Source organism: Shimia sp. R10_1 (assembly GCF_017744095.1).
Lineage (GTDB): Bacteria > Pseudomonadota > Alphaproteobacteria > Rhodobacterales > Rhodobacteraceae > Shimia.
This window is the reverse complement of the sequence record NZ_JAGHQX010000006.1, coordinates 167014-277990: the sequence shown is the minus strand read 5'-3', so window position 1 is coordinate 277990 and position 110977 is coordinate 167014. Positions and strand designations below refer to the sequence as shown.

119 protein-coding genes and 1 other RNA gene (1 of these 120 cut by a window edge) are annotated in these 110977 nt (G+C 58.2%); 70 read left to right on the top strand and 50 right to left on the bottom strand.

The genetic code is table 11. The features are described from left to right. Positions 1-7 precede the first annotated feature (7 nt). The 5 genes from J7413_RS13565 (at position 8) to J7413_RS13545 (ending at position 5197) form a co-directional block, all read left to right on the top strand. Positions 8-1150 carry a PLP-dependent transferase gene (locus tag J7413_RS13565; RefSeq protein WP_209099033.1) on the top strand — a complete coding sequence of 381 codons (1143 nt, stop codon included), beginning with the start codon at positions 8-10 and terminating at the stop codon, positions 1148-1150. Positions 1151-1350: 200 nt separating this feature from the next. Further along, positions 1351-1839, top strand: a complete 489-nt coding sequence (locus J7413_RS13560) for a hypothetical protein (protein WP_209099031.1) — start codon at positions 1351-1353, stop codon at positions 1837-1839. An 83-nt stretch (positions 1840-1922) separates the two neighbouring features. Then, positions 1923-2339 carry a VOC family protein gene (locus J7413_RS13555; RefSeq protein ID WP_209099029.1) on the top strand — a complete coding sequence of 139 codons (417 nt, stop codon included), beginning with the start codon at positions 1923-1925 and terminating at the stop codon, positions 2337-2339. Positions 2340-2412: 73 nt separating this feature from the next. Then, on the top strand, positions 2413-3633 hold the full coding sequence (locus J7413_RS13550) for an MFS transporter (RefSeq protein WP_209099027.1): 1221 nt from the start codon (positions 2413-2415) through the stop codon (positions 3631-3633). A 163-nt stretch (positions 3634-3796) separates the two neighbouring features. After that, positions 3797-5197 (top strand): DUF3179 domain-containing (seleno)protein, encoded by a 1401-nt coding sequence (locus tag J7413_RS13545; protein WP_247743515.1) that lies wholly within the window; start codon positions 3797-3799, stop codon positions 5195-5197. 70 nt (positions 5198-5267) lie between these two features. Here the strand turns inward: J7413_RS13545 and queF are convergent, their stop codons facing one another. The 6 genes from queF to rplS all read right to left on the bottom strand — a co-directional run bounded on the left by queF (position 5268) and on the right by rplS (position 8320). Continuing rightward, positions 5268-5732, bottom strand: a complete 465-nt coding sequence (queF, locus tag J7413_RS13540; RefSeq protein ID WP_209064104.1) for a preQ(1) synthase — start codon at positions 5730-5732, stop codon at positions 5268-5270. A 41-nt stretch (positions 5733-5773) separates the two neighbouring features. Beyond that, positions 5774-6481, bottom strand: a complete 708-nt coding sequence (gene queE, locus J7413_RS13535) for a 7-carboxy-7-deazaguanine synthase QueE (RefSeq protein ID WP_209099025.1) — start codon at positions 6479-6481, stop codon at positions 5774-5776. Further along, positions 6478-6831 (bottom strand): 6-carboxytetrahydropterin synthase QueD, encoded by a 354-nt coding sequence (gene queD / locus J7413_RS13530; RefSeq protein ID WP_209099023.1) that lies wholly within the window; start codon positions 6829-6831, stop codon positions 6478-6480. The genes queE and queD overlap by 4 nt, the downstream gene beginning before the upstream one ends. Beyond that, entirely contained in the window at positions 6831-7535 is a 705-nt protein-coding gene (gene queC / locus J7413_RS13525; protein ID WP_209099021.1) for a 7-cyano-7-deazaguanine synthase QueC, read from the bottom strand. The genes queD and queC overlap by 1 nt, the downstream gene beginning before the upstream one ends. Positions 7536-7712: 177 nt before the next feature. Beyond that, positions 7713-7934, bottom strand: coding sequence for a 50S ribosomal protein L31 (rpmE, locus tag J7413_RS13520; protein WP_058239645.1), 222 nt, complete (start codon positions 7932-7934; stop codon positions 7713-7715). A gap of 11 nt (positions 7935-7945) precedes the next feature. Continuing rightward, positions 7946-8320: a 50S ribosomal protein L19 gene (gene rplS, locus J7413_RS13515; protein WP_209064113.1), complete on the bottom strand. Its 375-nt coding sequence runs from the start codon at positions 8318-8320 to the stop codon at positions 7946-7948. Between the two features lie 415 nt (positions 8321-8735). On the opposite strand from rplS, the gene J7413_RS13510 reads away from it, so the two are divergent. Next, positions 8736-9551, top strand: coding sequence for a GH25 family lysozyme (locus J7413_RS13510; RefSeq protein ID WP_209099019.1), 816 nt, complete (start codon positions 8736-8738; stop codon positions 9549-9551). Positions 9552-9666: 115 nt separating this feature from the next. Then, positions 9667-10761, top strand: a complete 1095-nt coding sequence (locus J7413_RS13505; RefSeq protein ID WP_209099017.1) for a peptidoglycan-binding protein — start codon at positions 9667-9669, stop codon at positions 10759-10761. A gap of 107 nt (positions 10762-10868) precedes the next feature. Here the strand turns inward: J7413_RS13505 and J7413_RS13500 are convergent, their stop codons facing one another. The 12 genes from J7413_RS13500 to ffh form a co-directional block, all read right to left on the bottom strand. Continuing rightward, positions 10869-11816, bottom strand: a complete 948-nt coding sequence (locus J7413_RS13500; protein WP_209099015.1) for an alpha/beta fold hydrolase — start codon at positions 11814-11816, stop codon at positions 10869-10871. 109 nt (positions 11817-11925) lie between these two features. After that, positions 11926-12258 (bottom strand): YegP family protein, encoded by a 333-nt coding sequence (locus J7413_RS13495; RefSeq protein ID WP_209099013.1) that lies wholly within the window; start codon positions 12256-12258, stop codon positions 11926-11928. 107 nt (positions 12259-12365) lie between these two features. Further along, positions 12366-13169, bottom strand: a complete 804-nt coding sequence (trmD, locus tag J7413_RS13490) for a tRNA (guanosine(37)-N1)-methyltransferase TrmD (protein WP_209099011.1) — start codon at positions 13167-13169, stop codon at positions 12366-12368. Next, a complete protein-coding gene (gene rimM / locus J7413_RS13485; protein WP_209099009.1) occupies positions 13169-13687 on the bottom strand; it encodes a ribosome maturation factor RimM in 519 nt (172 codons plus the stop codon). The genes trmD and rimM overlap by 1 nt, the downstream gene beginning before the upstream one ends. 173 nt (positions 13688-13860) lie before the next feature. Beyond that, positions 13861-14490 (bottom strand): 5,6-dimethylbenzimidazole synthase, encoded by a 630-nt coding sequence (bluB, locus tag J7413_RS13480; RefSeq protein WP_209099007.1) that lies wholly within the window; start codon positions 14488-14490, stop codon positions 13861-13863. 17 nt (positions 14491-14507) lie between these two features. Then, positions 14508-14864, bottom strand: coding sequence for a 30S ribosomal protein S16 (gene rpsP, locus J7413_RS13475; RefSeq protein ID WP_209099004.1), 357 nt, complete (start codon positions 14862-14864; stop codon positions 14508-14510). 104 nt (positions 14865-14968) lie between these two features. Further along, positions 14969-15277: a chorismate mutase gene (locus tag J7413_RS13470; protein WP_209099159.1), complete on the bottom strand. Its 309-nt coding sequence runs from the start codon at positions 15275-15277 to the stop codon at positions 14969-14971. A 4-nt stretch (positions 15278-15281) separates the two neighbouring features. After that, the gene (locus J7413_RS13465; protein WP_209099002.1) at positions 15282-15887 is read right to left on the bottom strand and encodes a GNAT family N-acetyltransferase; all 606 of its coding nucleotides are present in this window, start codon (positions 15885-15887) and stop codon (positions 15282-15284) included. Beyond that, on the bottom strand, positions 15887-16432 hold the full coding sequence (locus J7413_RS13460) for a GNAT family N-acetyltransferase (protein WP_209099000.1): 546 nt from the start codon (positions 16430-16432) through the stop codon (positions 15887-15889). Before J7413_RS13460 ends, J7413_RS13465 begins: the two co-directional genes overlap by 1 nt. Next, positions 16432-16944 (bottom strand): GNAT family N-acetyltransferase, encoded by a 513-nt coding sequence (locus J7413_RS13455; RefSeq protein ID WP_209098998.1) that lies wholly within the window; start codon positions 16942-16944, stop codon positions 16432-16434. Before J7413_RS13455 ends, J7413_RS13460 begins: the two co-directional genes overlap by 1 nt. Positions 16945-16960: 16 nt before the next feature. After that, positions 16961-17308, bottom strand: a complete 348-nt coding sequence (locus J7413_RS13450) for a hypothetical protein (protein ID WP_209098996.1) — start codon at positions 17306-17308, stop codon at positions 16961-16963. Positions 17309-17331: 23 nt separating this feature from the next. Beyond that, positions 17332-18858 (bottom strand): signal recognition particle protein, encoded by a 1527-nt coding sequence (gene ffh / locus J7413_RS13445; protein WP_209098994.1) that lies wholly within the window; start codon positions 18856-18858, stop codon positions 17332-17334. Between the two features lie 274 nt (positions 18859-19132). Here ffh and J7413_RS13440 point away from each other — a divergent pair, with 274 nt between their 5' ends. Next, positions 19133-19669, top strand: a complete 537-nt coding sequence (locus tag J7413_RS13440; RefSeq protein ID WP_209098992.1) for a prolyl-tRNA synthetase associated domain-containing protein — start codon at positions 19133-19135, stop codon at positions 19667-19669. A gap of 77 nt (positions 19670-19746) precedes the next feature. Here the strand turns inward: J7413_RS13440 and J7413_RS13435 are convergent, their stop codons facing one another. Beyond that, positions 19747-20292 (bottom strand): NAD(P)H-dependent oxidoreductase, encoded by a 546-nt coding sequence (locus tag J7413_RS13435; RefSeq protein WP_209098990.1) that lies wholly within the window; start codon positions 20290-20292, stop codon positions 19747-19749. 132 nt (positions 20293-20424) lie between these two features. Between J7413_RS13435 and J7413_RS13430 the strand changes: the two genes are divergently transcribed. Beyond that, positions 20425-21309: a LysR family transcriptional regulator gene (locus J7413_RS13430; protein ID WP_209098988.1), complete on the top strand. Its 885-nt coding sequence runs from the start codon at positions 20425-20427 to the stop codon at positions 21307-21309. Beyond that, the gene (locus J7413_RS13425) at positions 21306-22223 is read left to right on the top strand and encodes a DMT family transporter (protein ID WP_209098986.1); all 918 of its coding nucleotides are present in this window, start codon (positions 21306-21308) and stop codon (positions 22221-22223) included. Before J7413_RS13430 ends, J7413_RS13425 begins: the two co-directional genes overlap by 4 nt. On the opposite strand, the gene J7413_RS13420 is transcribed toward J7413_RS13425, so the two are convergent. Together J7413_RS13420 and J7413_RS13415 are read right to left on the bottom strand one after the other, a co-directional pair. After that, entirely contained in the window at positions 22220-22567 is a 348-nt protein-coding gene (locus J7413_RS13420) for a metalloregulator ArsR/SmtB family transcription factor (RefSeq protein WP_209098984.1), read from the bottom strand. The genes J7413_RS13425 and J7413_RS13420 overlap by 4 nt on opposite strands. Before the next feature lie 41 nt (positions 22568-22608). Further along, entirely contained in the window at positions 22609-22839 is a 231-nt protein-coding gene (locus J7413_RS13415; RefSeq protein WP_209098983.1) for a hypothetical protein, read from the bottom strand. A 106-nt stretch (positions 22840-22945) separates the two neighbouring features. On the opposite strand from J7413_RS13415, the gene J7413_RS13410 reads away from it, so the two are divergent. From J7413_RS13410 to J7413_RS13380, 7 genes are all read left to right on the top strand, one after another. Then, positions 22946-23833, top strand: a complete 888-nt coding sequence (locus tag J7413_RS13410; RefSeq protein ID WP_209098981.1) for a LysR family transcriptional regulator — start codon at positions 22946-22948, stop codon at positions 23831-23833. Positions 23834-24052: 219 nt separating this feature from the next. Further along, on the top strand, positions 24053-24409 hold the full coding sequence (locus J7413_RS13405) for an AtpZ/AtpI family protein (RefSeq protein WP_209064157.1): 357 nt from the start codon (positions 24053-24055) through the stop codon (positions 24407-24409). Between the two features lie 2 nt (positions 24410-24411). Then, on the top strand, positions 24412-25170 hold the full coding sequence (locus J7413_RS13400) for a F0F1 ATP synthase subunit A (RefSeq protein ID WP_209064159.1): 759 nt from the start codon (positions 24412-24414) through the stop codon (positions 25168-25170). A gap of 89 nt (positions 25171-25259) precedes the next feature. Further along, on the top strand, positions 25260-25484 hold the full coding sequence (locus J7413_RS13395) for a F0F1 ATP synthase subunit C (RefSeq protein WP_090027589.1): 225 nt from the start codon (positions 25260-25262) through the stop codon (positions 25482-25484). Positions 25485-25570: 86 nt separating this feature from the next. Then, positions 25571-26113 (top strand): F0F1 ATP synthase subunit B', encoded by a 543-nt coding sequence (locus tag J7413_RS13390; RefSeq protein ID WP_209098979.1) that lies wholly within the window; start codon positions 25571-25573, stop codon positions 26111-26113. A 4-nt stretch (positions 26114-26117) separates the two neighbouring features. Beyond that, positions 26118-26681 (top strand): F0F1 ATP synthase subunit B, encoded by a 564-nt coding sequence (locus J7413_RS13385; RefSeq protein WP_209098977.1) that lies wholly within the window; start codon positions 26118-26120, stop codon positions 26679-26681. A gap of 125 nt (positions 26682-26806) precedes the next feature. Beyond that, complete coding sequence (locus tag J7413_RS13380; RefSeq protein WP_209098975.1) at positions 26807-27190, top strand: hypothetical protein; 384 nt, start codon at positions 26807-26809, stop codon at positions 27188-27190. A gap of 2 nt (positions 27191-27192) precedes the next feature. On the opposite strand, the gene J7413_RS13375 is transcribed toward J7413_RS13380, so the two are convergent. Continuing rightward, positions 27193-27831, bottom strand: a complete 639-nt coding sequence (locus J7413_RS13375; protein ID WP_209098973.1) for a ribonuclease T2 — start codon at positions 27829-27831, stop codon at positions 27193-27195. A gap of 152 nt (positions 27832-27983) precedes the next feature. Between J7413_RS13375 and J7413_RS13370 the strand changes: the two genes are divergently transcribed. Further along, positions 27984-28736, top strand: a complete 753-nt coding sequence (locus J7413_RS13370; RefSeq protein WP_209098971.1) for a DUF1013 domain-containing protein — start codon at positions 27984-27986, stop codon at positions 28734-28736. A gap of 90 nt (positions 28737-28826) precedes the next feature. Here J7413_RS13370 and recR read toward each other — a convergent pair whose 3' ends face one another. The 3 genes from recR to J7413_RS13355 form a co-directional block, all read right to left on the bottom strand. Continuing rightward, positions 28827-29417, bottom strand: a complete 591-nt coding sequence (recR, locus tag J7413_RS13365) for a recombination mediator RecR (RefSeq protein WP_209098969.1) — start codon at positions 29415-29417, stop codon at positions 28827-28829. A gap of 76 nt (positions 29418-29493) precedes the next feature. Further along, on the bottom strand, positions 29494-29838 hold the full coding sequence (locus J7413_RS13360) for a YbaB/EbfC family nucleoid-associated protein (protein ID WP_209098967.1): 345 nt from the start codon (positions 29836-29838) through the stop codon (positions 29494-29496). Between the two features lie 212 nt (positions 29839-30050). Continuing rightward, positions 30051-31937, bottom strand: a complete 1887-nt coding sequence (locus J7413_RS13355) for a DNA polymerase III subunit gamma/tau (protein WP_209098965.1) — start codon at positions 31935-31937, stop codon at positions 30051-30053. A 61-nt stretch (positions 31938-31998) separates the two neighbouring features. On the opposite strand from J7413_RS13355, the gene J7413_RS13350 reads away from it, so the two are divergent. Further along, the gene (locus J7413_RS13350) at positions 31999-32499 is read left to right on the top strand and encodes a dual specificity protein phosphatase family protein (RefSeq protein WP_209098963.1); all 501 of its coding nucleotides are present in this window, start codon (positions 31999-32001) and stop codon (positions 32497-32499) included. A 64-nt stretch (positions 32500-32563) separates the two neighbouring features. On the opposite strand, the gene J7413_RS13345 is transcribed toward J7413_RS13350, so the two are convergent. Further along, positions 32564-33091, bottom strand: a complete 528-nt coding sequence (locus J7413_RS13345; RefSeq protein WP_209098961.1) for a cytochrome c family protein — start codon at positions 33089-33091, stop codon at positions 32564-32566. Positions 33092-33233: 142 nt separating this feature from the next. Between J7413_RS13345 and J7413_RS13340 the strand changes: the two genes are divergently transcribed. Beyond that, on the top strand, positions 33234-34070 hold the full coding sequence (locus tag J7413_RS13340) for a prephenate dehydratase (protein WP_209099156.1): 837 nt from the start codon (positions 33234-33236) through the stop codon (positions 34068-34070). A gap of 68 nt (positions 34071-34138) precedes the next feature. On the opposite strand, the gene J7413_RS13335 is transcribed toward J7413_RS13340, so the two are convergent. Beyond that, complete coding sequence (locus J7413_RS13335; protein ID WP_209098959.1) at positions 34139-34606, bottom strand: SRPBCC family protein; 468 nt, start codon at positions 34604-34606, stop codon at positions 34139-34141. Positions 34607-34672: 66 nt separating this feature from the next. Continuing rightward, positions 34673-35647 (bottom strand): NAD(+) diphosphatase, encoded by a 975-nt coding sequence (gene nudC / locus J7413_RS13330; protein ID WP_209098957.1) that lies wholly within the window; start codon positions 35645-35647, stop codon positions 34673-34675. Positions 35648-35774: 127 nt separating this feature from the next. On the opposite strand from nudC, the gene ffs reads away from it, so the two are divergent. The 5 genes from ffs to J7413_RS13305 all read left to right on the top strand — a co-directional run bounded on the left by ffs (position 35775) and on the right by J7413_RS13305 (position 41846). Beyond that, positions 35775-35873, top strand: an RNA gene (gene ffs / locus J7413_RS13325) — signal recognition particle sRNA small type. 257 nt (positions 35874-36130) lie between these two features. After that, positions 36131-38071 (top strand): extracellular solute-binding protein, encoded by a 1941-nt coding sequence (locus J7413_RS13320; protein WP_209098955.1) that lies wholly within the window; start codon positions 36131-36133, stop codon positions 38069-38071. 3 nt (positions 38072-38074) lie between these two features. Continuing rightward, entirely contained in the window at positions 38075-39163 is a 1089-nt protein-coding gene (locus tag J7413_RS13315) for a microcin C ABC transporter permease YejB (RefSeq protein ID WP_209098953.1), read from the top strand. Beyond that, positions 39163-40269, top strand: coding sequence for an ABC transporter permease (locus J7413_RS13310; protein WP_209098952.1), 1107 nt, complete (start codon positions 39163-39165; stop codon positions 40267-40269). The genes J7413_RS13315 and J7413_RS13310 overlap by 1 nt, the downstream gene beginning before the upstream one ends. Continuing rightward, a complete protein-coding gene (locus J7413_RS13305) occupies positions 40266-41846 on the top strand; it encodes an ABC transporter ATP-binding protein (protein ID WP_209098951.1) in 1581 nt (526 codons plus the stop codon). The genes J7413_RS13310 and J7413_RS13305 overlap by 4 nt, the downstream gene beginning before the upstream one ends. A 24-nt stretch (positions 41847-41870) precedes the next feature. On the opposite strand, the gene hemN is transcribed toward J7413_RS13305, so the two are convergent. Next, a complete protein-coding gene (gene hemN, locus J7413_RS13300) occupies positions 41871-43226 on the bottom strand; it encodes an oxygen-independent coproporphyrinogen III oxidase (RefSeq protein WP_209098950.1) in 1356 nt (451 codons plus the stop codon). 71 nt (positions 43227-43297) lie between these two features. Here hemN and J7413_RS13295 point away from each other — a divergent pair, with 71 nt between their 5' ends. After that, positions 43298-44038: a transcriptional regulator FnrL gene (locus tag J7413_RS13295; RefSeq protein ID WP_209098949.1), complete on the top strand. Its 741-nt coding sequence runs from the start codon at positions 43298-43300 to the stop codon at positions 44036-44038. Between the two features lie 70 nt (positions 44039-44108). Here J7413_RS13295 and J7413_RS13290 read toward each other — a convergent pair whose 3' ends face one another. Further along, a complete protein-coding gene (locus J7413_RS13290; protein ID WP_209098948.1) occupies positions 44109-44948 on the bottom strand; it encodes a universal stress protein in 840 nt (279 codons plus the stop codon). A gap of 214 nt (positions 44949-45162) precedes the next feature. On the opposite strand from J7413_RS13290, the gene ccoN reads away from it, so the two are divergent. From ccoN to ccoS, 9 genes are all read left to right on the top strand, one after another. After that, a complete protein-coding gene (ccoN, locus tag J7413_RS13285; protein WP_209098947.1) occupies positions 45163-46764 on the top strand; it encodes a cytochrome-c oxidase, cbb3-type subunit I in 1602 nt (533 codons plus the stop codon). 15 nt (positions 46765-46779) lie between these two features. Then, entirely contained in the window at positions 46780-47511 is a 732-nt protein-coding gene (ccoO, locus tag J7413_RS13280) for a cytochrome-c oxidase, cbb3-type subunit II (RefSeq protein ID WP_209098946.1), read from the top strand. An 11-nt stretch (positions 47512-47522) separates the two neighbouring features. After that, complete coding sequence (locus tag J7413_RS13275; RefSeq protein ID WP_209098944.1) at positions 47523-47708, top strand: cbb3-type cytochrome c oxidase subunit 3; 186 nt, start codon at positions 47523-47525, stop codon at positions 47706-47708. Then, positions 47705-48574: a cytochrome-c oxidase, cbb3-type subunit III gene (gene ccoP, locus J7413_RS13270; RefSeq protein ID WP_209098942.1), complete on the top strand. Its 870-nt coding sequence runs from the start codon at positions 47705-47707 to the stop codon at positions 48572-48574. Before J7413_RS13275 ends, ccoP begins: the two co-directional genes overlap by 4 nt. Positions 48575-48909: 335 nt before the next feature. Beyond that, positions 48910-49905 (top strand): AraC family transcriptional regulator, encoded by a 996-nt coding sequence (locus J7413_RS13265; RefSeq protein ID WP_209098940.1) that lies wholly within the window; start codon positions 48910-48912, stop codon positions 49903-49905. 109 nt (positions 49906-50014) lie between these two features. After that, on the top strand, positions 50015-51439 hold the full coding sequence (gene ccoG, locus J7413_RS13260) for a cytochrome c oxidase accessory protein CcoG (protein WP_209098938.1): 1425 nt from the start codon (positions 50015-50017) through the stop codon (positions 51437-51439). Then, positions 51439-51900: a FixH family protein gene (locus J7413_RS13255; protein ID WP_209098936.1), complete on the top strand. Its 462-nt coding sequence runs from the start codon at positions 51439-51441 to the stop codon at positions 51898-51900. The genes ccoG and J7413_RS13255 overlap by 1 nt, the downstream gene beginning before the upstream one ends. 4 nt (positions 51901-51904) lie before the next feature. Further along, positions 51905-54094 carry a heavy metal translocating P-type ATPase gene (locus tag J7413_RS13250; protein ID WP_209098934.1) on the top strand — a complete coding sequence of 730 codons (2190 nt, stop codon included), beginning with the start codon at positions 51905-51907 and terminating at the stop codon, positions 54092-54094. A 4-nt stretch (positions 54095-54098) separates the two neighbouring features. Beyond that, a complete protein-coding gene (gene ccoS / locus J7413_RS13245; RefSeq protein WP_209098932.1) occupies positions 54099-54257 on the top strand; it encodes a cbb3-type cytochrome oxidase assembly protein CcoS in 159 nt (52 codons plus the stop codon). Between the two features lie 91 nt (positions 54258-54348). Here ccoS and J7413_RS13240 read toward each other — a convergent pair whose 3' ends face one another. Then, positions 54349-55746, bottom strand: coding sequence for a D-alanyl-D-alanine carboxypeptidase family protein (locus tag J7413_RS13240; RefSeq protein ID WP_348538752.1), 1398 nt, complete (start codon positions 55744-55746; stop codon positions 54349-54351). A 186-nt stretch (positions 55747-55932) separates the two neighbouring features. Continuing rightward, on the bottom strand, positions 55933-56634 hold the full coding sequence (locus J7413_RS13235; protein WP_209098930.1) for an HAD family hydrolase: 702 nt from the start codon (positions 56632-56634) through the stop codon (positions 55933-55935). A gap of 108 nt (positions 56635-56742) precedes the next feature. Here J7413_RS13235 and clpS point away from each other — a divergent pair, with 108 nt between their 5' ends. The 4 genes from clpS to hemF are packed head-to-tail and all read left to right on the top strand — an operon-like array spanning position 56743 to position 59873. Continuing rightward, complete coding sequence (gene clpS / locus J7413_RS13230) at positions 56743-57060, top strand: ATP-dependent Clp protease adapter ClpS (protein WP_247743530.1); 318 nt, start codon at positions 56743-56745, stop codon at positions 57058-57060. A 28-nt stretch (positions 57061-57088) separates the two neighbouring features. Then, positions 57089-58072: a methyltransferase gene (locus J7413_RS13225; protein WP_209098926.1), complete on the top strand. Its 984-nt coding sequence runs from the start codon at positions 57089-57091 to the stop codon at positions 58070-58072. A 46-nt stretch (positions 58073-58118) separates the two neighbouring features. Continuing rightward, the gene (locus J7413_RS13220) at positions 58119-58919 is read left to right on the top strand and encodes an SDR family oxidoreductase (RefSeq protein WP_209064239.1); all 801 of its coding nucleotides are present in this window, start codon (positions 58119-58121) and stop codon (positions 58917-58919) included. Positions 58920-58979: 60 nt separating this feature from the next. Then, positions 58980-59873 carry an oxygen-dependent coproporphyrinogen oxidase gene (gene hemF / locus J7413_RS13215; RefSeq protein ID WP_209098924.1) on the top strand — a complete coding sequence of 298 codons (894 nt, stop codon included), beginning with the start codon at positions 58980-58982 and terminating at the stop codon, positions 59871-59873. Between the two features lie 61 nt (positions 59874-59934). Here the strand turns inward: hemF and hemC are convergent, their stop codons facing one another. Further along, positions 59935-60891 carry a hydroxymethylbilane synthase gene (hemC, locus tag J7413_RS13210; RefSeq protein WP_209099152.1) on the bottom strand — a complete coding sequence of 319 codons (957 nt, stop codon included), beginning with the start codon at positions 60889-60891 and terminating at the stop codon, positions 59935-59937. A 104-nt stretch (positions 60892-60995) separates the two neighbouring features. Between hemC and hemE the strand changes: the two genes are divergently transcribed. Continuing rightward, positions 60996-62027 (top strand): uroporphyrinogen decarboxylase, encoded by a 1032-nt coding sequence (gene hemE, locus J7413_RS13205; protein ID WP_209098922.1) that lies wholly within the window; start codon positions 60996-60998, stop codon positions 62025-62027. Positions 62028-62150: 123 nt separating this feature from the next. On the opposite strand, the gene J7413_RS13200 is transcribed toward hemE, so the two are convergent. From J7413_RS13200 to J7413_RS13175, 6 genes are all read right to left on the bottom strand, one after another. Further along, positions 62151-63239, bottom strand: a complete 1089-nt coding sequence (locus J7413_RS13200; RefSeq protein WP_209098920.1) for a CaiB/BaiF CoA-transferase family protein — start codon at positions 63237-63239, stop codon at positions 62151-62153. A gap of 134 nt (positions 63240-63373) precedes the next feature. Next, positions 63374-64213, bottom strand: coding sequence for an SDR family oxidoreductase (locus J7413_RS13195; RefSeq protein ID WP_209098918.1), 840 nt, complete (start codon positions 64211-64213; stop codon positions 63374-63376). A gap of 12 nt (positions 64214-64225) precedes the next feature. Beyond that, the gene (locus J7413_RS13190) at positions 64226-65374 is read right to left on the bottom strand and encodes an acyl-CoA dehydrogenase family protein (RefSeq protein ID WP_209098916.1); all 1149 of its coding nucleotides are present in this window, start codon (positions 65372-65374) and stop codon (positions 64226-64228) included. Between the two features lie 17 nt (positions 65375-65391). After that, positions 65392-65814: a MaoC family dehydratase gene (locus J7413_RS13185; RefSeq protein ID WP_209098915.1), complete on the bottom strand. Its 423-nt coding sequence runs from the start codon at positions 65812-65814 to the stop codon at positions 65392-65394. After that, positions 65811-66293 (bottom strand): MaoC family dehydratase N-terminal domain-containing protein, encoded by a 483-nt coding sequence (locus J7413_RS13180; RefSeq protein ID WP_209098914.1) that lies wholly within the window; start codon positions 66291-66293, stop codon positions 65811-65813. The genes J7413_RS13185 and J7413_RS13180 overlap by 4 nt, the downstream gene beginning before the upstream one ends. A 5-nt stretch (positions 66294-66298) precedes the next feature. Next, complete coding sequence (locus J7413_RS13175) at positions 66299-67483, bottom strand: lipid-transfer protein (RefSeq protein ID WP_209098913.1); 1185 nt, start codon at positions 67481-67483, stop codon at positions 66299-66301. Between the two features lie 153 nt (positions 67484-67636). On the opposite strand from J7413_RS13175, the gene J7413_RS13170 reads away from it, so the two are divergent. Then, a complete protein-coding gene (locus J7413_RS13170; RefSeq protein WP_209098912.1) occupies positions 67637-68551 on the top strand; it encodes a LysR family transcriptional regulator in 915 nt (304 codons plus the stop codon). A gap of 4 nt (positions 68552-68555) precedes the next feature. Here the strand turns inward: J7413_RS13170 and J7413_RS13165 are convergent, their stop codons facing one another. Then, complete coding sequence (locus tag J7413_RS13165; RefSeq protein WP_209098911.1) at positions 68556-71186, bottom strand: ATP-binding protein; 2631 nt, start codon at positions 71184-71186, stop codon at positions 68556-68558. 135 nt (positions 71187-71321) lie between these two features. Beyond that, positions 71322-71759, bottom strand: coding sequence for a molybdopterin-dependent oxidoreductase (locus J7413_RS13160; protein WP_209098909.1), 438 nt, complete (start codon positions 71757-71759; stop codon positions 71322-71324). 365 nt (positions 71760-72124) lie between these two features. On the opposite strand from J7413_RS13160, the gene J7413_RS13155 reads away from it, so the two are divergent. The 3 genes from J7413_RS13155 to J7413_RS13145 all read left to right on the top strand — a co-directional run bounded on the left by J7413_RS13155 (position 72125) and on the right by J7413_RS13145 (position 75023). After that, the gene (locus tag J7413_RS13155; RefSeq protein ID WP_209099150.1) at positions 72125-72742 is read left to right on the top strand and encodes a response regulator transcription factor; all 618 of its coding nucleotides are present in this window, start codon (positions 72125-72127) and stop codon (positions 72740-72742) included. A 172-nt stretch (positions 72743-72914) separates the two neighbouring features. Further along, complete coding sequence (locus tag J7413_RS13150; protein ID WP_247743512.1) at positions 72915-73829, top strand: lipid A-modifier LpxR family protein; 915 nt, start codon at positions 72915-72917, stop codon at positions 73827-73829. 126 nt (positions 73830-73955) lie between these two features. After that, positions 73956-75023, top strand: coding sequence for a Hint domain-containing protein (locus J7413_RS13145; protein WP_209098905.1), 1068 nt, complete (start codon positions 73956-73958; stop codon positions 75021-75023). A gap of 69 nt (positions 75024-75092) precedes the next feature. Here J7413_RS13145 and J7413_RS13140 read toward each other — a convergent pair whose 3' ends face one another. Beyond that, positions 75093-75467: a VOC family protein gene (locus tag J7413_RS13140; RefSeq protein ID WP_209098903.1), complete on the bottom strand. Its 375-nt coding sequence runs from the start codon at positions 75465-75467 to the stop codon at positions 75093-75095. Between the two features lie 63 nt (positions 75468-75530). Between J7413_RS13140 and J7413_RS13135 the strand changes: the two genes are divergently transcribed. Then, a complete protein-coding gene (locus J7413_RS13135) occupies positions 75531-76064 on the top strand; it encodes a winged helix-turn-helix transcriptional regulator (protein WP_209098901.1) in 534 nt (177 codons plus the stop codon). Here the strand turns inward: J7413_RS13135 and J7413_RS13130 are convergent. Further along, a complete protein-coding gene (locus J7413_RS13130) occupies positions 76061-76669 on the bottom strand; it encodes a hypothetical protein (protein WP_209098899.1) in 609 nt (202 codons plus the stop codon). The two genes, J7413_RS13135 and J7413_RS13130, sit on opposite strands and share 4 nt — an antisense overlap. 257 nt (positions 76670-76926) lie before the next feature. Here J7413_RS13130 and rpsD point away from each other — a divergent pair, with 257 nt between their 5' ends. From rpsD to J7413_RS13105, 5 genes are all read left to right on the top strand, one after another. Then, positions 76927-77547, top strand: a complete 621-nt coding sequence (gene rpsD, locus J7413_RS13125; protein WP_209098897.1) for a 30S ribosomal protein S4 — start codon at positions 76927-76929, stop codon at positions 77545-77547. A 257-nt stretch (positions 77548-77804) separates the two neighbouring features. Continuing rightward, positions 77805-78161: a hypothetical protein gene (locus J7413_RS13120; protein WP_209098895.1), complete on the top strand. Its 357-nt coding sequence runs from the start codon at positions 77805-77807 to the stop codon at positions 78159-78161. A 182-nt stretch (positions 78162-78343) separates the two neighbouring features. After that, positions 78344-79429 carry a histidinol-phosphate transaminase gene (hisC, locus tag J7413_RS13115; protein WP_209098893.1) on the top strand — a complete coding sequence of 362 codons (1086 nt, stop codon included), beginning with the start codon at positions 78344-78346 and terminating at the stop codon, positions 79427-79429. Further along, positions 79426-80361 (top strand): prephenate/arogenate dehydrogenase family protein, encoded by a 936-nt coding sequence (locus tag J7413_RS13110; protein WP_209098891.1) that lies wholly within the window; start codon positions 79426-79428, stop codon positions 80359-80361. Before hisC ends, J7413_RS13110 begins: the two co-directional genes overlap by 4 nt. After that, on the top strand, positions 80358-81206 hold the full coding sequence (locus tag J7413_RS13105) for an extensin family protein (RefSeq protein ID WP_209098889.1): 849 nt from the start codon (positions 80358-80360) through the stop codon (positions 81204-81206). Before J7413_RS13110 ends, J7413_RS13105 begins: the two co-directional genes overlap by 4 nt. A gap of 9 nt (positions 81207-81215) precedes the next feature. Here the strand turns inward: J7413_RS13105 and J7413_RS13100 are convergent, their stop codons facing one another. Beyond that, the gene (locus tag J7413_RS13100) at positions 81216-82214 is read right to left on the bottom strand and encodes a DUF2125 domain-containing protein (RefSeq protein WP_209098887.1); all 999 of its coding nucleotides are present in this window, start codon (positions 82212-82214) and stop codon (positions 81216-81218) included. Positions 82215-82283: 69 nt separating this feature from the next. Here J7413_RS13100 and J7413_RS13095 point away from each other — a divergent pair, with 69 nt between their 5' ends. From J7413_RS13095 to J7413_RS13085, 3 genes are all read left to right on the top strand, one after another. Next, on the top strand, positions 82284-82808 hold the full coding sequence (locus J7413_RS13095) for a gamma-glutamylcyclotransferase (protein WP_209098885.1): 525 nt from the start codon (positions 82284-82286) through the stop codon (positions 82806-82808). Positions 82809-82902: 94 nt separating this feature from the next. Beyond that, the gene (locus J7413_RS13090; protein WP_209098883.1) at positions 82903-84156 is read left to right on the top strand and encodes a biopolymer transporter ExbB; all 1254 of its coding nucleotides are present in this window, start codon (positions 82903-82905) and stop codon (positions 84154-84156) included. A gap of 3 nt (positions 84157-84159) precedes the next feature. Beyond that, entirely contained in the window at positions 84160-86397 is a 2238-nt protein-coding gene (locus J7413_RS13085) for a peptidoglycan -binding protein (RefSeq protein ID WP_209098881.1), read from the top strand. A gap of 20 nt (positions 86398-86417) precedes the next feature. Here the strand turns inward: J7413_RS13085 and J7413_RS13080 are convergent, their stop codons facing one another. The 3 genes from J7413_RS13080 to gloB all read right to left on the bottom strand — a co-directional run bounded on the left by J7413_RS13080 (position 86418) and on the right by gloB (position 90742). After that, on the bottom strand, positions 86418-87380 hold the full coding sequence (locus tag J7413_RS13080; RefSeq protein ID WP_209098879.1) for a M23 family metallopeptidase: 963 nt from the start codon (positions 87378-87380) through the stop codon (positions 86418-86420). Further along, positions 87380-89707: an ATP-dependent Clp protease ATP-binding subunit ClpA gene (gene clpA, locus J7413_RS13075; protein WP_209098877.1), complete on the bottom strand. Its 2328-nt coding sequence runs from the start codon at positions 89705-89707 to the stop codon at positions 87380-87382. Before clpA ends, J7413_RS13080 begins: the two co-directional genes overlap by 1 nt. A gap of 267 nt (positions 89708-89974) precedes the next feature. Next, on the bottom strand, positions 89975-90742 hold the full coding sequence (gene gloB, locus J7413_RS13070; RefSeq protein ID WP_209098875.1) for a hydroxyacylglutathione hydrolase: 768 nt from the start codon (positions 90740-90742) through the stop codon (positions 89975-89977). A 61-nt stretch (positions 90743-90803) separates the two neighbouring features. Here gloB and J7413_RS13065 point away from each other — a divergent pair, with 61 nt between their 5' ends. Then, positions 90804-91544 (top strand): methyltransferase domain-containing protein, encoded by a 741-nt coding sequence (locus J7413_RS13065; protein ID WP_209098873.1) that lies wholly within the window; start codon positions 90804-90806, stop codon positions 91542-91544. 35 nt (positions 91545-91579) lie between these two features. Here the strand turns inward: J7413_RS13065 and J7413_RS13060 are convergent, their stop codons facing one another. After that, entirely contained in the window at positions 91580-93172 is a 1593-nt protein-coding gene (locus tag J7413_RS13060) for a hypothetical protein (protein ID WP_209098871.1), read from the bottom strand. A gap of 449 nt (positions 93173-93621) precedes the next feature. Here J7413_RS13060 and J7413_RS13055 point away from each other — a divergent pair, with 449 nt between their 5' ends. The 7 genes from J7413_RS13055 (at position 93622) to J7413_RS13025 (ending at position 99629) form a co-directional block, all read left to right on the top strand. Further along, positions 93622-94182: a F0F1 ATP synthase subunit delta gene (locus J7413_RS13055; protein WP_209098869.1), complete on the top strand. Its 561-nt coding sequence runs from the start codon at positions 93622-93624 to the stop codon at positions 94180-94182. After that, positions 94182-95720 carry a F0F1 ATP synthase subunit alpha gene (gene atpA / locus J7413_RS13050; protein ID WP_209098867.1) on the top strand — a complete coding sequence of 513 codons (1539 nt, stop codon included), beginning with the start codon at positions 94182-94184 and terminating at the stop codon, positions 95718-95720. Before J7413_RS13055 ends, atpA begins: the two co-directional genes overlap by 1 nt. A gap of 12 nt (positions 95721-95732) precedes the next feature. Then, positions 95733-96605: a F0F1 ATP synthase subunit gamma gene (locus tag J7413_RS13045; RefSeq protein WP_209098865.1), complete on the top strand. Its 873-nt coding sequence runs from the start codon at positions 95733-95735 to the stop codon at positions 96603-96605. 16 nt (positions 96606-96621) lie between these two features. Next, the gene (gene atpD / locus J7413_RS13040) at positions 96622-98046 is read left to right on the top strand and encodes a F0F1 ATP synthase subunit beta (protein ID WP_209098863.1); all 1425 of its coding nucleotides are present in this window, start codon (positions 96622-96624) and stop codon (positions 98044-98046) included. 11 nt (positions 98047-98057) lie between these two features. Next, positions 98058-98453, top strand: coding sequence for a F0F1 ATP synthase subunit epsilon (locus tag J7413_RS13035; RefSeq protein ID WP_209098861.1), 396 nt, complete (start codon positions 98058-98060; stop codon positions 98451-98453). A gap of 111 nt (positions 98454-98564) precedes the next feature. Next, entirely contained in the window at positions 98565-98918 is a 354-nt protein-coding gene (locus J7413_RS13030) for an H-type lectin domain-containing protein (protein ID WP_209098859.1), read from the top strand. A gap of 108 nt (positions 98919-99026) precedes the next feature. Continuing rightward, complete coding sequence (locus J7413_RS13025) at positions 99027-99629, top strand: adenylate kinase (protein ID WP_348538751.1); 603 nt, start codon at positions 99027-99029, stop codon at positions 99627-99629. A 55-nt stretch (positions 99630-99684) separates the two neighbouring features. On the opposite strand, the gene ugpC is transcribed toward J7413_RS13025, so the two are convergent. Together ugpC and J7413_RS13015 are read right to left on the bottom strand one after the other, a co-directional pair. After that, entirely contained in the window at positions 99685-100743 is a 1059-nt protein-coding gene (ugpC, locus tag J7413_RS13020; protein WP_209098857.1) for a sn-glycerol-3-phosphate ABC transporter ATP-binding protein UgpC, read from the bottom strand. Beyond that, positions 100740-101534: an IclR family transcriptional regulator gene (locus J7413_RS13015; protein ID WP_209098855.1), complete on the bottom strand. Its 795-nt coding sequence runs from the start codon at positions 101532-101534 to the stop codon at positions 100740-100742. The genes ugpC and J7413_RS13015 overlap by 4 nt, the downstream gene beginning before the upstream one ends. 147 nt (positions 101535-101681) lie before the next feature. On the opposite strand from J7413_RS13015, the gene J7413_RS13010 reads away from it, so the two are divergent. The 9 genes from J7413_RS13010 to J7413_RS12970 form a co-directional block, all read left to right on the top strand. Continuing rightward, positions 101682-102938: an ABC transporter substrate-binding protein gene (locus J7413_RS13010; protein ID WP_209098853.1), complete on the top strand. Its 1257-nt coding sequence runs from the start codon at positions 101682-101684 to the stop codon at positions 102936-102938. 100 nt (positions 102939-103038) lie between these two features. Beyond that, positions 103039-103965: a sugar ABC transporter permease gene (locus tag J7413_RS13005; RefSeq protein WP_209098851.1), complete on the top strand. Its 927-nt coding sequence runs from the start codon at positions 103039-103041 to the stop codon at positions 103963-103965. 1 nt (position 103966) lies between these two features. Continuing rightward, complete coding sequence (locus J7413_RS13000; protein WP_209098849.1) at positions 103967-104815, top strand: carbohydrate ABC transporter permease; 849 nt, start codon at positions 103967-103969, stop codon at positions 104813-104815. Beyond that, positions 104812-106878, top strand: a complete 2067-nt coding sequence (locus tag J7413_RS12995) for an alpha-galactosidase (RefSeq protein ID WP_209098847.1) — start codon at positions 104812-104814, stop codon at positions 106876-106878. Before J7413_RS13000 ends, J7413_RS12995 begins: the two co-directional genes overlap by 4 nt. Then, positions 106875-108584 carry an IlvD/Edd family dehydratase gene (locus tag J7413_RS12990; protein ID WP_209098845.1) on the top strand — a complete coding sequence of 570 codons (1710 nt, stop codon included), beginning with the start codon at positions 106875-106877 and terminating at the stop codon, positions 108582-108584. The genes J7413_RS12995 and J7413_RS12990 overlap by 4 nt, the downstream gene beginning before the upstream one ends. Then, complete coding sequence (locus J7413_RS12985) at positions 108584-109345, top strand: SDR family oxidoreductase (RefSeq protein ID WP_209098843.1); 762 nt, start codon at positions 108584-108586, stop codon at positions 109343-109345. Before J7413_RS12990 ends, J7413_RS12985 begins: the two co-directional genes overlap by 1 nt. Positions 109346-109348: 3 nt before the next feature. Further along, complete coding sequence (locus J7413_RS12980) at positions 109349-110239, top strand: 2-dehydro-3-deoxygalactonokinase (protein WP_209098841.1); 891 nt, start codon at positions 109349-109351, stop codon at positions 110237-110239. A 4-nt stretch (positions 110240-110243) separates the two neighbouring features. Next, the gene (locus J7413_RS12975; RefSeq protein WP_209098839.1) at positions 110244-110849 is read left to right on the top strand and encodes a 2-dehydro-3-deoxy-6-phosphogalactonate aldolase; all 606 of its coding nucleotides are present in this window, start codon (positions 110244-110246) and stop codon (positions 110847-110849) included. Next, on the top strand, positions 110846-110977 hold the 5' end (the start) of the coding sequence (locus tag J7413_RS12970; RefSeq protein ID WP_209098837.1) for an SMP-30/gluconolactonase/LRE family protein. The gene runs 729 nt beyond the window's last position; the window shows 132 of its 861 coding nt (coding positions 1-132); the start codon lies at positions 110846-110848; its stop codon lies beyond the right edge, outside the window. Before J7413_RS12975 ends, J7413_RS12970 begins: the two co-directional genes overlap by 4 nt.

Below are 110977 nucleotides of genomic sequence, written 5' to 3'. Positions count from 1 at the left end.
AAAGATCATGGATTTCAAAGATATGCAGCCAGAGACGGTGCTCGCGCAGGCCGGTGGGGCGATTGATCTGCAGAGCGGTGGCGTGGTGCCACCCATTCAGCCCGCGACGACGTATGCGCGCGATGAAGACTATAAGCTGCTCAATGAAAACAACCTGTACAGTCGCCCGCACAATGATGTGGTGCGTCAGGCCGAGGGGGTTCTGGCGCAGCTTGAGGGTGGGTCCGAAGCGTTGCTGTTCCCATCGGGCATGGCTGCGATTGCGGCGCTGTTTCGCACGGTGCCAACCGGGGGGCGGGTTGTGGTGCAATCAGGCATTTACTGGGGCACAACCAAGTGGATCCGTGAGTTCTGTGCCCGCCGCCAGATAGAGATTGCTGAGGTAGATGCCAGTGACGCCGCTGCGTTGCAGGCGGCCTGCGCAGTGGGACCTGCGCATTTGGTTTGGGTGGAGACACCTTCCAATCCCTGGCTGAAAGTTGTGGATATTGCGGCGGCGAAGGCGGCGGCGGCCAGCTGTGGCGCGCTCTTGGCGGTGGACAGCACGGCGGCGTCGCCGCTTTTGTCAAAACCTTTGGAATTTGGCGCAGATGTTGTGATGCATTCAACCACCAAAGTGATCAACGGCCATTCCGATGTTTTGGGCGGGGTGCTTGTGACGAAGGACGTCACCCCGGTTTGGGAAGAGATTGCCAATGATCGGGCCAGCGCGGGGGCGGTGATGGGGCCGTTTGAAGCCTGGCTTTTGCTGCGCGGCATGCGCACGCTGTCTGTGCGGGTTGACCGCATGGCCGAGAACGCGCTGAAGGTGGCGCGTTTTCTGGAAGATCATCCGAAGGTGGATGCGGTGTTGTTTCCGGGGCTGGAAAGCCATGCGCATTATGCGCTGGCGCAGACGCAGATGCCGGGTGGCGCTGGCTTTCTGATGTCCTTCCTTGTGAAAGGGGACAAAGCGACGGCGTTGCAGGTGGCGGGCAAGCTGAAGCTGTTTCATCGCGCCACTTCGTTGGGCGGGGTAGAGAGCCTTGTGGAGCATCGCCACACGATTGAATCCCACACCGGGATCCCGGAAACCTTGCTGCGCATTTCCGTTGGCATTGAAAGCGCCGAGGATCTGATTGCGGATCTGGGGCAAGCGTTGGGCCAGTGAAGTCGCCATGAGAAGCGCGCGGTAGCGGGGTGACGTTTGGGGGCGCGGCTGCGCCCCTTTTTATTTGCGCAAGTGATTTAAGTTTTAGTCACGACTTCTATGCGTAGCTGCTGTTCAGGAAACGGTTTCTTAATATGTCACAATGACTGTGGGCGCGGAACCTCCTGGGTTGAGTCCCAGAAAAACAGCGGAACAGAATCTTGAAGAAGCGCATCAGCAACCCGGATGACATCACTCCGGCCTATGAAGATCAGGGGTTGTTTAAGAAACCCAGCACCGAGCTGGTGATCAATCTGATTCCGAAGTTTGGCAAAAACACCCGTCACGATGTGATCATCAAGGGGTTGATGGAGAACGGTGTCGAGGTCGATGTGATCTTTGCCGGGCGGCGCAAACATCAGGCCGCAGAGCTGGTCACGCTTATGAAACGCAAGTGGGAAGAAGCCAACTACCGTGTTGTCAAAGGCAGCCCGCCCCCGAAACGCAAAAGCGTGCGCGTGCCAACACGTGTGCAAGGCAGCTGGCGCACACGCGTGATAGATGACGAACAAAATCTATATTGCGTTGAGCATCAACTTCTGGTGGCGCGCTGGGCGTATCACGGCTCCGGTGGCGAATTTTGCAGTTTTGGTGAACCGCCTTATGTGCAGCAACGCTTCAAAGAGTTTCTGGAGAAATCCCGCGAGTGAAAGCGGTGTATCCGCTATGGGTTGATTCCGCTCTCTGATGGCGGCTCTATGGGCGCAGACCATAGCCTTGGGAGCGCCGCAGAATGAAACTCGAATTCCACCACATCAATTTTGTCTCTCATGATGTGGACCGGCTCCATGATTTTTACACACGTGTCTTGGGCCTCGCGGATATTCCGCAAGAGGAGTTTCCGCGCACGGAGGCGGATGAGAACACCGGCTATGATGGCAAAATCCGGTTTGCCACAGATGGCGACATGCAGATGCACCTTGCGGAGCGGCGGCTGGACGTGGCCTTTGTGAATGGGCAGGTGATCAACCCCGTGGATCGCGGCCACATTGCCTTTCGAACCGATGATATCGCGGCCTTTCTGAAGGTTTTGGAAGACAACGACGTGCCGTACTCAGATTATGGCACGGCTTTTGCCAAGCAGTGGCATCAGGTGTTTTTCCTCGACCCGGAAGGCAACGTGATCGAGGTGCATCAGCAGGTTGCGTGATCGATCTGAATGAAGGTTCAGTTTCTGCGATCTGGCACTATACAGCGCGCAGTTGTGCAACTAGCGTGGCGCCATGACGGACCATCCCACTCTTGACAGCCGCTATAGCTGGATACGCCTCGCCATCACCCTGTTGATTGGCGTTTTCGCAAATGTTGGCATGTGGGCTGTGATCGTGGTGATGCCTTCTGTGCAGGCGGAGTTCGGTGTCGACCGGGCGGATGCGTCGATGCCCTATGTGCTGACGATGGTGGGTTTTGCGATTGGCAATTTTGCGATTGGCAAGGCCGTGGATCGTTGGGGGGTGACGCGCGCGTTGATTGGGGCGGCCATTCTCAGTGCGGTGAGCTATGGGCTGGCGGCGATCAGTGGCTCTGTCTGGATGCTGTCGCTTGTGCATTTCTTTCTTGGGTTTGGCACGGCGGTGGGCTTTGGCCCGCTGATTGCGGATGTGTCGCTGTGGTTTCAGCGGCGGCGCGGGATCGCTGTGGCGGTCGCGGCGAGTGGGAATTACCTGTCGGGTGCACTTTGGCCCGTGTTGCTGTCAGGCGTGCTGAGCGATCATGGCTGGCGTGCGGTGTTTCTGGTGCTGGCGGCACTGACGTTGGTGGCCGTGGTGCCGTTGGCGCTGTTGTTGCGCCCAAGGGTGCCGACGGACGCCTTGCTTGCGCAGGAGAATGCCGCCGTGGCGCGACAAGCGGGGGCGCCGATGAAACCAGCGCCTTTGATGTGGGTTCTGGGGCTTGCTGGGATTGGCTGCTGTGTAGCGATGAGCATGCCGCAGGTGCACATTGTGAGCTTCTGCGTGGATCTGGGCTATGGCTCGGAGGTGGGGGCAGAAATGCTCTCGCTGATGCTGCTTGGCGGTGTGTTTTCGCGTTTGGTGAGCGGACTTGTGGCGGATCGGCTTGGCGGGGTTTGGACGCTTCTGATCGGATCGGTTCTGCAGACTGCGGCGCTGTTTCTGTTTCTGCCGTTTGATGGGCTTGTCTCTCTTTACCTGATCAGCGCGGCGTTTGGCTTGGCGCAGGGGGGTATTGTGCCTGCCTATGCGCTGGTGGTGCGGGAATACATGCCTGCGCGAGAAGCGGGCACGCGGGTTGGCTTTGTCATGATGGCCACGATCATGGGCATGGCGCTGGGCGGTTGGATGTCTGGCTGGATCTATGACGTGAGCGGCAGCTATGAGCTGGCGTTTGTGAACGGCATCGCTTGGAATGCGCTTAATATTGCGATCATGGGGCTGATCCTGTTTCGGGTGCGGCGCGGACCGGGGGCTTTGGCCGCCGCATAGCGGCTGTTTCGATCACCACAGCTTGATGCAAACGTGATTGGTCGTGGCGTTGATTTGCGACGAATGTGAACGGTGAGAGCACGCGCGCACCACCGCTGCGCTGTGCGCATCAGGGTTTCACAGAGCATGGGGCGAACAAGGCCCGATGCAGGAAGGATCATTCATGGCGAAGCTGGGGTTTGAGATCTTTGGAGGTGCGCGTGACAGGTTGGTCGGCGCAGCTGCGAACGGCGCGATGGCGTTGACCTTACTGGGCGCGTTGGCCGCGCAGGGGGCAGACGCGTTGCCAGACCATGTGATCGCGGAGTTTGGCACGCCGCCAGCGATTCCCGAAGGACCGTTGTCTGAAGATGTGCAGGAGGCTGTAAGAGTGGCCTTTGTCGACAGCATGGCCCAAGGCGGCTGGGGGCGGGATCAGACAATTGCGTTGGGCGAAATCACCGCGTCTGGAGACCCGCGACTGGTGTGGATCATCAGCGATCTGATGCGCTTTGCCACGGGGCCAGAGTTCACTTCAGAGTTGGGAGGCGCGGCGGGCTCCTTGCTGGGCAAGGAGCTGCCAAACCATAATCACTGGGGCATTGTGACGGATCACCTGATTGCGTGGGATATTCCTGCGCCGCCAGACTATCTGGAAGCGAAGCGCGCGATTTTCACAGGCATCATTCCCGGCTGGGATCGCATTTTTGTTGAAGGGGATATCGACTGGCGGCATGTGTCCTGGGGGGGCGTGCTGATTGACGATCGCCCTTTTGACACCACGGATGATCCCTGCAACTGCATCCCGGCTGCGGACAACCCGGAGGTCAGCAGCGCCGAGGAGGCGCGTTGGCTGGCGGATGATGCTGTCGTGTTTGGGGTGGAAGTGAACGGGGAATACCGGGCCTATCCGCGCCGCATCATGGAAGTGCGTGAAATGGTGAATGACACGTTGGGCGGGCGTGATCTGGGCATACCTTATTGTACGCTATGCGGTGCGGCACAGGCCTATTTCACCGATCAGATGCCCCTCGGTGTAGAGCGCCCGGTGCTGCGGACCTCGGGTCTGCTGATCCGCTCTAACAAAGTGATGTATGACATCACCAGTGGCTCGGTGTTTGATACGTTTCTGGGCAAGGCTGTGACCGGCCCGCTGGCCAAACGTGGCATCCAACTGGAGCAAGCGAGTGTGGTGACTACAACCTGGGGCGCGTGGAAAGCCGCGCATCCAGAGACCACGGTGCTGGTGGAGGCGTTGGCGCTGGGCCGAGATTTTGATTTCCGCAATGGGCGTGATGCCGATGGGCCGATTTTCCCGGTTGGGGATGTGGATCCACGTCTGCCTGTGCATGAGGACATCATCGGGATTGTAACAGCGTCGGGCACGCCGGTGGCCTTCCAGCGCAGCGCAGCCTTTGTGGCGCTGAACGCAGGCAAAGAGGTCGCGGTGGAAAACGTGCGGCTGGCGCTTGATGCCGGCGGGATCAAGGCGGTGGACGCAAGCGGTGCTGATCTCGGCAGCCATCAGGCCTTCTGGTTTGCCTGGTCGCAGTTCCATCCAGACACAGAGCTGTGGAACGGGTGACGCTTTGTGACACGCAGATTTGCCTTATGAAAAGCCCCCATCAGCGTGACGGGGGCTTTTGTTTTGAAAATTAGCCGCGGCCGCGGTAAGGCGGCACGCCCTGATCGGGGATCCAGACGCCTTCGGGCATGGCGCCGGTTTGCCAGAACACATCAATCGGGATGCCGCCGCGTGGATACCAGTAGCCGCCGATGCGCAGCCATTGTGGCTCTAGGAAATCGGCCAGACGGCGGGCGATGGAGACGGTGCAATCTTCGTGAAACGCTCCGTGGTTGCGGAAGGAGCCGAGGAAAAGCTTCAGGGATTTGCTTTCCACCAGCCATTTGCCGGGCACATAGTCGATCACCAGATGGGCAAAATCGGGCTGGCCGGTCATTGGGCAGAGGGAGGTGAATTCCGGCGCGGTGAATCGTACGTTATAGGCCACATCGGCCTGTGGGTTTTCCACACGTTCCAGTTCAGCCTCTTCGGGGCTTGTTGGCATAACCGTTGCGCCACCGAGTTGTTTTAGGTTGCTGTAGATGTCTTCGCTCATCTTTGTTCTCCAACTATGGGCCATGGGCCCGAGGGGCGTTTTTAGACGCCGCGTTTGTTGCCCCAGACCATGACATGCAACTGTGGCAGCACGCGCGGGGCGAACCAGCCTGCCGCCACCACTTTGTCGATCAGCCATTCCAGCCGGGCGGTGGTTTCGGTGAGATCGACAGGCTTGTCAGGATCCACCATCAGATTGCCCGGCTGCAGATAGAGGGGCAGATCGGGAAAGCGGGCATGGGCGGCTTGTGCCCACGCAAAATCCGCATCATCAAAGATCACGATCTTCATGACGCTTTCCGGGCGAGTCCCGGCAGCCTCAAGGCAGCGCTCAAAGGCGGACCAGTCCACCTCTTCGCCGCTGGAGGGCGGTTTTGGGCTTAGGACCAGCGTATCAAGAGCTGCAAACCAAGGTTTGGCGATTGATCCCTGCGTTTCGCAGGCGAAGGTATAGCCCTCAGATTTGCCCAGTGCGATCAGCGGGGCAAAGTCATGAATGGCCGGGTTGCCGCCGGACAAAGACACGGTGATCGGGCGGTCGCCTGACAAGGCACGCACTTCCGTCATTACGGCTTCTGCGTCCATGGGGAGCCAGTCGTGGCGGTGCGCGCTGTCCACGGCATGCAGACTGTCACACCAGCTGCAGCGATAGTCACATCCGCCGGTGCGCACAAAGACCGTGGGCGCACCAATGAGCACGCCCTCACCTTGAATGGTGGGGCCAAAAATCTCAGCTATGCGCAGGGTCATGGGCGATACTCGGCCCATGTTTTGGGGGTTTCAGAGACTTTCACCATGCTGACTTCGTCCCAGCGGGATTTGCACCAGTCATAGAAATGTTTGGCGAGGTTTTCTGCCGTGGAGGGCACGTTGAGCAGATCGTTCAGATGGCGGTGATCGAAGTGGTCGTCGATGTAGGATTTGAGCGGTTTGAGCTCGTGATAATCCCGCACAAAGCCGTCGGTGTTCAGGTCTGCGCCGGCGAGTTCAACCACGACGATGTAGTTGTGGCCATGCAGGCGTGCGCATTGGTGATCGGCTGGCAGATGGGCGAGCTGGTGGGAGGCTGAGAAGTGAAACTCTTTGGAGATGCGAAACATCAGCTTGCCTCCCGCTCGGCCACGGCGGTGCGCCAGAAATCCGGATCCTCATAGGTGGTGGGGTCGCTGACGCCGGCAAGGTGAAAGGCCTCGCGCCGTTCTACGCAGGTGCCGCAGCGGCCGCAGTGATGCGTGCCGCCTTTGTAGCAGGACCATGTCAGCGCGAAAGGCGTGTTGGCGGTGGCCCCATCGGTGACGATGTCGGCTTTGCTGCGGTGGACAAACGGGGTGTGCAGGCGCACGTCGGCATAGCCTTCCAGCGCGGCCTGCTGCATGGCGTCAAAGGCTTCGGTGAAGCCGGGGCGACAATCGGGATAGATGAAGTGATCGCCACCGTGAACTGCGGTGGCCACGCGGCTGTCACCATTGGCTGCGGCAATGCCATAGGCGATGGTCAGCATGATGGCGTTGCGGTTGGGCACCACGGTGATGCGCATGGTTTCCTCAGCATAATGCCCATCTGGTACGTCCACATCCGCTTCGGTCAGGGCAGAGCCAGTGAGGGCTGCGCCAACCGCGCGCAGGTCGATGATGTGATGGGGCACGCCGAGGCGGTCTGCGCAGGCCGCAGCGGAGTCGAGCTCTTTGCGGTGGCGCTGGCCATAGTCAAAAGACACGAGTCGGGAGAGATTGCCTTCAGCTGCCACGATGTGAGCCAAAGACACGGAGTCCAGTCCGCCGGAGCAGACAACAGTTGTATTCATTTTTGTAACCCTTGTTTTGATGTACCGGGTAGGCTGCGACCGGTGCGCGCGGCTTTTAGAGCGGCGTGCGGGTAAAAGCAAGGGGGTGATGTTCACAGCCTTGTGGGGCAGGCTGTTGCCCAACAAAAAACGCCGCCCCGAGGGAGGCGGCGTTTTCTGAAACGTTGGTTGCCAAGCTTAGAAGCCCAGACCTTCGTATTTCTTTTTGAATTTGGACACGCGGCCACCGGCATCCATAAGACGGGTGGAGCCACCGTTCCATGCTGGGTGCACGGATGGGTCTACGTCCAGCGCCATGGTGTCGCCTTCTTTGCCCCAGGTGGAACGCATCTTGATGATGGTGCCGTCGGTCATTTTCACGTCGATGAAGTGGTAATCGGGATGGGTATCTTTTTTCATGAGACCACTCCTTACGCTTTTTTGGGCTTGTAGTTGGTGTCTTCTGCGATACGTGCGGATTTACCACGACGTGCGCGCAGATAGTACAGTTTGGCGCGACGTACACGACCACGACGCACAACGGTGATGCTGTCGATGTTGGTGGAGTACAGTGGGAACACACGTTCCACGCCTTCGCCAAAGGAAATCTTGCGAACAGTGAACGAGCCAGCGATGCCGGAGCCGTTTTTGCGGCTGATGCAGACGCCTTCGTAGTTCTGCACACGGGTGCGCGAACCTTCGGTCACTTTAAAGCCAACACGGATGGTGTCACCGGCTTTGAAATCGGGGATCTCTTTCCCCAGCGCAGCAATCTGCTCCGCTTCGAGCTGTGCGATCAGATCCATTGGATCATCTCCTATAATGCTTGTGGTTATATCCACAAAGGTTTGATGCACCTCAGAACTCTTGGTCTTCTTCCGGGTCCGCTATTTGCACAGCGCCCGCCAGAGGGTCAGGTCGTCTTTTCTTGTCTTTTGCGCCGCGCCTGTAGCCTAAGCCGAAGAAAGCAGAGGGTTGCACAATGCACAGCACGCCCAAACGACTCATGTAAGAGTCGTGGACGGGCGGTTCTTAGGGGATATTGTGCATTGGCGCAAGGGGAGAACGTGGCTGTTTATGTTTCTGGTGGCCTTGCTGCAAAGGCCAATTGCGGGTGTGTGCCGATAGATCGGGACGTTTTGTCATCGCGCTTGTGTGCGGTGGTGAAGCTGGGGTTAAGTGTCAGCATAAATGCGGTGAGGCATGGGTGGTGAGGCAGTGATGCGTTTGTTTGGGTTTTTGGTATTGGCCGCTGTTCTGCTGGGCTGCGCTCGCGCGCCTTATGAAGCGCCTGACCCCATTCGTGCGCGTGTGTCGTCAGATGGTGCGGCTGTGTCAGCCGAGGCCGCTCGCCTGAGGACTTTCCCCCGGTTTGGTGACGCAGATCCCGTGGATTGGGACAGGCGCCCGCCGCAGCGGCATCCGGTGCATGGTATTGATGTGTCGCGATGGCAGCAGAGCGTGGACTGGCGCGCGGCGCAGCGTGCGGGCGTGAGCTTTGCGTTTCTGAAGGCGACGGAAGGCGGTGATGTCGCGGATCCGATGTTTGACACGCACCGGCGCGGTGCTCAGGCGGCTGGTGTGCCCTGGGGGGCCTACCACTACTATTATTTCTGCCGCTCAGCGGAAAGTCAGGCGCGTTGGTTCATCCGCAATGTCCCACGTGGCGCGCCATTGCCGCATGTGCTGGATATGGAGTGGACGCCGCATTCCAAGACCTGCCGGCTGCGGCCTAATGGACGCACGGTGCGCAGCGAGGCGCGCAAGTTTCTTGATATGCTGGAGGCGCATTATGGGCGCCGACCTATCATATATACCACCGTGGACTTTCACCGTGACACTGGGATCGGCGCTTTGGCAGGGACGGAATTCTGGTTGCGCTCTGTTGCTGCGCATCCGCAGAAGACCTACCCCGGTGCGCGCTGGACGTTCTGGCAATACAGCGGCACGGGGCTCGTGCCGGGTATTGAAGGCGAAGTGGATCTCAACGTGTTCCGAGGCAGCCCGGAGGCCTGGGTGCGATGGAAGACGCCGTGACATGCAACTTTGAGATGTGGGCTGACCGTTTGTGAGGCGCGCTATACTTTGGCGTAGCTGATCGGGGCCGCGTTTCGCGGTTTCCTGAGGATATCCCACAACTCAGGAGGCGACGATGGTTCGTTCAACACTGTTTGCACTCTCTTTTTCTGCACTGGCTGCTTTTTCCGTATCTGAGGCTTACGCTTCGGCCACGGGAGGGCTTTCAAACAAGGAGCGGTATGCGCAGGCGGAGGCCCTGCGGCTCGGCACAGGTGCTGCGCAGGACAGCGCAGGCGCATTTGCGCTGATGTCCGATCTGGCAAGAGACGGCGACAGCCGAGCGCAGGCCCGACTGGCATATTATTACTTGAAAGGTATCGGCGTTGAGGCGGATCCTGCTGCGGCGGCGGTATGGTATGAGGCTGCGATTGACGCGGGGCGCGACAGCGCGCGCACAAGCTACGCCAAGTTGCTCGCTGCGCAGGGCGCTGGAGACGCGGCACTTGCGCAGTTGGATAAGGCTTCGGAGGCAGGGCTGGAGAAGGCGCAGGTGCTGCGTGCAACATACCACTACCAGGGCAAATTCGGCAGCGCCTCTGATGCCGCTTTCGGTCAAGCGCAACTGACAGATTTTGCCAAGTCTGGCAACACGGCCGCGATGCAGGTGGTTTTGGCGGCGATGCAAAAAGGGGCGTCGTTTGACGTGGATGCCGACCTTATGACGGCGCAGATGCTCGCCTTTGCGCGAGAGGATCAGGCCAAAGCTGGCGGCAAAGCGGCAGAAGCGCTCTTGCGCCTCTGGCGAGAGCAGACCGACGCGCAGTCGATCGCATTGCGGACAGAATTGGTTGCACATCCGAGCTTGCGCATGCGCGCCAAGGCGGAAGAAGGTCTGTTGCTGGCTCATGCGACACATGACCCGCGCGCGTTTCGAGGCGCAGCAGAAGAGATCATCGCGCAGACGTCGGGCGCAGATTTCAATCGCGCGGTCTATGTTGTGTCTCGGCTCGACAAAAATGCCTATGTGCATGTGCTTCAGGAAGAGTTGAAGCGGCGGGGATATGCGGTGGGACCGACCACCGGGATTTTCAACACACGGACAATGTGGACTGTGGTGGAGTTTTGCCAAGACACAGGCATTCAGGCGGAGTGCCGTCTTGGCCCACTGCGCGCCAAAGTTATCAAGGTCATCGTTGGGGAACTGGCCGAGATGACCCCGGGCGCGTAACTCCCTGTTCTCTCCCAGGGAGGGTGTGGTCTGTGCAGTGGGATGCACAGGCCACACTTTTTGCTGCTTTTGGGTTTGCTTAGGCCTTGCGCGCCGATTGTAGGCGCTCAGTCCTGGGTGTTCAGGAAGTCGACAATCGTTGGCACGAGATCTTCATGCAGTGGCAGTTCCGGATTGGTGTAGGTGGCAAAAGGATTGCCAGCGACGTCTTGTTTCAGGATATGGGTTCCGCCTGACAAATCGACGCGCGTTGCCGTTGGCAATGCCTCTGTCAGCAGGTCCGCGTCGTGCGGTTGCACTTGAATGTCGCGGTCGCCCTGTAGCACGAGAGCTGGGCCGGACCAGTTGTGCGCGAGTGCAAGCGGGTCATGTGAGAACAGATCCATCATGTATCTTTGAAGACTCGGGTTGAAGAGGCCATGCAAGGCAGGAGGGATGTCAGACAGCTGTCTGGATTGACCCTGTTCCAGATCGGCAACGATTGCTTTGGCATCTTCTAGAATGGCGCCATTTGCGGGATTGCGCTCCATCTGCTCTATCAGAAGCTCTCCAATCGGGCGCCCAGCTGCCGCCATGAGGATCACACCACACAGTCCCTCGGGTGCGGATTGGGCGGCATAAAGCGCAACCAGCCCGCCTTCTGAGTGGCCCGCCAGCCAGACGCAGGGGGCTTCTTGGCGCGCGCGGCCAACCCATTTGACCATGTCTTCTGCATAGGCTGCGATGGTCACGTCGTTTGGATCTGCTATGGCCTTTTCGCTGCCAAAGAAGCCACGCTTGTCCACGCGCAGGGCAGCAATGCCTTCTGCCGCCAGCGCCTCGGCGATTTGTTTGTAAAGATTGGTTTTTGATTGGAACGCAGGCATGTTGCCATCGCGGTCGATTGGGCCGGATCCCGGTATCACGATGATGATATTGTCTGCACTGTCGACAGTGATCAACTCGCCTTCAAGAGGGCCATCGGGGCCGGGAATTGAAATGGTCTCTGCCCAACCCGTACTGGTTAGGGCGAAAAGGGCGGCAGTGTTCAGGAAAAGGGCGCGAAGAAACGTCATGGCCAGTCCGTCGTAGTCCTTGAACAAAGCATGCTCTGTTCAAGGAGGTGTCTGTTCTGGCTGGCGTGGCAAAGCCTTGCGCGCTTTTGAAGGTTTGCTTCTGGCCGATTTACTCGACTTCTACAACCGCAGCATCTGGTGCGTTGCGCATGACGCTGTCGATGCCGTTGTCGCGGCCGGAGGCGCTTGTGTAGCTTTGAGAGGTGCCGATCACCTGGCCGTTGCTGGCCTTGAGGTTGAACATGAATTTGCCCGCGGCGGTTTCTTTGCGCTCATAACGCGCATCGTCGCCTGCGTTTTTCTTGACGCTTTCAATGCCGTTTTCGCAGCTGGCTTTTTGTTTGTAGCCTTCGGAGGCGAGAATGTTTTCGCCGTTGCCGGCTTTCAGGCGGAAGCGAAATTCACCGGACTTGTCGGTGTAGAGCTCAAATTTGGCGGCCATATCATTGGTCCCTGTATGAAATTTCTATACGGGGAGCAAAACACGGCGAAGGGTATTTGCGCAAGGTATTGCTACCCTCACCAGACGACGTGGCAGGTTTTGTGCCCTCACTTCTTTTGCTGCTCAAAAGCGGCCCACATATCCGGGCGGCGCTCCTTGGTGATCTGCTCTGCCATCTCGCGGCGCCACTTTTCAACATTGCCGTGGTGGCCTGACATCAGAACATCCGGGATGGTGCGGCCTTTCCAGTCGGCAGGGCGGGTGTATTGCGGGTGTTCCAGAAGGCCGTTGGAATGGCTTTCTTCTTCAATGCTTTCGGCATTGCCCAGCACAGACGGCAGCAGACGCACGGTGGCGTCAATCATCGCCTGCGCTGCAATCTCGCCGCCTGTCAGAACAAAATCGCCGAGACTGACTTCCATGATGTTGTAGTGATCGAGCACCCGCTGATCCACACCCTCAAAGCGGCCACAGAGCATGGTGATGCCATCCGCCTCAGACCAGGCGCGGGCCATGCGTTGATCAAAGCGGCGACCACGTGGGGAGAGATAGACCAGCGGCCAGTTGCCGCGCGCGCCGCGCATGGTGTGTTCAATGGCATTGCCAAGCACATCGGGGCGCAGCACCATCCCCGCGCCGCCGCCGGCTGGAGTGTCATCCACGTTGCGGTGTTTGGTCAGGCCAAAATCGCGCAGATTGGTGGTTTCGATCTGCCATTTGCCGTCTTTGAGGGCCTTACCGGTCAGGCTTTCGCCCAGAACGCCGGGGAAGGCATCGGGAAAGAGGGTGATGATACGCGCAGTCCAGACCCCGGCGAGGCGGGGATTGTGGGTGATCAGCTCGCGTGGCTTGAGCGAAGCGGAAATGGACAGACGGCCGTGGGACTTTGGCTTCTTGGTCTCGTCGCTCATCAGTCAATCAGCCCTTCAGGCGGGTCGGCAATGATGCGACCAGAGGCGATATCCACTGTGGGCACCGCCGCCATGGTGAAAGGCAGGAGCACGGTTTCCGAATGGCCCGGGCGCTGTATCTCCAGCAGATCGGCGGAGCCGTGGTTGACCACGGTTTTCACGGTGCCAAGCACAGCGCCGCCGGTGTCGCGTACCTCAAGGCCAACCAGATCGGTGTAGTAATATTCATCCTCATCGGTTTCCGGCAGCCGGTCACGTGGGACAAAGAGTTTCACGCCTTTGAGGGCATCGGCCTGCTCTTTGGTGGCAATGCCCGAAAGCCGCGCCGCCAGCCCGTTTTTGATCGGGCGGGTGATGGTGACGGTAAACTCAAACGCGCCGTCCTCTGTCAGCAATGGCGCGTAGTCTTCGAGGGCCTCTGCCTCGGCGGTGAAACTCTTGAGGCGGACTTCGCCGCGCACGCCGTAAGCGCCGCCAATGGCGCCAACGCAGATCAGATCAGAAGGGGTGTCGCTCATGGCGTGGCCTTTGCTTTGCTTGGCGCTTGTTTTCCATGATTGTGACGCGGGACGCAAGGGAGGGGGGGCGGAGAGGGCGGGTGGCGCAGGGAGGGCTCTGCCCTCGCCCCAACATGGTTGGGGCTTCACCCGGGATATTTTGGGCAAGAGGAAGGCGCGTGGGGGTGGCGTGTTTAGCGGGTCTGGATGGAGAGGGAAGTGTCGCGGTCTTCCCAGCCGGCTTTCGCGAGTTCTGGGGTGTCAGACAGCTCTTCGGGCCAGCCGACGCAGAGATAGGCCACCAGCGACCAGTCGGAAGGCGCATTAAGATCGCGGTTGAGCTGTTCGGGGTCGAGGATAGACACCCAGCCAACGCCCAGCCCATAAGTGCGGGCGATCAGCCAGAATTGGGTGATTGCACCCACAACGGAATAGCGGCGCATTTCGGGCATGGTCTGCGCGCCAAGGCCCTGACCTTTGTCGGTGCCGTCGTCGCAATAGATCGCCAGCTGGACGGGCGATTCCTTCATGCCGGAGAGCTTGAGACTTGCATAGAGCGCCGCCCGGTCACCGCTGTAGCTTGCGAGGGCCTCAGCATTGGCGGCTTGGTAGTTTTTGAGCGCGGCGGCGCGCGCTTCAGGGCTTTTAACATGCAGCACACGCCAAGGCTCTGACAGCCCCACGGAAGGGGCCAGTAAAAACGTGTCGAGGCACGCCTGAAGGAGTGCCTCGTCCACCGGATCGGTGCGGAAGCGGCGCACATCGCGCCGCCACTGCATGAGCCGTGTCAGATCGTCCCGGAACTCTGATGTGAATTCGGTCATTCCGGGGCCGGTCCGTCTTACTCTTCTGCGGCAGCTTCAGCTGCCTTTGCGGCTTTTTCTTCTGCACGGTCTTTGGCTTTTTTGCCTGGTTCCGCCTTTTTCGGGTTGTTGCGCTCTGTTTTTGCCAGAGTGCCTGCTGCTTCGAGGAAGCGTGCCACACGGTCAGATGGCTGTGCGCCCTGGTCCAGCCAGTACTGCACGCGTTCCATGTCGAGCTTTACGCGCTCTTCGCTGTCTTTTGGCAGCAGTGGGTTGTAGGTGCCGAGCTTCTCGATGAAGCGGCCGTCACGTGGCATGCGGGAGTCCGCTGCAACAACGCGGTAGAAAGGGCGCTTTTTGGAACCGCCGCGGGCGAGACGAATTTTCATAGCCATGGGTGTATCTCCTATAATGGCGTTTGCACTTGCGTGCATATTTGGGTGCACCGTTTTGGTGCGGGTTGGGTCGAAGGACAGATGAGTGCCTGCCCAACGGTTTGTTATTCCTGATGTTTCTTGTGGTGCTGAATGACCTCAGCGATGATGAAATTCAGGAAATTCTTGGCGAACTCGGGATCCAGATCGGCCCGCTTCGCAAGATCTTCAAGACGTGCGATCTGTTTCGCTTCGCGAGCCGGATCGGACGGGGGAAGGTCGTGGGTGGCTTTCAGTTTACCAACCGCCTGTGTGTGTTTGAACCGCTCGCCCAGCGTATAGACGAGGATCGCATCAAGCCGGTCGATGCTTTCGCGGTGCTCTTTGAGCACCTCGGCCGCGCGTGCGGCAGCGTCAGTCGCAGTGTTGGTCACTGTGTCAGTCAAGGGCGTGGCCTTTCGGTTTGAACATCGGATCGGCATAGTGGCTGATTTCCATCTCGATCGCGTCGGCAATCTGAGAAGAGCGCAGGGTGTCCGGGCTGGGGTGGCGATAGACCACATCATGGCCATCTACGGAGGCCGCAGATTTGTCTTTCACCGCCCCGAGCCGCTCGGCCAGCCGGATGCTGTCGAGATTTTTTGGGTCGATGTAGCTGACCGCGCCGCCCCAGCCGAGCTCATCATAAAAGTAGCGCCGTGCGGCATGGGTGGCCTCCAGCGCATAGCCATGGCCAGCTTTCTCCGGCCAGATGATCCATGCGAGCTCCTGCTCTGGCCATTTTGCCGGGAACCAGCCGCCGGCCATGCCAAGGGTTTCGTCGGTCGCACGATCGTGAATCATCCACATGCCATAGCCGCGGATGTTCCAGTGGCCGATTTCAGCGGCGTAGAGCATCCATGTTTCATAGGCATTGAGCGGCCCGCCCATGAAGCGGGAGCGGTAGGAGGCGAAGGTGGCCTTGAAGTTTGGATAGTCTTCAGGCTCCGGCCCGCGCAGGATCAGGCGTTTGGTTTCCAGAACGGGGATGGTTGGCACGGACATCAGGCGTAGGCCTCCATACCACCGTTGACCAGATCAGCCGGTGCCGGGTGGCGCCAGATTTCGATCTGTCCATATTCTGGATCGTCAAAGTGCTTTTCAAAGCGCGCGCCAAGGCGGGTGGCGACAGCTTTGGAAGCGTCGTTTTTCGGGTCGATTTGCGAAATCGCTGTGTCCCATCCCAGAACGTCATAGGCGTAGCTGCGCGCTGCCAGCGCGGCCTCTGTTGCGTAGCCTTTGCCGGTCGCGGTATTCATCAGGGTCCAGCCGATTTCGCGTTCTAGCCAGCCGTCGGGGAACCATAGGCCCGCGCGGCCGACGTAGGCGCCCGTGGCTTTTTCCTCAAGCGCCCAGAAACCAAATCCACGCAGGGCCCAATGGCCCATCATCATGGCAACGGTGCGCCACGCGCGGTGCGGAGGCAGGGGGCCGCCGACAAACTGGGAGGCGTCAGAGGCAAAGAATTCCTTTTCCGCCGCAATATCGCTTTCGCGATGACCGCGCAGGATCAGGCGTTCGGTTTCAAGCTGAGGGACTTCGTAGCGCATCAGAGGCGGGCCTCCGGAGTGTGACGATAGACCAAATCACCTTCGCTTGGTCGCAGGGCTGCGTCATCTCTTGTGGCACCAAGTCGCTGTGCCAAACGAATGGACGACGCGTTTGGCGGATCAATATAGCTGACCAGAGTGGTCAGGCCTTTGGTGTCAAAGGCCCAGTCACGTGCCGCTGTGGCGGCTTCAAAAGCGTAGCCTTTGCCTTGCGCTTCTGGGAAGATGCACCAGCCGATTTCGGTTTCGGGAAAGCGTGGTGGTTTATTTATGCCGACCTGACCGATCAAGGCGCCGGTTTCTGTTAGCTCAACGGCCCAGCTGCCAAACCCCAGCCATTGCCAGCTTGTGATTTCAGCACCGAGCCAGGCCCAGAGTTTGTCTTTGGAGACAGGTCCGTCCATATACTGCGCCCAGTCCGTTGCGAAATGCGCGGCCATCGGCTCGAAATCATCGAGCACGTGATGGCGCAGCGTCAGGCGCGGAGTGGATATGGTGGGCGCAAAGGTCATGTGAGTTGATTTGGGCTTATACCGGTGGGCACTCGTTCAGTTCGAAGATCAGGCTTGTGCTGACGCCAGATTGGAGTTTCTGGATGTCATGGTCGAGCGGCAGCACTTCGCGACAGCCAGTCTGGCGGCGCAGTTCGGAATCAGCCAGTGCGGAGAGTTTGCCAAAGCCGATGGTGCTGCCGGTTTCGGTGAAGGTCACCTCTGCCTCATGGGCGCGGGCGGTCACGGTGGTTGGGATCCCATTGAGCACGGTGCGATAGTCACCGCGCACTGCGCCGTCAGGCGCTGTGTCGAGATCGACGGTGATCACGTCACCACAAGCTGCGAGCGCTGCGAAGAGCGCGAGAGGGAGGAAAGTCTTCACGGTCAGGGTCCTTGATCGTTGCATCATTTCTTTTTGCCAAAGCCGGACAGACCGGAGGGCAGACCCATGCCGCCGCCAAGGCCCGGCAGACCTCCGGGCAGGCCGCCTTTGCCGCCCATGGCTTTGGCCGCAGCTTCCAGCGCTTTGGGGTCCATCTGCGACGGGTCCATGCCAGCCATGTCTGGTGCGCCTTTGCCGCCCATCATGCCTTTCATGGCTTGCTTGAGCATGCCGCCTTTGCCCATTTTGCCCATCTTTTTCATCATGTCAGACATCTGGCGCTGCATCTTGAGCAGCTTGTTGAGGTCAGAAACCTCCATGCCGGAGCCTTTGGCGATCCGCTTTTTGCGTGAGGCCTGAAGGAGCTGCGGGTTGGCGCGTTCCATTTTGGTCATGGATTGGATCATGGCGATCTGGCGCTTGATCATGCGGTCATCAAAGCCCGCGTCCTGCACCTGTTTGGCCATTTTGCCCATGCCGGGAAGCATGCCCATCATGCCTTCCATGCCGCCCATCTTCTGCATCTGCTCGAGCTGCATCTTCAGGTCGTTCATGTTGAAGCGGCCCTTTTGGAAGCGCTTCATCATGCGTTCGGCCTGTTCGGCCTCAATGGTTTCCTGCGCCTTTTCAACAAGGGCAACAATGTCCCCCATGCCCAGAATGCGGCCTGCGATCCGGTCTGGCTCGAAGGTTTCCAGCGCGTCCATCTTTTCGCCGAGGCCGACGTATTTGATCGGCTTGCCGGTGACCGCGCGCATCGAAAGGGCGGCACCGCCACGGCCGTCACCATCCATACGGGTCAAGACCACGCCGGAGATGCCGATCTTGCCGTCAAACTCTTCGGCCACTTCCACAGCCACCTGACCGGTGAGGCCGTCGACAACGAGGAGGGTTTCGCGCGGGTTCACCACGTCGCGCACATCCTCGACCTCTTGCATCAGGGTCTCGTCGATCTGCAAACGGCCCGCGGTGTCGAGCATGTAGACGTCATAGCCGCCGAGCGTCGCCTGCTGTTTGGCGCGTTTGGCGATCTGCACGGCGCTTTCGCCCTGTACAATCGGCAGCGTGTCCACGCCGATCTGGGTGCCAAGCACGGCGAGCTGTTGCATCGCGGCGGGGCGGTAGATGTCAAGCGAGGCCATCAGCACGCGCTTGCCGTCTTTTTCTGTCAGGCGTTTGGCAAGCTTACCGGTGGTGGTGGTTTTACCCGAGCCTTGCAGACCCACCATCAGGATCGGGGCGGGCGGGTTGTCCACTTTCAGGGCGCCGAGATCTTCGCCTTCGCCGCCTGCGAGCACGTTTTTCAGCTCGTCATGAACGATTTTCACAACCTGTTGGCCCGGTGTCACAGATTTGGTGACGGCCTGACCTGTGGCTTTTTCCTGGACCGCTTTGACAAAGTCACGGGCGACGGGCAGCGAGACGTCGGCTTCAAGCAGGGCCACGCGCACTTCGCGTAGGGCGGTTTTGACGTCGTCCTCGGAAAGCGCGCCTTGTTTGGTGAGACGATCAAAGACACCAGAGAGGCGTTCGCTTAAATTTTCAAACATCGCTACCGGCTCCTTTTCACCGTTTCATATCTGGCCCGAACATATGTGCGAACCGCCCAAACGCCAATGTCCCCCGTGGGCGAAACTCGCTGACGGGGGGCGATCCCGGCACATAGGCCAAGGGACCGGAAGTTTGACGGACTCCCGGAGTTGTTGCGCGTTTACGCCTGTGGGGGCGTTGAGTCAACAGGCGTTGCCGGATTTGGGCTTTCACTGGCGGGGTTCCTGCGGCATTCCTGCACGGACGAAGTTGGCGGGGATAAAGGAGACAGCCATGGATGCATCATCAGAGTTTCAGGATAGCCTGCCTGTGAGTTCCGACGCGCTTTTGGCCAAGTTGGATGCATGGGGGCTGGCTTACACATTGCATGCGCATGTGCCTCTGCGCACGGTGGAAGACGCAAAATCGGTAGAGGCGGCCATGATGGTGGAAGGTGAGCGCGCTTTTCGCATCAAGAACCTGTATTTGCGTGACAAGAAAAAGCGGAACTATCTTGTGACGCTGGAGCAGGATCGCGAGATTGATTTGAAGGCGTTGGGCGCGAAGCTTGGTGTTGGGAACCTGTCGTTTGGTTCGGCAGATCGGTTGCTTGAAAATCTTGGCGTTCGGCCCGGCGCGGTGACGCCGTTGGCGATGATCAATGGGGCTGCGAAAGGCGTGCGGTTCTTCATCGATGCAGACGTCAAAAACGCAGATCGAATCTACATGCACCCGTTGGTCAATGATCGTACGCTGGCGATGGATGTGGCAGACCTTTGGACGTATTTTGAGCGTCTTGAGGTGACCCCGGAGGTGATGGAGCTGGGGTAGGGGGGAGCTTTGCCACTGTAAAATTGCGACTGCAAGAATGGCGACACCCCTGTTTGGTGTCGCCATTTGCTTGTGGTTTACGCGGCCTTTGGGGCCACTTCGATACCGTCTTTGTTCAAGATTGTGACGTCGGTGATGCCGACGAAACCGAGCACAAACCGCAGGTAGTGCGAGGCAAAGTCGATATCTGAGCCGATTTCCGTGCCGCCGGAGGCGAAGGTGATGATGGCTTTTTTACCTTCAAGCAAGCCTTTGGGGCCTTCTTCAGTATAGGCAAAGGTGACGCCGGCGCGGGCGATTTGGTCAATCCAGGCTTTGAGTTTGGCGGGGATCGAGAAGTTGTAGATGGCGACGCCAATCACCAGCGTGTCAGCTTCCTGAAGTTCTGCAACCAGCGCATCAGATGTGGCGAGCGCGGCGTTTTGCGTGTCGGTGCGTGCTTCTGGCGGGGTGAAAGTGGCTTGGGTGAAGGCTTCGTCCAAGAATGGCAGATCTGTCAGCGCCAGATCGCGGCGGATGACTTTGGTGGCGTTTTGGTCTGCAACCAGTTTTGCCGAAGCCTGACGGGAGAGGGAGTCGGAAAAGCGGGCGGAGCTGTCGATGTGCAATACAGTATTGGTCATTGAGGGTTCCTCTTTGCGTGCTGTCTGTCTTGTTTGCTAGATTTGGTTATTGCGACTGTGCACGCAATCGCAGATATTGCGCATGAATTGTTTGAATATGCACATTGGGCGGCGCAACGCAGGGAGAGTGGCATGAAGAACTGGGATGAAGTGCGCACAGCCTTTCAAGTGGCGCGGCTGGGCACTGTGAGTGGTGCGGCTGATGCGCTTGGGGTGCATCATGCGACTGTGATCCGGCATATTGATGCATTGGAAGGCCAACTGGGCGTGAAGTTGTTTCAGCGCCATGCGCGCGGCTATACCGCCACCGAAGCTGGAGAAGATTTGATGCGCGTGGCACAAGCCACCGATGATCAATTTGGCCAGCTGGAAGGCCGCATCAAGGGGCGCGGTGCAGATGTGGCGGGTGAGCTGGTGGTCACTTCTCTTGGGGGATTTGCGCCGTTGCTGTCACCTATTCTGTCGGACTTTCAGGCAGAACACCCTGATCTGCTGGTGCGGTTTTTGACTGGAGATCGGGTGTTTCGGTTGGAATATGGTGAGGCGCATGTAGCAATTCGCGCAGGGGATGGGGAGGTGCAGCCGGACAATGTGGTGCAGCCCCTCGCACAAATGCCTTCTGCGCTCTACGCTGCACAGTCCTACATCGATCGGTTCGGTGTGCCGGAAAATGAGGCGGATTTGGCGAGCCACCGCTTTGTTGGGCCAGACAACCCGGACAGTCGGGCGCCTTTCAATCGCTGGATGAAGACGCATGTTCCGCGTGAAAACGTTGTGTTTCGCTCCACATCTGATCGCGCGTTGGAGGCTGCGGTGCAGTCTGGCGCAGGACTTGGCTTTTTGCCGACTTGGGTGGCAGATATGTTTGATGATGTTGTGGAGGTGCTGCCAGCGCGTCGCGAGTGGGATGCGCCTGTGCGGATCATCACCCATGTGGATTTGCATCGCACAACGAAGGTGCAGACCTTCCTGACGTTCCTCAAAGCGCGCGCTGCGACATGGGCGTCTGGCACATGAGTGATGTTGTCAAGCTATCCGCCAAACCCAAGTTGGGCCTGCCTCTGCGGGGGCATCTGGCGATGCTGTTGTTTTCGGCATTGGTGGCAGGGTCTTTTTCGCTGGGGGCGCTGAGTGCAAATGCAGTGGAGCCGGCCGCACTGAATGCGGTGCGGTTTCTGATCGCGGCGGCGGTCATAGGTATGGCTGCACTCGCCACCAAGGGGCTGCCGCGTACAGCCTGGCGTGCGCCGTGGCGTTATCTGATCCTTGGCGGTCTGTTTGCCGGGTATTTTGTGCTGATGTTTGAGGGGCTGAAGACAGCGCATCCGGTGAGCACGGCGGCTGTTTTTACGTTGACCCCAGTGATGTCAGCGGTGTTTGGCTGGGGATTGCTGGGCCAGATCACAACGCGACGGATGTTGCTGGCCCTGGCGATTGGCGCAGTTGGGGCGCTTTGGGTGATCTTTCGAGCTGATTGGGCGGCGTTTCGGCGGTTTGAAATCGGGCAGGGGGAAGTCTATTACTTCTGGGGCTGCATGCTGCATGCGCTCTATACGCCGATGGTGCGCAAGTTGAACCGAGGCGAGGCGCCGATTGTATTCACTTTTGGCACGTTGGTGGCGGGTTTTTTGATCCTGTCCGTGTTCGGTGCGCGTGACATCCTTGCGACAGACTGGTTCGCATTGCACCGTGTGGTTTGGGCCGCCATCGTGTATTTGGCCGTGTTTGCCAGTGCGGTGACCTTTGTGCTGGTGCAGTTTGCATCGCTCAACCTGCCGAGTGCTAAGGTGATGGCCTACACCTACCTGGTGCCAAGCTGGGTGATCTGTTGGGAGATTGCGCTGGGCAATGGGGCGCCAACTGGTCTGGTGTTTGTTGGGATCGGTTTGACCTGTATTGCGCTGCTGATGCTGCTGGAAGGCGATACTTAAGGCGCGTCTTTACTGGCTGGGGGATCTGTGAGTTCGACCTCAAGGAAGCGTTCAAAAGCATCCAGATGGATCGGTTCGAACTGACCGAACCCCTGCATCCAGACAGAGGCGCCACGCAGGGCGTCTGGCTCCAGCTTGCACCATTTCACCCGGCCGCGTTTTTCCTGTGAGATCAGGCCGGCTTTGGTCAGGATCATCAGGTGTTTGGAAATGGCGGCGAGGGACATCTCAAATGGTTCTGCCACATCGGTCACTGCCATGTCGTCTTCCAAGAGCATGGTCAGGATCGTGCGCCGTGTTGGGTCGGCGAGCGCGGAGAAAACCGTATCAAGTGAGGGTGTCATACAGCCGTATGTAGCGGTGCAGCGCGGTTTGGGAAAGAGGCTTAGCCATAAGGATGGTGTGTATACTGCGACGGCAGGCGCAGTTTGAGCAGCTCGCGTTCCGTCGGGGAGAGGCCAATGTCGCGTGCGAGATGGTCAGACAGCGGCGGTTTTGGGTGGTTAAGGTATTTCAGGCGCTCCCTTATTTTTCGCAGCGCGCGCGCCAAAGTCTTCGGGGAGGCGAGGGCAAAGGAGAACCATGCGCGCCGAAGCGCGGTTTTTGAGTAAGGCATCAGAATGCTCCTGAAAAATGCTATGTTGTGACTGTTTCAGAGACGTATGCGCGGTACAATTGGCGTTTCTTGACATATTATGTGCCGAAAAGGCACAAGTGTGGGTATGTCGAGAAACCTACCTCCTTTAAATGCCCTGCGTGCCTTTGAGGCGGCGGGACGGCATGAAAGCTTTAGCAAGGCGGCAGGCGAGTTGAATGTGGCGCATTCCGCAGTCAGCCGACATGTGCGCGGGCTCGAGGCGCGGTTGGGCGTGAAGTTGTTTCGTGATCTGCCGCGTGGTGTGGCTCTGACCCCTGAAGGAAAGAGCTATTTGGAGAGGGTGGTTCTGGCACTGGACCTGATCGCCGAGGCAACCGAGGATTTGACGGATGCGCCGGTTGGAAAAGTGGTGGTGAATTGTGAGGCGTTCTTTGCTGAGCGCTTTATTGTGCCCCGGCTGGCGCGGTTCTATGCGGCCTATCCTGAAATCGATCTTCGGTTGGAGACTTCTGACCATTTGGCGGATGTGGAGCGCTATGAGGCGGATCTCGCAGTGCGATTTGCGCATTCTGGTGCGTTGAGCGTGCCCTGCGACCTGTTGTCGGACGCCATGGTCTATCCATTTGCAACGCCTGAGGTGGCGCGTGCCTTTAAAGGGCCCGAGGATTTGTTGACGGTGACGCGTTTCAGGGATCGGCGAGATGATCTGTGGCGGGCTTGGTTTGAAGCTGTCGGTGTCGCTCCGGTTGGTGTTCCGGACAAAGACTGGCGTCTGCAAAAGACAATGGCCTATGAGGCGACGCTCAATGGGCTGGGGGTGCTGCTTTGCTCTGAGGAGGTGACGTCTGCCGATATGGCGCGAGGCCGGCTGGTGAAATGCCATGACCGCGGGTTGCGCGACGGCGCGTTTTTCCTCGTGCATGGCAGCCGTGGTGTGCGGCGCGCGGCGGTACGCGCTTTTCAGCAGTGGTTGCTTAAAGAGACCGAACCGTTTCGCAGCGCCCAAGGCTGAGAGGGTCAAAAGTCAAAATCAACCAAAAGGTTGAATATGGGATTTGGCTCAAATGCGTACGGGATGCACCGTATGTTCGCTGCTACGCTGTCCGTATCATCTGGTAATATCATTTAAAAACAGTAATTTGCGACAGTGTCGCAGGCTTCGCCAATTCTGTTGACTCATAGGCCCCGCCACCGTAGCAATGCCGCATCGTTAGCAAGGGGTAAATTGCGCGTGCGCGAGACCGACCACAAAGACCAAATGCAGCGTCTTGAGGAGCGGATCGCAGCGGCCAAACAGGCCCAGGACCCGAAACCCCGCGCTGATGAGCACTATTCGGCAGCCAATCAGGCCTGGCGCATGGTGATTGAAATGGTGGCCGGTCTTGGGATCGGCTTTGGCATCGGATACGGGCTGGACAGCCTGTTCGGGACACTCCCGATCTTCATGGTGCTGTTTACAATGTTCGGTCTGGCCGCTGGCATCAATGTGATGCTGCGCAGCGCCAAAGAGATCGAAGAGAAACAAGCGGCTGAGGCCGCAAAGCTAGATAAGGCAGCCAAGGCTGCCGAGAGAGACGAGAGGGATTGAACGTGGCAAGCGAAGCACACGGCGCAGAAGAAGGCGGTCTGGTATTCCACCCGATGGACCAGTTCATCATCAAACCTTTGTTTGGTGGCGATCACATCGGCCTGTTCACCATCACCAACGCAACCCTCTGGATGGCGCTGGCGGTTGTCGCTGTTGTGGCTCTGATGGTGGTTGGCACACGCCGCCGTGCGATCGTGCCAAGCCGTGGTCAGTCCATCGGTGAGCTGGCTTACGGTTTCATCTACAAGATGGTTGAGGATGTTGCGGGCAAAGACGCCGTGAAATTCTTCCCATATATCATGACGCTGTTCCTGTTCATCGTGATGGCCAACTTCCTCGGCCTGATCCCTATGTCCTTCACCACCACCTCCCACTTCGCTGTGACCGTTGTTCTGGCGCTCTTGGTGTTTGTCACTGTGACTGTCGTGGGCTTTGTGAAGAACGGCGCAGGCTTCCTTGGTCTGTTCTGGGTCTCTAGCGCGCCACTGCCGCTGCGCCCGATCCTCGCCATCATCGAAGTGATTTCCTATTTCGTGCGCCCCGTCAGCCACAGCATTCGTCTTGCTGGTAACGTGATGGCGGGCCACGCCGTGATCAAAGTGTTCGCAGGCTTTGCCGCGATCGCTGTTGTCAGCCCGGTTTCCGTGGTTGCGATCACCGCGATGTACGGTCTTGAGGTCCTGGTGGCCTTCATCCAGGCCTACGTCTTCACCATTCTGACCTGTGTGTATCTGAAAGATGCGTTGCATCCGTCACACTAAGGATTGCGGTGCGCCCTGACGGCGCACCCGACACAGGCTCAAACCAAACAACCCTGAATTCAAACTTCCAATCGTAAGGAGATACCCCCATGGAAGGTCAACTCGCACACATCGGCGCAGGTCTCGCAGCAATCGGTTCCGGCGCAGCCGCAATCGGTGTTGGTAACGTCGCAGGCAACTTCCTGGCCGGCGCTCTGCGCAACCCATCCGCAGCTGCTTCCCAGACTGCAACTCTCTTCATCGGCATCGCATTCGCAGAAGCACTGGGCATCTTCTCGTTCCTGGTTGCTCTGCTGCTGATGTTCGCCGTCTAAGCCTACGGAACCATCCTTACGTGCGGGTGCGGGCGCACTTGCTTGCGCCCCGCCCGTAACCCAACGGAAGTTCCCAGGAGGACGACATGGCGACCAAAACGACTGACGCCGCAGGCCACGCAGCAGAGGCCGCCTCTGCACCGGGCATGCCGCAGCTCGATTTCTCGAACTGGGGCAACCAGATTTTCTGGCTTCTGGTCACACTTGTTGTGATCTATTTCGTCCTGTCGCGCATCGCGCTGCCGCGCATTGCTGCGGTTCTGGCTGAGCGCCAGGGGACCATTACAAATGACATCGCCGCAGCTGAAGAGCTGAAGGCGAAGGCCGTGGAAGCGGAAGAGGCTTACAACAAAGCCCTTGCCGACGCAAAAGCCGAAGCGCAGCGCATCGTTGCCGAGGCGAAAGCGGAAATCCAGGCTGACCTGAACGCGGCCACCGAAAAGGCGGACGCAGAGATTGCAGCGAAAGCCGCTGAGTCGGAGAAGGCGATTGCCGAGATCCGCGCCGGTGCGCTTGAGAGCATCAAGGACGTTGCCAACGCGACCACCTCTGAGCTGGTGACAGCCCTGGGCGGTGCGGCAGATGACGCGGAAGTGGCCAAGGCCGTTGATGCGCAGATGAAAGGGTAAGATAATGCGGAAACTGACCACATTTGCTGCCCTTATGGCGTTGAGCGCAACACCTGCGCTCGCAGCAAGCGGCCCGTTCTTCTCGCTGAAGAACACCGACTTCATCGTGACGCTCGGCTTCATCCTTTTCATCGCGGTTCTGTTCTACTTTAAAGTGCCTTCCCTGCTGGGCGGCATGCTGGACAAGCGCGCAGAGGACATCAAATCGGAACTGGACGAAGCCCGCGCCCTGCGCGAGGAAGCCCAGATCGTTCTGGCGTCTTATGAGCGCAAGCAGAAAGAAGTGCAGGAGCAAGCGGCCCGTATCGTAGAGCAAGCGAAAGCCGAAGCTCAGGCGGCGGCAGATCAGGCGAAAGTCGATTTGCAGAACTCCATTGCGCGCCGTCTGGCGGCAGCGGAAGATCAGATTGCTTCTGCCGAAGCGGCTGCTGTGAAAGAAGTGCGTGACCAAGCAGTGGTTGTCGCAGTGGGCGCTGCACGCGACGTGATCGCGGGTCAGATGACAGCTGCGTCTGCCAACAAGCTGATTGATGCAGGCATCGCTGAAGTGGACGCGAAGCTGCACTAAGCAGAGTTTGCACTGAGTTAGAAAACCCGGCCCTTGCGGCCGGGTTTTTTCGTTGTGCCATGCTTACGCCGCAATGCTGTGATGGAAGCTGCAGGAACACTGGTTTCTTTTGCATCGGATCCCGCATGATTACAGTACGCTTCCCTTTCGCAGCCGCCATTTGTTTGGTCATCATAGGCTGCTCAGACACCACACGGGTTGCCACAAGCCCGACAACCGCGGCACCTGATGAGGTGTTTTGGGCGAAGAACCAATTGGCGGAACAGACCGCCGCACCCGGCGCCGTACGATTTCCACGCTTTGCGGTTTATGCGCTGAGCAATGGGGATAGGGCCTATTGTGGGGATATGAGCCTCCCAAACGCTGCGGGCCACACCTTGGGGAGTGTGCCATTTTACATGCGCAGCCGTGCGGGTGTGGTCAAAGCGATTGAGGCTGATGTCAGCAGTGCGGAATTTGCACGTGAGACCTGCGCAGACGTCCGCAAAGGCAGCATGCGCATCGGCTAAGGTTAGCGGATGGGATCAAAACGAGCGCTGGTTTGCGTACAGTCTTTGATCACATCACGCCCACAAGGCACGGGTTCGAGCGCTTTGCTGAGGCAGATTCGGGCTTCCTGAATGAATTCGCCGCGGCAGGTGATGGTCACCATATCCGCCTCTAATTTGGGGTTTGCCTTCAGGAATGCCGCTTCGACCACGGCGGCGGGCAGGGTGACGGTTTCTTCGATTTTGCGAAAGACCTGTGGCCGGGTGATGCTGTCATAGGCCTGCCGTGCGGTGGTGTAGTAGTCTTCGCCAGTTAGGCCAGAGCATGTGCCGTGTTTCTTCCATTGATACCATGCGAGACCTGAGGTGCCCATGATGTCGGCCATGGCATTGGTGAGATGGCGTGGCGGGTTGCGCTCTGCTGAGCTGCAGTAGGAGGGCCAGCCGCGATGGAACTGTGGCCAGAGGCCGTGCATGATCCAGCCGTGATCTTCTGATGTGTCACATTGCGGGCTGCCTTTGGCGTCCCCTTCCATGGCGCACCAATTTGGGGACCAGCTGAGGGCCAGCACGTAGTAGTCGAACTCTCCGGCTTTTTCGCCTTCGGCCCAGAGGGGCAAAGCGGTTAGGGCCAGACAGGCCGCTGCAAGCAATGCACGCATTCACTCTTTCCTTTTTTCCACAACCGCACTATATCGGGCGTAAGTTCCCCGACAACGGAAACCCGCACCAGACCATCGGTGCCGTCTGACAAAAGTCAGGCGTCAGGTGAAATGTATCCAGGTTGGGGTCAGAGAGCGTAAGGAGTTAAGACATGGCCAAGCTGCTGCACCCAAAGGCCACCGCCGTTTGGCTGGTGGATAACACCACGATCAGCTTCAAACAGATTGCTGATTTTGTGGGCATGCATGAGTTGGAAATTCAGGGCATCGCGGATGGCGATGTTGCGGCAGGCGTGAAAGGGTTTGACCCGGTTGCCAACAACCAGCTGGTTCAGGAAGAGATCAATGCTGCGGAAAACAACCCGCTGCATAAGCTGAAGCTGAAATTCAACGCAGCGGCTTCTGGCGAAGAGAAACGCCGTGGGCCACGCTACACGCCGTTGTCCAAGCGTCAGGACCGCCCGGCCTCCATCCTGTGGCTGGTGAAGTTCCACCCGGAGCTTTCCGACGGTCAGATCGGCAAGCTCGTTGGCACAACCAAGCCAACCATTCAGGCGATCCGCGAGCGGACCCACTGGAACATCGCCAACATTCAGCCGATTGACCCTGTGGCGCTTGGCCTTTGTAAGCAGTCCGAGCTCGACACTGCCGTGAACAAAGCGGCGGCGAAGAAAGCGGCGGAAGGTGGCATCATGTCTGATGATGAGCGTCGCAAGCTGGTGTCCACGGAGCAGTCGCTCGAGATGGAAGCGGAGCCGAAGATCCCATCTGCGATTGAGGGTCTGGAGACCTTCTCGCTGGCGGATGACGAGGACGACACAGATACCCGCAGCGATGATGATTTCGCAGATGCGGATAGCTTCTTCAATCTGCCAGGTGGCGACGACGAAGAACAGCCACGATAAGTCTGGCAAGACACAGATAGAAAGGGCCGTGCAATTTTTTGCGCGGCCTTTTTGTTTCTCGGCGTTGTAGGGCTGCGCCTGAACACGATCTTAAAGTGGTTTGCGTGCGTTCAGAGCTGCGCTGATGGTGCCCTCGTCGAGGTAGTCGAGTTCACCGCCCACGGGGACGCCTTGCGCCAGTGAGGTGAGCGTGACCTGCTCTTCCAATTGGTCGGCGATGTAGTGTGCAGTGGTTTGACCATCCACAGTGGCGTTGAGTGCCAGAATCACTTCGGTGATGCCCTCGCTGATTACACGATCCATCAAGCGCGGGATGGACAGGTCTTCTGGTCCAACCCCTTCGAGTGCTGAGAGCGTGCCACCAAGCACGTGATAGCGCCCGTCAAAGACGTTTGTGCGCTCCATGGCCCAAAGATCGGACACGTCTTCCACAACACAGAGCACACCCGTGGCGCGTTTTTCAGACGTGCAGATTTCACAGATATCAGTGGTGCCGACATTGCCGCAGTTGAGACACTCGCGAGCGCTCACAGCGACGGCTTGCATGGCGTCGGCCAGCGGCGTGAGCTGCAGGGTGCGTTTGCGGATCAGATGCAGGACTGCGCGCCGGGCGGAACGGGGGCCAAGCCCGGGCAGCTTGGCCATCATTTCGATCAGCGTATCAATTTCGGGACTGCTCATGTCCGGGCCTTTTCTAGCGGCGATTTTGCCTTTTATAGCAAGAAAATGCCCGGTGCACAGAAGGGTTTCTGAGCGGTTAGAAAGGCAGTTTCATGTCGGCGGGCAGGCCGAGTTCAGAGGTGATTTTGCCCAGCTCGTCTTGTGCGCGTTCAGCGGCTTTGGCCTGTGCGTCTTTGATAGCTGCAAGGATCAGATCTTCGACCACTTCTTTGTCATCTCCGTTGAAGATGGAGGGATCAATATCGAGCGCTTTCAGCTCACCTTTGGCAGAGGCTGTGGCTTTCACAAGGCCAGCACCGCTTTCGCCGACAACCATGATGTTGTGCAGCTCTTCCTGCATATCTGCCATCTTGGTTTGCATTTGCTGGGCTTTTTTCATCATGCCGGCCATGTCGCCGAGATTGCCTAGACCTTTGAGCATTGGTCGTCTCCTAGAGGATTTCTTTGCAGCTTAGATACGGGCGGAAAGACCTTGGAACAAGGGGGAGCCGTGTCGAAGTCGCGTGATGAACGCTTGTTGTGTTTCGTGACGCTTGTTTGCGATGGAAACGGGTTTCCAGATCGTTTCCAAGACGGCTGGTCTACGACCGTTCGCACCTGAAATGGTCCACTGGACCATTTCCTAAACGGTGCTCACTCCTCAAACGGGTCCCATTCGTCTTCGACCTCAGGGAGCGCCTCGGCAAGCGCTTCATTGGCGAGGTCTCGACGGGATTTGATGTCTGTGATTTTCGCCTTTGGGAACGCGTCCATCAGGGCCATGACAAGCGGATGAGCTTCGGCCTCTGCGCGCATCTGATTGGCGGCGGCATCGCGGATTTCGGCAACCGTTGGCGCACCACCCGTGTTGACCAGCGTGACCGCCCAGCGGCTGCCGGTCCAGCGTTGCAGGCGGCTGCCGAGACGTTGCGCGAGATCGTTGGGTGCTTTCGGGGCGGGCTCAAATTCAATCCGGCCCGGCGAATAGTTGGCCAGCCGCACGCCGCCCTCAACCTCGACAAGCAGCTTCACATCACGCTGCTGGCGGATCAGCTCGATCACATGTTCAAAAGTCGGATATTTGGCCAGAGCGGCCACATCTTGGCTGGCCAGTGCAACGACTTGGCCTGCTCCAGCACGAGCGGAGACGCCGCCACCCTGCGGCGCGTGGCTCATGGGGGCGCCCTGCGCCATCGTGTGGCCGCCAGCGGGTTGTCTCATGCCATTGCCACCACCGGGTGGGCCGGGAGGTGGGGGCGTGTCTTGCAGCTTGCGCAGCAGCTCTTCCGGGCTGGGCAAATCGGCCACGTGGGTCAAGCGGATGATGGCCATTTCCGCCGCCATCATGGCGTTGGGGGCTGCGGCCACCTCTTCAAGCGCTTTGAGCAACATTTGCCACATGCGTGTGAGCACGCGCATGGGCAGCTCGTTGGCCATGGTCAAGCCACGGGCGCGCTCATCGGGGCTGACGGTGGGGTCTTCGGCAGCTTCTGGCGTGATTTTCACCACAGAGACCCAGTGGGTGATCTCCGCGAGATCGCGCAGAATGGCCATTGGGTCGGCCCCATCGGCATATTGCGCCGACAGCTCGTTGAGCGCATTTCCAGCATCGCCGCGCAGGATCATATCAAACAGATCAAGGACGCGTCCGCGATCGGCGAGACCCAACATGGCTCGGACCTGATCTGCAGTGGTTTCGCCAGCCCCATGAGAAATGGCCTGATCGAGCAGGGAAGTGGCGTCACGGGCCGAGCCTTCGGCGGCACGTGTGATCAGCGCGAGCGCATCTTCGGCGATTTCCGCGCCTTCTGATGTGGCGATGCGGGTGAGCATGCCAATCATGTCTTCTGGTTCGATCCGGCGTAAATCAAACCGCTGGCAGCGGGACAGAACAGTGACCGGCACTTTGCGAATCTCGGTGGTGGCGAAGATGAATTTGACGTGGGCGGGCGGCTCCTCCAGCGTTTTGAGCAGCGCGTTGAACGCGCTGGTGGAGAGCATGTGCACCTCGTCGATGATGTAGATTTTGTAGCGGGCGGAAGCCGCGCGGTAATGCACCGAGTCGATGATTTCGCGAATGTCGTTCACGCCGGTCCGGGAAGCGGCGTCCATCTCCATCACGTCGACGTGGCGGCCTTCCATAATCGCTTTGCAGTGCTCGCAGGCTCCACAGGGCTCCGTCGTTGGGCCGCCTTCGCCATCTGGACCGATGCAGTTCATACCCTTTGCGATGATTCGCGCTGTGGTGGTTTTACCCGTCCCGCGAATCCCTGTCATGACAAAGGCTTGCGCGATTCGGTCTGCTTCAAAGGCGTTTTTGAGCGTGCGCACCATGGCATCCTGCCCGACAAGATCCGCGAAGGTTTCGGGGCGATATTTGCGCGCGAGAACCTGATAGCCGGTGTCGGGAGTGTCGGTCATGGTCGTCCTGTGAGGTTGCGGCTCGAGGAATTCGGGCCAAAAGATTCGGGTGGTCAGTGGCGGTGGTCTGACGCAGGTTAAGCGGCAGGGCCTGTCGCGTCCACCGGATATAGTGGGCATAGTTGCTGCGGACGCGCTCTGCAAATGACAGCAGCCGCGCGTGTGAGCTTTGGAGGGGAGAATGACGCAAGAATTTAAGATCTACCCATGCGCGGTTTCTGATGGGCAATTGGCGCTGTCTCCCGCTCCGGGCGCGGCAAGGCCGCTTGCAGAGGCGCTGGAGGCGATTTCAAACTGGGGTGCTCAGCATGTGGTGAGCCTCACGGAAGAAAGCGAAATGATGGCGCTGGGCATGCAGTCTTTGGGCGACGGGCTGACACGGTTGGGCATTCATTGGATACATGTTCCAATCGCTGATTTCGATATCCCCAACGCAGCGCAAACTGAGCGTTGGGCCGTGATAGAGGCGCAACTCCTGCAGGCTTTGAAAGCTGGCGAGCGCGTGTTGGTGCATTGCCGCGGCGGATGCGGGCGCTCGGGGATGATGGTGCTGAAGTTGATGATGGCCGTGGGGGAAGCGCCAGAGGGCGCATTGGCGCGATTGCGCGCGATCCGGCGTTGCGCGGTGGAAACAGATGCGCAGATGTCGTGGGCAACCGGTGGACTGATACAGACAGTTTGAGGCAACCAAACAAAAAGACCGCAGCGGGGCTGCGGTCTTTTGTTTTGCGATTGTGGTATCAGCGTTACTGGCCGATTGTCTCAAGATACGCGATCAGGTTTGCGCGATCCTTTGGCTTCTTGAGGCCAGAGAAGGCCATTTTCGTACCGGGCGCGTAGCTTTTGGGGTTGGTGAGGAACCCGTCCAGATTTTCTGGGGACCAAACGTCTGCAACTTGCTCAAGTGCGCCTGAGTAGCTGAAGCCATCAACCGAATCGACTGTACGGTTCACAACGCCAAACAGGTGAGGGCCAGTGCCATTGGCACCATCTTCGAGTTTGTGGCATGCCTTACACTTGCTGAAGACTTTTGCGCCTTTGTCGACGTCCGCACTTGCGAGCAATTCTGCAAAGGTTGGGCCTTCTTCAGCTTCGGCCGCGCCGCTTTCCGCACCTTCAACTTCAATCACATAGGCTTGCTTTGCATGGTCCCCGCCGTGCCCTTTGGGGCCGGTGTGGTAAAGCGCTTCAGCGGCCCAGCCGCCCAGCATGAATATCAGCAGGGCGCCGCAGAGAGCGCCAACAACTTTGGTGATCGTCATCGTGTCAAACATGCTACGTTTCCATTTCGTGGCGTTTTCCGAATTTCTAAGCGCTTCCCCTATGATAACGCAAGGTGTACTTACCGCGACCAAACGCCCCTATCTGCGCAAAATGGCGCTCAAATCGTGGGGCAAGGGAGCAGGGATGACCAAGATGACCAATCGCATCGCATTTCAGGGCGAGCTCGGCGCATATTCGCACGAAGCTTGCCAGAACGCGCGTCCGGACATGGAGGCGATGCCCTGTCGTTCGTTTGAAGATGTCATCGATGCGGTGAAGTCGGGCGCGGCGGATCTTGCGATGCTGCCAATTGAGAACACCACCTATGGCCGCGTTGCCGATATTCATCGACTGCTGCCTGAAAGTGGCTTGCATATTGTCGATGAGGCCTTTGTGCGCGTGCGGATCAGCTTGATGGGCCTGCCGGGCGTCGCGCTGGACGAGATTGATACTGTGCGTGCGCATATGGTGCTTTTGCCGCAATCTGCTGAATTTTTGAAAGCACATGGAATCAAAGCGATTTCTGCAGCTGATAGTGCAGGCGCTGCGCAGGATCTGGTGGCGCACAAACGCGCCAACGAAGGGGTGTTGGCGTCTGAACTTGCGGCAGAAATTTATGGTTTGAATGTGCTGGCTACAGACGTGGAAGATCACGGCCACAACACCACACGCTTTCTGATCATGGCGCGCGAACCTGATTATGCCCGTCGTGAAGACCGCAAGATGATGACCACATTTGTCTTTGAAGTGCGCAACATTCCTGCGGCGCTTTATAAGGCGATGGGTGGGTTTGCGACCAACGGTATCAACATGACCAAGCTCGAAAGCTACATGGTTGGTGGCAGCTTCACCGCGACCCAGTTTTATGCCGATATTGAGGGGCATCCGGAAGATCCGGCGGTTATTCTGGCAATGGATGAGCTGCGCTATTTTACGACCAACGTTTCGATCATCGGTGTCTACCCGGCAGATCGCGATCGTGTGTCCTAGGCCCGCGAGAGTTTTGACAAAGCAAAGGCGTCGAAAGGCGCCTTTGGTGTCTGAAACAAGGCCAACGTTTATGTGCTTTGGCGGTAACGTTCCTCGAGATCCGCACGCATTCCAGTCAGTCGCGACCGTATGCGTTTGTTGATGTTGTTGCGGGCGAGTTTGAGAGATTGCAACAGAAGCCTCGATGACAGCGTTTTTGCTTTCATGCCGCTCCAGAACTGAACGCGGGTCTTCGTACGTGAAAGCGCGACCAATTCAAATTTGATATCTGTCTCAAGACCTTGGATTTTTGCACGCATTGCGATCTCATTGGGTGCATCAAGACGGGTCATTTCGAGATTGACGGTGCGGGGTTTGCCACGCAACAGAAACGCAATTTCCCAAATTGCCCCAACACCCGCTTGGGGGAGGCTGTCCAGCCTTGTGACCTCCGCGCCGCGCCGCAATGCAGACCGTTCATAGACCTCGACGTCGCTTAGCATGATAAAGGCCTGCTCAATTGGCACGTCGATGTCTTCTCTTCCGGTCAGTTCCATTGGGCCTCTTTGGGGAATGTGATGTGGGGAATGGGATTAGTCTGCTCTCTGTGTGCGATTTTTGCGTCAATCCAGCCTGTCTGCAAGCCAATTTCTCAAAAGAAAATGAGCAATTGCGCCTTTTCGAGCCGGCTTGATGAATGGATGCGTTCCGGCAAAAACATCCAGCATTTCCTCTCGACTGACCCATAGTGCATTTTCGAGTTCGTTGGGATCGACGGTGATGTTCTCACTCAGTGCGGTGCCTTTGCATCCAAACATCAATGATGAGGGGAACGGCCAAGGCTGGCTGGCAAGGTAAGACACCGCGCCAACTTTGATGCCGGCCTCTTCTACCACTTCGCGCCGCACAGCGGCTTCCAGTGTTTCTCCGGGTTCTACAAACCCTGCCAAAAGCGAGTACATGCCTTCCGGCCAGCCAGGAGAGCGCCCCATCAGCACATTGTTTCCATGAGTGATGAGCATGATCACCACCGGGTCGGTTCTGGGGAAATGTGACGTGTTACATGTGGGGCAATCACGCTGCCAACCTGACATTTTCATGCGGCTTTCTGAGCCGCAGGCGGCGCAGAATCTATGCGATTTATGCCAGCCATAGATGGCGCGGGCGGTGGCAGAAAGCTCTGCGTCCCGTGGCGAGAGACGGACCATTGCGGCACGCAGTTCTACAAATAGATGATCCTTTGCCAAAATCGGGTGATGTTGCACCGAAGGATCAAAGAACTGATTGAGCGTCGTCAGATCCTGCGCTTCGGGTTCCCATGCAGAAATATCGTGTGCAAACAGGGCGGTGCCGTCTTCTGACAGGCCCAGAAAAATGGGGGGAACAGGGGGATTATGGGCCTCAGCAAGGATCGGATGGTCCATGGGGACTTGCACAAGCTGATCGGTGTTTTGACCGGAGAGCAGAACCTTACCGCGCCACAAAATCATTGTGCGGCTGGTTTCGCTCTTTGCCAACTCATTTGCCTTTGAGCCGCGCAACTCTGCCGCGCGGTTGAGGCTTGAGCCTCCAAATGTAACGGTTTCTGCGTGTCTCATGCCTGGCTCCCTCTTGCGGATGATGAGTGACATGATCGCGCGGCAGCTGCAATCGAAAGGCAGAGTGCTCTGGTATTGCGCGCCGCGGGTGCTTGCATCTGCTGCAAAGCCAGCTTATATCCCTGCTCGAGAGGTTGGCGCGGGTAAGCGCCTCGCCAACCCGGTCAGATCCGGAAGGAAGCAGCCGTAACGAGCCCCGCTTGGGTCGTTGTCCAGCCTCTCACCTTGATCTTCCGTGAAATTCTCTGAATACCCAGTATTTTGGGTCGCAAGCGTGCTTTGATGTGTCAAGAGCGGGCTTATGGCTTTGTTTTTGGATTATTTTTTATGTGGCGCGTTTTTACGGGGGGCGATCAGCTAGATTGCGCTGCTGCGAAACATTCACGCCATATTGAGAGATTGAGAACTTGAAGTTGGTCGGCTGAAACCTTTAGCTTAACTAACACGTAATCACAGTGAACATGTGGGTGCAGGAGAGGCCAAATGACCGAAAAGACCATCAGAATCGCTGGACCCATGTTTGACCGCCGAGGTGCACTGCGCCTTATGGGAGGGAGTGCGCTGTCGATTGGGGCAGGACTCGGAAGCGGAATGGCTTTTGCCAGTGACGATGAAGTCATCCGATCCCACGGCTATTCGTTCTTTGGGGATCTCAAGTATCCTGCGGACTACCCACATTTTGACTACGTGAACCCAAACGCCCCCAAAGGTGGGCAGATCACGCTCAGTTCGCGCGGAACTTTTGACGGGTTCAATCGCTTTGCATGGCGTGGGAACCCGGAAACCGCATCCGGCGTGGTGGCTGAGGCGATGTTTGCAGAAATGCCATGGGGTGGCGGCGCCCCGGCGGACTCGATCACGGAAAGCTATTGCCTGATTGCAAAAGAAGTTGAGTACCCCAAAAGCAAAACCTGGTGCGTTTTCCACATGCGTGATGATGTGGTTTTTCGGGATGGATCCCCACTTAGAGCTCAGGATGCGGCCTTCACGCACAATCTTTTTCTGGAGCAAGGCATTCGGTCCTACGCGCGTTCCGTGAAGGAGCGTATCACTGGCGTTGAGGTCATCGATGATCACACCATCAAATACACTTTCGCGGATGGTATCTCCCGCCGCTCGCTGATCAGCCAAGTTGGCTTCACGCCGATTTTTTCGGAGGCGTGGTATCAGGAAACAGGTGAGCGGCTGGATGAACCTTCGGTGCTGTCTCCGATGGCATCCGGGCCTTATCAGGTCGGCGAGTATGAGTTTAACCGCTATGTGGTCTATGAAAAGAACCCGAACTATTGGGGATGGGATCACCCGGCGAACATCGGTCGTTTCAACTTCGATCGTGTGCGGATTGAGTATTTTGCAGATGCGACCGCAGAGTTTGAGGCCTTTAAGGCGGGTGAGTACACTTTCCGCACAGAGGGATCGACCAAGCGCTGGGCGACCGGATATGACTTTCCGGGCATTGAAAATGGCACTGTAAAGAAAGTGGCTTTGCCAAGTGGCACCGCGCCCAACAACAGCGGTGTGATTTTCAACACACTGCGTGCGCCGCTGGACAACCGCGATGTGCGGCATGCACTGTCACTGGCATTCAACTACGAATGGACGCGGGAATCTCTGCAATATGACCTGACCACGCAACGCAATTCCTTTGCTGAAGGGCAGGAATGGGAAGCCAAAGGTGTGCCAGAGGGCGCAGAGCTTGCCCTTCTGAAATCCTTGGGGGATGTGGTGCCGGCGGAGATGCTGACGGAAAGTGTGGTGATGCCGCACACGTCCAAAGCCTCTAACCCCATCGACCGACGCAACAAACGTGCAGCCTTAAAACTGTTTGAAAAAGCCGGTTGGACCGTCAATGACAACGGTCAGATGGTTGATGCCAGCGGTGCGCAGATGTCGCTTGATTTTCTGGTGCTGTCGAGTTGGGATGAGACCCGCCTTGCGACGATTGAAGCCTATGTGAAGACGCTGGCCAACTGGGGCGTTAAAGTCAAAGCGGATAAGGTGGACAGCGCGCAGGGACAGCAGCGGTTCCTCGATAAAGACTACGACCTGATTTATACGCGCATTCTGACATTCTCTGCTGCGGGCGCTGGCTTGAAGCAGCTGTTTGGGTCCGAAACCGCCGAGGTCTCTTCTTACAACCCTTCAGCACTGCGCAGTCCGATGGTGGACGCTCTCATCGATGCGGCGCTAGAGACAACGTCGCGTGAAGATGAGGTTGTTGCGCTAACGGCATTGGATCGTGCCTTGCGGTATGAGCGCGTGATTGCGCACGCGGGTTATGTGCCAGAGACTTGGGTGTCTTATTTCGACATGTTTGAACATCCAGAAGAGCTGCCGCCTTACGCTGTTGGAGTGCTTGATTTCTGGTGGTACAACAAAGAAAAGCACGAGGCTTTGATCGCCTCGGGCGCGCTGAGGAAGTAAGCTTTGGGCGCCTATATTCTCCGCAGACTTCTGCTCATCATCCCGACGTTGCTTGGGATCATGATCATCAATTTCACGCTTGTGCAATTTGTTCCCGGGGGACCGGTTGAGCAGGTGATCGCCCGCATGCAGGGCGAAGGGGATGTGTTCTCCGGCTTTGCGGGAGGCAACGAAGACGTCGGAGGGGAGGAAACTTTCGGCTCTGACAGCGAATATCTGGGCGCGCGCGGCTTGCCGAAGGAGTTCATCGAGGAGCTTGAGAAAGAGTTCGGCTTTGACAAGCCACCGCTGGAGCGGTTTCTCAATATGATGGGCAACTACCTGACCCTTGATTTTGGCGAGAGCTACTTCCGCAAAATTACTGTGATTGATCTGGTGCTTGAGAAAATGCCGGTGTCGATCACGCTTGGGCTTTGGTCGACGTTGATAGCCTATCTGGTGTCTATCCCGCTTGGCATACGAAAAGCTGTCAAAGATGGCTCGCCGTTTGATACTTGGACCTCAGGGGCGATCATCGTGGCCTATGCGATCCCGGGATTTCTGTTTGCAATCATGTTGCTGGTGCTCTTTGCCGGCGGCTCCTACTGGAAGATCTTCCCGTTGCGTGGACTGACCTCGGACAATTTCCAAGACCTCACAATGATGGGCAAAATCCTGGATTATATGTGGCACATCACGCTGCCTGTGGTCGCTTCCACGATTTCAGCGTTTGCAACACTCACATTGCTGACCAAAAACAGCTTTCTGGATGAGATCAAGAAACACTATGTGATGACCGCGCGGGCCAAGGGGTTGAGCGAGGGGCGCGTGCTTTATGGCCATGTGTTCCGCAACGCCATGCTGATTGTGATTGCAGGGTTCCCGGCTGTGTTTATTGGCGTTTTCTTTGGCGGCTCGGTCCTGATCGAAACCATCTTCTCACTGGATGGGCTGGGCCGGCTTGGGTTTGAGGCCGCGGTGGCGCGGGATTATCCGGTGATCTTTGGCACCTTGTTTGTGTTTGGCCTGATCGGTCTGGTGGTCGGGATCCTGTCGGATTTGATGTATGTGCTGGTTGATCCACGCATCGACTTTGAGAAGAGGGAAGGCTGATGGCTCTGTCCCCCCTGAACCAGCGTCGCTGGAACAATTTCAAGCGCAATCGCCGTGCTTTCTGGTCGCTCATCATCTTTTGCGTGGCCTTTGGTGTGTCGCTCTTTGCGGAGCTGATCGCCAACGACAAGCCGATCCTCGTGAACTATCGTGGTGAGTATTTTACGCCCGTGTTCAAGTTCTATCCTGAGACCACCTTTGGCGGCGATTTCAAAACCGAGGCGGACTACAAAGATCCGGTGGTGTCGTGTTTGATCGCTACGGGTGGTGTTGAAGACTGTTTTGATGTGCCCGAAGACATTATCGAAGAGCTGGATGCCGGTACCTACAGTGCCGATGGCTTGGATCAAGGCTGGGCGCTATGGCCGCTCATTCCTTACAGCTATGACACGCCAGTGGATCGATCTGGTGCGGCGCCACTGCCACCGGATGGGCAGAACTGGCTGGGCACAGATGACCGCAAACGCGATGTTCTGGCGCGTGTCCTGTATGGGTTCCGACTGTCGATATTCTTTACTTTGGTTGTGACGGCGGCAGCGAGCCTGATTGGCGTTTTCGCAGGCGCCGTGCAGGGTTATTTTGGCGGTTGGCTCGATCTGATCTTCCAGCGGGTGATCGAGATATGGGGCGCGACGCCCAGCCTTTATATCATCATCATTATGTTTGCGATTGTGGGGCGCAGTTTCTGGCTGTTGGTGCTGCTGACGGTGCTGTTCAGTTGGACAGCACTTGTGGGCGTTGTGCGCGCCGAATTTTTGCGGGCGCGGAACCTTGAGTATGTCCGCGCGGCCAAAGCGCTGGGCGTGAGCAACCGGGTGATCATGTTCCGCCATATGCTGCCCAATGCGATGGTGGCGACGGTGACCATGCTTCCGTTTATTGTGACCGGTACGATCAGCACGCTTGCCGGGCTTGATTTCCTTGGCTTTGGCTTGCCATCCTCTGCACCAAGTCTGGGCGAGTTGACATTGCAGGCAAAGCAGAACCTGCAGGCGCCGTGGCTCGGCTTCACCGCTTTCTTCACTTTTGCCATTATGCTCTCGCTTTTGGTCTTCATCTTTGAAGGCGTGCGCGATGCGTTTGATCCTAGAAAGACCTTTTCATGAGCATTCTGGACGTCAAAGATCTGCGTGTGGGGTTTCGCCAAGACGGGAAACTGCATCAGGCTGTCAAAGGTGTGTCTTTCAGCGTGGATCGCGGAGAAACTGTTGCGCTGGTGGGGGAGTCAGGCTCTGGCAAATCGGTGACCGCTTTGTCCACTGTATCGCTTTTGCCGGGCAGTGCCGAGGTGCAGGGTTCTGTTCACTATGACGGTAAAGAGATGGTCGGCGCGCCAGACGATTTGCTGCGGCAGGTGCGCGGCAATGATATCAGTTTCATCTTTCAGGAGCCTATGACGAGCCTGAACCCGCTGCATACGCTTGAGAAGCAGTTGGGAGAAAGCTTGGCCCTGCATCAGGGCGTGGTTGGCGATGAGGCACGTGGGCGCATTCTGGACTTGCTCAACAAGGTTGGGTTGCGTGACGCAGAGCAGCGCCTGACCGCCTATCCGCACGAGCTTTCCGGTGGGCAGCGGCAGCGGGTGATGATCGCCATGGCGCTCGCGAACAAGCCGGACATTCTGATTGCGGATGAGCCAACAACTGCGCTGGATGTGACCATTCAGGCGCAGATTTTGGAGCTTCTGGCGGAGCTCAAGAAATCCGAAGGCATGGGGCTATTGTTCATCACCCATGATCTGGCGGTGGTTCGGCGGATCGCAGACAAAGTTTGCGTGATGAAAGACGGAGAGATCGTCGAGGCAGGGCCGGTTGCAGACATTTTCGAAAACCCACAGCATCCCTATACGCAGCTCTTGTTGAGCGCGCAGGCCAGTGGACGGCCTGCACCGGTGCCTGAGAGCGCGGACGTTGTGAGTGACGCGCAAAACCTGCGCGTTTGGTTCCCGATCCAAAAGGGCCTGCTCAAACGTACAGTTGGGCATGTGAAAGCGGTGAATGATGCAAGCCTGACGGTGCGCGCGGGGGAGACGCTTGGCATCGTGGGGGAAAGTGGTTCTGGCAAGACCACCTTGGCACTGGCGATGATGCGTCTGATCTCGAGCGAAGGCAAAATCGGCTTTGTCGGTCAGGATGTGCGCAAGTGGAACACACGCCAGCTGCGTGCGCTGCGCAAGGACATGCAGATTGTGTTTCAGGATCCGTTTGGCAGCCTGAGCCCCCGGATGACCTGTGAACAGATCATTGCTGAAGGGCTGGGTGTTCATGGTAATCCCGATGGGCGCGACACGCGCACGCTTGTGGCAGAGGTCATGGAAGAAGTCGGGCTAAACCCAGAGACTATGGATCGGTATCCGCATGAGTTTTCGGGTGGTCAGCGCCAGCGGATCGCGATTGCGCGCGCGATGATCCTGCGCCCCAAGCTGGTGGTGTTGGACGAGCCGACATCTGCATTGGACATGACCGTGCAGGTTCAGATTGTTGAATTGTTGCGCAACCTGCAGGAAAAATACGGTCTCGCCTATCTGTTCATTAGCCACGACCTGCATGTGGTGCGTGCCATGAGCCACAAAATTATGGTGATGCGCGCGGGGGATGTGGTGGAGCAGGGCACGGCCGAGGCACTGTTTGAAAATCCTCAGACCGACTATACCCGCGAACTTCTGGTGGCAGCACAGGGCTGATCCAAAAACCGGCAGTCGCCGCGATCAAATCGCGGCGCTGTGTTGGGCTTTGCTCATGTCATAGGCATCGAATGCGCGCGCAATCATACGCGTCAATGGCCGTGCATGCGGCGGAATCACCAACGCGTTGCTTTCAAGCGCAAGCATGTCGGGAAACTGTGCCATGACAGTTGAGAACATTTCGTTGAGCTTGGCGCGTGTGATACCAAACTGATCGACAATTTCTTGTGCATCAATGCGGAAGTCGCACATCAGTGCTTCGATCAAGCGCCCGCGCAGGAGATCATCGCCTGTAAACTTGTGGCCACGTGACGTGGTGAAGCGACCTTCGCGTACGCCCGCGGTATAGGCTGAAGTTGCTGGCGCATTCTGTGCATACCCTTGAGGGAAGCGTGCGATGGAGGATGCGCCGACCGCCAGAAGCACATCTGCGGTGTCATCGGTGTAACCCTGAAAATTGCGGCGCAGCGTGCCGTCGCGTTGTGCGACAGAGAGCCCATCACTTTTGGTGGCAAAGTGATCGATGCCGATTTCGTCGTAATTGTCCCAAAGGAAAAGTTGGCGCGCCGTTTCAAACAATGCAAGTCGCTCTTGCGGTGTGGGCAGGGCGTCAGACGGGATCATCTGTTGGCGCTTGGCCATCCAAGGCACATGCGCATAGCCATAAAGCGCGACGCGGTCAGGTGATAGCGACAGCAACTTCTGTACGCTTTCGGTGATGCGCGCTTGGGTTTGATGTGGCAGCCCAAACAGGATGTCGGCATTCACGCTTTGAACCCCGAAACTGCGGATCATCTCCACCGCTTCGCGGGTGATGTCATAGCCTTGAATGCGGCCAATGGTTTGCTGGATGTCATCGTCAAAGTCTTGCACGCCAATGGAGGCTCGGTTCATGCCAGCTTTTGCAAGGACTTCTAGGCGGGCGTGATCGATTTCATTGGGGTCAATTTCCACAGAAAACTCACCATTTTCTGCCATTGGCGCCACATCAAAAATTGCGCCCGCAAGCTCTTCCATCATGCCCGGTGCGAGCAATGTTGGTGTGCCGCCTCCCCAATGCAAACGTGACAGGCTGACGCCGTCAGGTAAGATAGATTTGAGAATCAACAATTCTTGCTTTAGTGTTTCCACATATGACGCAACCGGCGAAAGCGTGGAGGTGCCTTGCGTGCGGCAGGCGCAGAACCAGCAGAGGCGGCGGCAAAATGGCACATGCACGTATAGCGAGACTTCAGATCCCGCAGGAATGGCTTGGATCCACTCCTTATAAGTATCTGGAGTTACATTGTTTTCAAAATGCGGGGCGGTGGGATAACTTGTGTAACGCGGCACTTTCGCGTCAAATAACCCTAGCTTCGCCAATTGTTTTTCCGTTTCCATGGGCGTAGGGGATAGCTCGAATCGTGGTACAGTATCCTTGACCCAGATCAATTCTAGGTATGGCAGAAGTAATGACTGATCTTACAAAGTTTGTTGGTGGTTGTGAGAGCTGCCCAATTCAGCACAGAGCAGTGTGCGCGCGTTGTGACGCGGATGAGCTCGACCGCCTGGAATCCATCAAGTATTATCGGAGCTTTGAAGCGGGCCAGACGATCATTTGGTCGGGCGATCGCATGGAGTTTGTCGGTTCGATAGTCTCAGGGATTGCCTCACTGACCCAGACAATGGAAGACGGACGCACCCAAATGGTGGGTTTGCTGCTGCCCAGTGACTTTGTTGGTCGACCTGGGCGTGATGCGGCCACCTATGATGTGGTGGCCACGACCGATGTTGTGATGTGTTGTTTCCGTCGCAAACCGTTTGAAACAATGATGGTGGAGACCCCACACATCGCGCAACGTCTGCTTGAAATGACATTGGATGAGCTGGATGCCGCGCGGGAATGGATGCTCGTGCTTGGGCGCAAGACGGCACGGGAGAAGATTGCAAGCCTGTTGTCTATTCTGGGCCGCCGGGATGCGGCGCTTAATCTTGCGGGTCAGGATCAGGAAATGGTTTTTGATCTGCCTCTGACACGTGAGGCCATGGCGGACTATTTGGGGCTTACGCTTGAAACTGTCAGTCGCCAGATTTCGGCGCTGAAAAAGGATGGCGTGATTGTTCTAGAAGGCAAGCGCCACGTAACAGTGCCAGATTTTCAACGGCTGTTGGATGAGGCGGGCGACGACTGTGATGGTGGCATGATGGCCTGACCGGCCTTTGTGAAAGAACGTGAAACGGGCGCCACTGGGGCGCCCTTTTTTATGCGCGATTGCGGCTCTTTCAATGGGCTAGGAATACAGGCAACGGGGCGTGTTCCAACATGTTGCGTGTGGCGCCGCCGAGAATGGCTTCGCGGAATCTGGAATGGCCATATGCCCCCATCACCATCAGATCTGCATCTGTGTCGGTGGCATGGCGCAGGAGAACATCAGAGACACGCGGCTGTGTTTTGGACAGCACATCAACCTGCACATTGACACCGTGTCGTGCCAAGTACTGCGACAACAGTCCGCCCGGATCGGATCGGTTGGGGCCGTGTGAGGGCGGATCGACGACAATCACATGGACGGTTTCGGCCATCTTGAGGAACGGCAGCGCGGCGCGTGCGGCTACCAGTGCTTCTGCGCTTTCGTTCCAGGCCAGACAAACTGTCTTGGGGGTTGTCATGGGCGCCACTGATTCTGGAACCATCAGCACGGGGGCCTGACCTTCGAACAAAGCGGCCTCAATGGTAGGTTCAAGTTCGGTCCCGCAGTTTTTTCCATAAGGTTTGGGCAAGATCACCAGATCGGAGAAGCGGGCGCGGCTGGCAACGTGGCGGCCCAGATCTGCAATTTGAGCGACACCAATGTCACAGGCCCAACGCAGCCCGCTGTTGCTGAGTTTCGCTTCGGCGGTTTTGCGAATCTCTTCGGCTTCGTCATGCGCGCGCTTAAGCATTTCTTGCATGAGCAGGGCGTCGGCTCCGCCATAAAAATAACCTGTTTGCGACCGGTCAACGCCAAGTGCCAAGACGTCCAAATGGGCATCATGGGCCTCGGCGAGCGCCATGGCCTGAGAGAGGGACGGAACGGAAACATCAGCGTCGGTCATGACGCATAGGAGAGTTTTGAAGTCCATAGTGAGGCACCTGCTGTGTGAACAACCCCCTTGGGGTTTGAAGAAACGGCCCACGCGAGGAGTTTTGCGGACCCTGATAGGATTAGTCTCACACGACCGGTTACTTTCCTTGATGCAGATCAAGGCGGTCAAAGGGCTGCGCACGCAAAAGATGGTTTGTCTAAATCCGCTAAGGCCTTGGAGACTCAGGCCCAGCAAGACGAAGGGACGCGAAATGGTAAATTACTTCAAGCTGATCGCGCTTGGCCTCATCACTTTTTTTGCGATGATTGCGGCCAACTACGCGCGTGATCTGGCTTATATGGTACACGCCCTCATCATAACGGGTGTGTCCTTTGGGCTTTTTATTTGGGTTTTGCGCGGTACCGGCACAAAGACGGTTATCGCGCAAGATGAATACATGGATGACGTGATCCGTTACGGGGTCATCGCAACAGCATTCTGGGGCGTGGTTGGTTTTTTGGCAGGCGTTTTCATCGCCTTTCAATTGGCCTTCCCGGTTCTGAACTTTGATTGGGCGCAAGGCTATCTGAACTTTGGCCGCTTGCGTCCTTTGCACACCTCGGCGGTTATTTTCGCTTTTGGTGGTAACGCCTTGCTGGCGACGTCTTTCTACGTTGTGCAGCGTACCAGCGCCGCGCGCCTTTGGGGCGGCAACCTGGCATGGTTTGTGTTCTGGGGATATCAGCTGTTCATCGTTCTGGCCGCGACCGGTTACGTTCTGGGTGGCACGCAGTCCAAGGAATACGCTGAACCTGAGTGGTATGTCGATTTGTGGCTGACTGTTGTTTGGGTCTGCTATCTGGCGGTTTACCTGGGCACCATCATCAAACGCAAAGAGCCTCACATCTATGTGGCAAACTGGTTCTTCCTTGCGTTTATCGTCACCGTGGCGATGTTGCACGTGATCAACAACCTGACCATCCCTGTCTCCATCTTCGGTTCCAAGTCCGTGATCGTCTGGGCGGGTGTACAGGACGCCATGGTACAGTGGTGGTATGGCCACAACGCTGTGGGCTTCTTCCTGACCGCGGGTTTCCTTGGCATGATGTACTACTTCATTCCAAAGCAAGCTGAGCGTCCGGTTTTCTCCTACAAGCTGTCGATCATTCACTTCTGGGCGCTGATCTTCCTGTATATCTGGGCTGGTCCTCACCACTTGCACTACACCGCGCTGCCGGATTGGGCTTCTACCCTTGGTATGGTGTTTTCAATCATCCTCTGGATGCCAAGCTGGGGTGGCATGATCAACGGCCTGATGACGCTGTCTGGCGCGTGGGACAAACTGCGTACAGATCCGGTGATCCGTATGATGGTGATCTCGGTTGGCTTCTACGGCATGTCCACTTTCGAAGGCCCGATGATGTCGATCCGCGCTGTGAACTCGCTGAGCCACTACACCGACTGGACCATTGGTCACGTGCACTCTGGTGCGCTGGGTTGGAACGGCATGATCACATTTGGTGCGCTCTATTACCTGGTGCCTGCACTGTGGAAACGTGATCGTCTGTACTCCCTCAGCCTCGTGAGCTGGCACTTCTGGCTCGCCACCATCGGCATCGTTCTCTATGCGGCGTCCATGTGGGTGACCGGCATCATGGAAGGCCTGATGTGGCGCGAAGTGGACGCAAACGGTTTCCTCGTGAACTCCTTTGCCGACACGGTGGCCGCGAAGTTCCCGATGTATGTGGTACGCGGTCTCGGTGGGGTCATGTTCCTCGCTGGTGCGCTCATCATGTGCTACAACCTGTGGATGACTGTTCGGAAAGCGCCGGCCAAAGAAGCCAGCCTGTCCGTCGCAGTCCCGGCTGAATAAGGAGGGCCGGCAGCTATGGCAATTCTCGACAAACATAAGATCCTCGAGACCAACGCGACCCTCTTGCTTATTTGCAGCTTCTTGGTCGTAACCATTGGTGGCATCGTGCAAATCGCACCGCTGTTTTGGCTGGAAAACACCATTGAGGATGTAGAGGGCGTGCGCCCCTACACCCCGCTGGAAATGGCTGGACGTGAAATCTATATCCGCGAAGGATGCTACGTCTGCCACAGCCAGATGATCCGTCCGATGCGCGACGAGGTTGAGCGTTATGGTCACTACTCGCTGGCAGCGGAGTCCAAGTACGACCACCCGTTCCAGTGGGGCTCTAAGCGTACCGGTCCTGATCTGGCACGTGTGGGCGGTCGCTACTCTGACGATTGGCACGTGGATCACCTGCGTGACCCCCAGGCCGTGGTGCCGGAGTCGGTGATGCCGAAATACGGCTTCCTTGAGAACCGTATGATCGAAGGCGAGTACATGGGCGATATCATGGCAGCCAATGCTGTTGTGGGCGTGCCTTACACCGCAGAGATGATCGAAAACGCGCAGTCTGACTTCCTCGCGCAGGCAGACCCAGACAGCGACTATGACGGCCTTCTCGAACGCTACGGCGAGGAGGGTGTGAATGTACGCAACTTTGATGGCCAGCCAGGTGTCTCTGAAGCGGATGCTCTGATTGCTTATCTGCAGATGTTGGGCACTTTGGTTGATTTCTCGGCCTTCACGCCTGATGCGTCTCGCTAAGGAGGGAAAAGATGGAAACCTATTCTTTCCTTAGAGAGTTCGCCGACAGCTGGATGTTGTTGATGCTGTTCCTTTTCTTCGTTGGGATCATCTTTTGGGTGTTCCGTCCCGGCGCCAGCAAAGAGTATCGCGACAACGCCAACATCCCGTTTCGTCACGCAGATAAACCCGCCACGGACAAGGAGGCGCGGTCATGACCAACAAATCGAAAAAGTTTGAGGGGGATCCGAACACCACCGGTCACTCTTGGGATGGGATCGAGGAATTCGACAACCCGATGCCGCGTTGGTGGTTGTGGGTGTTCTATGCCACAATCATCTGGGGCGTAGGCTACACCATCGCCTATCCAGCTTGGCCCGGCGTCAGCAGCGCCACAGCGGGCTTGGTCGGGTGGTCTTCGCGTGCGGATGTGGTTGAAGAAATCCAGATCGCCGAAGAGAGGCTGGCACCGATCAACGCCAAACTGGAAGCTGCAGAGCTGACCCAGATTGCGGCGGATGAAGAGCTCAACAGCTATGCCACTTCTGCTGGGGCTGCGGTGTTCAAAACCTTCTGCGCGCAGTGCCATGGCTCTGGTGCCGCTGGGGGCGTTGGATATCCCAACCTTTTGGACAACGACTGGCTTTGGGGCGGTGACATCGAGAACATCTATCTCACCGTCAAACACGGCATTCGCAACGAAGAGGACGACGATGCGCGTTACTCTGAGATGCCTGCCTTCGGTGAACTTCTTGAGAAAGAAGAGATCGAGCAGGTTGTGAATTATGTGATGTCCCTGTCGGGTGATCCGGTTGATGCGTCTTTGGTTGATGCAGGCGCGGTGGTCTATGAAGACAACTGTTCCGCTTGTCACATGGAGAACGGCACCGGAGATCGCGAACAAGGTGCTCCCAATCTTGTCGATGCACTTTGGCTCTATGGCGGTGATTACGCGTCGATCAAAGAAACGGTCACATATAGCCGGTACGGCGTGATGCCATCCTGGTCTTATCGGGATCGTTTGAGCGAGGCGCAAATCCGGGCTGTATCCAGCTATGTGCACCAATTGGGCGGTGGTGAATAACGCCTTTCCCACTCTGTAGAATGCTTTTGGGCCGTCCCGATTATTCGGGGCGGCTTCGCTTTTTCTGGAAAGTTTCTGATGAAATTTGACCAAGATCAAAGTTTTGCGTCGGTGCTCCAGTTATTTTTAGTCATAGGCCGCGCAAGGCATTCTGCGCAGCCTGCCTTACCCAATTCACTGGGGGTGGGGCATTGGGGGCCAGTCTTTCCGTCCTGTTCGCGCGTTTCCTGGAATGATTGGCCCCCCATACTCCTGACAATTCACTTGCAGATCGCGCCAAACGCTTGGCGTTTGTACAGCCTGTGCATAGATTGCTGTGTATTCAGGAGGCTGTGATGCACAAACAAACCCGCTATCAGATACAAAGGTCTGTTCCAGAGTTTTTGGATTCCGTCGGCGTGTCGACTCAGGCAATGTTGCAGAAGTGCGGGCTGCCTGTGGATTTGTTTCAGTCTGAAGGTCGCGCACTGACAGCCAAACAAGTGTTTGATCTTTGGGAGGCTATGTTGGCACAGGCGCCAGAACCAAGAATGGTGCTGGAGATGGCGCGCAAGATGGCCCGTGGCCCGGTGATTCCGGCTGTATTTGCCTTTTCTTGCAGCCCAAATATTGCAACCGGGCTTGAACGTCTGGCGATATTCAAACCGCTTGTTGCGCCCGTTCGGCTGTTGGTGTCAGAAAGCGCGACACGCGTGACGTTGGAGATCGATATCGCCGACCCGAGTCTCAAGATGCCAGACGGTATGGCTGCCTTTGAGTTGGTCTATTTTCTTGAACTGGCACGCACATTCACCGGCGTTGATATTTTGCCGATAGAGATTGGAACCCCGGCGTATGTGCAGGATCAGGAGCTTTTTGATCGGTTTTTTGGGCGCAAGGCTGTCTTGAGCCGCAAACCAAAGTTGGTGTTTTCGCGAGAAGATGCCTACCGACCATTGCTCTCTGAGAGCCCGAAACTTTGGGCTGGATACGAGAAGGAGTTGACGCGTCAACTGGCGGAGCAGCGGCGTATCACCCCGATGTCAGCACGTGTGCGTCACGCCTTGCTGGAGCTTTTGCCCGCTGGGCGTTCCACGGTGGATGCGGTGTGCGAAAAGCTCGTGACGAGTCGTCGCAGCCTGCAGCGCCACTTAAAGGCAGAAGGTATGACGTTTCAGCAGGTTCTCGATACAACCCGATCAGATCTTTCCCTGCATTATCTGAGAGATAAGGCGATGAGTGTTGAAGAGATATCGTATCTTTTGGCGTATCGTGATCCCAATTCCTTTTATCGCGCCTTTCATACCTGGACGGGCGCGACGCCCGCGCAAAAGCGCCATGAAATGGCATAAGTCCCTGATAAATATGCCTGTCAGATGCGCCATTTGACACAGGTCAATGACCTGAAACACCATGATAGGAGAAGACTGATTTAGCCTCCAATAGCCAGAGTGTGATTCCGTGAGCAACAGTCCTGCACCGTCACTTTACGCCAGCCGTGAACCCATTTTCCCCAAACGTGTCCATGGTAAATTCCGCAACCTTAAATGGTGGATCATGGCGTTTACGCTTGGAATTTACTACCTGACGCCTTTGCTCCGGTGGGATCGTGGCCCGAGCCTGCCCGATCAGGCCGTTCTGGTCGACATCGCCAATCGGCGTTTCTTCTTTTTCATGATCGAGATTTGGCCGCATGAATTCTATTTCGTGGCTGGTCTTTTGATCATGGCAGGCTTGGGCCTGTTTTTGTTCACCTCTGCGCTTGGGCGGGTTTGGTGCGGCTATGCTTGCCCACAGACTGTTTGGACTGACCTTTTCATTCTTGTGGAGCGCTGGATCGAGGGCGATCGCAACGCGCGCTTGCGGCTGCATCGGCAGGAAAAACTTGACGCACGCAAGATCCGCCTGCGTGTTACAAAGTGGGTGTCCTGGCTGTTGATTGCGGTCGCGACTGGCGGCGCTTGGGTGTTTTATTTTGCCGATGCCCCGACACTGGCTGTTGAGCTGGTGACAGGCAATGCACATCCTGTTGCTTACACAACGATCGCGATCCTCACTGCGACGACCTTCTTTTTTGGGGGCTTTGCGCGTGAACAGATTTGTATCTACGCGTGCCCCTGGCCGCGCATCCAAGCGGCGATGATGGATGAAGATACGCTGACGGTGGGCTATCGCGAATGGCGCGGTGAACCTCGGGGCAAAGGCAAGCGCACAGAAGACAGTGATCTTGGTGATTGCATCAATTGCATGGCTTGCGTGAATGTTTGCCCGGTCGGGATTGATATCCGTGATGGCCAGCAGATGGAGTGCATCACCTGTGCGCTGTGCATTGATGCCTGCGATGACATGATGGACAAAATCGGCAAACCGCGTGGTTTGATTGACTATCTGGCGCTTTCTGACGAAGGGCGGGAGCGCGCGGGTGAAGCGCCCAAACCTGTTTGGAAACACGCCCTGCGTCCGCGCACGATCATGTATACAACCTTGTGGTCCGCAGTTGGGATCGCGCTTGTTGTGGCACTGTTTCTGCGCTCTGACATCGAAGCCACCGTGGCTCCAGTGCGCAATCCGACCTACGTGACCCTTTCTGATGGTTCGATCCGCAACACCTACGAGGTGCGGATGCGCAACAAACACCATGAGCCACGCATGTTCCGGGTGTCGTTGAAGGGCGATCCATCGCTGCGTGTGCAGTTGGAAGGCACCCCGTATGAAGCAGTGCAAGTCGAGGCGGATGAAATGCGCATCCAGCGTGTATATGTGATTGCACCGAAAGGATCTTTGCCAGCAGACGGTGAAAGCACGCCGTTCCGCTTCTGGTTCGAAGACACAGGAAATGGCGATCGTGTATACAAAGATACGATCTTTAACGGAAAGGGCCAGTAATGGCTGAGAAGAAGTTCACCGGATGGCATGCCGCCATGATTTTCGTTGGCGCCTTTGGTGTGATCATTGCCGTAAATCTTGTGCTTGCATTCAGCGCGGTGAAAACGTTTCCGGGGCTGGAAGTTAAAAACTCCTATGTCGCAAGTCAGGAGTTTGATGTGCGGCGCACCGCGCAAGAGGCGCTTGGCTGGTCCGTTTCGGCGCGTGCGACAGGTGGGCTGTTGATCCTGACGGTCAACGATGAGACCGGGCGTCCAGTGCAGGTGAGTAACCTGCATGCCGTGCTTGGTCGTGCGACACATGTGAAGGACGACAGAGAGCCTAATTTTCAGTTTGATGGCCAGGCGTATGTGGCCCGCGAGGAATTGGCACCTGGAAACTGGAATATTCGTATGAAAGCCACCGCGTTGGACGGAACGGCATTTGAGCAGCGTGTTGTGCTGATTGTCGATAAGAGCTGATGTGATGGTCGCTGCGGCACGCCCCCAAATTTCAGCATGTCCGGCCTGCGATGCAGCCCCGGCGGCAGAGGCGTTGGCCGAAGCTGCCCTCGCTGAGGAGCGTGGACGCATCGCTTTGTCCGTGCCGACCGTGCATTGTGCAGCTTGTATCGCGACAGTGGAAACGGCCTTGGCGCAGGTTCCTGGTGTCACATCCGCGCGTGTGAACCTGACACTCAAACGGGCCTCGGTGGAAGCTGAGGTAGAGGTTGCACCAGACCAACTGATCGATGCGCTGGCGGGGGTGGGCTATGAAGCTCATGAGCTGGACGCGGGCACACTCAGCGCGACACAAACCGACAAGGCGGGGCGCGATCTGCTGATGCGACTCGCGGTGGCTGGCTTTGCGTCGATGAACGTCATGCTGCTGTCAGTCTCTGTCTGGTCGGGGGCTGAGGCTGCGACGCGTGACCTGTTCCACTGGATCTCTGCTGCCATTGCCCTGCCAACAATTGTGTTTTCCGGAAAACCGTTTTTTGTGCACGCTTGGAGCGCGCTAAGGCACCGGCGTCTGAATATGGATGTGCCAATTGTGCTGGCGATCCTTTTGGCGGTGGTCACGTCCCTTTGGGAAACATCCCTGTCCGGGGAGCACGCTTATTTTGACGCAGCTCTGACACTGGTGTTTTTCCTTTTGGCTGGGCGTTACCTGGATCACCGAACCCGTGCTGTTGCGCGGTCTGCGGCAGAGGAACTTGCAGCGCTGGAAGTGCCTCGTGCCATTCGTGTGCAGGACGGGCAGGAAGAAACCGTTGCGGTGCAGGAGCTGTGTATTGGTGATCTGATTTTGGTGCGGCCAGGGGGGCGTATGCCTGTCGATGGTGAGATCATCGAAGGCCGCTCTGAGCTGGATCGCTCTCTGTTGACCGGAGAAACCGTGCCTGTTTTCGCAGAGCCCGGTTTGATAGTGAGCGCAGGTGAAGTGAACCTGACTGGTCCCCTGCTGATCAGGGCGAGCGCTGTAGGCGAGCACACAAGTCTGCATCGTATGGCGGATTTGGTGGCCGTGGCTGAAGCGGGCCGGTCAAATTACACATCGCTGGCCGATAAGGCTGCGAAGCTATATGCCCCAGGTGTTCATATCCTGTCTGCGCTGAGCTTTCTTGGCTGGTATCTGTACACATTTGATGTGCGCACTGCGCTCAACATCGCTGCTGCTGTGCTGATCATCACTTGCCCGTGCGCGCTTGGGCTTGCGGTGCCTGCCGTCACCACCGCTGCCTCCGGTCGATTGTTTCGCAAAGGCATGTTGATCAAGCACAGCACCGCACTCGAACGTCTCGCGCAGGTGGACACGGTGGTGTTTGACAAGACCGGCACATTGACCGCCGGAACGCCAGAGGTCACCAATCTGGGGGCGTTTGCGCCCGAGGAGCTCTCCGTTGCTTTGGCATTGGCGCAGGGGTCTGCCCACCCATTGAGCGTTGCATTGAGCAAAGCAGCGCGTGCTCACGGTGTGTCTCCGGCTGTCGTGACAGACATCGAAGAGGTGCCGGGCTACGGCACGCAAGGTCGGTACGATGGACAATTGGTGCGGCTTGGGCGTGCGAGCTGGACCGGTGCAAGCGCACAAGAGCAGACCGCGGCGCACCTGCGCATTGGTGAGGCGGAGGCGAAGGCATTTCTGTTCGCAGACGCGTTGCGGGAGGGCGCGGCAGAGGCTGTTGCGGCGCTGAAGCGTTCGGGCAAAGAGATCGTTCTTTTGTCTGGGGATACCTCTGGCGCCGTTGCCGCGCTGGCAAAACGTCTGGGGATTTCCCAGTGGCTTGCCGACGCGTTGCCGGAAGAAAAGGCACAGCGGATCCAATCATTTGCGGAGGAAGGAAAGACCGTTTTGATGGTCGGGGACGGGCTGAATGACACGGCCGCGTTGGCGGCCGCGCATGTTTCTATCTCGCCTGCTTCAGCGCTGGATGCGGCGCGCGTGGCATCAGATATCGTCTTGCTGGGCAGCGACCTGTCGCCAATTTCAACGTCGATCGAAACAGCACAAGCCGCCACTCGGCGCATTCGTGAAAACTTCCGGATTGCAACGCTTTATAATATCATTGCGGTGCCTCTGGCTGTTGTCGGTCTGGCAACACCGCTGATCGCGGCATTGGCGATGTCTTCTTCTTCGATTACAGTGTCTCTCAACGCTCTGCGCCTAAGGTAGAAAAATGCAAGTCTTGTCATATCTCATCCCAATCTCACTGTTTCTTGGCAGTGTTGGCCTTGTGGCTTTCCTCTACACAGTGCGCTCCGATCAATACGATGATCCCGAAGGCAATGCGCAGCGGATCCTCTCTGGGCAATATGATGACAAACCCAAGGGGTGACGGGCGCACAGGATGAGTGCCAAGGTCGCAACGAAAAAACGCCTTCGACTGGATGTCGAAGGCGTTTCTTTTTCAGCGTTTTTGCACTGCGTTAGCTCGGTCCGAGCGTGTAACAAGTGATTTGTCGGGCTTGAAGGCGGCGACACGCCAGGTCGGCGGTTTCTTTAGACAGTCCCATGAAGTTGGCTTCGAAGCCACGCGTGTTCTTCACCACCTTGCGCAGGCTGCCGTCCAATGTGGACATTTCTGCGAGCGCTGTCTTCAGCAGCATTTTTTCCGCGGCATATCTGCTGCCATAGCGGCCCACGTTGATGCCCCAGTGTCGGCCACCCGCAGTTGATATGCGTGTAACGACCTTTGGCTGGGGAGGAGGCGTTGGTTCAGGTTCAACCCATGCCAGGGTCGCGCCAGAGGACTCTTGTGCCTGCAGAAGCGCGGATTGAATATCATGCTCAATCACATTTGCCGCAGCCACGAGGCTGGCATCAGGTGTGGCGGCTTTCGCAACAACGATTGCTGGCTTCGGCGCTTCAGGCGCGCCTTGAGTTGGGCGCAGTTTGGGGCGAAGCGACTTTTTAACAGCCGTTGTCACGCGGATGGTTTTCCCCGCGCCCTTGTTTGACCCGATGTAGTCCGGGCGTCCAGGCTTGCGCAGGGCAACTCTGCTGGCTGACCGGGTGAAGCCGAGGTCAAGCAGCTCTGCCACCTTGGCGTTGCGCGTCGCGGTTGAGCGACCGCCAAAAACAGTGGCGATGATGCGTTTGTTGCCGCGCTCTGCCGAGGCAACAAGGTTGAAGCCAGCGGCGCGTGTATAACCGGTCTTAATCCCATCCGCGCCGCGATACGCATTCAGCAGGCGTCGGTTGGTGTTGTTTACGGTCTTGATGCCAGCGCTTGTGGAGCGGCGGGAGAACAGATTGTAATAATCTGGATAGTCATACAGCACGTGCCGCCCCAGCGTGGTCATGTCTCGCGCCGTGGACATATGTCCGCTTTCTGTCAGGCCGTGGGCATTCTTAAACGTCGTGTTGGACATGCCAAGCGCTTTGGCTGTGCGATTCATGCGACGTGCGAAGGCCGCTTCTGAACCTTCAAGCGCTTCACCAATCGCGGTGGCGGCGTCGTTGGCGGATTTTACAGCCGCTGCACGAATAAGATAGCGCAACGCGATTCTCTGGCCCGATTGCAGGCCAAGCTTGGAGGGTGGCTCCGCAGCAGCGTTCCGCGAAATCTTAACTTTCGTATCAAGGCTGATTTCGCCGTTTTCCACCGCCTCAAAGGCGATGTAGAGCGTCATCATCTTGGTGAGTGAGGCAGGGTGCAGACGGGTGTCTGCATTTCGGCTGTGCAGGACTTTGCCATCGCGTGCGTCAATCACCATGGCCGCATACGGCGCTGCCAACGCTGCAAAAGATGTAAGCGAAAACAACACGGAAAGTGCTGCAACAAATAGCCCAAAACGGGCCGACTCAGAACGTCGCGCCTTCACAAGAACTGCCCTTTACTGCCTCTGATCGCCGTTTTCCGGTCTGATCCTTTTTATTAAATAAAAGGCTAACACAGCCCCTTCTTTGAGGAAAGTGAATGTTTATTGGGGTTTGAGCGCAGTTGAGACGAGGCGTGAAGATCTAGTGGCGGCGGCGGGATAAACCGCAACACCTGCGCCCAGTCGTTCTCATTTGATGTTTTTTATTGTCTGCAAAACATCGGTGAGTTGTGAAAGCGCCACAAATCGTGGGTGATTTTTGGGTGTTTCAGCGGCTTCCAAAGCCCACGCCGGGCCATTGGGGACGTGAACCGCCCAGCTGCCAGCCGCCAGTGCCGGCAGGATGTCAGATCTCATCGAGTCGCCCACCATCATTGCACGTTCTGGGCCATCGGCATGCCGGGCAAATGTCTCTGCATAGACAGTTTCTGTCTTGTTGCTCACAATCTCGACCCAAGAAAACAATTCGCCAAGGCCTGATTGTGCCAATTTGCGCTCCTGATCGAGCAGGTCGCCTTTGGTGATCAGTATCAGACGGTGGGATTCAGCAAGAGCGCCAACCACTTCGGCGACGTTCGGAAGAAGGTCTATGGGGTGCGCGAGCATGTCGCGTCCGCACGCCATCAACTCTGAAATGACTGACGCGGGGACCTTTTCATCTGTCACCTCTATTGCTGTCTCAATCATCGACAAGACAAACCCCTTCACGCCAAACCCGTAGTGGCCCACATTGCGCCTTTCTGCCTCCAGCAAGCGATCATGCAAATGCGCAGGGTCAGTAAAGTCTTTCAGTAATTCTGCAAACCGCTCCTGTGTCAGTCTGAAAAGCCGCTCAGTATGCCAAAGCGTGTCGTCTGCATCAAAGCCAATGGTGGTGAGCGTTTGGGGCATCAATTAAGTCCGATTGAGTGAGACCTCTTTTCTTAAACCATCTACAGGTTATATAAACAGCTAACCACAAACCGGATTCTTGTGAATATGACCTTTCCGAACCTACGCATGAGCATGGGCGATGATGATGGCGGCGACCTTGGTGTCGCGCTTGAAACACGTGTGCGCACGAAAAAGCCTCCGCTTTACAAAGTGCTGCTTCTGAATGATGACTACACGCCGATGGAGTTTGTGGTGCATGTGCTTGAGCGTTTTTTTGGAATGACGCACGCACAGGCATTCGAAATCATGTTGACCGTGCACAAGAAGGGTGTCGCTGTGGTCGGGGTGTTCAGTCATGAAATCGCCGAAACCAAGGTTACCCAAGTGATGGATCTGGCACAGCGCCATCAGCATCCGTTGCAATGCACCATGGAAAAGGAATGACCGGCGTAGGCCGTGTCACCAAAGCGTGATGTCTCACAGCAGATTGTCTTTGGCCGTAGATGAGCACGGCCTCGCCCTTCCCCTCGAAGGGCGTATTGCCGTTTTTGGGCCGCGCGTCGGTTATGATCTGAGCGCGCTGCCACGTGACCGTAGCGCGATCATTCAGCCATTAAAGCCGGATCATTATGCCTTCGCGCAGGTCGGCTATAGCGCCGAAGTGGTGGAAGAGGGTTCCTATGCCGCAGCTTTGGTTGTGCTGCCGCGCGCCAAAGCGCTGGCCCGGGATCTGATTGCCCGCGCCTGTGCGGTTGCGCCGCTTGTCATTGTAGACGGGCAGAAAACCGATGGTGTCGACAGCCTCTATAAAGAGTGCCGCAAACGCGCGGATATGCTTGGAGCCTTCACCAAAGCTCATGGTCGGCTGTTTTGGTTTGATGGCGGAGATTTCGCAGACTGGAAGGCCGGTGAGGCCACTGAGATCGCAGGTGGGTACACCACACGTCCCGGGGTTTTCAGCGCAGATGCGGTGGACCCGGCCTCCGCCATGCTGGTTGAAGCCTTGCCGGCCAAGCTTGGTCGCGTTGTCGCTGATCTTGGTGCGGGCTGGGGCTATCTGTCGTCCCATATTGTGCATCGTGACGGCGTTGAGGTCTTGCATCTTGTCGAAGCGGATCACACAGCGCTGGACTGTGCCAAAACCAATGTGATCGACCCGCGGGCGCAGTTTCATTGGGCCGATGCCACAAACTTCAAGCCCGGGCATCGCGTGGATACGGTGGTGATGAACCCGCCGTTTCACACCGGGCGGAAAGCCGAGCCGGATCTCGGTAAATCTTTCATACATGCGGCAGCCAAGATGCTCGCGCCGTCCGGTCAGCTGTGGATGGTGGCAAATCGGCATCTGCCGTATGAAGCAACGCTGCGAGAGGCCTTCAAAGAGGTCGAAGACGTTGCTGGTGACACGCGTTTCAAGGTACTAAAGGCGCAGCGTCCCAGCCGCACACGCGGCTGAGGCAGGCTTTTGAGCCGACAACATGACAGCGTGATGGGGATCGTAGATGTCATTTTCAATTGCAGGTAAGACCGCGATTATCACCGGCTCGGCCAACGGGATCGGGCTGGCGGTGGGGCGGCATTTTGTGGAGCACGGGGCCAATGTTATGTTTGCTGACATGGACGAAGAGCGGCTCTGCACAGAGTTTGGCACGCGCCCTGAGGAGGGCAATGTGCGTACCTTCGCAGGCGATCTGCGTGAGAAACTGACAATCAACAATCTGATCTCAGCCACCATTGATGCCTTTGATCAGATTGATATTTTGATCAATGGCTGCCGACAGGTGACCACCAGTGACCCGCTCAATCCGGATGATGCGTCCGTTGAGCTGATGTTGCAGCAAAACCTGATGACGTCGCTAAAGCTCAGCCAGATCGTGGCCAAGCGGATGATCAAACAGGCAGAAGGCAAGGAAGAAGGCTCTGCCGGAGCGATCGTGAACCTCTCCTCGATTGCAGCGCAACGTTCACAGCCTGATCTGCTCGGCTATTCCATTGCGACAGCGGCGCTGGATCAGATGACGCGCGCGATGGCGGTGGCGCTGGCGCCGGAACGGATTCGCGTGAATGCGGTTGCGATTGGTTCGGTGATGTCGGCAAGCCTGCAGACCGCGCTGAAGGACAATCGCGATTGTCGCAATGAGATTGAGCAGCACACCCCCCTTGGCCGGATCGCGGCACCGGGAGAGTTGGCGGATGCGGTGCAGTTCCTGTCCTCAGAGGCATCGGGCTTCATGACCGGCCAAATCGTGACAGTTGATGGCGGCCGTTCGCTTCTCGATACGGTGAGCACACCCGCACACTAAATAAATTTACGCCGGTCGGCTTTGGACCGTGGCGGCATCTGAACAGACAAAGAGGCGAGCATGAGCGCATCGATGGAGACCGAAAAGCAAACCGCGAGCGCGTGGTTTCGCTCGTTGCGCGATGAAATTGTCGCGGCTTTTGAAGGGCTTGAGGATACCCATGCCGAAGGCCCCTTTGCCGATCAAACGGCGGGGCGCTTTGAGGTGACCGAGACCAAACGCGCCAGCGCGGATGGATCTGACGCGGGTGGCGGCCTGATGTCGGTGATGCGCGGCGGACGCGTGTTTGAGAAAGTCGGCGTCAATGTCTCCACCGTTTATGGCGAATTGGGAGAGCGTGCGCAGGCAGCAATGGCGGCGCGCAAGGGCTTTCCGGAGATGAAGTCCGACCCGCGTTTTTGGGCCTCTGGAATCAGCCTTGTGGCGCATATGCAAAACCCGCATTGCCCGGCTGTCCACATGAACACGCGGATGTTCTGGACCCCGCACGGCTGGTGGTTTGGCGGCGGATCCGACCTTAATCCTTGTCTTGAATATGATGCGGATACGGCGCATTTCCACGCCGTTCAGAAGGCGCATTGCGACAAGCATGGCGAGGCAGAGTATCCACGGCTAAAGGCTTGGGCAGACGAGTATTTTTACATTCCACACCGCAATCGCGCGCGTGGTGTTGGCGGCATCTTTCTGGATGATCACAACACTGGTGATTGGGCGGCGGATTTTGCGTTTATCCAGGACATAGGTCGGGCATTCCTGCCAGCCTTCCTGCCGCTGATTGAAAAACGCCGCGTGCAGGCATTTGGTGATGCGGAGAAAGACGCGCAGCTGGTGCACCGCGGGCTCTATGCCGAATACAATCTCGTCTATGATCGCGGCACCAAGTTTGGGCTTGAGACTGGCCATGATGCCAACGCGGTCTTGATGAGCCTGCCGCCGCTGGCAAAGTGGGTCTGATATAAGAAAAGCGCCGGCGAGGACCGGCGCTTTTTTGTTTTGTTCAGGTGGATATTGACGATCAGCGCCAGTCAAAGAAACCGGGCCCGCCGCGTTTAAGCAGTTGCGCTGCCATGGCTTTTCCGAGCTCTGCGCCATCTTCGATTGGAGCGGTCTGGTCGTCGCTGAGGCTTTCAGATCCATTAGGCCGCAGGACTTCACCGCGCAGGCGGAGCGTGGTGCCATCAAGCTCCGCAAGGGCAGCAATCGGCGTTTCACAAGAGCCATCGAGCGCGGCCAGGAAAGAGCGTTCCGCGGCAAGGCGCTGGCCGGTTGGCGTGTCGTGGATCGCCTCCAGCATCGCGGCGGTGTTCATATCCTCGGCGCGGCGCTCGATGCCGATGGCGCCTTGGGCGACGGCGGGCAGCATATCTTCGGGCTCAATGGCGCTGGTGGCGACGTGGGACATCTCCAAACGGTTGAGGCCCGCCATGGCCAAGAAGGTGCAATCCGCGACATTGTCAGAGAGTTTTTTCAGGCGGGTCTGCACGTTGCCGCGGAACTCTACCACATTGAGATCATTGCGGTAATTCAAGAGCTGAGCGCGGCGGCGCAGACTGGATGTGCCGACCGTTGCACCCTCAGGCAGATCCGCCAGAGAGGCGTGGTTGGGCGACACAAACGCATCGCGGGTGTCTTCGCGGGGTAGGTAGGTGTCAAGCAGCAGGCCGTCGGGCTGCAGGACGGGCATGTCTTTCATCGAGTGGACAGCGATGTCGATGCTGCCGGCCAGCATGGCCTCTTCGATTTCCTTGGTGAAAAGTCCTTTGCCACCCAGCTCTTTGAGCGGTTTGTCTTTGGCGATCAGCTGTGCGTTGTCACCGGATGTGGTGATCACCACGATCTCAAACGCGGCCTCTGGCAGATCAAAGGCAGCCATCAATCTGCGCCTAGTTTCATAGGCTTGCGCCAAGGCGAGGGGGGAGCCACGGGTGCCGATTTTCAGCGTCGAGTCGGGGGAGGGCAATGTCACGGTCATAGGCGCAGGGATAGCCGCGACAGGGTGTCCTGACAAGCGCTCTGGCCTTGACATCTTGACGCTGGTGCCAGACGACGAAGGCGACACATTGGAAAGGGGAAACCATGGCCGAGAAGACGATCCTGCGCGCATTGGCGGGGGAGACGCTGGACACGCCGCCGATCTGGATGATGCGGCAGGCGGGGCGCTATCTGCCGGAGTATCGCGCCACGCGGGCGCAGGCGGGTGACTTTCTATCCCTTTGTTATAACAGCAAATTGGCCGCTGAAGTGACGCTGCAGCCGATCCGTCGTTATGGCTTTGATGCCTCTATCCTGTTTGCTGACATCCTGCTTTTGCCGCAGGCGTTGGGGGCGGATTTGTGGTTTGTCACGGGGGAAGGTCCACGGCTTTCCACAATCGAAAAACAGGCGGATTTTGACAAGCTGAAACCGGCCAGTGAAATCCACCAAACCCTTGATCCTGTTTATGAAACTGTTCGAATCCTGCGGCAGGAACTGCCCAAGGAAACCACGCTGATTGGCTTTGCCGGAGCGCCCTGGACGGTGGCGACCTATATGGTTGCGGGGCGGGGGACGCCTGATCAGGGGCCAGCGCATAAGCTGAAGGACGAAAATCCTGAGTTGTTTCAAGCGATTATAGATCGTTTGACCGAAGGGACCATTGATTATCTGTCCAAGCAGATTGAGGCTGGGGCGGAGGTTGTGAAGCTGTTTGACAGCTGGGCGGGCTCTCTTAAGGGGGCAGATTTTGACCGCTATGCCCTTGAACCTGCTAATAAAATCATTGCTGAGCTGAAGGCGAAACATCCGGATGTGCCGATCATTGCCTTCCCGCGTGGCGCGGGACAGCGCTATGTGGGCTTTGCCAAGGCGACGGGGGCGGATTGTGTGGCGCTGGATGACGGTGTGACGCCGCAATGGGCCGCAGAGCACGTGCAGATTGACGGCTGTGTTCAGGGAAATCTCAAGTCTTCCCATATGGTTACAGGTGGTCAGGCGCTGGTGGATGAGACTCGTAAGATTGTCGATGCCTTCAGCAAGGGGCCGCATATCTTCAATCTTGGCCATGGCATCACACCGGATGCGGATCCGGAAAATGTGCAGCTGATGATCGACGCGTTGCGTGGGCGCTGAGCCCGCGTTAACCACGTTTTTGAACGTCGGTATTGCGTCTGTATCGCGACGGTATTGCGGAGGTGCGTTTTTGCGCGCCTCTTTTTTGTTAGTGGACCGCGCGTTGCCAGCTGGCAAACAGCTCTATTGACGCCCGGCCTTGGCCAGCTCCGCCAGAATCTCCGCCGTATGTTCCCCACGTTTGGGGGCAGGGTTGATCTGCGGCACCTTCCCATCAAAACGCGGAGCAGGGGCGGCTTGCAGATTGCCGTCCGGATGATGCCAGACCTGACGCGCGGCCATATGCGGAGACTGCGCGCTTTCCTCGGGCGAAAGCACCACGGCGACGCAGGCATCAGAGCCGGAAAACAGGCTGTCCCAATGCAGGCGTGGCGCTGACAGAAAGAGATCGGACAGGCGCGCGGTGAGCTTGGGCCAGAGGGTGGCGTCGTGCTGGCGGGCAAATTCCGGATCGTCGCTGAGACCCATTCTCTCCAGAAATTCGGCGTAGAACTGAGGCTCCAGACATTGCACGGAGACATGGCCGCCATCGGCGCAGACGTAGCTGCGGGACCAATGCGGACCGTCCAGCAGGCTGTGGCCACGCTCCATCGACAGGCCACCACCCTGACGCAGGGCCATGAGCAAGGTCATCATATGGGCGGAGCCATCGACAATGGCGGCGTCCACCACGGTGCCCTGTCCGGTGCTGCGCGCGTTGAGAATGCCGGAGAGGATGCCGATCACCAGATAAAGTGCGCCGCCGCCGATGTCGCCCACCAGCGTGGCGGGGGTGATGGGCGGGGTGCCGGGCTCTGAGGCATACCAAAGCGCGCCGGATTGAGCGATGTAATTGAGATCATGCCCCGCGGTCTGGGCGCGTGGTCCGGTCTGGCCCCAGCCAGTCATACGGCCATAAACCAGCGCGGGATTGTCGGCGTGGCACTCGGAAGGGCCAAGGCCCAAGCGTTCCATCACACCGGGACGAAAGCCTTCGATCAAAGCGTCGGCGGATGCGATCAGCGCCATGGCGGAGGCGAGATCCTCCGGGTCTTTCAGATCAAGCGCGATGGAGCGTTTGCCGCGGTCGAGCACGGATTGATCCGCGGTGATTGCGGCGGCGGTTTTGCGGTGGATGGTGATGACATCCGCGCCAAGGTCCGCGAGCAGCATGGCGGCGAAGGGGCCGGGGCCGAGGCCTTCGATTTCGATGATGCGTGTGCCTTGGAGCATGTGTGGTCCAATCATGAGAGCCGAGGGCTGCATAGTCCCGCGGGGTGGTGCGAATGCGCCGCCCCACCAAACCTAAGGTTTGTCTCCGACAAAACGGGGCGGGACGGCGCAGCCCGACTTGCAGTCGGGCCTTTTTAGGTGCCGTTCAGACCACCGCCAACCGTCAGGGTCTGGCCGCTGACATAGTTGCTTTCGGGGCAGCAGAAGAGATAGACGCCATCGGCTGCTTCTTCAGGTGTGCCGGGGCGGCCCAGCGGCACCATGGCGGCAAACCCGGTGGCGACTTTTTCGGGGATGCCGATGCCGACAGTGTTGCCATCCACAGTGATGGATTTCTTCTCGTTGGTGGCCTCGGTGAGGCGGGTTTCGATATAGCCAAAGGCGACGCAGTTCACGTTCACCTTAAAGCGGCCCCATTCTTTGGCCAGTGTTTTGGTGAGGCCCAGTACGGCGGATTTGGCCGAAGCGTAGTTGGCCTGACCCACATTGCCGCCTGTGCCCGCGATGGAGGAGATGTTCACCACCTTGCGGAAGACCTCCTGACCGGCCTCAGCCTCCTGGGTGGCCGCGCCTTTGATGAAGCCAGAGGCGGCACGCAGGATGCGGAAGGGCGCTTTGACGTGGACATCCATCATGGCGTCAAACTGATCGTCGGTCATATGGCCGATGAGGCTGTCCCATGTGTAGCCGGCATTGTTGACGATGATGTCGATGGCGTTCCATTTGGAGACACCTGCGCCGATGAAACGTTCGGCAAAGCCATCCTCGGTGACGGAGCCAGGCACTACAATGGCCCTGCCACCAGACGCGGTGATTTCATCGACCACGGCCTGCGCGGGGGCTTCTTCGAGATCGTTGACCACGACATTGGCGCCTTCGCGGGCGAGTTTCAGGGCGACAGCGCGGCCGATGCCATTGCCTGCGCCGGTGATATAGGCGGTTTTGCCTGTCAGCTTTCCTGAGAGTTTGCTCATTTTTGAGGGTCCTTAGTCGACGTCCAGCGAGCGGGCGATCACTTCTTTCATGATCTCATTTGTGCCGCCGTAGATCTTTTGTACGCGGGCGTCGGTGTAGAGCTCGCTGATTGGATATTCGGACATATAGCCATAGCCGCCGTGCAGCTGCAGGCATTCATCCACAATTTCGCATTGGGTTTGCGTGCCCCACCATTTGGCCATGGCGGCCTTTTCAGCGGTGAGCTGGCCTGCGTCGAGCTCGGCCAGGCATTGATCGCAGAAGGCGGCCAGCAGTTCGATTTTGGTGGCGCATTCGGCAAGCTTGAAGCGGGTGTTCTGAAAATCCATCACACGTTTGCCAAAGGCTTTGCGCTCTTTCACATAGGCCAGCGTATGGTCCAGCGCGCATTGGGAGGCTCCAAGCGCCATATAGCCGAGGATCAGGCGCTCCCATGGGAGCTGTTTCATAAGCTGGATGAAGCCCTGGCCCTCTTCTGTGCCCAGAAGGTTGGTCAGCGGGACGCGCACATCCTGAAAGGATAGCTCTGCGGTGTCGTTGCGTTTCATGCCCATCTTTTTGAGGCAGCGGCCAACAGAGAAGCCTGCGAGGCCCTCGGTTTCGACAATGATGAGAGAGACGCCCCTGCCTTTGGCGGTTGGGTCGGTTTTGGCGACCAGCACGATGAGGTCTGCGGATCCGCCATTGGTGATGAAGGTTTTCGACCCGTTGATCAGATATTCATTGCCGTCGCGGATCGCGGTTGTTTTGACCGCCTGCAGATCGGAGCCTGTGCCCGGTTCGGTCATGGCGATGGCAGCGACTTTGCGCCCGGTCGCGAGATCGGGCAGCCAGCGGGCCTGCTGCTCTTCAGAGCCGAAGGCGGTGATGTAGTGGGCGGCAATGTTGTGGACAGAAACGCCCCAGCCGCTGTCCCCGGCTTTAGTCTGTTCCAGAAAGGTGATGGCGTCAAAGTGGCGCGAGAGGCCAAGGCCGCCGTGGGCTTCGGGGAAGGTGGCGCCGAGGATGCCAAGCTCCCCGGCTTTGCGCCAGAGGTCTTTGGGGACAACGCCCGCCTCTGTCCAGGCAGCGTTGTTTGGGGTGACCTCTTCGGCCATGAAGCGTTTGACGGTGTCGGCGAAAGCGGTGTGGTCCGCCGTCATCCACATGTGGTTGGGCATGTGCGTTCCTTGTGGGGTTAGCTTGGGGTGGCGCAGACTTTGGCTTCGCCGCGCAGGGTTTGGGTGCCGTCGTCAATATGGGCGGCCAGTTTGAGGGTCAGCAGCACGCGGCCGTGTTGCTCAAAGCGATTGGTGACGGTGCCGGTGCAGGTGACGGTTGCGCCCACCGGGGTGATGGCTGTGAAACGGCTTGAAAGCCCGCGCAGGCGGTCCTGACCGGCCCAGTTGGTGACCAGGCGGCCCAGCTGCGCCATCGACAGCATGCCATGGGCAAAGACATCGTCCATCCCGGCGTTGCGGGCGAAATCCAGATCAATGTGGATCGGGTTGTGATCGCCAGATGCGCCGGCATAGAGCGCAAGGGTGGTCCGGCTTATGGGGCCGAAGGTCAGCGGGGGCAGGGTGTCACCCACTTTGGCCGTGGTCGGGGTGATGCTCATGGACTGTCCTCCTCTGGCAGGCGGTGGATGAGGCTGCGGCTGGCTTCCACCAGCAGGCCGCGGGTGGGGTGCAGGATGCGGGTGGTGATATGGGCGATTTCCAGCGCGCCGCCTTTGGCATCGGTGAAGTCGGTGATCTCATTTTCGACCTGTACCGTGTCGTTGGCATACATCGGGCCGTGATAGGTGTAGCTTTCGGTGCCGTGCAGCAAAACGCGCAGATCGCCGTTGATGCGGGCGAGGATGTCTGGCTGGCCTGCGCGGCGGGCCTGTTGATCTGCCAGGGTGCCGACCACCACCGCATAGGTGGCGGGGGCGAGGATGTCGGGGTGGCCTGCGGCTTGTGCGGCTTTGGGGTTGAGGTAGATCGGATCTGTCTCGCCGATGGTTTCGGCAAAGAACTGCAGCGCGCCGCGTTCGAGCGTGACCTCGATTGCGGGTGTCACTTGGCCTTTGGTGGTGCGATCAAAAATACCCATTTGCGTCACGCGGCTTGATAGAGCGTGACGACGCAGGCGCCGCCGAGGCCGAGGTTGTGCTGCAGCGCGGTGCGCGCGCCCTCCACCTGCCGCGCCTCTGCGGTGCCGCGCAATTGGTGGGTCAGCTCATAACATTGTGCCAGACCGGTGGCGCCGAGCGGGTGGCCCTTGGACAGCAAGCCGCCTGACGGGTTGGTCACAAAGCGGCCGCCGTAGGTGTTGTCGCCATCTGCGATGAATTTCTGAGCGGTGCCTTCGGGCGTGAGGCCCAGACCCTCGTAAGTGATGAGCTCGTTATGGGCAAAGCAATCATGTAGCTCGACAACGTCCACATCGTCGATTGCAATGCCGGAGGCCTCCTGCACCTGCTTAGCGGCAGCTGCGGTCATGTCGTAGCCGACAACTTGCATCATATCGTTGGCTTCAAAGGTTGAAGCATAGTCGGTGGTCATGGCCTGTGCTTTGATCTGCACAGTGGTGTCGATGCCGTGTTTGGCGGCAAAGCTCGGGGAGCAGAGGATCGCAGCGGCGCCACCACATGTGGGCGGGCAGGCCATCAGGCGTGTCATGACACCTTCCCACATCACGGGCGCGGCAAGCACCTCTTCGGCACTGACCTCTTTGTCAAACAGCGCCAGTGGATTGCGGGTAGCATGGCGCGATGCTTTGGCACGGATTTTGGCAAAATCGGCCAGCTCTGTGCCGTGTTTCTCCATATGCGATTTGCCTGCACCGCCAAAGTAGCGCAGTGCCAGCGGCACGTCGCCATGACCGACAAGGGTGTCGCAGGCCGCGTCAAACGCATCAAAGGGTGTGGGGCGATCTGTCCAGTGGCTGGTCAATGCGCCGGGCTGCATCTGCTCAAACCCGACGGCCAACACACAATCAGCCACCCCGCTTTCAACGGCCTGACGCGCCATATAGAGCGCGGTGGAGCCGGTGGAGCAGTTGTTGTTTACATTGATGATTGGAATGCCGGACATGCCAACCTGATAGAGTGCTTTTTGCCCGCAGGTGCTGTCGCCATAGACATAGCCAGCATAGGCGTGCTGTACATCGCTGTAGCTGAGGCCGGCGTCTTTCAAAGCCGCGCGCACAGCGGCGGCGCCCATTTGGTCGTAACTGTCCGATGCTCCGGGTTTGGCAAATTTGATCATGCCAACGCCAGCAACTATGGCGGATGTGCCCATGGTGTTTCTCCTTCTTCGGCCCCGCATGCGGAAACCTGCGCCAGTATCGGATTGACGGAGATATCTTTCAAATTCAATGTTGTCGCGAGCTATTCCATAGAGGAATGGGTTTGCGGCGCAGTCTGGCTTATGACTGCGGAGAGGAGAGATGCGATGAATCTGACAAAACTGCGCTATGCGGTGGCGGTGGATCGTCAGGGGGCCATTTCGGGGGCTGCGCGGGCATTGCATGTGACACAATCGGCCGTGACCAAGGCGCTGGCGGATGTGGAGCAAGAGGTTGGTGTCGCGCTGTTTAACCGCCATGCGCGCGGGGTGACAACAACCGCAGAGGGGCGGCAGTTCATTGATCGCGCCGCGCGCATTCTGGCGGATGTGGATCAGCTGTCAGCGGATGTGAGCGTGGCACGCCAGTCCCGTGAGCAGGTGTTGCGTATTGGGGTCGCGCCGAGTTCTCTTGAGGGGCTCATGAGTCGCGCGGTTTGGTCGTTGGTCAGCGAACACCCTGATGTGCGCGTGCATTTGCGCGGGACGCTTTTCGAAGCGGGGCTTCAGTTGTTTCGACAGGGTGATATCGACGCGCTGATCGGGCCTGCACGGCCTTTGATGGCAGAAGCCGGAGCGCGCACCGAGGGGTTGCCGCCACTGAAGGCCTTGTTTTTTGTACGCCGTGGTCACCCCTTGGTGGGGCGGGCCGTCCTGGCCGAAGATATGGCGCGCTTTCCCTTGATTGTGCCTGAAACCAGCGGGCCCTATGCGGAACCGATCCAGCACGTCATGCAGCAAAGCGAAGGTGATCCGTTGCGCCGCGTGCACATCATGCAGAGCTTCACCATGGCCGCTGGGGTGATCGAGCGCAGTGAAGCGGTGGGGATGGTGGCGGACAGCTATGCCCAAAGCCGACAGTTCCGCTCTCGGTTTGAGGTGCTGGATTTTCCAGAGCAAGATCCACTGCCGATGGCGGTTGCGTTTCGCAGTGGCGGGCACCATGGCCGGGCGCTGGGCTGGTTTTTGCAGGCGTTGCAGAAGTTTCCACCCTCGACGGGCGTAGACATGCCGAAGCCATAGCAGCTTATTCGGCGGCGTCTGAGGGCATGTGATCCATCAGCGCGGCGCGGGTTTTTTTCCAGACTGCGGGCAGCGCAATCAGCGCATCTTCAAACGCGGCGGGATCCTGCGTTTTGGCGGCGCTGTCGGCTGCGACCAGTTGGGCGTGCAGGTTGCGCGCGCCAAACACGGCGGAGGCTCCGGCCATATTGTGGCACATTTTTGCGACCGCAGCGGCATCGCGGTAGGGATCCGTTATTGCGCTTTGCAATGCGTCGCCTTCGTCCAGAAAACGTGTGAGCAATCTGGCAAAGGTGTCTAGGGGCAGGCCCTCGCGGTTGTTGTTCAGCGCCTTTGCGTCGACCAAATCATCGGGGGCGACGCTGTCTTCCTCGGGGGCCTCCGGATCGGGCGCGGTGGCGAGCGTTTGCAGCGTTGTCTCGAAGGCGGCGCGGTCCAGAGGTTTGGACAGAAAGCCATTCATGCCTGCCTCTGCGAGGCGAGCGCGTTCTGTGGGCAGGATATTGGCGGAGACCGCAATGATGGGCGTGTTTTTGTTTGGGCCGCTGCCCGCGCGGATGGCGAGAGTGGCCTGCAGCCCGTCCATGACAGGCATGGCGATGTCCATCAGAATGACATCAAAGCCATTGAGTGTGGCGCGTTGAACAGCCTGGGCGCCATCTGCGGCTGTCACCACCATATGACCGGCATTGCGCAGCATTTCTTCGGCCAGTTCACGGTTGATGGCATTGTCTTCGACCAGCAACACGCGGCGTTTGATCTGTTCTTTCGGGCGCTGGGTTTGCGCGGTTTGCGCGGGGCGGCGGCCGGGCGCCATGGGCAGGCGGACCCAGAACACACTGCCGTGGCCAATTGTGCTTTCCACCCCAATGGTGCCCCCCATGGCGGTGACGATGCGGCGGGCGATGCCAAGCCCCAAACCGGTGCCGCCGGGCACCATGCCCAAGCCTGTGTCTGCGGTGACAAAATCCTCAAACACCTGATTGACGCGATCTTCGGAGATGCCAATACCAGTGTCTGAGACCCGGAGCTCAATAACGGGCGTGCCGTCAATGCTTTCGGGCAGGGCCTCTGCTTCGACGGTGATGGCGCCTTCTTGGGTGAATTTGATCGCGTTTCCGATCAGGTTGAGCAAGACCTGCTCCAGCGCGGCACGATCGGTGCGCACCCAGACCCGTGGCGTGCCTTCCCAACGCCAGCTTAATGCATTGCCGCGCGCAGAGGCGGCGCTGAGCTGGCTGTCGACCAGCTCCTGCAGCAGGACGGACAGATCGGTGCAGGCCAGTGAGATGTTGAGCACACCGGCCTCATGGCGCGCGATGTCGAGCACGGTGTCCACGTGGCGCATCAGAACGCGGCCGGAAATTTCCATATTGCGGATATAGCGGGTTTGGCTGGCGTCGAGTTTGGTGTCATTGAGCAAGCTGAGATTGCCCAGCATGCCATTGAGCGGCGTGCGGATTTCGTGGCTCATCACCGTGAGGAATTCCGCTTTGGCGCGTTCCCCTGCAAGGGCCTGATCGCGGGTTTGGACCAGCTCTTTCTCTGCGGCGACGCGGTCGGATATGTCGTGCATGAAGCCGAGGAAAATCCGCTGGCCGTTTTCCTCGGCCATTTCGACAGAGATTTCGCCGGGAAAGACCGTGCCATCGGCGCGTTTGAGATCGGTGCGCACGCGGCCACGGCCCGCAAAATGCCCTGATCCGCCATTGATCATGCGTTTGAGCGCCGCTTTGTGCATGGCGTGCGTTTCATGAGGCGCAATGAGATCCACCACGTTCTGGCCGCGGATGTCTTCGAATTTGTATTGAAAGATGTCTTCGCAGGCTTTGTTGAATTCGATCAAGCGGCCAGCACTGTCGGTGACCAGAACCCCGTCCAGCGAGGTGGTCAAGATGGTGCTCATGCGGTGGTTGGCTTCGGATAGGGCCTGACTGTGCTGGCGCGACAGCCGGTATATGTTGAAGACGTGGATCACCAGAGCGACCAGCGCAATGAGGAGCAGGACGATCAAGGCGGTGAGGCGGAGCAGCGTTTGGGTGACGGTGGCGCGCTGTCGGTCGCTCAGTTCCGCAAAGAAGGTGAGGCCCTTCAGGGAGAGGGTGCGGGTGTCATTGCGCAAGTTTTCGATGTCTTGGGCCAGCAGGGGCAGGGCGGTGCGCAGTTCGGCGTTTGGCGCATCGATGATGGGCAAGGCGCCGCGCACCATGGTGTCGACACGCGCCAGCGCGGCTTCAAACTCAGGCACAGAGGTGAGGCGCTGATAAACCGGGGAGGAGACAATGGTGGTGACGCGGCTGTAGAGGATGTCATAGCGCAGCCGCAGGCGGGACAGGTCGTCTTCGGGACTGAGCATGGCGGTTTCGATGGCGGCGGTGTAGTCGCGTGTTTCGAGCTCCACCTGAGATAGCGACCACTCCACGTTGTCAGAAGCCTTTGCACGCACCTCGCGAAAGTTGGAGATGACCTCGTAGGCGGTGTAGGTGGAGAACACAGTCAGGACGGTCGCAGCAATGATCAGGCCGATGCTCAGGCCGCGATGCCAGGGGGAGCGATCAGGTGACGGCTGCGTGCGTGCAGGATGCGCCGACTTCTTTGGTTCAGAGTTGCTGGGCCGCTCAGATTGCAAACGCACGTCTTGCTCCTTCAAACCGAGTGGGGGAGGCCTGAATTCTGCGCCTCTTCAAATGACAAAACGCACCTTAAAGGTGCGTGTGGGACATAAATTATGGCGTTACAGCCTTTTAGATGCACGGGCCTTGCGCAGAATTTAGTCGATCACTTCAATCCTGTCGAGTTGCCAGATGCTGCGTGAGAACACCTGAGATGTGCGATACTTCTCGTCTGAGTCAAATGGGTAGATCACCCACAGCGGACCTTTGTCCCGACGGTGCATGGGAGATCCATTCATCTCATATGCCAAAATCGGGTAGGTATCTTCGAGGGATTCAACCGGAATTTCGATGGTGTAGTCATTGATTGCGGATGCCCGAAGCGTGTTGCCTGAAGACCCCAATTCTTCAAGCAACAACGCGACAGGTACACCCGTGAACATAAGGACCCCCTCGGTCCAAATGGTCGAGGTCGAAATGGACACTGCAGGTAATTCCCGCATCATGTCCAAATCGAACTGAGCTGTGCCGTCGACATTGTGTTTGTCGATCGTGCCCGACACAGTCAGAATGACGCTTCCAGATGGTGTATCCATGGCGTCGTCAGCCCAAAGGGCTGTCGTGAGTGGTAGCAAAAAACTGAGTGCAAGCGTCAAAACTGAAAATTGTTTAGATCGCATAATACTGCTGCCTCGATTGCTTGCGTTAAGTGTTAACCGCTTGAAATAGATGGCGCACGTGCGAATGAGGATAAGTACTCTATACAAATGGGTAGGTTTGTGGTTTGACCTCGCGTAAGCTGATAGTTGTGCGAAACAGAATCTTTATGGTTGAGAAGTCATTAAGCATGCTTCCCATAAGCAGGTTTCGGTTCGCACTAATTCAGCGGGCTGTGACCCTCGACCCTTGATTTGAGTTGCTGAGGGCGGAATATATCCGCCAGGTACGTCGGAGTGTAATGTTGAAGATACTGATTGCAGATGACCACGATCTTTTGAGAGACACGTTGGTGGCCTTTATTGAATCATCTGCGGAGATGACCTCTGTTGCGGCATCTGACCTGGATGGGGCGCTTGCTGCCTTGGAAGGGCCGGATCGCTTTGATCTTGTATTGTTGGACTACAATATGCCGGGCATGTGTGGCTTGGACGGTTTGAAACGCGTTCTGGCGCACCCCGCTGCGCCGCGTGTGGCGCTGATTTCTGGCGAGGCGCCGCGGGATGTGGTGCATCGTGCGATGGCAGCTGGTGCCGCGGGCTTCGTTCCTAAGACGCTGGCTGCAAAATCACTGATCAATGCCATTCGATTTATGGCGGCAGGGGAACAATTTGTTCCTGCTGAACTTTTGACGGAAGAGCCAGAGACCCAACAGCAACATCCAATTGCGCAGAAGTTGACCAAACGCGAGATGCAAGTTCTGGAGGGGCTCGCCGAAGGCAAGGCCAACAAAGAAATTGCGCGCGATTTGGATTTGTCAGAGCCGACCATCAAGCTGCATGTCAAAAATCTGTATCGAAAAATTGGCGCAGCCAATCGCACGCAGGCGGCCTTGATTGCGCGTGAGGCGGACCTGTTTTAACCTTTTGCAGAGGCGTCAGCCCTTTTTGGAAAAGGAATGCCAAGCCTGCTTTTAGGGGTGATGCGATTTTGCCGCAAATTTTCCTCAACTTTAACATTTCGTACGGCTCATAGGTTTTTAAGACATTCCGTGCGTTATGCCGCACGAACAAACCACCTTTTGGAGAATGAGCATGCTGACGCGCATTTTGGCTTCTGTTTTGATGATTGGCGTGACGGCACACGCTGCTTTGGCGGAAGGGCGCAGCTATCTTGGGTTTGGCAATTTGCTGGTCAATGACGCAATTGGCGATGGCAAAGACCGGTGGCGCAGTGGCTCTTATGGCACCAGCCGTGTCTGGGGATATGGCTGGGATGGGGCCTTGCCTGAGGCCGCCGGTGATATTCTGGAGTTGCGACTGGGCGGCGAAGTGATCGCCCCTGAATCCATCACAAATCCTGCGCCCTCCGATCGCCCCTTTGCCGGGATGCTGAGCGCGGGGGTTCACACCCATTTCCAGCGTAGCGGAACCGAGTTTGCTCTTGGTGGCGATCTTGTGGCGATCGGGCCGATGACAAAGCTGGATGAGTTTCAGAACGCTATTCATAATCTGATCGGGATTGATCCGTCCTCGCCGGAGGTGCGTGCGATGCAGATCCCGAACACCTGGCGCGTGCGGGGAGTGGCAGAGATGGGGCGCGAGATGCGGGTGGGCGGGCAAACCCGTTTGCGCCCGTTTGTCGAAGCGCGTGCAGGCGACGAGAGTCTTGTGCGGGCAGGGTTCGATGTGACCATCGGCAATTTCGGCGAGGGAGAGCTGTTGGTGCGGGATTGGGTGACGGGTCATCGCTACCGCACGATTCGCAACCATCAGGCGGGGTGGAGCCTCGTCGCTGGTGCGGATGTGGCCCATGTTTTTGACAGTGTCTATCTGCCGGAAGCGCGCGGGTATGAGCTGGAAGACATGCGCAGCCGGGTGCGCGCCGGCGTGCATTGGCGTGGCGAGAAACACCATGTGTTTTATGGGCTGACGTGGCTTTCAGAAGAGTTTGCAGCGCAAGATGGGTCCCAGCTTGTTGGGGCGATCAAGCTCGACTTTAAGTTCTGATTTTGACCTGTCTTGTGGGCGGGCGGCATGTAACCTTCTGGTTTACCGATCAGAATCGGGTGGAAAACTGCGTTCGATTTTGTTAACCTGCCGTTAATAAAAAAATACAAGGCAGGTAATCGGGCAATGAAGACGGGCTTTCGTGGCACGTTTGTCATCTCCTGGTCACAGACAGAAATAGACGGCCAAAAGGCCCCACCTTTGCAAGCACTGGGCACAGGTGCGGTGTGGTCTTGGTCACGAGATGCCGTCCGCGTGGACGGCCCGACGGCACTATTGCGTCTGGATCGAGGCGAAGAAGGGGCAAACATCCGCAAACGGGCGGCGCATATGGTGCGCCGACTGATTGGGGCAGCGGTTCACACACAAGACACAACGCCAGCATTGGAAGACATCGTGGTCGATGATCCATTGATGGAGGGGGGCTTTGTGGTGACGGATGGCACTGAAAGTTTCACCGCCACGGTGATAGAGGTGCCAGGGAGCGCCCCTTTGTTGATGTTCTTGGATGAACTGCCTCCGAAAGGGCGCCCGTTGTGGGTGGTGCATCAGACCCTGAGTGCGTTGCAGCGGCCACGCACTGACACGCACGGCGGGGTGATTTGTTTCACGCCAGGCACGCGCATTGCGACGCCCATGGGGCCGCGGCTGATTGAGGAGCTGCGCGAGGGCGACTATGTGCAGACCCGGGACAATGGCGCACAGGCGGTGCAGTGGATTGGCAGCCGTCGCATGACGGGGGCGCGTCTGTTTGCCATGCCGCATCTGCGCCCCATTCGCATCCGCCCTGGTGCGCTGGGCATTGAACGGCCGGATCAGGAGTTGCTGGTGAGCCCGGAGCATCGCATGCTGGTGCGCGGGCGGGCGGCGCAGGCGCTGTTCAATGTGTCTGAGGTGCTGGTGGCGGCACGGGATCTGGTGAATGGCCGCACGGTGGCGGTGGATGCCGCGTTGCGCGAAGTGACCTATGTGCATCTTCTGCTGCCAAGCCACGAGGTGATCTGGGCCAATGGTGTGGAGACGGAGAGCTTTCACCCGGCCAGCGCCGCGATGGACAGCCTCGCACCTGACGATCGCGCGCGTTTGCGGGCCCATCTTCCCGACTTGGTGGACGATCCGCACAGCTATGGGGCCTATGCGCGGCGCAATTTGACCACCAGTGAGGCGGCTATTTTGCTGCATGATGCCGCCTGAGTTATTGGGCGCCATTGGTCTGACGCGCCAAGGACCCCGCCGTTTGCGCGGGGTTTTTTATGTGATTTTTTACTGAGAGCTGAGATCCTGCGCCAGCATGAAGGCATTGTTGTCCGGATCATAGAAGGTGGCCAGTTTGACCATCTCCGGGATTTCCTGCGTTGGGCCATCAAAGCGCACGTTCGCGGCCTCAAGCGCGCTGCGGGCGGCCTCCATGTCCTCAACCCCAAAAACAGGCACACAATTGCCGGGCTTGGGCTCGGACTGCTCCCCCATGCCGAGGATCACACCGTCGGTTTTGGTGTTCAGTTCGCTCCAGCCCACATCATCAAGATGATAGCGGAGCGTGAAGCCGAGCTTTTCTTCAAACCAGGCGGCGCTGGCGTGGCGGTCGCTGACGGAAATCGACAGGGTGATGATGTTGGTCAATGCGGCGAGGGCCATGGGGTGGGTCCTTATGATGTCATGATGTCTTGTGAAATTTGGAAAATAAAGTAACTATACTTTATGGACATTAATCTGCTTGTCAAGCTGACCTCCCGCGCCTGGGCGCTCGACATTCTGGCGCATCTGCATCGCGGTGTGCCCGGACGGCAGGCGACATTGCTGGCGGCCACTGGGGCGGGGCGCACGGCCTTTGGGGCCAGTTTGCAGCATCTGATGGCGCTGGGTCTGGTGGCGCGCAATCCCGGGCACGGGCATCCGCTGCGGCCTGAGTTTATTCTGACGGCAGAGGGCAAGGCAGCGGCGGCAAAGGCGGATGCGGTTTTGCGGGCGGCAGAGGTAAGCGCAGCAGGGCTGCTGCGCAAAAGCTGGACCGTGCCGGTGCTGGCGCTGGCGGCGCGGCCACAACGGTTTTCCGGTTTTAAGGCTGAGTTGGGGGCGATCACCGACCGGGCGCTCTCCACCTCTTTGCAGCGGCTTGAGGCGCAAGACTGGGTGGCGCGGGAGATTGACCTGTCAGACCGGGTGCCGTTTCCGGTCTACCGCGCGGTGAATGCGGGTGGTCAGATCAGTCGGGTGGTGGGGCTTGTGGCTTAGGGCTCTGGGCAAATGGTCATGGTGGCTTCCATTGTTGCCTCAACGTCCTGTTTGTACGTGGTGCTGGTCGGGTCCAGTGTTTTCATCGCTTCAAAAGCTTTGTCGAATCCCATGCAGAACATGTGATCGATTTTTTGGAAAATTATGGTGTACCCTTTTGAGGCGTCAGCTTCCGACGTGTGGGCGACTAGGGCCATCGTCTGGACGATTTCGCGACGCTCTTTCGGCGTGGGGTCCAGGCAGTTGATCAACGCCAGTTGAGCCTCGGTTTGTGCCATATGGTTTGGCGTGTGAAACTTCGGTTCTTCAAGAGCGAGGAAGCGACCCACAAAGTCGTCGGTTACGATGATCAGAAGGAAAGGGCGATGCAAAATCGTGTTCTGGCTTGGTGTGCTGCCAAAATCGCGTACAGCTATTTGGTTATTTAGGGGATCCAGAAGATTTTCTAGGTAGGCTGGCGGCCTAACCGAGTTCAGCGCGGCCCATTCGGTTGGGCAGATCTGTTGTGCGAGATCGGCGTATGTGGGAGGGGCGGGCTGCATGAGCGCCGTCGCGACGGTGTAGCTCAGCAAAAACACAGCAAGCGATGCAATGGCGCGTTTCATAGAAGACCTGTTTCAATCAATGCGCGTATCTTCTGGCGCGGCTCTCCGGCATAAGTAGGGAGTAATTACGGCGGTTTTGCAGAGCACAGGGGGGGTGCCATTGCCGCATCCCACTCCCCGCTTGACTCCCCCAGAATCCCCCGTATAAGCGCGCATTCATTGGTGTTGGTGGCCCTCGCAAGAGGAACCCTGTCACGTCGGCCAAATCCGGCGGGAGGACAACGCCCTTCGAAAACCTGAACGAAGGAGATCAGCAGATGACAAAAAGAACTGCTGCCAAGTACAAAATTGACCGCCGGATGGGCGAAAACATCTGGGGTCGTCCTAAATCCCCAGTCAACCGTCGTGACTATGGCCCAGGCCAGCACGGTCAGCGCCGCAAAGGCAAGCTGTCCGACTTCGGCACCCAGCTGCGCGCAAAGCAGAAGCTGAAAGGCTACTACGGCGACCTGACCGAGAAACAGTTCCGTCGCATCTATGCCGACGCTGAGCGTGTAAAAGGCGATACCGGTGAAAACCTGATCGGCCTGCTGGAAAGCCGTCTGGACGCGGTTGTGTACCGCGCGAAATTCGTGCCGACCGTATTTGCGGCACGTCAGTTCGTGAACCACGGCCACGTTCTGGTGAACGGCAAACGCGTGAACATCGCGTCCTACCGTGTACAAGAAGGCGACGTGATCGAGGTGCGTGACAAGTCCAAGCAACTCGCCGTGCTGCTGGAAGCTGTTCAGCTGGCAGAGCGCGATGTGCCTGACTACATCGATGCAGACCACTCCAAAATGACCGCGACTTTCGTGCGCAAGCCAGCTCTGTCTGACGTGCCATATCCGGTTATCATGGAACCAAACCTCGTCGTGGAATTCTACGCGAAGAACTAATCTTCGCCGCGACAGTTTCGAATTTCTGGAGAACCCGCCCTTGTGGCGGGTTTTTCTTTGTCTGGACTGGGCAGAGGGCGGGTGAGCTCAAGATGCGAAATTTGTCCAGTCACAATGGCGGTTAACGCGCTGAATTCTTTTTACAATTTTAGAGGTCTGATTGTCAGAATCTTAAAGAAATGCAACCTTGGGCCTATATTTAACGAGGCAGCATTGGGGGCTGCGCCGGATCGACAGCGATGCAAAGGAGAGACAGCATGGTCGAAGCGGTTGGAATTTTAGGCGAGACCACGGGGTGGCAGGGGTTGAGTGCAACGCAAAATGCGATGTTGCACGCGGCACTTGCCAAATACAGTGGGCAGGCACCGCAGGTGCCGGTTGAGAGTTCGAAAACAGAGACGGTTCAGCCCGTGCAGCAGGCGCAACAGACGGCGCGCACCGCCAATGAGGCACAGCGCAATCGCACAGTGGATGGCGCGGTGATGACGGCGATCCGCTCTGCGGTGGCGAGCTACCAACGTGCAGACAACGGCAATTTTGCTGAGATCCTGAAGAGCAAGCTGACAGATGCTGGCATAGATACCAGCAAATCGGTGGTCGACTACTACACCTAAGATCAGTTTTTTAAGGCGTGAGAGAAGGCGGTGTCTGCGGATGCCGCCTTTCTTTTGTGGCGGATGCGGTGGCAAAGCCACAGCTGGGTGCCGGGTTGAGGCAAAAGCGCCCGTCGGGGTTGTGATGGCTTCCCAAGCGGGCGGGGCGCAGATAAACAGCAGCCAGCGAAGGAGTGAAACGCATGTCAGAAATTCAGCCGCAGCCAGGTGTCTTGGACATTGAGTTGTATGTTGGCGGTAAAGCCACAGTTGAAGGTGTGAAAGACGTTGTAAAGCTGTCCTCCAATGAGAACCCATTGGGATGCAGCGATGCGGTGGCAGAGACCCATGCCAAAACGGGGTTCAATCTGCATCGGTATCCTTCGACCGATCATGCGGAGCTGCGCGCGGCGATTGCTGAGGTACATGGATTAGATGCGGATCGCATCATCTGTGGCGTGGGCAGTGACGAAGTGCTGCAGTTCATCGCGCAAGCCTATGCGGGTGTGGGCGATGCGGTGGTTTATCCGGAGCACGGCTTCTCCATGTATCCGATTCTGGCCAAGATGGTGGGCGCAAAGCCTGTCGCCGTGGCGGAGCGGGAGCGCGTGGTGGATGTGGATGCCATTCTGGCGGCCTGCACCGAGCGCACAAAGATTGTGTTTATCGCCAACCCGGCCAACCCAACCGGCACGATGATTGGCGGCAATGATTTGGCGCGTCTGGCCGATGGGCTGCCCAAGGGCTGTATTCTGGTACACGACGGGGCTTACACGGAATATGTGCAGGGCTTTGACGGCGGTGCCGGGCTGGTCGAGGCGCGCAGCAATGTTGTGATGACGCGCACCTTCTCCAAGATTTATGGGCTGGGCGGATTGCGCGTGGGCTGGGGCTATGCCTCTCAAGAGATTGTCGATGTGCTCAACCGCGTGCGGCAGCCGTTCAACCTGTCCAACATTCAGATGAAGCTGGCCGAAGCGGCGGTGCGCGATCAGGAATGGGTCGCGAAATGCCGGGCGGAAAACGCGCGCCTGCGGGCGTGGCTGGCAGAAGCGCTGATGGAAATTGGCGTGCCGTCTGACACCTCCTGCACCAACTTCATTCTGGCGCGGTTTGCCGATCAGGAAGAGGCCGAGGCGTGCAATGCCTATCTGGCCACGCAGGGGCTGATTGTGCGGCAGGTGGCGGGCTATGGCTTGCCCAACTGTCTGCGCATCACCGTGGGCGATGAGCCGAGCTGTCGCCGGGTCGCCCATGCGATTGGCCAGTTCAAGGGCGGCGCGCGATGAGTGCGCCCGTCTCTGCACCGGTTTACAACCGCGTGGCTTTGATCGGTCTTGGCTTGATTGCCTCGTCGATGTTCTGGGCCATGAAGCGCGCCGGGCTGGCGGGTGAAGTGACGGGTTATGCCCGCTCAGAAGAGACCCGAGAGACCGCGCGGCGGATTGGCCTGTGTGATCGGGTGTGTGACAGCGCGCCAGAGGCCGTGGAAGGTGCGGATCTGGTGGTGCTCTGTGTGCCGGTGGGCGCGATGGGCGCTGTGGCCGCAGAGATTGCACCAGCATTGGCGCCGGGCGCGACGGTGACGGATGTGGGCTCTGTGAAGCGCCATGTGATTGACGCGGTGGCCCCGCATCTGCCCGACGGCGTGCATTTTGTGCCTGCCCACCCGCTGGCGGGCACCGAGCATTCTGGCCCGGAAAGTGGCTTTGCGGAGCTGTTTGACAACCGCTGGTCCCTGTTGGTGCCAGTGGAGGGCAGCGCGCCTGAAGCGGTCGCCAAGCTGCGCGCGCTGTGGGAAGGCATGGGGGCCAATGTTGATGAAATGGACGCCGACCACCATGATCTGGTGTTGGCCGTTACCAGCCACGCGCCGCACCTGATTGCCTATACCATGGTGGGGGTCGCGGATGATCTGCGCCGGGTGACGGACAGTGAAGTCATCAAATATTCTGCGGCGGGGTTTCGGGACTTCACCCGGATTGCAGCCTCTGATCCGACCATGTGGCGCGATGTGTTTCTGACCAACAAAGATGCGACTCTGGAGATTTTAGGGCGCTTCACCGAAGAGCTGTTTGCGCTGCAACGGGCGATCCGTACCGGCGATGGGGATCATTTGCATGATTACTTCACGCGCACGCGGGCGATCCGGCGTGGGATCATTGAGGCGGGACAAGATACCGCTGCGCCAGACTTCGGCCGGGGCGCGCCAAGCACATGAGGCGTGGGGCGGGATATCTTCTGGGTGTCCTGTCTTTGGGCGCGGTGCTGACGATCACGTCGGTGGCGCAGGCCAATGCGCCTGAGCGGAGTTTGCGCCCCGTCACGCGGCTGATGGTATTTCCCGCGGCGCTGCCCAGCTTTGCGCCTGCGCACTCTCTGCGGCCGGTGGTGCGGCCCGGCTCAGGCAATGTCGTGGCCAATATTGTGCCGGTGTCTGCCTCTGTGCAAAGCTCGTTGGCAGCGCTCGAGCCAACCACCCAACCGATCCCCGCCCGTGTGACGCGTGAGGAAAAGCGTGCGCGCAAGGCCGCAGGCATTGGCAAAATCTGCCGGGATCGCAAGCTGATTGGCAAAGAGGTGCCGCCGGTGCCTGCGAAACTGCCGGGGTGTGGCATTCGGCGTGGGGCGGTCAAACTTTATGAAGTGGATGGTGTGGCGCTCAGCACGCCTGCGGTGATGACCTGTGACACAGCCAAAGCGCTGAAAAAATGGGTCGACAAAGGTGCCAAGAAAGCGGTGCGCAACTACGGCGGCGGCATTGATACACTGAAGGTGGCGGCGGGGTATTCCTGCCGGACGCGCAACCACAAAAAGGGCGCAAAGATCAGCGAGCACGGCAAAGGCAAGGCGATTGATATCTCTGCGCTGGTGCTTGAGAACGGGGACACGATTTCCGTGTTGCGCGACTGGGGCAAAGGCAAGCGAGGCCGCATTCTCAAGAAGATGCACAAGAGTGCCTGCGGGCCTTTTGGCACGGTGCTTGGCCCCAATTCAGATCGCTATCACCGCGACCATTTCCATTTTGACATCGCGCGCCACCGCGGCGGGCCTTACTGCCGTTAGATCAAGACACTATTGCAGGACAATCCGTGGGGCAGGGCCGATGGGCAGTGGCCCAAAATGTGTCGTGCCCCGTTTGAACGTGAGCGGAATGTCGAGTGTGTTGGCATTGCCGGAAAGCCCTGCAACAAAGCCAAGCGCCTGTTCCAGTGTATCCACAATGGAGGTTGGCACATGTTCGGACTGGCGGGCCACGGCGAGCATGTCGCGCCAGTTGACTGCGCGGATGGTCACCTCTCCGGTTGGAATGCCAATGTCATCTATGGTCACGGAACCGGCGGCGTTAAGCTCCAGATCGCCCCAGATGATTTCGGCCAGAGTGAGATCGAGTGCGATGGGCTGTGGCCGATCTTGTTCGATGGCGGTGCGATCCCATGGGCGGGTGAACTCTGCGGTCAGGTCTGCCTGAAAGCTGGAAAAACTGCGTGGCAGGTCAATCTCGTCCGGCAGGTTGAGCAGGGATGTGGGAGCAAGGTCGTCGGCTTGAAACGCAAGGCGATAGCGCGCGGGGCTGTCCTCTTGCCGATGCATGGCAAGTTTGACGGCGCTGGCGCGCAGTTCCCAATCCGTTGAGGATTGTATTGCGAGACCTTCAATGGCCAGATTGCTGCGCTCTAGCGTCAGATCGGTCCCCGGCGTGAGAACCAGAGAGGCGCGCATGTCGGCGGTGCTCACCGTAAGCTTTTCCTCGGGCGTGGACACAGTTTGCGTGTTGGGCCAGACGGCGATCACATGGTGTGGGCGATAGGTAAGCGCGAAGAACTGAAAAAACGGTGCATCCCAGGCGATGCTGGTGTCTGGATCTGCCAGGCTGAGATTGGTGAGCGTGCTGTCCAACCGGCTGGGGAAGCCGCGCACAGAAAGATTTTCATATTCTGCGACCCAGCCATCGGACTGGCGCGCCTCAAACCATGCAGGGACACCCTTGGAAACGCCCCAATATCCGGCAAGCCAGAAGCCAGACCAGGCCATTGCGGCCAGTGCGATCAAACCTATCAGACGTTTCATCATGGCTGGCCCTTTCTCCTTGATGCAGTTTCGTGTTTATAGGCGCAAAGCCAGTAGGACCAGAGGCAGCATATGTGGGTATTTGGATACGGGTCGCTTTTGTGGAACCCCGGTTTTGAGGTCGCCGAGCAGGCGGTGGCGCGGCTTGATGGCTGGCATCGCAGTTTTTGCATGCGCTCAATCCATCATCGCGGCACGGTAGACCACCCCGGCCTTGTGCTGGCGCTGGATGCAGAGGTGGGCGCGCATTGTCAGGGGCTGGCGCTGAAGGTGGCTGACGGGCATGAGGCGCGCACGTTGGACTATCTGCGTGAGCGGGAGCTGGTGAGCTCTGCTTATTTGGAAAAGACCCTGCCGCTGACCCTGACTGATGGGCGAAAGGTGGAGGCTGTGACCTATGTGATCGACCCGGATCACGTGCAGTATTGTCACCTTTCGCTGGCGGAGCAGGCACAGATTATTTCCACCGCCGTGGGCGGGCGCGGGCCAAACACCGATTATTTGCACAATACCGCCAGCCATCTGTTTGAACTGGGTATTGAAGATGCAGATCTGGCCTGGTTGTCCCGCGAAGTCAGCAGAATGACCACAGCCTAAGACCTGCGTGATCTGAGGGCGGGAAATGCCTTGGCACTTGCAGGAACACTCAGTAGGGTGAGCGCAGAAAAAACAAGTGTCAGGATCCGTCCTCATGGATCAGCCGGACCGCAAAGTCGAGCCGCATTTCTCTAAACCCACCCTCCAGATCCTCCAGATGCTGGTGGTCTTGGTCTGTGTGGCGGGCGTTGGATACTTGGCGTTGCCAAGTGTGTTGCCTGTGTTTCAGGCCAATCCAGAGCTGAACGGATTTATCATTCTGGTGTTCCTGTTTGGTGTGGCCGCCACATTTGCGCAGGTGCTTTCCCTGTTTCGCTCGGTGCGTTGGATCGAAGGCTTTGCCGGGCTGCGCGATGGCTATGATCCCAATAGCCCGCCCACATTGTTGGTATCGCTTGCGAGCCTGCTGCGGGAGCGGGGCGCGCATGGGCAGATTTCCTCCTCGTCATCGCGCTCTATCCTGGATTCGGTTGCGACCCGCGTGGACGAAGCGCGCGAAATCACGCGCTATGTTGTGAACCTGCTGATTTTCCTTGGCCTGCTGGGCACGTTTTACGGGCTGGCGACCACCGTTCCGGCGGTTGTGGACACCATTCAGAGCCTCAATCTGACCGATGGCACCGCGCCACTGGATGCCGTGGGCAAGATGATGGAAGGCCTGAAGAGCCAGCTTGGCGGCATGGGCGTTGCTTTTGCCTCCTCTCTGCTTGGGTTGGCGGGGTCTTTGGTGGTTGGCTTGTTGGAGCTGCTGGCGAGTCACGGGCAGAACCGGTTTTATGGCCAGCTTGAAGAGTGGCTGAGTTCGATCACGCGGGTTGGTTTCTCATCCGGAGAGGGTGACGGCGGTGACATTCAGGTGCTGGGCGCGGCGTTTGAGCATATGTCGGGGCAGCTCGATCAATTGCGCGAAACCATGATGGCCACGGCTCAGCTGCGCGGTGAAGAGGGCGCCATGAGCGGTGGCGAAATGGGCGCCTTGATTGCGGCGGTGGAGCGCATGGCCGATCGGGTTGAGGCACAGACCCCTGCCAACGACGTGTTGCTGCGGTTGGCAGAGGGGCAGGAGGCGCTCCTTGCGAAGCTCAGCGAAGGCGGTGGCTTGGGCGAAGGTGGCATAGATGCGGAAAGCCGGATGCGGCTGCGCTCGATGGATGTGCAGATGCTGCGCATTCTGGAAGAGATTTCTGCCGGGCGTCAGGAAAGCATGGCGGAGCTGCGCACGGAGCTGAGCGGTATTTCCCGCGTGCTGCGGCGGGTGGCCAAAGCGCAGGAGGCAGAGCCTGCGACGCAGAGCCACAAGGTGCAATTGAAGCGGCCACCGATTTCAAAAGGTGGGCAGGAGGGCTAAGGCATGGCCCTCTCGCGGCGTACAGGACAGCGGTTTCAAGCCTCCATTTGGCCGGGATTCGTGGATGCGATGACCGGTCTTTTGCTGGTCTTGATGTTTGTGCTGACGATTTTCATGATCGTGCAGTTTGTGCTGACAGAAACCATCACCGGGCAGGAAAACGAGTTGGACGCGCTTCAGGGCGAAGTGGCGGCGCTGGCGGATGCGCTGGGGCTGGAGCGCACGCGCACGCGGGATCTGGAGGCCGAGCTTGGCGGGTTGACTGCGACGCTGACCGATCGTGACAGTCAGGTGCGAGAGCAGGAGGCGCTGATTGCGGCGCTGACGGCCACGCGAGATGCGCAAGGCGCCGCACTTGAGCGGGCGCGGGCGCAGATCACGAGCTTTGAGGCGCAGGTGGCGACCTTGCTGGCACAGCGCAATGATGCGCAGGCCGCGGTCGCAGCGCTGGAAGATGTACGCGACGCGCTTGAGGATGAGCGGGCGGCGCTGAACCTCGCGCTCGCGGCAGCGCGTGATGAGATTGACGCGGGCGTTGAGGCGGCGCGGCTGGCGGCTGCGGAAGCTGATGCCATGGAGGCGTTGATTGACAGCCTGCGCACTGAGGTGGCTGAGGGGCAGTTGCAGATTGATGAGCTGGGTGCGGAAGCGGATCGGCTGGATCAGGCGTTGACCGCAGAAGAGCAACAGCGCCTGCTGGAGGCTGCCGCGGCGGAAGAATTGCGTAATCGGCTGGAAAACGCGGATGCGGAACTGACCGCGATGACGCTGGCGCTTGAGGCGCAGCGCCAAGAAGCCGAGGACACGCTCACGCTATTGGCGGCGGCAGAGGCGGCGCGTGAAGATCTGGACCTGAAACTGGCCGCGGCGCTTGTGGACGGGCAGGACGTGGGCGCGGATCTGGCGGAGGCGGTGCTGAAAATTGCAACGCTTGAGGCAGAGCTAGAGAATAGTGACGATGCTGCGGCCTCGCTGAAGGCGGAACTGGCGGCGGTGCTGCTGGGGCTTGAGGAGAACCGCCGCACCGTGAGCGATTTGCAGGCGCGTCTGGTGGCGGAGGTGGCTGCGCGGGCGACGGCAGAGGCGCAGGTGTCGCAGCGCTCTGGCGATCTGGCGGCGCTTGAAGCGCAGCTGGCGGAAGCGCTGGCCGCGAAACTGGCGGCGGAAACCGATGGTTCAGAACGCGCAGCGCAGGTTGATGGGCTGACCACACGCGTGGCGGAGCTGGAGGATCAGCTGGCCGCGGCGGTTGCGGCACAGGTGCGGGCACAGGATGGCGGCACGGATCTGCGCGCGCGTCTGGCGGCGGCTCTGGCAGCGAAAGTGGCGGCAGAGCAGCAGTTGCGGGATCGTGGCGACGTTCAGGAGGCGCTGGCGGCGGCACTTGCTGCACAGCGGGCGGCAGAGGCCGCACAGGCGGAAGCTTTGAGCGAGGCGGACCGGCGTGATTTACTGCTGTCAGAAGCCAATAAGGCGCTGTCTGAGGAAGAGGCGCGATCCGCAGAAAGCGCGCGCCAGATTGTGGCGCTGAACCAGCAGATCGCGGCGCTGCGCACGCAACTTGGGCAGTTGCAGGGCATTCTGGATGAATATGCGGATCGGGATGCGGCTGCGCAGGTGCAGCTTGAGGCGCTGGGATCTGATTTGAACGCGGCGCTGGCACGGGCGGCTGCCGAAGAGCGGCGGCGGCGGCAGCTGGAAGAGGCTGAGCGCAAGCGGCTGGAAGAAGAGAAGATCGCACTGGAAGCGGAGGCCGCGGCGCTGGCGGCGGAGACGCAGGATCTGGCGCAGTACCGCTCCGAGTTCTTTGGACGTCTGCGCAATGTGCTTGGCGCGCAGGAAGGGGTGCAGATTGTGGGCGACCGCTTTGTGTTTTCCTCGGAAGTGCTGTTCCCGCCGGGTGGTGCGCAGCTGTCACCGGAAGGTCAGCGCGAGGTTGCCAAGGTGGCGGGCATTCTGCAGGGCGTGGTGGATGACATTCCGGCAGAGATCAACTGGATCCTGCGGGTTGATGGCCATACCGATGATGTGCCGATTTCAGGCGGCGTCTTTGCTGATAACTGGGAGCTGAGCCAAGCGCGGGCGCTGTCTGTGGTGCGCTATCTGATTGAGGTGCTTGGTCTGCCGCCCACGCGCTTGTCGGCCAATGGCTTTGGTCAGTATCAGCCTGTTGACCCTGCGAACTCTGAGGAGGCGCGGGCGCGCAACCGGCGGATTGAGCTGAAGTTTACAGAGAAATAGGGGTGGCCGCTGTCAGGCGGTTACTCGATCAGCAGTGTTGTTGCGGACTGACCAAGCACTGCGCCGTCGCGTTTGAGTTGGATTTCACCCTGATAGGTGCCTTTGAGCCAGCCTCCTTGGGGCGTGCGCCGCCCACCTGCGCGGAAATACTGTGCCTGTGTGCGCTCCAAAATCACTGTGTCGTTGAAGACTTCGCCCTGTGGTCCGGTGATTTTGAACACCATCGTGTCGCCCGGACGGCTGCCGAAAGCATGGGCAAACAGCACAAGCGCCTTGGCTTGTGCCGGCATTCTGTCGCGTCCGGCCATGCCATCCTTGATCATGTCGTAGGCGGGGATGTCGACCTCAAAGCCAATGCGGATCAACCCGCCGGGCACATAGGGGAGTGGGTCGGCCCAGAGTGATGTATGCGCGCCGCCGCAGGTGCCGAGGGTTTCAGAGGAGAAGGGATCAACCACCGCGTCGTTGTGGCGGATAGAGATGTGCAAATGGGGAAACTGAGTGCGGCCAGACAGACCGATTTCGCCCAAGGGCTGCCCGCGTGTGACTTTGTCACCTGTGGCAACGCTGACGGAGCCGCGTTTCATATGGCAGTATTGCGTGACCCAGCCATCCCCATGGTCAATGGCGACGCCATTGCCACAGTCGCGCCCATTGAGTGCGGCGATGCCTTCGGGCGTGATGATGCGGTCTTCCATTCCGTCACGTGTGCCGGTGACCACGCCTTCAGCCGCGGCCAGAATATCGACGCCTTTTGACATGGCTTTCAGGGTGGGGAGGGCAAAATCTGTGCCTTTGTGCCCGTCATAAGACAGCGCGCCGCAGGCGTGATCTTGGTATCCCTCTGACGGATCCTGATCGACGTAGTTCTGAATGAAGCAGGTGGTGCCGAGTTCACAGTCGACAGGGAGTGAAAACGATGGCGCGCCCGCAGCGGGAAAAGCTGCGAGCGCGCTGAGAAGTGTAAGCCCTGTGAGGCGCATCAGTCTGCGGTCAGCAGCGGTGGCTTGTCGCCGGTGATGCGTGGGTTGTCGGGGCCGGACAGTTCCAGCTCCAGCTCGCCTGCTTTGACCTTCACCTTGACCACGCCACCTTTGGCGAGTTTGCCAAAGAGCAGCTCTTCGGCGAGCGGTTTTTTGATGTATTCCTGGATCACGCGGCCAAGCGGACGCGCGCCCATTTTGTCATCATAGCCTTTGTCCGCCAGCCATTGGGCGGCTTTTGGTGTCAGCTCGATGGTGACGTTGCGGTCCATCAGCTGGGCCTCAAGCTGCAGCACGAATTTCTCGACAACCTGCAGGATGGTCTCTTTCGGAAGCGGCTGGAAGGAGATCACTGCGTCCAGACGGTTGCGGAATTCCGGCGTAAAGGTGCGCTCGATCGCGGCGGTGTCTTCACCTTCGCGACGGTCACGGCCAAAGCCGATGGCGGCTTTCGCCTGCTCGGACGCACCCGCGTTGGAGGTCATGATCAGAACCACGTTGCGGAAGCTCACGGTGCGGCCGTTGTGATCGGTCAGCTCGCCGTTGTCCATCACCTGCAAGAGGATGTTGTAGACATCGGGGTGGGCTTTTTCGATCTCGTCAAGCAGCAGCACACAATGAGGGTGCTGATCCACACCATCGGTGAGCAGGCCACCCTGGTCAAAGCCGACATAGCCGGGAGGTGCGCCGATCAGGCGGGAGACTGCGTGTTTCTCCATGTATTCCGACATGTCAAAGCGCAGCAGTTCCACCCCCAGCGTATCGGCCAGCTGTTTGGCGACCTCGGTTTTACCGACACCGGTTGGACCGGCGAAGAGGTAGTTGCCGATGGGCTTTTCAGGCTCGCGCAGACCGGCGCGGGCCAGTTTGATGGCGGAGCTGAGCGCCTCGATGGCTTTGTCTTGACCAAACACCACGCGCTTGAGGGATTTTTCCAGATCCTTGAGCACCTCGGCATCGTCTTTGGAGACGTTTTTGGGCGGGATGCGCGCGATTTTGGCAACCACGGCCTCAATCTCTTTCACGCCAATGGTCTTGCGACGCTTGGAGGCGGCCAGCAGATGCTGCGCGGCGCCAGCCTCGTCGATCACGTCGATGGCTTTGTCGGGCAGCTTGCGGTCATTGATGTAGCGCGCAGACAGCTCCACAGCGGTTTTGATCGCATCGGCGGTGTATTTCACGCTGTGATGCTCTTCAAAGTACTCTTTCAGCCCTTTGAGGATCTTGATGCTGTCGGGCACCGTTGGCTCGTTCACGTCGATTTTCTGGAAACGACGGGACAGGGCGCGGTCTTTCTCGAAGTGCTGGCGGAACTCTTTGTAGGTGGTGGAACCCATGGTGCGCAGCTTGCCGCCCTGAAGCGCGGGCTTCAGCAGGTTGGAGGCATCCATCGCGCCGCCAGAGGTGGCCCCCGCGCCGATCACGGTGTGGATTTCATCAATGAAGAGCACCGCGTCTGGGTGATCTTCAAGCTCGGTCACAACGGCCTTCAGACGCTCCTCAAAGTCGCCGCGATAGCGGGTGCCTGCGAGGAGTGCGCCCATGTCGAGCGAGTAGATGGTGGTTTCGCTCAGCACCTCAGGGATTTCACCCTGCACAATTTTGCGCGCAAGCCCTTCGGCGATGGCGGTTTTGCCCACGCCGGGATCGCCCACCAGAAGCGGGTTGTTTTTGCGACGGCGGCAGAGCACCTGAATGCAGCGTTCGACCTCATGGTCGCGGCCAATCAGCGGATCAACGTCGCCTTTGGTGGCTTTGGCATTCAGATCGACACAGTATTTCGCAAGCGCGCTTTCTTTGCCTTCGCCGCCTTCGGCGGTGCCTTCGATGCGCTGTTCGCCTTCATCGTCGGATCCTGTCACGGGACGGGCCTCGCCAAAGGCGGGATCTTTGGCCACGCCATGGGCAATGAAGTTGACCGCATCATAGCGGGTCATGTCCTGCTCCTGCAGGAAGTAGGCGGCGTTGGATTCACGCTCTGCAAAGATCGCGACCAGCACATTGGCACCGGTGACTTCGGTGCGCCCTGAGCTTTGGACGTGAATCGCTGCGCGTTGGATGACGCGTTGGAATGCGGCGGTGGGCACCGCCTCGCTGCCTTCGATGTCGGTGACCAGATTGGACAGGTCATCGTCAATGAATTCGATCAGGTCGCTGCGCAATTCGTCGATGTTCACGCCGCATGCCTGCATCACGCGCAGGGCATCAGGTTCATCCAGCAACGACAGGAGCAGATGCTCCAGCGTGGCAAACTCATGTTTGCGCTGGTTGGCCTGTGCAAGGGCGGCGTGAATGGCGTGTTCGAGCGTGTTAGAAAATGACGGCACGGTGTGACTGCTCCCTCCGGGTTTAGATGAGGGCGGAACGCCCGCGCCTCATCATAGGGTCTGTACAGTTAAAGTTTGGTCGATTGACGGCGGTCTTCAAGGACTTTCTGTAAATTTTGGCACAGATTGTCGCATGATGCAGCCTCAGGTTGGGTCACTCTGTCGTGAATTGCTGAAGGATTGGGCTGCGGATTGGCTTGTTAGACAAGGTATTTGGTGGGGCCGCTTGCAAATTCAAGGCGGCCCGCTCTCTTGGCCCTTGCGGGATCAAAAATTGTCTTTGCGTTTGCGAATTTCGGTGAAAACCAACTCGGCTGGCGCATCAGCCATGCCAATCGCGGCCTTCAGGGCGGGCTCATGGCTGCGCAGAAAAGGATTCGTTGCCTTTTCGATGCCCAGATTGGACGGAACTGTGAACTTGCCCTCCGCGCGCAGAGCGTCGACTTCCAAGATTCGGCTGGCCAGCGCCGGGTTGTCTTCTGCCAATGAGGCCGCGAAGGCGCAGTTTGATGCGGTATATTCATGACCGGAGCAGACGGTTGTGGTGTCTGGCAAGGCCGCAAGCTTGCTGAGGCTGGCAAACATCTGTGCGGGGGTGCCTTCAAACAGACGACCGCAGCCCATTGCCATCAGACTGTCGCCGGTGAACACGGCCTGTGTATCGGGAAAGTGGAAGGCGATGTGGCCGACTGTGTGCCCCGACACATCAATGATTGAAACGGTTTCACCCGCAAACTCAAAGCTGTCGCCCTCTGCCAGTGCGAGATCCAGATGAGGGAGGCGGTGCGCGTCTGCGCTGGCGCCGATGACTTGCGCAGGATGGGCGGCGAGAATGTCGGCCAGACCGTCTACGTGATCCCAGTGATGGTGGGTCAGAAGCACGTGGGTCAGCTGCCAATTGCGCGCCGACAGCTCTGCCAGAATCGGACCGGGTTCTGGCGCGTCAACCAAAGCAGTGGCGCCTGTGGACGCATCATGCACCAAAAAGGCATAGTTGTCTGACAGGCAAGGAATGGTGACGATCTGATGGGGCATGGAAATTCGCCTCTGCATGGTTATGTTAGCAGTAGATTTGCCGATCAGAGAGCCGGGCGCAATGCATCTTGATGTGCAAGACCTTCGCAATTTCTACTACCGCAGCACTTTGGGGCGCGCGGCGCAGAAGGCTGTGCGCGATGAACTGCTGGAGTTGTGGCCCGAGGCGACGGGGCAGACGGTTGTCGGTTTTGGTTTTGCGGCGCCTTTGTTGCGGCCCTATCTGGCAGAGGCGCGTCGGGTCGTGGCCTTGATGCCGGGACCGCAGGGCGTGATGCCGTGGCCCGCTGGCATGGCGAATGTGTCTGTTTTGTGTGAGGAAACGCTTTGGCCGATTGCCACAGGGCATGCGGATCGTTTGGTGATCATGCATGGGCTTGAGACCAGTGAGCGGCCGAGTGATGTGCTTGAGGAAGCCAGCCGTGTGTTGGGGCCTGGGGGGCGCGCTGTTTTTATCGTGCCGCACCGCTCTGGCATGTGGTCGCGCAGCGATAAGACGCCTTTCGGATTTGGCCGCCCCTATTCCACGGGGCAGCTGGAGGGATTGCTAAAGCAGCATGGGTTCATGCCTGAGCGGCATCGGGCCACTCTGTATCAACCCCCCAGTCATAAACGGTTCTGGCGCAAGACCGGGGCGTTGCTTGAAAGTTTTGGCAAGACCGTTTCGCCGGTGATGGCGGGCGGTGTTTTGATTGTGGAAGCCAGCAAACGAGTCCAGGCGCCCAATGGGCCGGGTGTGGGGACGCGCGTTAAGCGGCCACTTGGCGTTTTGGCACCCAGCCCCGAAGCCGTGCCCGCCTAAATCAGGCACCACAAGACGGCCGATGCGCTTTGGGTTCAGGCGTCTTGGCGCAGAATTGTCAGGCGTGAATCATTTTCCGCAATGCCGACACCATTCTGGAAATCCTCTTCCAGAAGTTTGAGCACGGGAACATCCCCTACGAAGATCTCTGAGTAGGACACTTCGAACCCGTTGCCATAGGTGTGGTTGACGATATCCACCTCCCCTTCGAGGTCGGCAGGAATGTTGATGGTCAGATGGTTGCCCGTGAGGGTGCGCAGCACGGCGGGCCCTTGATCGACCGCGTCTGCATGCACATTGAGCACCAGCGTGTCTTCGCCTGCGTTGCCATCTACATAATGGCCCATACCAAATGTGATGGTGTCATCGCCCTCACCGCCCAGCAGCACAGTATCGCTGTTCTTTACCAGATCTGCGGTGATCACATCATCGCCATCTCCGCCAATAAGATGTGCGGCGCCATCGCTGTCTTCTGACACGGTTATGGTGTCATTCCCGTCGCCGCCATGGGCGACATGCGTGCCGCTGCCAAGGCTCAGTGTGTCATTGCCGTCTTGAAGATCAACGAGCGCGTTTTCTGAGGTGGCTATCGTATCGTCAGCAGCGGAGCCTTCGACGGGTTTCAGCGCAAAAAGTTTGTGGGCTTGTGCGTTCTCTGCCTGCTGTTCAAAGCTGTCGCCGTTTGGATCGACGATGCTTGTGAGCTCGACATCCTCAGCAGAGAAGTCGGTGACCCCTTCCAGCCGCAAGGTACGGGTTTCGACATTGTCTGGGTTCAGCGGGTTTTCCCAGCTGATATGCACGTCCGTAAAGGCGCCGTCCGGGTCTGTGGTGGTCGTGATGGAGGGCGTTGGAATGCTGTTCAAATCAGACATCTTGGCGCTGACGCCGATATCCACCAGCAGCATGTCTTCTTCGGTGTTGAAATCGGTGATCCGCGCCACAACGGGATTGTCGCTTTCCTCTCCGTCGCGGATCCCCGTCGCGTCATCAATATCAAGGGCATAAATGTCCGCACCGGCGCCGCCCGTGAGGACATGGGGCAGCGTGTCTTCTGGCAGCCCGGACAAGGGGCGCATCAGAAAGGTGTCGTCGCCATCGCCACCATCGGCCTGTGCCGCTGCACCATCTGCGGATTGAGAAGCCTTTAAAAAGAACGTGTCATCGCCGTCGCCACCAAAGCCGCGGGCGGCCTGTGAGATGTGCATATAGTCGTCGCCATCTCCGCCGAATCCATCGACGGTTCCGCCGATTTTGAGCGCATCGTTGCCGTCCTCGCCGTGCAGATCGCCAGAACCAGACCCGATCAAAGTATCGGCGCCATCTCCGGCGAATATATTTTCTGTGCCGCGCGCGGTGAGGGCTTCGCCGTCGTCGGAGCCGGTGATGCCATCTTTGTTGTCGTCTTCTGCAGCGTCTGAAGATTCAGAGCTGGGGGTCACGCTTTCGGAGGGTGGGGTGATCTGCTCAATCAGGTCGGTGTCCGTGTCTTGATCTGTGTCCGAAGACTCGTCCGTTTCTGACTCTGTTGCCTCGTCCGTTTCTGAATCGTTTTTGGATCCCATCACATCGACAACAGCCGTGGCTGCGCCAATGCCCAAAAGCGACAATAGTACTAACGGTCCCATAACCACCTCAGTATTTTAGAATCGGACTCAGTCCCCCAGTGATCCATTGAGCGCGGAGTAGATTGAAATTTCGTTGATACATGCGCTGGTCGAGCGATCCTAAGTGGATGGGCGTGATGAATTGTCGCATATGTCGTAAATGGCGCATTAAGATACGGGAAAAAGCAGCGTCAGCACTGCAATTTTCACAAAAAAACAACTCTGTGAGACATGTTTGGCTGCCGCTGCGTGATGCACCTTTGCCTGTGTATAACATCGGGGTGAAAACGCAGCTTTTCCTGCTTTTCTGATCGCTCGGAAATACCTAGCAAAAATGTTGCTAGGTCGCCGCACCTCTGCTACACCCTCGACGGATTTTAACGCCCCGTTAGTTTCGGGGTTAAGTAACGCCCTCGCTTCTTGCATACATTTGTATGCTGGAAGGGAGGCCAGCAAGCGGAAGGGTGGACGTGTCCGAACCAGCTTCGATCTCCTCCGGCATCGCCGAGCGCTATGCCGCCGCGGTCTTTGAGATCGCACAAGAGAACAATGCGTTGAGCGAATTGGAAAGCAGCCTCGAAGGCCTGGGTGCGGCAGTTGCCGACAGCGCAGACCTGCGCGATCTGATCAATTCCCCTTTGGTCAGCCGCGAAGACCAAGGCGCAGCAATCACAGCAGTCGCCCAGAAAATCGGTGTTCAGGAAGTTCTGGTAAATGTGCTGGGCCTGATGGCGCAGAAACGCCGTCTGTTCGTGCTGCCGCAACTGATTGCGCATCTGCAAGCGATGCTTGCGGATCACAAAGGCGAGGTGACCGCAGAGGTGACCACGGCCAAAGCACTGACCAAAACCCAAAGCGAAAAGCTGGCCAAGACCCTGGCCGCGCGCGTTGGTAAAGATGTCAAGATTGATGCGACTGTCGACGAAAGCCTCGTTGGCGGTCTTGTTGTTAAAGTGGGCTCGAAGATGATCGATACCTCGATCCGCTCCAAGCTCGCATCCCTACAGAATGCAATGAAAGAGGTCGGATAATGGGTATCCAAGCAGCCGAAATCTCTGCGATCCTTAAGGAGCAGATCAAAAACTTTGGCCAAGAGGCCGAAGTGGCCGAAGTCGGCCGTGTGCTTTCCGTCGGCGACGGTATTGCGCGCGTCTACGGCCTGGACAACGTTCAAGCCGGTGAGATGGTTGAATTCCCAGGTGGTATTCAGGGCATGGCGCTGAACCTGGAAAACGACAACGTGGGTGTCGTTATCTTCGGTTCTGACCGTGACATCAAAGAAGGCGACACTGTTAAGCGCACCAACTCCATCGTGGACGTGCCAACCGGTGAAGGCCTGCTGGGCCGCGTTGTAGACGGTCTGGGCAACCCGCTGGACGGCAAGGGCCCAATCGAGTCCTCCACCCGTGGTGTGGCAGACGTGAAAGCGCCGGGCATCATCCCGCGTAAATCTGTTCACGAACCAATGGCGACTGGCCTGAAGTCCGTTGACGCGATGATCCCAATCGGCCGTGGCCAGCGTGAGCTGATCATTGGTGACCGTCAGACAGGTAAAACTGCCGTTGCTCTGGACGCGATCCTGAACCAGAAATCCTACAACGACGCCGCAGGCGACGATGAGAGCAAGAAGCTGTACTGCGTATACGTCGCGGTTGGCCAGAAGCGCTCCACCGTTGCGCAGCTGGTGAAGAAGCTGGAAGAAACCGGCGCGATTGAATATTCCATCGTTGTGGCCGCAACCGCGTCTGACCCGGCACCAATGCAGTTCCTGGCACCTTACGCCGCGACCGCGATGGCCGAGTACTTCCGTGACAACGGCAAGCACGCGCTGATCATCTATGATGACCTGTCCAAACAGGCTGTGGCCTATCGTCAGATGTCCCTGCTGCTGCGTCGTCCACCCGGACGTGAAGCGTATCCTGGTGACGTTTTCTACCTCCACTCCCGTCTGCTTGAGCGTTCCGCGAAGCTGAACGAAGACTTCGGTGCAGGCTCGCTGACCGCGCTGCCGATCATCGAAACCCAAGGTGGCGACGTTTCTGCGTTTATTCCAACCAACGTGATCTCCATCACCGACGGTCAGATCTTCTTGGAAACAGAACTGTTCTACCAAGGTATCCGTCCAGCTGTGAACACCGGTCTGTCGGTTTCTCGTGTGGGCTCCTCCGCGCAGACATCCGCGATGTCCTCGGTTGCTGGTCCGGTGAAACTGTCCCTTGCGCAGTATCGTGAGATGGCAGCCTTTGCTCAGTTTGGTTCTGACCTTGACGCCGCAACTCAGCAGCTGCTGAACCGTGGTGCCCGTCTGACCGAGCTGATGAAGCAGCCTCAGTACTCTCCGCTGACCAACGCAGAAATCGTCTGTGTGATCTTCGCGGGTGTGAACGGCTACCTCGACAAAGTGGCTGTGTCTGACGTGGGCCGCTTTGAAGAAGCGATGCTGACCTTCCTGCGCAGCAAGCACGCCGACCTGCTTCAGTGGATCACCGACGAAGATCCGAAGATCAAAGGCGAGGCCGCTGACAAAGTGAAAGCCGTTCTGGACGCGTTCGCCGCTGACTTTTCATAAGGGGTTCGGACAATGCCTAGTCTGAAGGACCTAAAAAACCGGATCGAGAGTGTGAAAAACACTCGCAAGATCACAAAAGCCATGCAGATGGTTGCCGCGGCGAAACTTCGCCGCGCGCAGGAAGCTGCTGAGCAGTCGCGTCCTTACACAGAACGGTTCAATGCCGTTCTGGGTGGGCTCGCGGCCTCGGTTGGCGGCTCTGACTCTGCACCTAAGTTGCTTGCAGGGACCGGCAGCGATCAGACCCACCTTCTGGTGGTGATGACCGCTGAACGCGGCCTCTGCGGTGGCTTCAACGCAAACATTGCTAAGTTGGCGCGTGCGAAAGCTGAGGAACTGAAAGCTGCAGGCAAAACCGTCAAGGTTCTGACTGTTGGCAAGAAGGGCCGTGACGCGATCAAACGCGAGCTGGGTGATGACTTTGTAGGCCACGTGGACCTCACCGAGGTGAAGCGCGTGGGTTACGACGACGCTCAGGGCATTGCCCGTGACATTCTCGTGCGCTTTGACGCGGGCGAATTTGATGTCGCAACGATCTTCTATGCGAAGTTTGTGAACGTCGTGAGCCAGATCCCGACCGAACAGCAGATCATCCCGGCCGCTTTTGAGGCTGAGGAAGGTGGCGCAGCAACCCTGTATGACTACGAGCCCAGCGAAGAAGCCATTCTGGCTGACCTGCTGCCGCGCGGCGTGGCCACACAGATTTTCGCTGCACTGCTGGAAAACGGTGCCTCTGAGCAGGGTGCGCGGATGTCCGCAATGGACAACGCAACCCGCAACGCAGGCGACATGATCGACAAGCTGACCATCGAGTTTAACCGCTCACGTCAGGCTGTGATCACCAACGAGCTTATTGAAATCATCTCGGGCGCGGAAGCGCTCTAAGAACCGGAGACGAAACATGGCAAACGCAAAAGGTAAGGTGACCCAGGTCATCGGCGCTGTTGTCGACGTGCAGTTCGACGACTCTCTGCCGGAGATCCTGAACGCACTGAACACCGAAAACAATGGTAAGAAACTGGTTCTGGAAGTTGCCCAGCACCTTGGTGAAAACACCGTTCGTACCATCGCAATGGACGCAACCGAAGGTTTGGTTCGCGGCGCAGTCGTAGAAGACACTGGCGCTCCGATCTCTATCCCGGTTGGCAACGCGACCCTCGGTCGTATTCTGAACGTGATCGGTGAGCCGGTTGACGAAGGCGGCCCTGTGGAAGCGAAAGAAACTCGCGCGATCCACCAGCCAGCACCTGAGTTCGCTGAGCAGGCAACCGAGTCTGAAATCCTCGTGACCGGCATCAAAGTGATCGACCTTCTCGCGCCTTACTCCAAAGGTGGTAAGATTGGTCTGTTCGGCGGCGCCGGCGTGGGCAAAACCGTTCTGATCATGGAACTGATCAATAACATCGCAAAAGTGCACTCCGGTTACTCGGTGTTCGCGGGTGTTGGTGAGCGGACCCGTGAAGGGAACGACCTGTACCACGAGATGATCGAATCCAACGTTATTAAGCCAGACAACCTCGAAGAGTCCCAAGTGGCTCTGGTTTACGGCCAGATGAACGAGCCTCCCGGTGCGCGTGCCCGTGTTGCTCTGACCGGTCTGACCCTGGCGGAACAGTTCCGTGACCAATCCGGTACCGACGTTCTGTTCTTCGTGGACAACATCTTCCGCTTTACACAGGCAGGTTCTGAGGTGTCCGCGCTTCTCGGCCGTATCCCGTCTGCTGTGGGTTACCAGCCAACTCTGGCAACCGACATGGGCGCGATGCAGGAACGCATCACCTCTACCAAATCCGGTTCGATCACCTCGATCCAGGCGGTTTACGTTCCAGCGGACGACCTTACCGACCCTGCACCGGCAACCACCTTTGCCCACTTGGACGCAACCACCGTTCTGTCCCGTGCGATTTCCGAACTGGGTATCTACCCAGCTGTGGACCCGCTGGACTCCTCTTCCCGTCTGATGGATCCGTCCGTTGTGGGTGAAGAGCACTATGCGGTTGCTTCCGACGTTCAGCAGATCCTGCAGCGCTATAAGTCTCTGCAAGACATCATCGCCATCCTTGGCATGGACGAACTGAGCGAAGAAGATAAGCTGACTGTTGCGCGTGCGCGTAAGATCCAGCGTTTCCTCTCTCAGCCGTTCGACGTGGCGAAGGTCTTCACCGGCTCTGACGGTGTTCAGGTTCAGCTGGAAGACACTATCGCGTCGTTCAAAGCCGTTGTGGCTGGCGAATACGATCACCTCCCAGAGGGCGCCTTCTACATGGTTGGCGGCATCGACGAAGTGATTGCTAAAGCCGAGAAGATGGCTGCTGAAGCGGCCTAAGGAGGCCCGACATGGCAAACGAGATGCAATTTGACCTGGTCAGCCCTGAGCGGAGCCTTGCTTCGCTTCAGGCGACCGCCGTGCAGATCCCTGGCGCTGATGGTGACCTCACCGCAATGCCAGGCCATGCGCCTCTGCTGACTTCACTGCGCCCTGGCGTGGTGCGGGTTCAGACGGCGGATGGCGAGAAGGATTTTGTGGTGACCCGCGGTTTCGCGGAAATCTCTGCAGAGTCTATCTCGGTGATCGCGGAGCACGCACATAGCGGCGAAACCGTGACCAAAGCGGATCTTGAGGACGTCATCGCTGACGCTCGCAAGGCGGCTGCGGAAGCGGGCGAAGAGCACAAGGACGGCGCGGAGAAGTTCCTCTCCGATCTGGAGCATCTTCTGGAAGATATGGTCTGATCCCAAGCGGATAGACTGGTTTGAGGCCTCGCCATCACGGCGGGGCCTTTTGCGTTTTTGTAACCATATTTTGGCTTGATGATGCCTTGATTGAACTGCACACAGAACACGATGAAGAAAATACGCAACAGCTATGTCGGTGTGGATCAGGGGGACGAGGTCCTCTTTTCCGAGTTTGAAGACAACGGCCAGATGTGGACCGGCGATGGCGCACGTGAGCGCCGCAAGCTGATCAAATTTCGCTCCAAATACCGCGTGCCGCCTGCCGTGCATGTGTCGCTGTCGCTTTGGGACATGGACAGCGGGCCAAACATCCGCTCTGAGGTGGTGGCCGAAGAGATCACCAATCTTGGGTTTCAGCTTGTGTTCCGCACCTGGGGCGACAGCCGTATTGCCCGCGTGCGCATGTCCTGGATGGCGATCGGTGAGCTGGCCTATGCGGATGACTGGGTGATTTCGGGGTGAGTTGGGCGGGTTTAGAGACCTCTTGAGCCCGAGATTTATTCTACGGATCAACAGACGATTTGATGTATTATGCCGAGCGCTTTCCCGTAAAGAGCGCGCCTGTCTTTCGTGCCAATTGGTTGCACCTGTCAGCTTTTTCGGGGTCACTCAGATATCAATACATCTTACAAACACCTTAAAGTATACATTTTCGGGGCCTCCGGCAGTGGATCCAGTACGCTGGCGCAGCATGTTGCGGAAGCCACAGGATTGGTTCATGTGGATGCGGATGATCACTTCTGGGCACCCGTTGATCCGCCTTTTTCCGTGAAGAATCCGCCGCAGGAGCGAGTGCGCCTGATGAAGGAGGCGATGGGCTGCGCTGGCTGGGTTCTGTCGGGATCCTGCAACGGCTGGGGCGAGGCGTTGATTGCTCAGGCCGACCTGCTGGTGTTCACAACGCTCGCAACAGAGGTGCGGATCCAACGCCTCGTCGCTCGGGAAGCTGGCCGGTTTGGGGCGCGCATCAAAGAAGGTGGAGATATGTATCAAATCCATCGCGATTTCATTGAATGGGCCAAGGGCTATGATGATCCTGCGTTTCATGGCCGCAATATTGAGATGCATGAGCGCTGGATTGCTTCGCAAAATAAACCGACCTGCCGCATTGATTCCAATGGCCCGGTTGACGCATCGGTGCAGGCGGTGTGTCGCGCGCTTGCGGCGCTTTAAAGACAAACGCCCCGCTCAAGGAACGGGGCGTGACTGTCTTTGGCTTTTTCTCCACCTAACGGATGCGGGTACCGGTGTCTGGATCAAACAGGTAGATCCGCTCCGCCGGGATGGTCAGACCGACCTTTTCGCCTTCTGAGCTGCGGTGGTCGCCGCGTTCTTCGACGATCAGGCGGGTGTCGCCGATGCCGCCGAGGTAGCAGTAAGACACACCGCCAAGCGCCTCTGTCAGCTCGATGGTGAGCTGGTCTGCATTGGGGTCGAGTTCCAGATGCTCCGGGCGAATGCCAAGGGTCACTTTGGTCTGATTCGCGGGCAGGGCGATGGGGGAGGTGATGGGGGCAGAGAAAGCCGGGTTGGTCAGCTTGCCATCCACCACATCACACTCAAGGAAGTTCATCGACGGGGAGCCGATAAATCCGGCGACAAAGCGGTTGTCGGGATCACGGTAGAGATCCAGCGGTGCGCCGACCTGTTCAATACGGCCATCGCGCAGCACCACGATTTTGTCGGCCATGGTCATGGCTTCGACCTGATCGTGGGTCACATAGATCATGGTGGCGCCGATTTCCTGATGCAGGCGGGCAATTTCCACACGCATGTCGACGCGGAGCTCTGCATCGAGGTTGGAGAGCGGTTCGTCAAATAGGAACACTTCCGGCCCGCGCACAATGGCCCGGCCAATGGCGACACGCTGGCGTTGGCCACCGGACAGGGCCTTGGGCTTGCGCTTGAGGTATTGGTCGAGTTTGAGAATCGAGGAGGCTTTTTGCACCTTTTCGTCAATTTCGGCCTTTGGATGCCCGTTCATGCGCAGGCCAAAGCCCATGTTTTCTGCCACGGTCATATGCGGGTAAAGCGCGTAGGTCTGAAACACCATGGCGACGCCGCGTTTGGCCGGGTCCATATGGGTCACGTCACGGGTGCCGATGTTGATCGTGCCCTCTGTGGTCTCTTCCAGACCCGCGATCATGCGCAGCAGGGTGGATTTGCCGCAGCCAGAAGGGCCAACGAAGACGCAGAATTCGCCATCTTCGATCTGCAGGTCCACGCCGTGGATCACTTGGGTTTCGCCATACCGTTTGATGGCTCCTTGCAGAGTTACGCCTGTCATGTGGTCGCTACCTTTTGCTGTCTGGTTTCGGGGAAGCGCCAAGCCTGGGCTTCCCGGCCAATTTGGGCGGCAGTGTCCATCACGCGGGGCGCCCATGTTTCTAGTTGCTCAAGAGAGATTCGGCTGGTCGGGCCGGTGACGGAGAGCGCCCCCAGCATGCGTCCATTGGGGGATAGAACCGGCACGGCCACGCAGACGATGCCGGGTTCATGCTCTTCACGGTCAAAGCCATAGCCTCGCGCGCGGATGTTATCGAGCTCTGCGCGCAGCTCTTCGGCTGTGACCAAAGTTGTTGGGGTGAAGCGATGAAAGCTTTGCTGGGCGATCGTGGCCGTCAGCGTCTCTTCATCCAGAAAGGCCATCATCGCCTTACCGACGCCGGTGCAGTAAGCCGGGCCGACTTTGCCAGCCTGCGAATACATGGCCACTGGGTCCCGTGCGTTGCGTTTGTCGACATAGAGCACCTGAGAGGCATCCAGTTGCGCCAAATGCACGGTTTCCCCAGACGCCTGTGACAGCGCGTCCAGATGCGGACGCGCGATCGGCGCGAGAGAGCTTTGTGTCCAGGCCGCATGGGCGAGGCGCACAAGGCGGATGCCCAGCGAATAGGTCTGTCGATCACTGTCATAGGCCAGCATGCCCTGATTGGTCAGGGTCTGTAGGAAGCGATAGAGCGTTGCCTTTGGGTAGATGCTTTGCTCTTGCAGCTCCCCAAAGCGCACAGGCCGCTCAAATGCGGCCACTTGATCCAGCACGTCCAGTGCTTTGCCGACTGTTCCGTCGCCTGCCATGAACTGTTGTTCTCCTCCACTTTCCTGCTGGTGGGCAGGAATCTGTTGACAATCTAGCCGAGACTGTGTGTAGTTTTCAATATGTAAAACGAGGTTTCAAATAATGGAACTAAAACTTACATAATTTTGGAGCACAGGGAGGACACAATGCTTTCCAAAATGAAAACCACCGCCGCAGCGGCTGCGCTCGCGTCGGCTTTTGCCGTACCAGCGTCTGCAGAGCTGTCTGGCGACCTGACTATTTTCTTGGACACGTCAAACCCGGCGCCACGCGCCACGATGGAAGCGATGATTGCACGGTTCGGTGAGAAGCACCCCGATCTGAACATCGAAACCACCGTGATTGATCGTGAAGCCTACAAAACCCAGATCCGCAACTTCCTGACCGCGAACGCGCCGGATGTTGCCACCTGGTATGCTGCCAACCGTATGCGCCCCTACGTAGAAGCGGGCCTGTTTGAAGATGTATCCGATCTTTATGCAGAGCCAGCCATCGCAGAAGGTCTGGCTTCCACCAAAGGCGCTTTGACCATTGATGACAAGCAGTGGGGCGTGGCCTACACCTACTACCAGTGGGGTGTTTACTACCGCAAAGACATCTTTGATGAGCTGGGCCTGTCTGAGCCAACCACCTGGGATGAAGAAAAAGCAAACTGTGCCAAGATCGTTGAGTCTGGCCGCGCCTGCTACACCATCGGCACCAAATACCTGTGGACCGCTGGTGGCTGGTTTGACTATCTGAACATGCGCACCAACGGCTTTGATTTCCACATGGATCTGGCGGCTGGCAAAGTGTCTTGGGAAGACGAGCGCGTGAAGCAGACCTTCATGAACTGGAAAGAGCTCGTGGACATGGGCGCGTTCATCAAGGACCACCAGACCTACAGCTGGCAGGAAGCGCTGCCGTTCATGGTGAACGGGGAAGCCGCGGCTTACCTGATGGGCAACTTCGCCGTGGCACCGCTGCGCGAGGCTGGTTTGTCTGATGATCAGCTGGACTTCTATCAGTTTGTGAAGATCAACCCGGATGTTGCGCTGTCTGAAGACGCGCCAACCGACACCTTCCACATCCCTGCAAACGCAAAGAACAAAGAAGCGGCACGTGAGTTCCTGCGCTTTGCGACTTCTGCGGATGAGCAGACCATCATCAACAATGGCAAAAACCTTGGCCAGCTGCCTGTGAACGCAGGCTCCAGCGTGGATGATGACAAGTTCTTGCAGCAGGGTTTTGAGATGCTGTCCACCAACTCCACCGGTGGTGTGGCGCAGTTCTGGGATCGTGATGCCCCAGCAGAGATGGCCAAAGTCTCCATGGAAGGTTTCCAGGAGTTCATGGTGAAGCCAGATCAGCTGGACAAGATCCTGGCCAAGCTCGAGCGCGCACGCGGTCGTATCTACAAATAAGATCAAGGGGTTGGGTTGGCACCCTTGCCACCTGACCACCTTTTAGCAAGAGAGGCGGGGGAATTCTCCGCCTCTCAGCCCTCAAACCGCGGGTTATGTTATGACCGTTTCTTCTGAAATTCCTGAAACCGAAAGCTGGTTCCACCGCAATCAACAGCGTATCGCGCCCTGGATCTTCCTGGCGCCGGGCATGTTGTTTTTTGCGGTCTATGTGATCGCGCCGGTTTTCCAATCTTTCAACCTGTCGCTTTATGAATGGGACGGGCTGGGCGAAAAGACCTATGTGGGCTTTCGCAACTATGAAGACCTTTATTGGGAATACGTAGATCGAGACGCCTTTTTTGTGTCGTTGAAAAACAACGTGCTGTGGCTGTTTCTCTACCTGCTTGCCATTCCTGCCGGCCTGTTCATTGCGCTGTTCCTGAACCAGACCGTTGCGGGCATTCGCGTTTATAAATCGCTGTTTTTCTTTCCATTTGTGATCAGCCAAGTGGTGGTTGGTCTGGTGTTCAGCTGGTTTTACGATCCGAACTTCGGCCTGTTGAACACAATGCTGGGTTGGGTTGGCATGGGGCCAATCAACGTGCTTGGCAACGAAGATCTGGTGACCTATGGCATCGTCGCGGCGGGTCTTTGGCCACAGACGGCTTATTGCATGATCCTTTATCTCACCGGCTTGAATGCGGTGGACCCGGAACAGATCGAGGCGGGACGTCTGGATGGGGCAAAGGGCTGGAAAATGCTCTGGCATATCATTCTGCCACAGCTGCGCCCGGCAACGTTTATTGCTTTTGTGGTGACGATCATTGGCGCGCTGCGTTCGTTTGACCTGATTTCCATCATGACGCAGGGCGGCCCCTTTGGCAGCTCGCGCGTACTGGCGTACTACATGTTCGAAGTGGCGCTGTCGGAATACGGTTTCCGCATGGGGTATGGCGCGGCGATTGCTGTGGTGCTGTTCCTGATCATGCTCTGCTTCATCACCTACTTCCTGTGGTCGATGTATCGCGAAGAGAAGGGGCACTGAGATGTTTCCACAACCGATCGAAAAACAGCCACAGGCCGCACAGCTGGCCTACAAAACAATGCTGCCGATTGCGCTTTTGTTCTGGCTGGCACCACTGCTGGCGGTGGCGCTGTTCTCCATCAAGCCGGATGCGGATTTCACCTCTGGCAACTATTGGGGGCTGCCGTCGAGCTTTGAGGGGGCGGCGAACTATGGCCGGGTCTTCTTTGACTCTGACATGCCACGCTATCTGCTGAACTCTTTCCTGATCACCATTCCAACGGTGATTGGGGCCGTGGCGTTGAGCGCGATGACGGGTTTTGCGCTGGGGATCTATAAATTCCGTGCGAACCTCTGGATCTTCTTCATGTTTGTGGCGGGGAACTTTGTACCGTTTCAGATCCTGATGGTGCCAGTGCGTGACCTGACGCTGGAGATGGGGCTCTACAACACCAAGACCGGTCTCGTGCTGTTCCATGTGGCGTTTCAGACGGGGTTTTGCACGTTGTTCATGCGCAACTTCATCCGGGCGCTGCCGTTTGAGCTGATTGAGGCGGCACGTGTGGAAGGCGTAAGCGAATGGCGTATCTTTTGGTATGTGGTGCTGCCGCTGATGAAACCGGCGCTGGCGGCGCTGTCAGTGCTGATCTTCACATTTATTTGGAACGACTACTTCTGGGCAGTGGTCCTGACGCAGGGGGCGGAGAGCCAGCCTGTCACCGCTGGGATTACCTCGTTTAACGCGCAGTATCGTGCGGCCTATCACCTGATGAGCGCGGGCTCGATTGTGGCGGCTCTGCCTCCTGTGGCGATGTTCTTTCTGATGCAACGGCACTTCATTGCCGGTCTCACTTTGGGAGCTGTGAAGTGACGCAAGCTTTGCAAACCTGGCGCATTGATGCGCCGGGTCAGACTTTGGTTCTGGCCTCTGATGGGGGCGTGCCCGGCGCGCTCTATTGGGGGGCACCTTTGCCTGCCGGGGCAGATCTAGCGGCCTGCGCCGCCGCCACCGAGCGGGATGTGACCGGTGGGATGATTGATCGGTTGCCGGATCTGTCGCTGTGCCCAGAGGCGGGCAACAGTTTTCAGGGGCAGGCTGGGCTGGTGGCCTATCGCGACGGGGCAGCGCTGTATCCGCGTTTCAAGCTGATTGAAGCGGATGGGGCGCGGTTTGTGTGTGAAGATGCAGAGACCGGGCTGACGCTGACGTTTCAGTTTGCTGTTGAAGGCGGCGTGATTGCCGCATCGACATCATTGGTCGCCAAAGAAGAGATCACCCTGCATCACTTGGCGGCGCCTGTGCTGCCGGGGCCGCAGATGGGGGCGGAGATATTGCACTTCTCTGGCCGCTGGGTGGGCGAGTTTCAGATGGACCGCAGCCCCTGGCAGGCAGGCATTCTAATGCGGGAAGCGCGCACTGGGCGCTCAGGACATGAGCATCCCCCTATTGCCTATTTCCCAGAAGCCGGGGCCACGAACACGCAAGGTCAGGTTTTTGCCATGCATTATGGCTGGTCCGGCGGGCATGTGATGTATGCCGAAGAATTGCCCGATGGGCGGCGACAGATCCAATGGGGTCATGCCACCGGGACACAGCGGGCCGGCCGGCGGTTTGAAACCGGCAAGCTCTATTTTGCGGTGTCCGAGACGGGTTTGAACGGCTGCGCGGTGGCGTTCCAGCGACACTTGCGCGATGAGGTTGTCACTTGGCCACACCCAGAGCGCCCGCGCCCGGTGCACTACAATTGCTGGGAAGCCGTGTATTTTGATCACAATGTGGATGAGCTGAAGGACATCGCAGACCGTGCCGCCGCGCTGGGCGCGGAGCGGTTTGTGTTGGATGACGGCTGGTTTGGCAAACGTGATGACGACACGTCGAGCCTTGGGGACTGGGATATTGATCCGCGCAAGTGGCCAGACGGGCTGACCCCGCTGATAGATCATGTTCAGGCGCTGGGCATGGTTTTTGGGCTGTGGTTTGAACCGGAGATGGTCAACCTCGACAGTGATCTGGCGCGGGCGCACCCGGAGTGGATTTTGGGGCCTGCGGATCAGATCGAGGGGCGCCAGCAGCGGGTGCTGGATATGGCCAATGAAGAGGTGCGCGCCCATCTGTTTGGTAAGATCAGCGCGCTCCTTGAGAGCCACGACATTGACTATATCAAGTGGGATCACAACCGCCTGTTGCCGGTGGCAGATGCGGCGCAGGCCGATGGGATCTATGCCCTGTTGGGCGCGTTGCGCGCAGCTTTCCCTCACGTGGAGATCGAAAGCTGTTCCTCTGGTGGTGGTCGGATTGATGCAGGGATTTTGCAGCACACGCAGCGTGTTTGGTTGAGTGACAGCAATGACGCGCGTGAGCGTCTGCGTATTCAGCATGATGGCGCGCTGATGCTGCCGGCGGCAATTGCGGGCAGCCACGTGGGTCCGCGCCACTGCCATACATCGGGGCGGGTGCATGACATCCACTTCCGCGCTTGGGTGGCGGCGCAGCGCCACATGGGGTTTGAGATGGATCCCCGTGAGTTGACGGAGGAAGAAGCCGCCGTTCTCACCCGCGTGACCGCATGGTGGAAAGCCAATCGCGATTGGCGCATGGAAGCCGATATTCTGCGCCTTGATGCAGCCGATCCAAGTGTGATTGCCGAGCTGCAGCTGGCACAGGATAAGACGCGCTTTGTGATGTTCGCCGGTAAGGCAGAGACTGGCCGTCAGAGCGTGCCGCGCCCATTGCGCCTGACCGCACTAGAGCCGGACGCGCACTACGACATTGAACTTATCAATCGCGATGAGGCGCATCATTTGTCCCGTCGCGCATTGCCGATAAAGGACGGCCCGCTGACATTGAGCGGCCAGTTCCTCATGCAACATGGCCTAATCCTGCCCTGGTCTTTCCCGGATCAGATGTGGGTGATTGAAGGAAAACGAGTATGACCAAGAAACGTCGTTCCCAGCATTGGTATGGCAAGCTAGACAAGGACGGGTTCATTCACCGCAGCTGGATGAAGAACCAGGGGTTTCCCGATCATGCCTTCGACGGGCGGCCGATCATCGGGATCTGTAACACTTGGTCGGAGCTGACGCCTTGTAACTCTGGCCTGCGCACGCTTGCCGAAGGGGTGAAACGCGGCGTCTGGGAGGCCGGTGGCTTCCCGGTCGAATTCCCGGTGATGTCGCTGGGGGAAACCCAGATGAAACCCACCGCGATGCTGTTTCGCAACCTGCTGGCGATGGATGTGGAGGAAAGCATTCGCGCCTATGGCATCGATGGTGTTGTGCTGCTGGGCGGCTGTGACAAGACCACGCCGGGGCAGCTGATGGGGGCGGCCTCTGTGGATTTGCCGACCATCGTTGTGAGTTCTGGCCCGATGCTGAACGGGAAGTTCAAGGGCAAGGACATCGGCTCTGGCACGGATGTCTGGAAGTTTTCTGAGGAAGTGCGCGCGGGCGAGATGACCTTGCAGGATTTCATGAATGCGGAAAGTGGTATGAGCCGCAGCGCAGGCGTGTGCATGACCATGGGCACGGCCTCCACGATGGCCTCCTTGGTGGAAGCCATGGGCATGGCGCTGCCAACCAATGCGGCATTGCCCGCGGTGGATGCGCGCCGGATGGCGCTGGCGCATCTCACCGGCAAACGCATTGTCGAGATGGTGGACGAAGATCTGAAACCTTCTGACATCCTCACCAAAGAAGCCTTTGAAAACGCCATTCTGGCCAATGCCGCGGTGGGGGGATCCACCAACGCGGTGGTGCATTTGCTGGCGCTTGCGGGCCGCGTGGGGGTGGACTTGACGCTGAAGGATTTTGAGATCGGCTCTGAAATCCCGCTGCTCGTGAACTGTATGCCGTCGGGCAAATACCTGATGGAAGATTTCTGCTACGCGGGCGGCGTGCCCGCCGTGCTGAGCCAGCTGAAGAAGCACGTGCGTCCGGCCAACACCGTGTTGGGGAAAGATATCGCCACCTATCATGACGGTGCCGAGATCTATAATGACGACGTGATCCGCCCATTGGAAAACCCGGTCAAACCTGCTGCGGGTCTGCGCGTGTTGCGGGGCAACCTTGCGCCCAATGGGGCGATTGTGAAGCCCTCTGCGGCCACGGATGTGCTTTTGGAACATGAGGGTGAGGCCTTTGTATTTGAGAACATCGAAGACCTTAAGGCCAATATTGATCGACCTGATCTGCCGGTGACGCCAGACACCATTCTGGTTCTGAAAGGCTGTGGCCCCAAAGGCTATCCGGGGATGCCGGAAGTGGGCAACATGCCAATCCCTGGCAAACTGGTGAAAGAGGGCGTGCGCGATATGATCCGCGTGTCGGATGCGCGCATGTCAGGCACGGCCTTCGGTACTGTGATCCTGCATGTCAGCCCCGAGGCGCAGGCAGGTGGCACGCTGGCGCTGGTGAAAACCGGTGATCGGATCAAGGTTTCTGCACAAAATGGTGTGCTGGAGTTATTGGTGGATGAGGCAGAGCTAGAAGCGCGTCGCGCAGACTGGCAACCCGATCCTGAGCATTATACACGCGGCTACGCGAAACTTTATTACGACCACGTGTTGCAAGCGGACAAAGGGGCGGATCTCGACTTCCTCGTCGGCAAAGACACGCGTTTGGTCACACGGGAGAGCCACTGATGACAGGCACCATTTTTCCTGACCTAAAAGGCAAATCTGTTTACATTACCGGCGGCGCAAGCGGCATTGGCGCGGCGCTGACTGACGGCTTTATGGCGCAGGGCGCAAAAGTTGCGATCATCGGGCGCTCTGCTGCAGATGATTTCATCGCTCAGATGGAAACGAAACACGGGGTGACCCCGCTGTTTATGCAGGGCGATATCTCCGATATTCCGCGTCTGCGCGAGACTATCCAGCAGGCGGTGGGAGAACACGGCGGTTTGGATGTGGTTGTGAACAACGCGGCCAACGACCAGCGCCATGCACTCGATGAGGTCGATGAAGAGTTTTATGACTGGATGCAGGCGGTGAACCAGAAAGCCTATTTCTTTGCCTGTCAGGAAGCGGCGCGGCAGATGACGGACGGCGGCTCGATCATCAATTTCAGCTCGATCAGCTACATCATGGGCAACGCAGGCTACCCGATTTACACGGCGGCCAATGCGGCGATCACGGGGATGACCCGTTCGCTGGCGCGGGAGCTGGGGCCAAAAGGCATTCGCGTCAATGCGCTGGCACCGGGCTGGGTGTTGACCCAGAAACAACTGGATATGTGGGCTGACCCGGAGGCGCTGGCAGGGCATATGGAGCGTCAGTGCCTGAAAGAGCATTTGAAGCCCGAGGATATGATCGATCCGACGCTGTATCTTGCCTCCAATGCCAGCCGGATGATGACCGGCCAGTGTATGGCGGTTGATGGCGGCGTTGTGGTTTCGGGGTAAGTGATGAGCGTGCAAGCAGAATGGATCGCGGTGGATTGGGGTACGTCCCGGTTGCGGGCGTTTGCCATGACGGGCGACAAAGTCCTGGCCACTGCCGAGTCCGAACAGGGCATGTCCAAGCTCAGCAAAGCAGAGTTTGAACCGGCCCTCTTGGCGCTGGTTGGTGACTGGCTGGGCGATGGTGTGACCGATGTGATTGCCTGCGGCATGGTTGGTGCGCGGCAGGGCTGGGTCGAGGCCCCCTATAGCGCCGTGCCTGCGCCCGCTTTGGCGGAAAAGATCATTCGCGTGCCGGATACGGATGCGCGCCTGCGGGTGCATGTGGTGCCGGGTCTGAAACAGGTGAGCCCCGCCGATGTGATGCGCGGCGAAGAAACACAGGTGGCAGGTTTTCTAGCAAAGCATCAGAACTGGGACGGGGTTTTGTGCCTGCCGGGCACGCACACGAAATGGGTGCATGTGAGCGCGGACGAGGTGGTGAGCTTCCGCACCTTTATGACGGGAGAGCTGTTTGCGCTTCTGTCCAAACAATCGGTGTTGCAGCACTCGGTGGGGGCGGGCTGGGACGAAGACGCCTTTCGCGCAGGCATGGATGTGACGCTGTCGCGCCCGGAAAATCTCGCGACAGAGCTGTTTGCGATCCGGGCCAGTGATCTGCTGGAGGCGACGCCCGCGTCGGTTGGCCGTGCGCGGCTCTCCGGCCTGCTGCTGGGCGCTGAGTTGGCGGCATCTCGGCCTTATTGGCTGGGGCAACAGATCGCTGTGATTGGCGATGCGGCGCTCTCAAATATCTACGCTGAGGCGCTCAAGGCGCAGGGCGGGTTTGTCTCTGTGGTGGACTGCCAGGAAATGACACTTGCGGGGCTGATCGCCGCGCGCAACCTTTTGGGATAACAACATGAGCCGGTCGATTATTGCGATTTTGCGCGGGGTGACCCCGGGCGAAGTGGAAGCGATTGCAGGTGAAATTCTTGCTGCGGGTATTGATAAAATCGAGGTGCCGCTGAACTCGCCGGAACCGCTGGAGAGCATCGGGTTGCTTGCGAAATCCATTGGCGATCAAGCGCTTGTGGGCGCGGGCACGGTGCTGGAGGTGGCACAGGTGGATGCGGTGAAAGCGGTTGGCGGGCAATTGATAGTCTCGCCCAACTGCGATGTGGACGTGATTGCCCATACCGCAAGCCTTGGCATGGAAAGCTGGCCCGGCGTGTTCACCCCGACAGAAGCTTTTGCCGCGCTGAAGGCCGGCGCAACAGGGCTGAAACTTTTCCCCGGTGACATGGCGGGGCCAGCAGGCCTTAAGGCGATGCGCGCCGTGCTGCCCAAAGACCGTGCGGTCTATGCCGTGGGTGGTGCAGGGCCAGACAATTTTGGTGAGTGGGTCGCGGCAGGTGCGAGCGGCTTTGGCATCGGCTCTGCGATTTACAAGCCGGGCGACAGCGCAGCTGAGGTGCGCGCCAAGGCAGATGCGATTGTGGCGGCTTATGATGAGGCGATTTCATGAGTGCAGTGTTTGACAACCGGGTCTGTGAACTGGGCGAAGGCCCACTGTGGCATCCGGTGCGTGAGCAGCTTTTTTGGTTTGACATCAAAGGCAAGCGCCTGCTGACCCAGCGCATGGGCGACACGCAG

Coding starts and splice junctions, on each gene's coding strand:
- ccoN (WP_209098947.1), top strand. CDS start 45,163: ATGGTAAATTACTTCAAGCTGATCGCGCTTGGCCTCATCACTTTTTTT.
- J7413_RS13005 (WP_209098851.1), top strand. CDS start 103,039: ATGACCGTTTCTTCTGAAATTCCTGAAACCGAAAGCTGGTTCCACCGC.
- J7413_RS13200 (WP_209098920.1), bottom strand. CDS start 63,239: ATGCTCCAAGGCACACGCATCATCGAAATCGAAGGCCTCGGCCCCGGC.
- J7413_RS13345 (WP_209098961.1), bottom strand. CDS start 33,091: ATGTTTGACACGATGACGATCACCAAAGTTGTTGGCGCTCTCTGCGGC.
- J7413_RS13555 (WP_209099029.1), top strand. CDS start 1,923: ATGAAACTCGAATTCCACCACATCAATTTTGTCTCTCATGATGTGGAC.
- J7413_RS12985 (WP_209098843.1), top strand. CDS start 108,584: ATGACAGGCACCATTTTTCCTGACCTAAAAGGCAAATCTGTTTACATT.
- rimM (WP_209099009.1), bottom strand. CDS start 13,687: ATGAGCGACACCCCTTCTGATCTGATCTGCGTTGGCGCCATTGGCGGC.
- atpD (WP_209098863.1), top strand. CDS start 96,622: ATGGCAAACGCAAAAGGTAAGGTGACCCAGGTCATCGGCGCTGTTGTC.
- J7413_RS13185 (WP_209098915.1), bottom strand. CDS start 65,814: ATGAGCATCACCCCGACCACGGCCAAAGTGGGTGACACCCTGCCCCCG.
- J7413_RS13130 (WP_209098899.1), bottom strand. CDS start 76,669: ATGAAACGCGCCATTGCATCGCTTGCTGTGTTTTTGCTGAGCTACACC.
- J7413_RS13010 (WP_209098853.1), top strand. CDS start 101,682: ATGCTTTCCAAAATGAAAACCACCGCCGCAGCGGCTGCGCTCGCGTCG.
- J7413_RS13225 (WP_209098926.1), top strand. CDS start 57,089: ATGTCTCACAGCAGATTGTCTTTGGCCGTAGATGAGCACGGCCTCGCC.
- ugpC (WP_209098857.1), bottom strand. CDS start 100,743: ATGACAGGCGTAACTCTGCAAGGAGCCATCAAACGGTATGGCGAAACC.
- J7413_RS13435 (WP_209098990.1), bottom strand. CDS start 20,292: ATGACCAATACTGTATTGCACATCGACAGCTCCGCCCGCTTTTCCGAC.
- J7413_RS13060 (WP_209098871.1), bottom strand. CDS start 93,172: ATGGGACCGTTAGTACTATTGTCGCTTTTGGGCATTGGCGCAGCCACG.
- J7413_RS13350 (WP_209098963.1), top strand. CDS start 31,999: ATGACGCAAGAATTTAAGATCTACCCATGCGCGGTTTCTGATGGGCAA.
- J7413_RS13395 (WP_090027589.1), top strand. CDS start 25,260: ATGGAAGGTCAACTCGCACACATCGGCGCAGGTCTCGCAGCAATCGGT.
- ccoS (WP_209098932.1), top strand. CDS start 54,099: ATGCAAGTCTTGTCATATCTCATCCCAATCTCACTGTTTCTTGGCAGT.
- J7413_RS13290 (WP_209098948.1), bottom strand. CDS start 44,948: ATGGACTTCAAAACTCTCCTATGCGTCATGACCGACGCTGATGTTTCC.
- J7413_RS13510 (WP_209099019.1), top strand. CDS start 8,736: ATGCGTTTGTTTGGGTTTTTGGTATTGGCCGCTGTTCTGCTGGGCTGC.
- queC (WP_209099021.1), bottom strand. CDS start 7,535: ATGAATACAACTGTTGTCTGCTCCGGCGGACTGGACTCCGTGTCTTTG.
- J7413_RS13190 (WP_209098916.1), bottom strand. CDS start 65,374: ATGCCCAACCACATGTGGATGACGGCGGACCACACCGCTTTCGCCGAC.
- hisC (WP_209098893.1), top strand. CDS start 78,344: ATGTCAGAAATTCAGCCGCAGCCAGGTGTCTTGGACATTGAGTTGTAT.
- J7413_RS13045 (WP_209098865.1), top strand. CDS start 95,733: ATGCCTAGTCTGAAGGACCTAAAAAACCGGATCGAGAGTGTGAAAAAC.
- rpmE (WP_058239645.1), bottom strand. CDS start 7,934: ATGAAAAAAGATACCCATCCCGATTACCACTTCATCGACGTGAAAATG.
- bluB (WP_209099007.1), bottom strand. CDS start 14,490: ATGACCGAATTCACATCAGAGTTCCGGGACGATCTGACACGGCTCATG.
- J7413_RS13015 (WP_209098855.1), bottom strand. CDS start 101,534: ATGGCAGGCGACGGAACAGTCGGCAAAGCACTGGACGTGCTGGATCAA.
- J7413_RS12980 (WP_209098841.1), top strand. CDS start 109,349: ATGAGCGTGCAAGCAGAATGGATCGCGGTGGATTGGGGTACGTCCCGG.
- recR (WP_209098969.1), bottom strand. CDS start 29,417: ATGAGCAGTCCCGAAATTGATACGCTGATCGAAATGATGGCCAAGCTG.
- J7413_RS13385 (WP_209098977.1), top strand. CDS start 26,118: ATGCGGAAACTGACCACATTTGCTGCCCTTATGGCGTTGAGCGCAACA.
- J7413_RS13120 (WP_209098895.1), top strand. CDS start 77,805: ATGGTCGAAGCGGTTGGAATTTTAGGCGAGACCACGGGGTGGCAGGGG.
- J7413_RS13375 (WP_209098973.1), bottom strand. CDS start 27,831: ATGCGTGCATTGCTTGCAGCGGCCTGTCTGGCCCTAACCGCTTTGCCC.
- ccoO (WP_209098946.1), top strand. CDS start 46,780: ATGGCAATTCTCGACAAACATAAGATCCTCGAGACCAACGCGACCCTC.
- queE (WP_209099025.1), bottom strand. CDS start 6,481: ATGACCCTGCGCATAGCTGAGATTTTTGGCCCCACCATTCAAGGTGAG.
- J7413_RS13390 (WP_209098979.1), top strand. CDS start 25,571: ATGGCGACCAAAACGACTGACGCCGCAGGCCACGCAGCAGAGGCCGCC.
- J7413_RS13065 (WP_209098873.1), top strand. CDS start 90,804: ATGCATCTTGATGTGCAAGACCTTCGCAATTTCTACTACCGCAGCACT.
- J7413_RS13135 (WP_209098901.1), top strand. CDS start 75,531: ATGGACATTAATCTGCTTGTCAAGCTGACCTCCCGCGCCTGGGCGCTC.
- J7413_RS13275 (WP_209098944.1), top strand. CDS start 47,523: ATGGAAACCTATTCTTTCCTTAGAGAGTTCGCCGACAGCTGGATGTTG.
- hemN (WP_209098950.1), bottom strand. CDS start 43,226: ATGGAAACGGAAAAACAATTGGCGAAGCTAGGGTTATTTGACGCGAAA.
- J7413_RS13340 (WP_209099156.1), top strand. CDS start 33,234: ATGACCAATCGCATCGCATTTCAGGGCGAGCTCGGCGCATATTCGCAC.
- J7413_RS13145 (WP_209098905.1), top strand. CDS start 73,956: ATGAAGACGGGCTTTCGTGGCACGTTTGTCATCTCCTGGTCACAGACA.
- J7413_RS13095 (WP_209098885.1), top strand. CDS start 82,284: ATGTGGGTATTTGGATACGGGTCGCTTTTGTGGAACCCCGGTTTTGAG.
- J7413_RS13160 (WP_209098909.1), bottom strand. CDS start 71,759: ATGGATACACCATCTGGAAGCGTCATTCTGACTGTGTCGGGCACGATC.
- J7413_RS13235 (WP_209098930.1), bottom strand. CDS start 56,634: ATGCCCCAAACGCTCACCACCATTGGCTTTGATGCAGACGACACGCTT.
- J7413_RS13465 (WP_209099002.1), bottom strand. CDS start 15,887: ATGTCCGTGCCAACCATCCCCGTTCTGGAAACCAAACGCCTGATCCTG.
- J7413_RS13170 (WP_209098912.1), top strand. CDS start 67,637: ATGAATCTGACAAAACTGCGCTATGCGGTGGCGGTGGATCGTCAGGGG.
- J7413_RS13460 (WP_209099000.1), bottom strand. CDS start 16,432: ATGCGCTACGAAGTCCCTCAGCTTGAAACCGAACGCCTGATCCTGCGC.
- J7413_RS13035 (WP_209098861.1), top strand. CDS start 98,058: ATGGCAAACGAGATGCAATTTGACCTGGTCAGCCCTGAGCGGAGCCTT.
- J7413_RS13550 (WP_209099027.1), top strand. CDS start 2,413: ATGACGGACCATCCCACTCTTGACAGCCGCTATAGCTGGATACGCCTC.
- hemC (WP_209099152.1), bottom strand. CDS start 60,891: ATGACCGTGACATTGCCCTCCCCCGACTCGACGCTGAAAATCGGCACC.
- J7413_RS13335 (WP_209098959.1), bottom strand. CDS start 34,606: ATGGAACTGACCGGAAGAGAAGACATCGACGTGCCAATTGAGCAGGCC.
- J7413_RS13440 (WP_209098992.1), top strand. CDS start 19,133: ATGGATGCATCATCAGAGTTTCAGGATAGCCTGCCTGTGAGTTCCGAC.
- J7413_RS13000 (WP_209098849.1), top strand. CDS start 103,967: ATGTTTCCACAACCGATCGAAAAACAGCCACAGGCCGCACAGCTGGCC.
- J7413_RS13105 (WP_209098889.1), top strand. CDS start 80,358: ATGAGGCGTGGGGCGGGATATCTTCTGGGTGTCCTGTCTTTGGGCGCG.
- J7413_RS13495 (WP_209099013.1), bottom strand. CDS start 12,258: ATGGCCGCCAAATTTGAGCTCTACACCGACAAGTCCGGTGAATTTCGC.
- J7413_RS13085 (WP_209098881.1), top strand. CDS start 84,160: ATGGCCCTCTCGCGGCGTACAGGACAGCGGTTTCAAGCCTCCATTTGG.
- J7413_RS13250 (WP_209098934.1), top strand. CDS start 51,905: ATGGTCGCTGCGGCACGCCCCCAAATTTCAGCATGTCCGGCCTGCGAT.
- J7413_RS13545 (WP_247743515.1), top strand. CDS start 3,797: ATGGCGAAGCTGGGGTTTGAGATCTTTGGAGGTGCGCGTGACAGGTTG.
- queD (WP_209099023.1), bottom strand. CDS start 6,831: ATGTTTCGCATCTCCAAAGAGTTTCACTTCTCAGCCTCCCACCAGCTC.
- clpS (WP_247743530.1), top strand. CDS start 56,743: ATGAGCATGGGCGATGATGATGGCGGCGACCTTGGTGTCGCGCTTGAA.
- J7413_RS13455 (WP_209098998.1), bottom strand. CDS start 16,944: ATGACCTTTGCGCCCACCATATCCACTCCGCGCCTGACGCTGCGCCAT.
- J7413_RS13500 (WP_209099015.1), bottom strand. CDS start 11,816: ATGACGTTTCTTCGCGCCCTTTTCCTGAACACTGCCGCCCTTTTCGCC.
- J7413_RS13505 (WP_209099017.1), top strand. CDS start 9,667: ATGGTTCGTTCAACACTGTTTGCACTCTCTTTTTCTGCACTGGCTGCT.
- J7413_RS13110 (WP_209098891.1), top strand. CDS start 79,426: ATGAGTGCGCCCGTCTCTGCACCGGTTTACAACCGCGTGGCTTTGATC.
- J7413_RS13415 (WP_209098983.1), bottom strand. CDS start 22,839: ATGCCTTACTCAAAAACCGCGCTTCGGCGCGCATGGTTCTCCTTTGCC.
- J7413_RS13310 (WP_209098952.1), top strand. CDS start 39,163: ATGGCTCTGTCCCCCCTGAACCAGCGTCGCTGGAACAATTTCAAGCGC.
- J7413_RS13265 (WP_209098940.1), top strand. CDS start 48,910: ATGCACAAACAAACCCGCTATCAGATACAAAGGTCTGTTCCAGAGTTT.
- J7413_RS13255 (WP_209098936.1), top strand. CDS start 51,439: ATGGCTGAGAAGAAGTTCACCGGATGGCATGCCGCCATGATTTTCGTT.
- J7413_RS12990 (WP_209098845.1), top strand. CDS start 106,875: ATGACCAAGAAACGTCGTTCCCAGCATTGGTATGGCAAGCTAGACAAG.
- rplS (WP_209064113.1), bottom strand. CDS start 8,320: ATGGATCTGATCGCACAGCTCGAAGCGGAGCAGATTGCTGCGCTGGGG.
- J7413_RS13140 (WP_209098903.1), bottom strand. CDS start 75,467: ATGGCCCTCGCCGCATTGACCAACATCATCACCCTGTCGATTTCCGTC.
- nudC (WP_209098957.1), bottom strand. CDS start 35,647: ATGAGACACGCAGAAACCGTTACATTTGGAGGCTCAAGCCTCAACCGC.
- J7413_RS13425 (WP_209098986.1), top strand. CDS start 21,306: ATGAGTGATGTTGTCAAGCTATCCGCCAAACCCAAGTTGGGCCTGCCT.
- J7413_RS12975 (WP_209098839.1), top strand. CDS start 110,244: ATGAGCCGGTCGATTATTGCGATTTTGCGCGGGGTGACCCCGGGCGAA.
- J7413_RS13150 (WP_247743512.1), top strand. CDS start 72,915: ATGCTGACGCGCATTTTGGCTTCTGTTTTGATGATTGGCGTGACGGCA.
- J7413_RS13220 (WP_209064239.1), top strand. CDS start 58,119: ATGTCATTTTCAATTGCAGGTAAGACCGCGATTATCACCGGCTCGGCC.
- trmD (WP_209099011.1), bottom strand. CDS start 13,169: ATGAGCGACGAGACCAAGAAGCCAAAGTCCCACGGCCGTCTGTCCATT.
- J7413_RS13180 (WP_209098914.1), bottom strand. CDS start 66,293: ATGGGTATTTTTGATCGCACCACCAAAGGCCAAGTGACACCCGCAATC.
- J7413_RS13420 (WP_209098984.1), bottom strand. CDS start 22,567: ATGACACCCTCACTTGATACGGTTTTCTCCGCGCTCGCCGACCCAACA.
- J7413_RS13090 (WP_209098883.1), top strand. CDS start 82,903: ATGGATCAGCCGGACCGCAAAGTCGAGCCGCATTTCTCTAAACCCACC.
- ccoP (WP_209098942.1), top strand. CDS start 47,705: ATGACCAACAAATCGAAAAAGTTTGAGGGGGATCCGAACACCACCGGT.
- J7413_RS13195 (WP_209098918.1), bottom strand. CDS start 64,213: ATGAGCAAACTCTCAGGAAAGCTGACAGGCAAAACCGCCTATATCACC.
- atpA (WP_209098867.1), top strand. CDS start 94,182: ATGGGTATCCAAGCAGCCGAAATCTCTGCGATCCTTAAGGAGCAGATC.
- hemE (WP_209098922.1), top strand. CDS start 60,996: ATGGCCGAGAAGACGATCCTGCGCGCATTGGCGGGGGAGACGCTGGAC.
- J7413_RS13430 (WP_209098988.1), top strand. CDS start 20,425: ATGAAGAACTGGGATGAAGTGCGCACAGCCTTTCAAGTGGCGCGGCTG.
- queF (WP_209064104.1), bottom strand. CDS start 5,732: ATGAGCGAAGACATCTACAGCAACCTAAAACAACTCGGTGGCGCAACG.
- J7413_RS13565 (WP_209099033.1), top strand. CDS start 8: ATGGATTTCAAAGATATGCAGCCAGAGACGGTGCTCGCGCAGGCCGGT.
- rpsP (WP_209099004.1), bottom strand. CDS start 14,864: ATGGCTATGAAAATTCGTCTCGCCCGCGGCGGTTCCAAAAAGCGCCCT.
- J7413_RS13100 (WP_209098887.1), bottom strand. CDS start 82,214: ATGATGAAACGTCTGATAGGTTTGATCGCACTGGCCGCAATGGCCTGG.
- J7413_RS13360 (WP_209098967.1), bottom strand. CDS start 29,838: ATGCTCAAAGGTCTAGGCAATCTCGGCGACATGGCCGGCATGATGAAA.
- J7413_RS13295 (WP_209098949.1), top strand. CDS start 43,298: ATGACTGATCTTACAAAGTTTGTTGGTGGTTGTGAGAGCTGCCCAATT.
- J7413_RS13410 (WP_209098981.1), top strand. CDS start 22,946: ATGTCGAGAAACCTACCTCCTTTAAATGCCCTGCGTGCCTTTGAGGCG.
- rpsD (WP_209098897.1), top strand. CDS start 76,927: ATGACAAAAAGAACTGCTGCCAAGTACAAAATTGACCGCCGGATGGGC.
- J7413_RS13320 (WP_209098955.1), top strand. CDS start 36,131: ATGACCGAAAAGACCATCAGAATCGCTGGACCCATGTTTGACCGCCGA.
- hemF (WP_209098924.1), top strand. CDS start 58,980: ATGAGCGCATCGATGGAGACCGAAAAGCAAACCGCGAGCGCGTGGTTT.
- J7413_RS13080 (WP_209098879.1), bottom strand. CDS start 87,380: ATGCGCCTCACAGGGCTTACACTTCTCAGCGCGCTCGCAGCTTTTCCC.
- J7413_RS13380 (WP_209098975.1), top strand. CDS start 26,807: ATGATTACAGTACGCTTCCCTTTCGCAGCCGCCATTTGTTTGGTCATC.
- J7413_RS13175 (WP_209098913.1), bottom strand. CDS start 67,483: ATGGGCACATCCGCCATAGTTGCTGGCGTTGGCATGATCAAATTTGCC.
- J7413_RS13030 (WP_209098859.1), top strand. CDS start 98,565: ATGAAGAAAATACGCAACAGCTATGTCGGTGTGGATCAGGGGGACGAG.
- J7413_RS13370 (WP_209098971.1), top strand. CDS start 27,984: ATGGCCAAGCTGCTGCACCCAAAGGCCACCGCCGTTTGGCTGGTGGAT.
- J7413_RS13355 (WP_209098965.1), bottom strand. CDS start 31,937: ATGCCCACTATATCCGGTGGACGCGACAGGCCCTGCCGCTTAACCTGC.
- ffh (WP_209098994.1), bottom strand. CDS start 18,858: ATGTTTGAAAATTTAAGCGAACGCCTCTCTGGTGTCTTTGATCGTCTC.
- gloB (WP_209098875.1), bottom strand. CDS start 90,742: ATGCCCCATCAGATCGTCACCATTCCTTGCCTGTCAGACAACTATGCC.
- J7413_RS13305 (WP_209098951.1), top strand. CDS start 40,266: ATGAGCATTCTGGACGTCAAAGATCTGCGTGTGGGGTTTCGCCAAGAC.